Annotated in this window: 96 protein-coding genes, 2 tRNA genes and 1 pseudogene (2 of these 99 running past the window's edge); 50 read left to right on the top strand and 49 right to left on the bottom strand. The window is 60.6% G+C overall.

Going from position 1 to position 115,343, the window contains the following annotated elements:
• Positions 1-643, bottom strand: the 5' portion of a protein-coding gene (locus tag J1G33_RS07920; protein ID WP_205489136.1) for a class I SAM-dependent methyltransferase. It extends 134 nt beyond the left edge of the window; 643 of the gene's 777 nt are visible here — the first part of the coding sequence; it begins with the start codon at positions 641-643; its stop codon lies off the left edge, out of view.
• Between the two features lie 105 nt (positions 644-748).
• Here J1G33_RS07920 and J1G33_RS07915 point away from each other — a divergent pair, with 105 nt between their 5' ends.
• Positions 749-1,669, top strand: a complete 921-nt coding sequence (locus tag J1G33_RS07915; protein WP_205489135.1) for a LysR family transcriptional regulator — start codon at positions 749-751, stop codon at positions 1,667-1,669.
• Positions 1,670-2,055: 386 nt separating this feature from the next.
• On the opposite strand, the gene treR is transcribed toward J1G33_RS07915, so the two are convergent.
• Positions 2,056-2,760, bottom strand: coding sequence for a trehalose operon repressor (gene treR, locus J1G33_RS07910; RefSeq protein WP_032879617.1), 705 nt, complete (start codon positions 2,758-2,760; stop codon positions 2,056-2,058).
• Positions 2,761-2,999: 239 nt separating this feature from the next.
• On the opposite strand from treR, the gene treP reads away from it, so the two are divergent.
• The 5 genes from treP to J1G33_RS07885 all read left to right on the top strand — a co-directional run bounded on the left by treP (position 3,000) and on the right by J1G33_RS07885 (position 10,361).
• A complete protein-coding gene (gene treP / locus J1G33_RS07905) occupies positions 3,000-4,442 on the top strand; it encodes a PTS system trehalose-specific EIIBC component (RefSeq protein ID WP_032879618.1) in 1,443 nt (480 codons plus the stop codon).
• Positions 4,443-4,561: 119 nt separating this feature from the next.
• Entirely contained in the window at positions 4,562-6,208 is a 1,647-nt protein-coding gene (treC, locus tag J1G33_RS07900; protein WP_032879619.1) for an alpha,alpha-phosphotrehalase, read from the top strand.
• A 68-nt stretch (positions 6,209-6,276) separates the two neighbouring features.
• Positions 6,277-7,497 (top strand): carbohydrate porin, encoded by a 1,221-nt coding sequence (locus tag J1G33_RS07895; protein ID WP_005791151.1) that lies wholly within the window; start codon positions 6,277-6,279, stop codon positions 7,495-7,497.
• A gap of 48 nt (positions 7,498-7,545) precedes the next feature.
• Positions 7,546-10,080: a phosphoenolpyruvate--protein phosphotransferase gene (ptsP, locus tag J1G33_RS07890; protein ID WP_223017898.1), complete on the top strand. Its 2,535-nt coding sequence runs from the start codon at positions 7,546-7,548 to the stop codon at positions 10,078-10,080.
• Positions 10,081-10,082: 2 nt separating this feature from the next.
• Positions 10,083-10,361, top strand: a complete 279-nt coding sequence (locus tag J1G33_RS07885; RefSeq protein ID WP_223017897.1) for a PTS transporter subunit EIIB — start codon at positions 10,083-10,085, stop codon at positions 10,359-10,361.
• Between the two features lie 136 nt (positions 10,362-10,497).
• Here J1G33_RS07885 and mltF read toward each other — a convergent pair whose 3' ends face one another.
• A complete protein-coding gene (gene mltF / locus J1G33_RS07880) occupies positions 10,498-11,958 on the bottom strand; it encodes a membrane-bound lytic murein transglycosylase MltF (protein WP_005791148.1) in 1,461 nt (486 codons plus the stop codon).
• A 286-nt stretch (positions 11,959-12,244) separates the two neighbouring features.
• On the opposite strand from mltF, the gene purL reads away from it, so the two are divergent.
• The 3 genes from purL (at position 12,245) to J1G33_RS07865 (ending at position 17,060) form a co-directional block, all read left to right on the top strand.
• Complete coding sequence (purL, locus tag J1G33_RS07875) at positions 12,245-16,141, top strand: phosphoribosylformylglycinamidine synthase (protein WP_032879622.1); 3,897 nt, start codon at positions 12,245-12,247, stop codon at positions 16,139-16,141.
• 4 nt (positions 16,142-16,145) lie between these two features.
• On the top strand, positions 16,146-16,457 hold the full coding sequence (locus J1G33_RS07870; protein ID WP_003193986.1) for an NIF3 1: 312 nt from the start codon (positions 16,146-16,148) through the stop codon (positions 16,455-16,457).
• Between the two features lie 309 nt (positions 16,458-16,766).
• Positions 16,767-17,060: a DUF6124 family protein gene (locus J1G33_RS07865; protein WP_032879623.1), complete on the top strand. Its 294-nt coding sequence runs from the start codon at positions 16,767-16,769 to the stop codon at positions 17,058-17,060.
• Positions 17,061-17,191: 131 nt separating this feature from the next.
• On the opposite strand, the gene nagE is transcribed toward J1G33_RS07865, so the two are convergent.
• The 7 genes from nagE to J1G33_RS07830 all read right to left on the bottom strand — a co-directional run bounded on the left by nagE (position 17,192) and on the right by J1G33_RS07830 (position 25,690).
• On the bottom strand, positions 17,192-18,892 hold the full coding sequence (gene nagE / locus J1G33_RS07860) for an N-acetylglucosamine-specific PTS transporter subunit IIBC (RefSeq protein ID WP_223017896.1): 1,701 nt from the start codon (positions 18,890-18,892) through the stop codon (positions 17,192-17,194).
• 26 nt (positions 18,893-18,918) lie between these two features.
• Positions 18,919-21,429: a phosphoenolpyruvate--protein phosphotransferase gene (ptsP, locus tag J1G33_RS07855; RefSeq protein ID WP_223017940.1), complete on the bottom strand. Its 2,511-nt coding sequence runs from the start codon at positions 21,427-21,429 to the stop codon at positions 18,919-18,921.
• 30 nt (positions 21,430-21,459) lie between these two features.
• Positions 21,460-22,482, bottom strand: a complete 1,023-nt coding sequence (locus J1G33_RS07850) for an SIS domain-containing protein (RefSeq protein WP_103734892.1) — start codon at positions 22,480-22,482, stop codon at positions 21,460-21,462.
• Positions 22,463-23,569 (bottom strand): N-acetylglucosamine-6-phosphate deacetylase, encoded by a 1,107-nt coding sequence (gene nagA / locus J1G33_RS07845; protein ID WP_122733549.1) that lies wholly within the window; start codon positions 23,567-23,569, stop codon positions 22,463-22,465. Before nagA ends, J1G33_RS07850 begins: the two co-directional genes overlap by 20 nt.
• Positions 23,570-23,579: 10 nt before the next feature.
• Positions 23,580-24,338, bottom strand: coding sequence for a GntR family transcriptional regulator (locus J1G33_RS07840; protein ID WP_078822243.1), 759 nt, complete (start codon positions 24,336-24,338; stop codon positions 23,580-23,582).
• Between the two features lie 262 nt (positions 24,339-24,600).
• The gene (locus J1G33_RS07835; RefSeq protein WP_103734891.1) at positions 24,601-25,104 is read right to left on the bottom strand and encodes a L,D-transpeptidase family protein; all 504 of its coding nucleotides are present in this window, start codon (positions 25,102-25,104) and stop codon (positions 24,601-24,603) included.
• A 37-nt stretch (positions 25,105-25,141) separates the two neighbouring features.
• A complete protein-coding gene (locus J1G33_RS07830) occupies positions 25,142-25,690 on the bottom strand; it encodes an NUDIX hydrolase (protein WP_223017895.1) in 549 nt (182 codons plus the stop codon).
• A gap of 147 nt (positions 25,691-25,837) precedes the next feature.
• On the opposite strand from J1G33_RS07830, the gene J1G33_RS07825 reads away from it, so the two are divergent.
• The 5 genes from J1G33_RS07825 to purT all read left to right on the top strand — a co-directional run bounded on the left by J1G33_RS07825 (position 25,838) and on the right by purT (position 29,082).
• Positions 25,838-26,440, top strand: coding sequence for a CoA pyrophosphatase (locus J1G33_RS07825; protein ID WP_078822240.1), 603 nt, complete (start codon positions 25,838-25,840; stop codon positions 26,438-26,440).
• A gap of 35 nt (positions 26,441-26,475) precedes the next feature.
• Positions 26,476-27,000 carry a gamma carbonic anhydrase family protein gene (locus J1G33_RS07820; protein WP_078822239.1) on the top strand — a complete coding sequence of 175 codons (525 nt, stop codon included), beginning with the start codon at positions 26,476-26,478 and terminating at the stop codon, positions 26,998-27,000.
• The gene (locus J1G33_RS07815; RefSeq protein ID WP_032879631.1) at positions 26,997-27,212 is read left to right on the top strand and encodes a DUF1289 domain-containing protein; all 216 of its coding nucleotides are present in this window, start codon (positions 26,997-26,999) and stop codon (positions 27,210-27,212) included. Before J1G33_RS07820 ends, J1G33_RS07815 begins: the two co-directional genes overlap by 4 nt.
• A 151-nt stretch (positions 27,213-27,363) precedes the next feature.
• Positions 27,364-27,831, top strand: coding sequence for a preQ0 transporter (locus J1G33_RS07810; RefSeq protein ID WP_078822237.1), 468 nt, complete (start codon positions 27,364-27,366; stop codon positions 27,829-27,831).
• A gap of 69 nt (positions 27,832-27,900) precedes the next feature.
• Complete coding sequence (gene purT, locus J1G33_RS07805) at positions 27,901-29,082, top strand: formate-dependent phosphoribosylglycinamide formyltransferase (protein ID WP_068967660.1); 1,182 nt, start codon at positions 27,901-27,903, stop codon at positions 29,080-29,082.
• Positions 29,083-29,177: 95 nt separating this feature from the next.
• Here the strand turns inward: purT and J1G33_RS07800 are convergent, their stop codons facing one another.
• From J1G33_RS07800 to ccsA, 3 genes are all read right to left on the bottom strand, one after another.
• Positions 29,178-30,488 carry an MFS transporter gene (locus J1G33_RS07800; RefSeq protein WP_005791128.1) on the bottom strand — a complete coding sequence of 437 codons (1,311 nt, stop codon included), beginning with the start codon at positions 30,486-30,488 and terminating at the stop codon, positions 29,178-29,180.
• Between the two features lie 365 nt (positions 30,489-30,853).
• Positions 30,854-32,092, bottom strand: a complete 1,239-nt coding sequence (locus tag J1G33_RS07795) for a transporter associated domain-containing protein (RefSeq protein ID WP_005791125.1) — start codon at positions 32,090-32,092, stop codon at positions 30,854-30,856.
• A gap of 12 nt (positions 32,093-32,104) precedes the next feature.
• Positions 32,105-32,908: a cytochrome c biogenesis protein CcsA gene (ccsA, locus tag J1G33_RS07790; RefSeq protein ID WP_177327411.1), complete on the bottom strand. Its 804-nt coding sequence runs from the start codon at positions 32,906-32,908 to the stop codon at positions 32,105-32,107.
• A 241-nt stretch (positions 32,909-33,149) separates the two neighbouring features.
• Between ccsA and ffh the strand changes: the two genes are divergently transcribed.
• The 6 genes from ffh to J1G33_RS07760 all read left to right on the top strand — a co-directional run bounded on the left by ffh (position 33,150) and on the right by J1G33_RS07760 (position 37,217).
• Entirely contained in the window at positions 33,150-34,526 is a 1,377-nt protein-coding gene (ffh, locus tag J1G33_RS07785) for a signal recognition particle protein (protein ID WP_017139724.1), read from the top strand.
• A gap of 251 nt (positions 34,527-34,777) precedes the next feature.
• Positions 34,778-35,029 (top strand): 30S ribosomal protein S16, encoded by a 252-nt coding sequence (gene rpsP, locus J1G33_RS07780; protein WP_003175899.1) that lies wholly within the window; start codon positions 34,778-34,780, stop codon positions 35,027-35,029.
• A gap of 5 nt (positions 35,030-35,034) precedes the next feature.
• On the top strand, positions 35,035-35,571 hold the full coding sequence (rimM, locus tag J1G33_RS07775) for a ribosome maturation factor RimM (RefSeq protein ID WP_003175898.1): 537 nt from the start codon (positions 35,035-35,037) through the stop codon (positions 35,569-35,571).
• A complete protein-coding gene (trmD, locus tag J1G33_RS07770) occupies positions 35,553-36,326 on the top strand; it encodes a tRNA (guanosine(37)-N1)-methyltransferase TrmD (protein ID WP_223017894.1) in 774 nt (257 codons plus the stop codon). The genes rimM and trmD overlap by 19 nt, the downstream gene beginning before the upstream one ends.
• Before the next feature lie 45 nt (positions 36,327-36,371).
• Positions 36,372-36,722 carry a 50S ribosomal protein L19 gene (gene rplS / locus J1G33_RS07765; RefSeq protein ID WP_003175895.1) on the top strand — a complete coding sequence of 117 codons (351 nt, stop codon included), beginning with the start codon at positions 36,372-36,374 and terminating at the stop codon, positions 36,720-36,722.
• Positions 36,723-36,803: 81 nt separating this feature from the next.
• Complete coding sequence (locus J1G33_RS07760) at positions 36,804-37,217, top strand: acyl-CoA thioesterase (protein ID WP_005791095.1); 414 nt, start codon at positions 36,804-36,806, stop codon at positions 37,215-37,217.
• On the opposite strand, the gene J1G33_RS07755 is transcribed toward J1G33_RS07760, so the two are convergent.
• Positions 37,218-39,026: a sodium:proton antiporter gene (locus tag J1G33_RS07755; RefSeq protein WP_223017893.1), complete on the bottom strand. Its 1,809-nt coding sequence runs from the start codon at positions 39,024-39,026 to the stop codon at positions 37,218-37,220.
• Positions 39,027-39,133: 107 nt separating this feature from the next.
• Between J1G33_RS07755 and xerD the strand changes: the two genes are divergently transcribed.
• The 6 genes from xerD (at position 39,134) to J1G33_RS07725 (ending at position 49,186) form a co-directional block, all read left to right on the top strand.
• Complete coding sequence (gene xerD / locus J1G33_RS07750; RefSeq protein WP_078822235.1) at positions 39,134-40,030, top strand: site-specific tyrosine recombinase XerD; 897 nt, start codon at positions 39,134-39,136, stop codon at positions 40,028-40,030.
• 148 nt (positions 40,031-40,178) lie between these two features.
• Positions 40,179-40,910, top strand: coding sequence for a thioredoxin fold domain-containing protein (locus tag J1G33_RS07745; protein WP_005791088.1), 732 nt, complete (start codon positions 40,179-40,181; stop codon positions 40,908-40,910).
• A gap of 128 nt (positions 40,911-41,038) precedes the next feature.
• Entirely contained in the window at positions 41,039-42,343 is a 1,305-nt protein-coding gene (locus J1G33_RS07740) for a homoserine dehydrogenase (protein WP_005791086.1), read from the top strand.
• Positions 42,344-42,410: 67 nt separating this feature from the next.
• A complete protein-coding gene (thrC, locus tag J1G33_RS07735; RefSeq protein WP_032879637.1) occupies positions 42,411-43,820 on the top strand; it encodes a threonine synthase in 1,410 nt (469 codons plus the stop codon).
• 129 nt (positions 43,821-43,949) lie between these two features.
• Entirely contained in the window at positions 43,950-47,519 is a 3,570-nt protein-coding gene (locus tag J1G33_RS07730) for a transporter substrate-binding domain-containing protein (protein ID WP_223017892.1), read from the top strand.
• 422 nt (positions 47,520-47,941) lie between these two features.
• Entirely contained in the window at positions 47,942-49,186 is a 1,245-nt protein-coding gene (locus J1G33_RS07725) for an EAL domain-containing response regulator (protein WP_032879641.1), read from the top strand.
• Here the strand turns inward: J1G33_RS07725 and J1G33_RS07720 are convergent.
• Complete coding sequence (locus J1G33_RS07720; RefSeq protein ID WP_223017891.1) at positions 49,155-49,817, bottom strand: response regulator transcription factor; 663 nt, start codon at positions 49,815-49,817, stop codon at positions 49,155-49,157. The genes J1G33_RS07725 and J1G33_RS07720 overlap by 32 nt on opposite strands.
• Positions 49,818-50,023: 206 nt before the next feature.
• Between J1G33_RS07720 and J1G33_RS07715 the strand changes: the two genes are divergently transcribed.
• The gene (locus tag J1G33_RS07715) at positions 50,024-50,308 is read left to right on the top strand and encodes a DUF3509 domain-containing protein (RefSeq protein ID WP_032803962.1); all 285 of its coding nucleotides are present in this window, start codon (positions 50,024-50,026) and stop codon (positions 50,306-50,308) included.
• A gap of 170 nt (positions 50,309-50,478) precedes the next feature.
• On the opposite strand, the gene J1G33_RS07710 is transcribed toward J1G33_RS07715, so the two are convergent.
• On the bottom strand, positions 50,479-51,678 hold the full coding sequence (locus tag J1G33_RS07710) for a CaiB/BaiF CoA-transferase family protein (protein WP_223017890.1): 1,200 nt from the start codon (positions 51,676-51,678) through the stop codon (positions 50,479-50,481).
• Positions 51,679-51,815: 137 nt separating this feature from the next.
• Here J1G33_RS07710 and J1G33_RS07705 point away from each other — a divergent pair, with 137 nt between their 5' ends.
• Together J1G33_RS07705 and recJ are read left to right on the top strand one after the other, a co-directional pair.
• Entirely contained in the window at positions 51,816-52,358 is a 543-nt protein-coding gene (locus J1G33_RS07705; protein ID WP_003193952.1) for a YaeQ family protein, read from the top strand.
• Positions 52,359-52,515: 157 nt separating this feature from the next.
• On the top strand, positions 52,516-54,225 hold the full coding sequence (gene recJ / locus J1G33_RS07700) for a single-stranded-DNA-specific exonuclease RecJ (protein WP_005791065.1): 1,710 nt from the start codon (positions 52,516-52,518) through the stop codon (positions 54,223-54,225).
• 137 nt (positions 54,226-54,362) lie between these two features.
• On the opposite strand, the gene J1G33_RS07695 is transcribed toward recJ, so the two are convergent.
• From J1G33_RS07695 to J1G33_RS07680, 4 genes are all read right to left on the bottom strand, one after another.
• Positions 54,363-55,643 (bottom strand): AcvB/VirJ family lysyl-phosphatidylglycerol hydrolase, encoded by a 1,281-nt coding sequence (locus J1G33_RS07695; RefSeq protein ID WP_103734883.1) that lies wholly within the window; start codon positions 55,641-55,643, stop codon positions 54,363-54,365.
• On the bottom strand, positions 55,643-58,285 hold the full coding sequence (mprF, locus tag J1G33_RS07690; RefSeq protein WP_005791060.1) for a bifunctional lysylphosphatidylglycerol flippase/synthetase MprF: 2,643 nt from the start codon (positions 58,283-58,285) through the stop codon (positions 55,643-55,645). Before mprF ends, J1G33_RS07695 begins: the two co-directional genes overlap by 1 nt.
• 279 nt (positions 58,286-58,564) lie before the next feature.
• Positions 58,565-58,641, bottom strand: a tRNA-Met gene (locus J1G33_RS07685).
• 174 nt (positions 58,642-58,815) lie between these two features.
• Positions 58,816-58,892: transfer RNA gene (locus J1G33_RS07680), tRNA-Met, on the bottom strand.
• Positions 58,893-59,170: 278 nt separating this feature from the next.
• Here J1G33_RS07680 and dinB point away from each other — a divergent pair.
• The gene (gene dinB, locus J1G33_RS07675; RefSeq protein WP_223017889.1) at positions 59,171-60,229 is read left to right on the top strand and encodes a DNA polymerase IV; all 1,059 of its coding nucleotides are present in this window, start codon (positions 59,171-59,173) and stop codon (positions 60,227-60,229) included.
• A 129-nt stretch (positions 60,230-60,358) separates the two neighbouring features.
• On the opposite strand, the gene J1G33_RS07670 is transcribed toward dinB, so the two are convergent.
• The 4 genes from J1G33_RS07670 to J1G33_RS07655 form a co-directional block, all read right to left on the bottom strand.
• The gene (locus J1G33_RS07670) at positions 60,359-61,312 is read right to left on the bottom strand and encodes a hypothetical protein (protein ID WP_032879651.1); all 954 of its coding nucleotides are present in this window, start codon (positions 61,310-61,312) and stop codon (positions 60,359-60,361) included.
• A gap of 20 nt (positions 61,313-61,332) precedes the next feature.
• On the bottom strand, positions 61,333-63,048 hold the full coding sequence (locus J1G33_RS07665; protein ID WP_223017888.1) for a proline--tRNA ligase: 1,716 nt from the start codon (positions 63,046-63,048) through the stop codon (positions 61,333-61,335).
• A 197-nt stretch (positions 63,049-63,245) separates the two neighbouring features.
• Positions 63,246-64,778 (bottom strand): AmpG family muropeptide MFS transporter, encoded by a 1,533-nt coding sequence (locus tag J1G33_RS07660; protein ID WP_005791052.1) that lies wholly within the window; start codon positions 64,776-64,778, stop codon positions 63,246-63,248.
• Positions 64,779-64,821: 43 nt separating this feature from the next.
• Positions 64,822-65,175, bottom strand: coding sequence for an MGMT family protein (locus tag J1G33_RS07655; protein ID WP_223017887.1), 354 nt, complete (start codon positions 65,173-65,175; stop codon positions 64,822-64,824).
• Between the two features lie 155 nt (positions 65,176-65,330).
• Between J1G33_RS07655 and J1G33_RS07650 the strand changes: the two genes are divergently transcribed.
• The 5 genes from J1G33_RS07650 (at position 65,331) to groL (ending at position 69,957) form a co-directional block, all read left to right on the top strand.
• Positions 65,331-66,338, top strand: coding sequence for a DUF481 domain-containing protein (locus J1G33_RS07650; RefSeq protein WP_032879652.1), 1,008 nt, complete (start codon positions 65,331-65,333; stop codon positions 66,336-66,338).
• Positions 66,339-66,441: 103 nt separating this feature from the next.
• Positions 66,442-67,173, top strand: coding sequence for a HugZ family protein (locus tag J1G33_RS07645; protein WP_223017886.1), 732 nt, complete (start codon positions 66,442-66,444; stop codon positions 67,171-67,173).
• 66 nt (positions 67,174-67,239) lie between these two features.
• Positions 67,240-67,716, top strand: a complete 477-nt coding sequence (locus tag J1G33_RS07640; RefSeq protein WP_047711694.1) for an FxsA family protein — start codon at positions 67,240-67,242, stop codon at positions 67,714-67,716.
• A 250-nt stretch (positions 67,717-67,966) separates the two neighbouring features.
• Positions 67,967-68,260, top strand: a complete 294-nt coding sequence (locus tag J1G33_RS07635; protein WP_003193940.1) for a co-chaperone GroES — start codon at positions 67,967-67,969, stop codon at positions 68,258-68,260.
• A gap of 50 nt (positions 68,261-68,310) precedes the next feature.
• Complete coding sequence (gene groL / locus J1G33_RS07630; RefSeq protein ID WP_005791041.1) at positions 68,311-69,957, top strand: chaperonin GroEL; 1,647 nt, start codon at positions 68,311-68,313, stop codon at positions 69,955-69,957.
• A 632-nt stretch (positions 69,958-70,589) separates the two neighbouring features.
• Here the strand turns inward: groL and J1G33_RS07625 are convergent.
• Together J1G33_RS07625 and J1G33_RS07620 are read right to left on the bottom strand one after the other, a co-directional pair.
• Complete coding sequence (locus tag J1G33_RS07625; RefSeq protein ID WP_032879655.1) at positions 70,590-71,315, bottom strand: phosphatase PAP2 family protein; 726 nt, start codon at positions 71,313-71,315, stop codon at positions 70,590-70,592.
• 50 nt (positions 71,316-71,365) lie between these two features.
• Entirely contained in the window at positions 71,366-73,315 is a 1,950-nt protein-coding gene (locus tag J1G33_RS07620; RefSeq protein ID WP_223017885.1) for an LTA synthase family protein, read from the bottom strand.
• Positions 73,316-73,515: 200 nt separating this feature from the next.
• Between J1G33_RS07620 and colR the strand changes: the two genes are divergently transcribed.
• The 5 genes from colR to J1G33_RS07595 all read left to right on the top strand — a co-directional run bounded on the left by colR (position 73,516) and on the right by J1G33_RS07595 (position 77,285).
• Positions 73,516-74,199, top strand: a complete 684-nt coding sequence (gene colR, locus J1G33_RS07615; RefSeq protein ID WP_003175870.1) for a two-component system response regulator ColR — start codon at positions 73,516-73,518, stop codon at positions 74,197-74,199.
• Entirely contained in the window at positions 74,189-75,469 is a 1,281-nt protein-coding gene (locus J1G33_RS07610) for a HAMP domain-containing sensor histidine kinase (RefSeq protein WP_005791031.1), read from the top strand. Before colR ends, J1G33_RS07610 begins: the two co-directional genes overlap by 11 nt.
• Before the next feature lie 188 nt (positions 75,470-75,657).
• Positions 75,658-76,338: a class I SAM-dependent methyltransferase gene (locus J1G33_RS07605; RefSeq protein ID WP_005791029.1), complete on the top strand. Its 681-nt coding sequence runs from the start codon at positions 75,658-75,660 to the stop codon at positions 76,336-76,338.
• Between the two features lie 3 nt (positions 76,339-76,341).
• Positions 76,342-77,061 carry a lipopolysaccharide kinase InaA family protein gene (locus J1G33_RS07600; RefSeq protein WP_223017884.1) on the top strand — a complete coding sequence of 240 codons (720 nt, stop codon included), beginning with the start codon at positions 76,342-76,344 and terminating at the stop codon, positions 77,059-77,061.
• On the top strand, positions 77,058-77,285 hold the full coding sequence (locus tag J1G33_RS07595; RefSeq protein WP_005791025.1) for a hypothetical protein: 228 nt from the start codon (positions 77,058-77,060) through the stop codon (positions 77,283-77,285). Before J1G33_RS07600 ends, J1G33_RS07595 begins: the two co-directional genes overlap by 4 nt.
• A 102-nt stretch (positions 77,286-77,387) precedes the next feature.
• Here J1G33_RS07595 and J1G33_RS07590 read toward each other — a convergent pair whose 3' ends face one another.
• The 3 genes from J1G33_RS07590 to J1G33_RS07580 are packed head-to-tail and all read right to left on the bottom strand — an operon-like array spanning position 77,388 to position 81,023.
• The gene (locus J1G33_RS07590; protein ID WP_223017939.1) at positions 77,388-78,485 is read right to left on the bottom strand and encodes a DUF1513 domain-containing protein; all 1,098 of its coding nucleotides are present in this window, start codon (positions 78,483-78,485) and stop codon (positions 77,388-77,390) included.
• 2 nt (positions 78,486-78,487) lie between these two features.
• The gene (locus J1G33_RS07585) at positions 78,488-79,552 is read right to left on the bottom strand and encodes an imelysin family protein (RefSeq protein WP_005791021.1); all 1,065 of its coding nucleotides are present in this window, start codon (positions 79,550-79,552) and stop codon (positions 78,488-78,490) included.
• A 31-nt stretch (positions 79,553-79,583) separates the two neighbouring features.
• Positions 79,584-81,023, bottom strand: a complete 1,440-nt coding sequence (locus J1G33_RS07580; RefSeq protein WP_223017883.1) for a di-heme oxidoredictase family protein — start codon at positions 81,021-81,023, stop codon at positions 79,584-79,586.
• Between the two features lie 139 nt (positions 81,024-81,162).
• Between J1G33_RS07580 and J1G33_RS07575 the strand changes: the two genes are divergently transcribed.
• The gene (locus tag J1G33_RS07575) at positions 81,163-81,726 is read left to right on the top strand and encodes an NAD(P)H nitroreductase (RefSeq protein WP_032879659.1); all 564 of its coding nucleotides are present in this window, start codon (positions 81,163-81,165) and stop codon (positions 81,724-81,726) included.
• Positions 81,727-82,134: 408 nt separating this feature from the next.
• Here the strand turns inward: J1G33_RS07575 and J1G33_RS28075 are convergent.
• The 8 genes and pseudogenes from J1G33_RS28075 to gap all read right to left on the bottom strand — a co-directional run.
• Positions 82,135-82,254: pseudogene (locus J1G33_RS28075) on the bottom strand (outer membrane lipoprotein carrier protein LolA); the annotation flags it as partial.
• A gap of 430 nt (positions 82,255-82,684) precedes the next feature.
• On the bottom strand, positions 82,685-84,823 hold the full coding sequence (locus J1G33_RS07570; protein ID WP_223017882.1) for a methyl-accepting chemotaxis protein: 2,139 nt from the start codon (positions 84,821-84,823) through the stop codon (positions 82,685-82,687).
• A gap of 138 nt (positions 84,824-84,961) precedes the next feature.
• A complete protein-coding gene (locus J1G33_RS07565; RefSeq protein ID WP_032879662.1) occupies positions 84,962-85,363 on the bottom strand; it encodes a YbaN family protein in 402 nt (133 codons plus the stop codon).
• 108 nt (positions 85,364-85,471) lie between these two features.
• Entirely contained in the window at positions 85,472-86,080 is a 609-nt protein-coding gene (locus J1G33_RS07560) for a biliverdin-producing heme oxygenase (protein WP_148852643.1), read from the bottom strand.
• Between the two features lie 137 nt (positions 86,081-86,217).
• Positions 86,218-88,782 (bottom strand): TonB-dependent receptor, encoded by a 2,565-nt coding sequence (locus J1G33_RS07555; RefSeq protein WP_078822214.1) that lies wholly within the window; start codon positions 88,780-88,782, stop codon positions 86,218-86,220.
• Between the two features lie 115 nt (positions 88,783-88,897).
• On the bottom strand, positions 88,898-89,866 hold the full coding sequence (locus tag J1G33_RS07550) for a FecR domain-containing protein (protein ID WP_223017881.1): 969 nt from the start codon (positions 89,864-89,866) through the stop codon (positions 88,898-88,900).
• A 75-nt stretch (positions 89,867-89,941) separates the two neighbouring features.
• Positions 89,942-90,460, bottom strand: coding sequence for a sigma-70 family RNA polymerase sigma factor (locus J1G33_RS07545; RefSeq protein ID WP_005791005.1), 519 nt, complete (start codon positions 90,458-90,460; stop codon positions 89,942-89,944).
• Between the two features lie 132 nt (positions 90,461-90,592).
• Entirely contained in the window at positions 90,593-91,594 is a 1,002-nt protein-coding gene (gene gap, locus J1G33_RS07540; RefSeq protein WP_005791003.1) for a type I glyceraldehyde-3-phosphate dehydrogenase, read from the bottom strand.
• Positions 91,595-91,816: 222 nt separating this feature from the next.
• Here gap and edd point away from each other — a divergent pair, with 222 nt between their 5' ends.
• The 4 genes from edd (at position 91,817) to J1G33_RS07520 (ending at position 96,926) form a co-directional block, all read left to right on the top strand.
• On the top strand, positions 91,817-93,643 hold the full coding sequence (gene edd, locus J1G33_RS07535; RefSeq protein WP_032879666.1) for a phosphogluconate dehydratase: 1,827 nt from the start codon (positions 91,817-91,819) through the stop codon (positions 93,641-93,643).
• Complete coding sequence (locus J1G33_RS07530) at positions 93,640-94,596, top strand: glucokinase (protein WP_032879667.1); 957 nt, start codon at positions 93,640-93,642, stop codon at positions 94,594-94,596. The genes edd and J1G33_RS07530 overlap by 4 nt, the downstream gene beginning before the upstream one ends.
• Positions 94,597-94,732: 136 nt before the next feature.
• Positions 94,733-95,467: a response regulator transcription factor gene (locus J1G33_RS07525; protein WP_005790997.1), complete on the top strand. Its 735-nt coding sequence runs from the start codon at positions 94,733-94,735 to the stop codon at positions 95,465-95,467.
• Positions 95,457-96,926: an ATP-binding protein gene (locus tag J1G33_RS07520; RefSeq protein ID WP_032879668.1), complete on the top strand. Its 1,470-nt coding sequence runs from the start codon at positions 95,457-95,459 to the stop codon at positions 96,924-96,926. Before J1G33_RS07525 ends, J1G33_RS07520 begins: the two co-directional genes overlap by 11 nt.
• A 21-nt stretch (positions 96,927-96,947) precedes the next feature.
• Here J1G33_RS07520 and J1G33_RS07515 read toward each other — a convergent pair whose 3' ends face one another.
• Positions 96,948-97,877: an AraC family transcriptional regulator gene (locus J1G33_RS07515; RefSeq protein ID WP_223017880.1), complete on the bottom strand. Its 930-nt coding sequence runs from the start codon at positions 97,875-97,877 to the stop codon at positions 96,948-96,950.
• Between the two features lie 328 nt (positions 97,878-98,205).
• Between J1G33_RS07515 and J1G33_RS07510 the strand changes: the two genes are divergently transcribed.
• Together J1G33_RS07510 and J1G33_RS07505 are read left to right on the top strand one after the other, a co-directional pair.
• Entirely contained in the window at positions 98,206-98,547 is a 342-nt protein-coding gene (locus J1G33_RS07510; RefSeq protein WP_032879670.1) for an antibiotic biosynthesis monooxygenase family protein, read from the top strand.
• Positions 98,548-98,592: 45 nt separating this feature from the next.
• Positions 98,593-98,841: a hypothetical protein gene (locus J1G33_RS07505; protein ID WP_223017879.1), complete on the top strand. Its 249-nt coding sequence runs from the start codon at positions 98,593-98,595 to the stop codon at positions 98,839-98,841.
• Positions 98,842-98,965: 124 nt separating this feature from the next.
• On the opposite strand, the gene J1G33_RS07500 is transcribed toward J1G33_RS07505, so the two are convergent.
• The 5 genes from J1G33_RS07500 to J1G33_RS07480 form a co-directional block, all read right to left on the bottom strand.
• Complete coding sequence (locus J1G33_RS07500) at positions 98,966-99,598, bottom strand: flavin reductase family protein (RefSeq protein WP_032879672.1); 633 nt, start codon at positions 99,596-99,598, stop codon at positions 98,966-98,968.
• Positions 99,599-99,672: 74 nt separating this feature from the next.
• Positions 99,673-100,992 carry an MFS transporter gene (locus tag J1G33_RS07495; protein WP_005790985.1) on the bottom strand — a complete coding sequence of 440 codons (1,320 nt, stop codon included), beginning with the start codon at positions 100,990-100,992 and terminating at the stop codon, positions 99,673-99,675.
• 206 nt (positions 100,993-101,198) lie between these two features.
• Positions 101,199-102,524: a sigma-54 dependent transcriptional regulator gene (locus J1G33_RS07490; RefSeq protein ID WP_032879673.1), complete on the bottom strand. Its 1,326-nt coding sequence runs from the start codon at positions 102,522-102,524 to the stop codon at positions 101,199-101,201.
• Entirely contained in the window at positions 102,518-104,284 is a 1,767-nt protein-coding gene (locus J1G33_RS07485) for an ATP-binding protein (protein ID WP_223017878.1), read from the bottom strand. The genes J1G33_RS07490 and J1G33_RS07485 overlap by 7 nt, the downstream gene beginning before the upstream one ends.
• 253 nt (positions 104,285-104,537) lie before the next feature.
• Complete coding sequence (locus J1G33_RS07480; RefSeq protein WP_223017877.1) at positions 104,538-106,061, bottom strand: fumarate hydratase; 1,524 nt, start codon at positions 106,059-106,061, stop codon at positions 104,538-104,540.
• Between the two features lie 217 nt (positions 106,062-106,278).
• On the opposite strand from J1G33_RS07480, the gene J1G33_RS07475 reads away from it, so the two are divergent.
• Positions 106,279-107,211, top strand: coding sequence for an iron-sulfur-binding ferredoxin reductase (locus tag J1G33_RS07475; RefSeq protein WP_032879676.1), 933 nt, complete (start codon positions 106,279-106,281; stop codon positions 107,209-107,211).
• A gap of 160 nt (positions 107,212-107,371) precedes the next feature.
• On the opposite strand, the gene pyk is transcribed toward J1G33_RS07475, so the two are convergent.
• A complete protein-coding gene (pyk, locus tag J1G33_RS07470; RefSeq protein WP_005790976.1) occupies positions 107,372-108,823 on the bottom strand; it encodes a pyruvate kinase in 1,452 nt (483 codons plus the stop codon).
• Between the two features lie 176 nt (positions 108,824-108,999).
• Here pyk and J1G33_RS07465 point away from each other — a divergent pair, with 176 nt between their 5' ends.
• Positions 109,000-109,374, top strand: a complete 375-nt coding sequence (locus tag J1G33_RS07465; protein ID WP_103734699.1) for a hypothetical protein — start codon at positions 109,000-109,002, stop codon at positions 109,372-109,374.
• 223 nt (positions 109,375-109,597) lie between these two features.
• Positions 109,598-109,957 carry a PilZ domain-containing protein gene (locus J1G33_RS07460; protein ID WP_032881230.1) on the top strand — a complete coding sequence of 120 codons (360 nt, stop codon included), beginning with the start codon at positions 109,598-109,600 and terminating at the stop codon, positions 109,955-109,957.
• Positions 109,958-109,966: 9 nt separating this feature from the next.
• Here J1G33_RS07460 and J1G33_RS07455 read toward each other — a convergent pair whose 3' ends face one another.
• The 5 genes in view from J1G33_RS07455 to J1G33_RS07435 are tightly spaced (at most 7 nt apart) and all read right to left on the bottom strand, a layout consistent with a single transcriptional unit that may run on beyond the window.
• Entirely contained in the window at positions 109,967-111,298 is a 1,332-nt protein-coding gene (locus J1G33_RS07455) for a DUF58 domain-containing protein (RefSeq protein ID WP_223017876.1), read from the bottom strand.
• A gap of 7 nt (positions 111,299-111,305) precedes the next feature.
• On the bottom strand, positions 111,306-112,301 hold the full coding sequence (locus J1G33_RS07450; RefSeq protein ID WP_078822203.1) for a MoxR family ATPase: 996 nt from the start codon (positions 112,299-112,301) through the stop codon (positions 111,306-111,308).
• Entirely contained in the window at positions 112,298-113,455 is a 1,158-nt protein-coding gene (locus tag J1G33_RS07445) for a DUF4350 domain-containing protein (protein WP_223017875.1), read from the bottom strand. Before J1G33_RS07445 ends, J1G33_RS07450 begins: the two co-directional genes overlap by 4 nt.
• The gene (locus J1G33_RS07440; RefSeq protein WP_223017874.1) at positions 113,452-114,981 is read right to left on the bottom strand and encodes a DUF4129 domain-containing protein; all 1,530 of its coding nucleotides are present in this window, start codon (positions 114,979-114,981) and stop codon (positions 113,452-113,454) included. Before J1G33_RS07440 ends, J1G33_RS07445 begins: the two co-directional genes overlap by 4 nt.
• A protein-coding gene (locus J1G33_RS07435) for a stage II sporulation protein M (RefSeq protein WP_223017873.1) crosses the window boundary here: on the bottom strand, positions 114,968-115,343 show its 3' end. Its footprint extends 605 nt past the window's final position; only the last 376 of its 981 coding nucleotides appear in the window; its start codon lies off the right edge, out of view; its stop codon occupies positions 114,968-114,970. Before J1G33_RS07435 ends, J1G33_RS07440 begins: the two co-directional genes overlap by 14 nt.

Raw genomic sequence — 115,343 nt, 5'->3', positions numbered from 1 at the left:
CCGTACGATTACGGAGGTCAGTCTCTAAGTCTTCAAAGTTCTCATAGGTCTTTCTGATTTCCCAGAGCTGAATAGTTTTTGGATTTTCAAACCCAGCCTTCAGTAGGGCGCCTACAACTCGATCAGCAGTTGGTCTTCGGTTGGATTCAACTTTCTGTAGTCGAGGGAAGCATTCGAAAAAATACCCGCGAATGTGTACAGGAGACCCAGCAACCTGCACGTCGTCAGGCGTGCGATCTTGAATCAGCAATTTCCCGCCAGGGACAAGCAAACGAAAAGCTTCGGCAAAACAAGCGTCGTAATTTTTGATGTGGTGAATAAGCGCCCGCTCGAAAACAATGTCTATGCTCTCGCTCACCAAGTCTGTTTTCTCAGCGGTGCCCACTTGGAAGGAAATTCCCGTCTGTCTTACTGATTTTTCTCGAGCGGCCGAGACCATCTCGGCGGAAAAATCGACGCCTATCACTTCTTTGGCGCCAAGCTCGATCCAAGCGATTGAGTAGATCCCGCCTCCACACCCGATGTCCGCGACGCGTTTACCTGATGGGTCAAGCACGGATTTGATAGCCGTAGCCCATCCGCTGTCGGCGTCTCGAGCGGCGTATGTATACCTGTTTTCACTGGAGTGGAAGTCGATGCTCATAACCAGACCCTGCAAATGATTGCGACCACCAGATGGTATGGATGCCTCTTTGCAATGTAAAATATATGCAAAGTACCCAAAGCATACATAAAAGGTAGTAACGCCATGGAGCTTCGCCATCTGCGCTACTTCGTTGTGGTCGCCGAAGAAGAACACATGACTCGGGCAGCGCAGCGCCTCAATATTCAGCAGCCGCCACTCAGCTCACAGATTCGTGATTTGGAGCGCGAAATGGAGGTGCGACTGTTCGATCGCACCCCTCGCAGCATTCGTCTGAATGCGGCTGGTCGTGTTTTCTTGAAGGAAGCACGAGAGCTGCTGGCCAACGTAGATCGGGCGGTTATGCGGGCACAGCAGGCAGCTCGCGGTGAGTTTGGACGGATCGCCGTTGGCTATACCAGTTCCGCTTCCTTACACCCAAAGGTTCCTCAGTTGATACGGGCATTTCACGCGAGATACCCTATGATCGCGCTTGATTCTCACGAAAACACGACGCGGGATTTGCTTGATGCCTTGGTGGAGGAATCGCTGGATGCCGTGTTCGTGAGATCAACAACTCAGCGATATCCCATGCTGAAATCGGTTGTACTGTGTCAAGAACCCATGGTTGTCGCCTTGCCGATCGGACATCCTCTGGCGCAGGAAACCGGTCCCATCGCCTTGTCAGCTTTGAGAACCGAAGGCCTTATCCTCTATCGACGGGCTGACGGCCCAGGCATCCAGGATGTGCTTTTTGCCGCCTTTCTGGAGGCGGGGTTCACGCCGCGCGTCGCAGCCGATGTACCAAGATTACTTTCCGCGGTCACTCTGGTTGCCGCGGGCAAGGGGATAACTATCGTGCCTGAGACCTTGAGATCGCTGCATCGAGAAAGTGTGAAATATCGGGAGCTTAATACTCAATCCGACTTCACGGTGCCTCTCACACTGGTGTATCGATGTGCGCCACAGGGCTCGCCATTATCTCGATTTGTCCAGATGGCTCACGAGGATGCTGACCAGCAAGCCTGTTTTCAATCAGGGATATAAAACGTGAAATTATTTCTACAACCTGGCTATCACTTCGGCAGACGGTGGCTACCAAGCGCCCAACAAGGGACTGAGGGTGTGAATGGTATTTTTCGTGGCATCGTTTTGGTGGCTTGTAGAATCATCCATATTTTATCGGGGCTGAACAGCCTGTTGATAATAGAGTGGGAATGATCCTGCAATAGCAGGTGAGTGCTGAATAACAGAACCCCGGCCTGGTGCCGGGGTTTTGTGTTTTTGGGGATGTCAGTGCCTGATCAAGCAGCCTATGGTTGGCCAGGATGCACGCGAGGCATGACTCGCGCGATGTCGGAGCTTTCCGAATACCGAGGCACTCACCCAGAGTTCGAGGCGGTAGGGGAGAAGATGATCTTCCCGGATTACGCTCAGCGCCGCGCAATATCCGAAAAGTAAAACTTATCCAACGTATGCCGCGACTCGGTGTACTCGAACTGCCTCCCGTCCTGCAAAAACGTCTGGTTACTCACCACGATCACATGGCTTTGCCCATCAAGGTCCAGGTGCGCCTGGTCGTCTTTGCTGCGCGGCAGGGCTTCGATGGTGCGCTGTGCATAGCTGATCTGCAGCCCCAGCGTTTGCTCGATAAACGCGTAGATCGACTGCTCGGCAATCGAGTGGTCCAGGCCGGGGATCAGGTCGGCAACGAAGTGGTTGATGTCCAGGATCACGCGCTTGCCACCGATACGTCGTACGCGTTTGACGCGGGTGATCAGCGTGCCGGGCTCGGCTTCGATGTGTTGCAGCAAAGAACCTTCCAGCGGGATTTGGGTGAACTCGACGACGTCAGTGCGTACGTCATCGCCCAGGTCGGCGTGGGTCTCGTGAAAGCTGACGATGCCGCCCAACTGGAACTCGATCGGGTTGGGCGACAACACAAAGGTGCCCTTGCCATGGATTTTTTGCGCAAAGCCACGCTCCTGCAACTGCTCGATGGCGCGTCGCACGGTGCCACGGCTGGCCTGGTAGGCGTCCATCAGTTCGGTTTCGGAGGGAAGGCGCGTACCGCGTTGCAGGCGTTCGGTGGTGATGCTGGCAAGCAGATCCGTATAGATCTGGTTGTATTTGCTCATGAGATGGCTCTGTGCCTGGCTTGCATTCAAGGCAGGAACCTTAGTGGCAGAGGTGGGGTTTGTCCATTGGATAGCCGTGCAGGCGAGGGAAAAGTCTGACAGTAAGCTCCCACATATAAACAAAAGTGTAACTCGTACAGACGAGTTGTTGATTTAACTCGTACAGACGAGTACTTTTCCCTCCTCGGCGTGCTGCCAATGACTGCCACCCATAAAAACAATCACAGTGGAAAACGAGCATGAGCCACGACTATTCGTCTACTGCCCGCGAGATTCTCGAGCACCTCGGGGGCCGCGATAACCTTGAGCAAGCTGCCCATTGCGTGACCCGCCTGCGCCTGGCGCTCAAGGACCCAAGCCTGGTCAACGGCAATGCGTTGAACCAGGTCGATCTGGTCAAGGGCTCGTTCTTTACCGGCGGCCTGTTCCAGGTGGTGATCGGCCCCGGCGAAGTGGAGAAGGTCTATGCCGCCCTGCGCGAACTGACCGGCCTGGCCGCCTCAACCATTGCCGACGTGAAGAAAGCCGGCGGCGACAAGACCAACCCCATGCAGCGTCTGGTGCGGGTGTTTTCCGATGTGTTCATGCCGATCCTGCCCGCGCTGATCATCGCCGGCCTGTTGATGGGCGTGAACAACCTGATGGGCGCCAAGGGCATGTTCATCGAAGGCAAGACCCTGCTGGAGGCCTACCCGAACCTGGATGGCCTGTGGAGCCTGATCAACCTGATGGCAAACACCTCGTTCGTGTTCCTGCCGGCGTTGGTGGGCTGGTCGGCAGCCAAGCGTTTTGGCGGCAGTGAAATCCTCGGCATTGTGCTGGGCCTGATGCTGGTGCACCCCGACCTGCTCAACGCCTGGAACTACGGCAAGGCGGTCGCCGGCCTCGACGGCCAGAGCCTGCCGTACTTCGATATCTTCGGCTGGTTCCAGATCGAGAAGGTGGGTTACCAGGGGCAGATCCTGCCGATCCTGATGGCCGCCTTCGTCATGAGCGTGATCGAGAAGTGGCTAAGGGCGCGGGTACCGAATGCGATTCAATTGCTGGTCGTGCCGATCACCACCATCGTTGTTACCGGCGTGCTGGCCCTGGCGATCATCGGCCCGGTCACCCGCCACCTCGGCATCCTGATTACCGAAGGCCTGGTCACCCTGTTTGAGATTGCACCCATGATTGGCGGGGCGATTTTCGGCCTGCTGTATGCGCCATTGGTGATCACCGGTATGCACCACATGTTCCTGGCCGTCGACCTGCAGCTTATTTCGACCCAGGGCGGCACCTTTATCTGGCCAATGATCGTCATGTCCAACCTGGCCCAGGGCAGCGCCGCATTGGGCGTGTTCTACATGACCCGCAATGCGCGGGACAAAAGCATGGCGTCCACCTCGGCAATTTCGGCTTATTTCGGCATCACCGAGCCGGCGATGTTCGGGGTGAATCTGCGCTTCAAGTTCCCGTTCTACGCCGCTCTGCTGGGCTCGGCGCTGGGCAGCATTTTCCTGTCACTGAACAAGGTGACGGCTTCGGCCATCGGCGTCGGTGGCTTGCCCGGGTTTATCTCGATCGTACCGAGTGCGATTCCAATGTTTGTGATCGGCATGATCGTGGCGATGGTCGTGCCGTTTGCGCTGACTTGCCTGTTGAGCATGAAGATCATTCGGCCTGGTTACCGGGTCGCCTGATCAATCGCCACCGGGGGCAAGCCAGCTCCCACAGGTTGAACGCATTTCAACTGTGGGAGCTGGCTTGCCTGCGATGAGGCCAGAAGGGCCAGCACCCAACTCTACTGAAGGAACCCACCATGCAAACCTGGCAACACTCGGTGATCTACCAGATCTACCCCAAAAGCTTCCACAGCCACGCGGGTAACGCTACCGGTGACCTGCTGGGCATCGTCGACAAGCTCGACTACTTGCACTGGCTGGGCGTGGATTGCCTGTGGGTCACCCCGTTTTTGCGCTCACCCCAGCGCGACAACGGCTACGACATCAGCGATTACTACGCCATCGACCCCAGCTACGGGACCATGGCCGACTGCGACTTGCTGATCAGCGAAGCGGCCAAGCGCGGCATCAGGCTGATGCTCGACATCGTGGTCAACCACACCTCCGTCGAGCACGAGTGGTTCCAGCAGGCACGCAGCAGCCTCGACAACCCTTACCGCGACTTCTACATCTGGCGCGACCAGCCGAACAACTGGGAGTCCAAGTTCGGCGGCTCGGCCTGGGAATACGAAGCGCAGACTGGCCAGTACTACCTGCACCTGTTCGACCACACCCAGGCCGACCTCAATTGGGACAACCCCAAGGTGCGCGCCGAAGTGTTCAAGATGATGCGCTTCTGGCGTGACAAAGGCGTGGGTGGGTTCCGCCTGGACGTGATCAACCTGATCTCCAAGCCCGCCGATTTCCCCGAAGACACCAGCGACGGCCGCCGCTTCTACACCGACGGCCCGCATGTGCACGAGTACCTGCAGCAAATGCACCGCGAAGTCTTCGACGGCCATGACCTGATCAACGTGGGCGAGATGTCGTCCACCCGCCTGGAACACTGCATTCGCTACTCGAATCCGGCCTCGAAAGAGCTGTCGATGACCTTCAACTTCCATCACCTGAAAGTCGATTACCCCAACCTGCAAAAGTGGGTAAAGGCCGATTTCGATTTCCTGCAACTCAAGCAGATTCTCTCTGATTGGCAGACAGGCATGCAGGCCGGTGGCGGTTGGAACGCGCTGTTCTGGTGTAACCACGACCAGCCACGGGTGGTTTCGCGATTTGGTGATGACGGCGAATATCGCGTGGTCTCGGCCAAGATGCTTGCCACCGCGCTGCACTTCCTCCAGGGCACACCCTATGTGTACCAGGGCGAAGAACTGGGGATGACCAACCCGGGCTTTGACAGGATCGAACAATACCGCGATGTAGAAACCCTGAATATCTTCCGACTCAAGCGCGATGCGGGAGAGTCCGAAGCATCGAGCATGGCGGCGATCATGCAGAAGTCCCGCGACAACGGGCGTACGCCGATGCAGTGGAACAGCCAGGCCAATGCCGGTTTCAGTCGTGGCGAGCCCTGGATTGGCATCCCGGACAACGCCGCGCGCATCAATGTCGAAAGTCAGCTGGATGACCCGGACTCGGTGCTGCATCACTACCGAGCATTGATCGCCCTGCGGCGCCGCGAACCTCTGATCCAGCAAGGCGTTTATCGCCCGCTGCTGCAAGACCATTCCAAGGTTTGGGCCTACCTGCGTGAAGGCCAGGGCGAGCGCCTGCTGGTGCTCAACAACTTCTACGGCACGCCGTGCGAAATCCAATTGCCCGATCAGGTGATCAACGCGGCGTGCGAACAACGTTTGCTGATCAGCAACTACCCCGACTGCCCGGTGCGCACGAGCACGGTGGTGTTGCGCCCTTACGAATCGTTTGTGCTGCACCTCAAGGGCTAAGCCGCCCTACGGGCGATCGCGTCACGCAAGACAGTAAGAAATAACAATAAAAATAAAAGGAGCGCTTCATGAAAACAAAAATAAAGCTGGGTCTTATCGCCTCTTGCCTCGCTGCGCCGTTTGGCGCCCAGGCTCTGGAATTCGCCGGTTACTTGCGCAGCGGCGCAGGCACATCGACGGGCAGTGGCAAGCAGCAATGCTTCCAACTACCGGGGGCGCAAACCAAGTACCGCTTGGGCAACGAATGCGAGCAATACGCTGAGCTGGAATTGCGCCAGGACCTGCTGACCCTCGATGATGGGTCGGTGTTCAGCGTCGATGCCATGGCTTCCCTCTACAACCAGTACGACCGTGCCCTGAAATTCCAGGGCGAAAACAACGGTTCGGCGCGTATGCCGCAGATGTACGCGCAATGGTCCAACCTGCCCAGCCTCAATGGCGGTTCGCTGTGGGCCGGGCGGCGTTACTACAAGCGTAACGACATCCATATCTCCGACTTCTACTACTGGAACCAGAGCGCCACCGGAGGGGGAATCGAGGACGTGCTGATCGGCGGCTTGAAATACAGCTACGCGCTGTCACGCAAGGACAACCTGTACCAGAAGGAATACGCCACCCGTCACGACTTCAACGTCGCAGGTTTCAATACCAACCCTGGCGGCGAGCTGGAGCTTGGCTTGAGCTACATCGCCAAGGCTGGCGGGCGTGACGCCAACAGCGGATGGGCGCTGACCGCGCAGCATGTACAAGCTGCATTCCTGGGGGGCAAGAACAAGTTTGCCCTCCAGTACGGCGAAGGCCCAGGCACCGGCCTGGGCTATACCGGCAATACCGCGTTGGACAGGAGCAGCAAAAGCTACCGGGTAGTGGAGTTCTTCGACTGGCAGGTGACCCCGCGTTTCGGCGGGCAAGTTGAAGCGGTGTACCAGAAAGACGTGCGCCCAGGGCGCCAGGACCAGAATTGGATCTCCCTCGGCGTGCGCCCGGCGTATGCCATCAGCGAGCAATTCAAACTGGTCGCTGAGCTGGGTCACGATCAGGTTGACGCCACGGGGGGCACGCGCAAGTTGAGCAAATTCACGTTCGCTCCGACCTGGTCGCCCAAAGGTCCTGAGTTCTGGGCTCGGCCGGAAGTGCGGTTGTATTACACCTATGCGTCCTGGAACCAGGCGGCCAAGCGTGCGGCCAATGAGCTGGCGGCGGGTTCGGCATTATCTGATACCGGTGCCTATGGCACTGCGCGGCATGGCTCGAACATGGGTGTACAAGTCGAGTACTGGTGGAAGTAATTCGGTAGCTCCCAATGATCTTTAAAAAACACAACAACAGGTGAAGTCATGACCCCATCTAAACCCCTGACACTGCTGGCGCCCCTGTCCGGGGTCCTGCTGGCGCTGGATCAGGTACCCGACCCGGTATTTTCCGGTCGCGTGATCGGCGACGGGCTGTGCATCGACCCGACCTCGCAGACGCTCTGCGCGCCGTTGGCCGGGGTGATCAGCAACATTCAGGACAGCGGTCATGCGGTCAGTGTCACCGACGACAACGGCGTGCAGGTGTTGCTGCATATCGGTCTGGACACCGTGAACCTGGCTGGCCAGGGCTTCACCCGTCTGGTCGAGGAAGGCCAGCGGGTGGAGGCTGGGCAGCCGCTGATAGAGTTCGATGCCGACTATGTGGCGCTCCATGCACGCAGTCTGCTGACCTTGATGCTGGTGGTGAGCGGCGAGCCGTTTGAGCTGTTGGTGGCAGACCGGGCGTTGGTCGAGGCCGGCCAGCCACTGTTGCGAGTATTGACCGGGCAGGTATCTGCCGAGTTGGATGAGGAGGAGGGTAACGCGCTGTTCTCCAAGCCACTGACTGTGCCCAACGCTCATGGCTTGCACGCCCGGCCTGCGGCGGTGCTTGCCCAGGCGGCGAAAGGGTTCAACTCGAGCATTTACCTGCACAAGCAAACCCAGAGTGCGAATGCCAAGTCCCTGGTGGCGATCATGGCGTTGCAGACCTGCCAGGGCGACAGCGTGCAGGTGAGCGCTGCGGGCGAAGATGCCGAGGCGGCGATCCAGGCCCTGGTGGCGTTATTGCTCGACGGCTGTGGCGAGACCTTGCCGGTAGCGGTCGAGAAAATCAACACGCCCGCCGCGCCGGCGTCCTCGGCCACCGTGTTACGAGGTGTCTGCGCATCGCCGGGCTCGGCGTTCGGCCAGGTCGTCCAAGTGGCTGAGACGGCGCTCGATATTCCCGAAGCTGGCGTCGGAGAAGCCTTTGAGCGGGCCGCATTGGCGCGCGGCCTACGGGCGGCAAGCGAGGCGCTGCAAGACTTGCAAGCCAAGGCGGCCGGCAGTGCCCAAGCCGAAATTTTCCGCGCTCATCAGGAATTGCTCGAAGATCCAACCCTGCTTGAACAAGCCTATAGCCTGCTGGCCGAGGGCAAGAGTGCCGCCTTTGCCTGGAACCGCGCCACAGTGGCGACCGCCCGACTCTTCGAGGGCTTGGGTAAGGCACTGCTCGCTGAACGTGCAGCGGACTTGGCCGACGTTGGTCAGCGCGTGCTCAAGTTGATCCTGGGCGTGCCCGAGCGATCCATGGAGCTGCCGGAGTGCGCCATCCTGGTCGCCGAGCAACTGACACCCTCACAAACCGCCGGCCTGGATACCGGTAAAGTCCTGGGCTTCGTCACGGTCGCCGGTGGCGCTACCAGTCATGTGGCAATCCTTGCCCGCGCGCTGGGCCTGCCCTCTGTTTGCGGGGTGCCGAGCCAGGTATTGGCCTTGGCCAACGGCAAACGGGTACTGCTCAATGCCGACAAAGGCGAGCTGCATCTGGAGCCGGACCTGGCTGAAATCGAACAATTGCAGGCGGTTCGCCAACAGCAAAAGCTGCGACTGCAACGTGAGGTGGCACAGGCCTCACGGGCGGCGGTCACCCGCGATGGGCATCACGTTGAAGTCACCGCCAATGTCGCCTCGTTGCAGGAAGTGGAGCAGTCCCTGACCTTGGGCGGGGAAGGCGTGGGGCTGCTGCGTTCGGAGTTCCTCTACCTGGACCGTAACCGCGCCCCGAGCGCCGAAGAACAGGCTGGCACTTACAGCGCCATCGCTCGCGCCCTGGGCACCGAGCGCAATCTGGTGGTGCGCACCCTGGATGTGGGCGGCGACAAACCCTTGGCCTATGTGCCGATGGAGAGCGAGACCAACCCGTTCCTTGGCCTGCGCGGTATTCGCCTGTGCCTGGAGCGCCCCGAACTGCTGCGTGAACAGCTGCGCTCGATCCTTGCCAGTGCAGGCTTGGCGCGACTGCATATCATGTTGCCGATGGTCAGCCTGCTGTCGGAGCTGCACCTGGCGCGCAAGATGCTCGAAGAAGAGGCATTGGCGCTTGGGCTGACCGAGTTACCGAAGCTGGGCATCATGATCGAAGTCCCCAGCGCAGCGCTGATGGCGGATGTGTTTGCGCCCCATGTGGATTTCTTCTCCATCGGCACCAACGACCTGACCCAATACACCCTCGCCATGGACCGCGACCACCCGCGTCTGGCCAGCCAGGCCGACAGTTTCCACCCGGCGGTACTGCGCCTGATCGACATCACGGTCAAAGCGGCCCATGCCCACGGCAAGTGGGTGGGGGTATGTGGTGCGCTGGCCTCCGAAACAGTGGCAGTGCCGGTATTGATCGGGCTCGGTGTGGATGAGCTGTCGGTGAGCGTGCCGCTGATCCCGACCATCAAGGCCACCGTGCGTGAGCTGGACCTGCACGATTGCCAGATCATCGCCCGCCAGGTGCTGGGCCTGGAAGAAGCCAATCAAGTGCGTGAGGCCCTGCGCCTGTACCACGCGGCCACCGTTGAAACCTCATCTGTCGTGGAGCACTGAGCATGTTCGAGAAATTGCAGCGGGCGTTCTGGAAAGCCCTGACGCCTGATTTGGTGGCGGATTCGGTTGCCGCACCGACACCGAGCCTGTTGTCGGCCGAGGTGCTGAGTGCATTGGGCGGGGAGGGGAACGTTACGTCACAGCAGCGCGTGGCGCTGACGCGTGTGAGGGTGCAATTGAAGGAGGTGGGTGGGTTGGATGAGTCGGCGTTGAAGGCTGCCGGTGTACCCGCAGTAATGGTACTGCCGGGCGGCGTGGTCCATCTGCTCACCGGCCTATAAGGCTACGATGATCAAATGTGGGAGCCGGGCTTGCCCGCGATAGCAGTGTGTCAGGCGCCGAATACCTTGACTGTCAGGCCGCCATCGCGGGCAAGCCCGGCTCCCACAGGGATTTGCGGTGTGCGGGCTGTCGTGATCAGAGTTGAGGGCTGTCCTGCGGCGGCTTGGTCTTGTCCACACCCGGCACATGCAGGTTGCCTTCCACCACCTGGTTGCCTTCCAGCTGCGGCTGGGTCACCCAGGTAAGAATGTCGTAGTAACGCCGGATGTTCGCTACAAAATGTACCGGCTCCCCGCCACGCGCATAACCATAGCGGGTCTTGCTGTACCACTGCTTCTGCGACAAGCGCGGCAGCATCTTCTTCACGTCCAGCCACTTGTTCGGGTTCAGGCCTTCTTTCTTGGCCAGGATACGTGCATCGTCCAGATGACCGGTGCCGACGTTATAGGCGGCGAGGGCAAACCAGGTGCGGTCGGGCTCGGCGATCTTGTCGTCCAGCTCATCCTTGATCCTGGCCAGGTACTTGGCGCCGCCCATGATGCTCTGCTTGGGGTCCAGGCGGTTGGACACGCCCATGGCTTGGGCGGTGTTCTGGGTCAGCATCATCAGGCCGCGCACGCCGGTCTTGGAGGTGACCGTCGGTTGCCACAGCGATTCCTGGTAGCCGATGGCTGCCAGCAGCCGCCAATCGACTTTCTCTGCCTTGGCATAGGCACGAAAGTGCTTCTCGTACTTGGGTAGGCGTTGTTGCAGATGCTGGGCAAAGGTATAGGCGCCCACATAGCCGAGTACGTCGACATGTCCGTAATAGCGGTCTTTCAGACGCTGCAACGTGCCGTTCTTCTCGACCTTGTCCAGGTAGCTGTTGATTTCGTTGAGCAGGCTATTGTCGTCGCCTGCCGCCACGGCCCAGCTTTGGTTGCTGGCATTGCCGAGGTCGAACGCCACGCGCACATTGGGAAAGTACACCTGGTTCATGGCGACTTCGTTGGAGTCCACCAGGGTCAGGTCGATCTGCCCCTCGTCGACCATGCGCAGCAGGTCGACTACTTCAACGGCGTCGGACTCTTCGTATTCGATTGCAGGATTCTGTTTCTTCAGCGCCGCAAGCTGTTCGGCGTGGGTGCTGCCCTTGAGCACCATGATCTTCTTGCCCGCCAGATCGGCTGCATTGGTGGGGCGCGATTGGCCGTTGCGATAGATGATCTGCGGGGTCACTTCCAGGTACGGGTGGGAAAAACGCACCTGCTGCTGGCGCTGTTCGCTGCTGACCAGGCCGGCGGCGGCCAGAACCGGGCCGTTGGGTTTGCCCAGCTGACCGAACAGGTCATCGAGGTTGTCGGCGGTCTCGATTTCCAGCTTCACGCCCAACTCGTCGGCAAAACGCTTGACCAGTTCATATTCGAACCCGGTCTCCCCGTTACGGTCCTGGAAATACGTGGCCGGACTGTTCCGGGTGACCACCCGCAATACGCCATCCTCCTTGATTCGCTCAAGCGTGCTGGGCTTATCAACACAGGCACTGAGCGTCAGGAAGAGCAGGGTGGCGATGAGCCATTTGACCCATCGCGGGCGCAAAACAGTTGGGGAGAACATCTGCGCAGTATACGCAAACGGCCCGTGGCGCCATATCTCGACAGCGCTGCACTTGTCTGCTAGCGCGGTTAAAACTGTGCTGCAGCCCGCAGAAACGCGGCCTGGAGCGCCATTGTGACGGTTAAAATAACTGCCCTCGACACCGCGGATTTCCTGCCGATGCCGTGCAAACCCTGCCAACTGACGTTCGGCAGCGGCCACCGGTGCCGTTTCGGGTGCCGTTGGCGAAGGTTTACGCTAGAATGCACGGCCTCAAAGCACACCCCTTCCCGAGGCTGTCCCGAAGATGTTGATCCTGCGCGGCGCTCCTGCCCTTTCTGCCTTTCGCCACAGCAAACTCCTTGAGCAACTGAGCCAGAAGGTTCCAGCTGTTACAGGCCTTTACGCTGAATTTGCTCACTTCGCCGACGTTACCGGCGTCTTGACCGCCGACGAACAGCAAGTGCTGGCACGCCTTCTGAAGTACGGCCCAAGCGTTCCCGTTCAAGAGCCGACTGGCCGCTTGTTCCTGGTTCTGCCGCGGTTCGGCACCATCTCGCCCTGGTCGAGCAAGGCCAGTGACATCGCCCGCAACTGCGGCCTGGATAAAATCCAGCGCCTGGAGCGTGGGATCGCCTTTTACGTCGCTGGCCAGTTCAGCGATGCCGAAGCCGAGCTGATCGCCAGCAGCCTGCACGACCGCATGACCCAGATCATCGTCAGCCAGCTGGAACAGGCTGCCGGCCTGTTCAGCCACGCAGAGCCCAAGCCGCTGACCGCGATTGACGTGCTCGGCGGCGGCCGCGCCGCCCTCGAGAAGGCCAACACCGAGCTGGGCCTGGCCCTGGCCGAAGACGAGATCGACTATCTGGTCAACGCCTTCACCGGCTTGAAGCGCAACCCCCACGACATCGAACTGATGATGTTCGCCCAGGCCAACTCCGAGCACTGCCGTCACAAGATCTTCAACGCCAGTTGGGATATCGACGGCCAAAGCCAGGAAAAAAGCCTCTTCGGCATGATCAAGAACACCTACGTGATGCACAGCGAAGGCGTTCTGTCGGCTTACAAGGACAACGCCTCGGTCATCGTCGGCTCCGTCGCCGGTCGCTTCTTCCCGGACCCGGAAACCCGCCAGTACGGCGCGGTGCAGGAGCCGGTGCACATCCTGATGAAGGTTGAAACCCACAACCACCCGACCGCGATTGCCCCGTTCCCGGGCGCAGCCACCGGGTCTGGCGGCGAAATTCGTGACGAAGGCGCCACCGGCCGTGGCGCCAAGCCCAAGGCGGGCCTCACCGGTTTTACCGTGTCCAACCTGCAGATTCCGGGCTTCGAACAGCCGTGGGAAGTGCCGTACGGCAAGCCTGAGCGCATCGTCACCGCGCTGGACATCATGATCGAAGGCCCCCTGGGCGGCGCCGCGTTCAATAACGAATTCGGGCGTCCGGCGCTGACCGGTTACTTCCGTACCTTCGAACAATCCATCACCACCCCGCGTGGCGATGAAGTGCGCGGTTACCACAAGCCGATCATGTTGGCCGGCGGCATGGGCAACATCCGTGAAGAACACGTCAAGAAAGGCGAGATCCTGGTCGGCTCCAAGCTGATCGTGCTCGGCGGCCCGGCGATGTTGATCGGCCTGGGCGGCGGCGCGGCTTCCTCCATGGCCACCGGCACCAGCTCGGCAGACCTGGATTTTGCTTCCGTACAGCGCGAAAACCCTGAGATGGAACGCCGCTGCCAGGAAGTCATCGACCGTTGCTGGCAATTGGGCGACAAGAACCCGATCAGCTTCATCCACGACGTCGGCGCCGGCGGTTTGTCCAACGCCTTCCCGGAACTGGTCAACGATGGCGACCGCGGTGGCCGTTTCGAACTGCGCAACATTCCAAACGACGAGCCGGGCATGGCCCCGCACGAAATCTGGAGCAACGAATCCCAGGAACGTTACGTGTTGGCCGTCGGCCCTGAAGACTTCGCACGCTTCCAGGCCATCTGCGAACGTGAGCGTTGCCCGTTTGCCGTGGTCGGCGAAGCCACTGCCGAGCCGCAGCTGACGGTTACCGATAGCCACTTCGGCAACAGCCCGGTAGACATGCCGCTGGAAGTGCTGCTGGGCAAAGCCCCGCGCATGCACCGTTCGGCGGTACGTGAAAACGAACTGGGCGATGATTTCGACCCAAGCACGCTGGAGCTGGCCGACAGCATTGAGCGCGTGCTGCACCACCCGGCCGTGGCGAGCAAAAGCTTTTTGATCACCATCGGCGACCGCACCATCACTGGCCTGGTTGCCCGTGACCAAATGGTTGGCCCATGGCAGGTGCCGGTGGCCGACGTTGCCGTCACCGCCACCAGCTTCGACGTTTACACCGGTGAAGCCATGGCCATGGGCGAGCGCACGCCGCTGGCCCTGCTGGACGCACCGGCGTCGGGCCGCATGGCCATTGGTGAAACCCTCACCAACATAGCCGCCTCGCGTATCGGCAAGCTGTCCGACATCAAACTGTCGGCCAACTGGATGTCCGCTGCCGGCCACCCCGGTGAAGATGCGCGCCTGTACGACACCGTCAAGGCTGTCGGCATGGAGCTGTGCCCGGAACTGGGTATCACCATTCCGGTGGGCAAGGACTCCATGTCCATGGCCACTCGTTGGAATGATGAAGGCACCGACAAGAGCGTCACCTCGCCACTGTCGCTGATCGTCACCGGTTTCGCACCGGTCACCGACATCCGCCAGACCCTGACCCCGCAACTGCGCATGGACAAGGGCACCACCGACCTGATCCTGATCGACCTGGGACGTGGCCAGAACCGCATGGGTGCCTCGATCCTGGCGCAGACCCATGGCAAGTTGGGCAAACAGGCACCGGACGTCGATGACGCCGAAGACCTGAAAGCCTTCTTCGCCGTGATCCAGGGCCTCAACGCCGACGGTCACCTGCTGGCTTACCACGACCGTTCCGACGGTGGTTTGCTGACCAGCGTTGTCGAAATGGCCTTCGCCGGTCACTGCGGCCTGAATATCGTGCTCGACAGCGTTGCCGAGGATGCTGCCGAAATCAACGGCATCCTGTTCAACGAAGAGTTGGGCGCCGTGATCCAGGTTCGCCAGGACGCGACTCCGGACGTACTCGCACAATTCAGCGCTGCCGGCCTTGCCGAATGCGTGGCGGTGATTGGCCAGCCGATCAACAACGGCGAAGTCAATATCTCGTTCAACGGCGACACGGTCTTTACCGGTCAGCGCCGCTTGCTGCAACGCCAGTGGGCCGAGACCAGCTACCAGATCCAGCGCCTGCGCGACAACGCCGACTGCGCCGAGCAGGAATTCGACGTGATCCTGGAAGAAGACAACCCGGGCCTGAGCACCATGCTCAGCTTCGACGTCAACCAGGACATCGCCGCGCCTTACATCAAGAAGGGCATTCGCCCACAGGTTGCCGTACTGCGTGAGCAGGGCGTCAACGGTCAGGTGGAAATGGCCGCGGCGTTCGATCGCGCCGGTTTCAATGCGATTGACGTGCACATGAGCGATATCCTCGCCGGTCGCGTTGATCTCAACGAGTTCAAAGGCCTGGTGGCCTGCGGTGGTTTCTCCTACGGCGACGTGCTGGGTGCCGGTGAAGGCTGGGCCAAGTCGGCCCTGTTCAACAGCCGTGCTCGCGATGCGTTCCAAGGCTTCTTCGAACGCAACGACAGCTTCACCCTGGGTGTGTGCAACGGTTGCCAGATGATGTCCAACCTCAGCGAACTGATCCCGGGCAGCGAGTTCTGGCCGCACTTTGTGCGCAACCGTTCCGAGCAGTTCGAAGCCCGTGTCGCCATGGTGCAGGTGCAGGAGTCCAACTCGATCTTCCTGCAAGGCATGGCCGGTTCGCGTATGCCAATCGCCATCGCCCACGGTGAAGGCCATGCCGAGTTCGCCAGCGAAGAAGCGCTGCTTGAAGCCGACCTGTCCGGCACCGTGGCCCTGCGTTTCGTCGACAACCACGGCAAGGTCACCGAAAGCTACCCGGCCAACCCGAACGGCTCGCCACGCGGCATTACCGGCCTCACCAGCCGCGACGGCCGCGTGACCATCATGATGCCGCACCCGGAGCGCGTATTCCGCGCCGTGCAGAACTCGTGGCGTCCGGAAGAGTGGAACGAAGACGGCGCCTGGATGCGCATGTTCCGCAACGCGCGTGTGTGGGTGAACTAAGGCCGTGTACAAGCTCGCCTTCTTCGTGCCCGATAGCCATGTGGAGACGGTGAAAACCGCCGTCTTCGCAGCCGGCGGCGGGCGCATCGGCGACTACGACAGCTGCGCCTGGCAAGTGCTGGGCCAGGGCCAATTCCGCGCGTTGGACGGCAGTCAGCCGTTTATCGGGCAGGTCGGCCAGGTTGAAGTGGTTGAGGAATGGAAGGTTGAGCTGGTGGTGGCGGATGAGTTGATTGTGGCTGTTGTGGCTGCTCTCAAACTTAGCCACCCGTATGAGACTCCAGCGTATGAGGTGTGGCAGTTGGCGGATTTTTGATCGGCTGGCTGCATAAACAAGAAACCCGCTGGGCCAGTTTGGTCAGCGGGTTTTTTGTTGGCTGTAAGTGCCAATCGCAGGCAAGCCAGCTCCCACATTTGACCCCGTTGTCAGGCCGTACATCAATCCCATGTGGGAGCTGGCTTGCCTGCGATGGCGTCGGTGCAAGCGCCTCAGACCTTTCCGACAAACCTTTCAGGTTGTCCGTCGGAACTCGCACAACTAACCTTCGCCAGTCGCTGCCAATTCAGTGACCGGGACTGCAAGCCTGAAAAATCACTAGGAGCCTATTCCATATGGAGTTTAATGATGATCAGCGACAACTTGCTAACTGGTTCAATCTCATCTCAAGCCGAGTCCCGCCAAGCTGGTGATTTACCGTCCGACCAGATCTTCACCGTAATACCCAGTCTGAACAGCGAAACCCTGCTCGCCAATGCTTCCCAAGACCTGGCATCCGTGCAGGCACTGGCGGGTCATCTGGCTTTTGATGTCGACGGTCCGCAGCGTGATGCCGTGCTGGGGATTCATCGGATGGTGGAGGGTATTCAGTTGATGGTGGATCGGGTGCTGGATTTAGTTGAGGTGCCTGAGCAGAAGTAATCAGGCGCCTGTGAGGGCCAATCGGGAGCAAGTCGAATCGTCGCACCGCCCCTCCCACATTTTGAATTGTGAATACGTTCAAATGTGGGAGGGGGCTTGCTCCCGATGAGGCCAGAAAAGCCACTACCGCTCTAAACCCTGGCGCCGACCTCACTGACCAACCGCTCCAACGCCTCACCCAAGCCAGAGGCCTTGTCACCAATTAACAAGTGCCAAACACCGCTTTCAAGCTGACTCACACCCTGGCAACCAAGTGTAATGAGCTGAGCTTCAGACAAGCGCGAATCATCCCCCAACTCCACCCGCAACCGAGTGATCGCCACCGCTTCCAGTTGGCGCACATTCTCTCGACCACCCAACGCATTCAGCCATTTCTCGGCCTCCTGCACATTCACCGTCACGGGCTTATCCACAGGCGCAACCGCTACAGGCGCTGCAGCAACAAACCCCGGCATCGCCAAGCGAATTTCATCAGCAATGCTATCGGCCATCGGCCCAACCACCACCTGCAAACTCCCGCCGTTACCCGGGCGCACTACAGCCATGGCGCCCAGTGCTTTCAGTTCAGCATCCACCGCCTTGTTGCGATCAACCATGTCCAACCGCAGCCGCGTGGTGCATGCACCCACACTCAGCAAGTTCTCAGCACCACCCAACGCCTGGATATAAGCCGTAGCACGCTGGTTATCACTCATCGCTTCAGCCTGCACCACCTGGATATCTTCACGCCCCGGCGTCTTGAGGTTAAAGCGGCGGATGCAGTAGCTGAACACCGTGTAGTAGATCACCGAGTAGGCCAGGCCCACCGGTACCACCAGCCAGCCATTGGTGGACTTGCCCCAACCCAGCACCATGTCGATAAACCCACCGGAGAAGGTAAACCCGAGGTGGATATTCAACATATTGGTGACTGCCATCGACAGGCCCGTCAGCACGGCATGGATCAGGTACAGGAACGGTGCCAGGAACATGAAGGCAAATTCAATTGGTTCAGTCACCCCGGTCAAAAACGAAGTCAGCGCCATCGACAGAAAGATCCCGCCCATGACTTTACGGCGCTCTGGCAACGCATTGCGGTACATCGCCAGGCACGCAGCCGGCAGGCCGAACAGCATCACCGGGAACATGCCGGTCATGAACTGGCCGCCTTTCGGGTCGCCGGCAAAGTAGCGGGTCAGGTCGCCGGTCACCACCGCGCCGGTTGCCGGGTCGGTAAACGTGCCGAACACGAACCACGCCATATTGTTGAGGATATGGTGCAAGCCAGTGACGATCAGCAGGCGGTTGAACACGCCAAACACGAACGCACCCAGGCTGCCGCTTTCCATCAACAACACGCCAAAGCTGTTGATGCCGTGCTGGATCGGCGGCCAGATCAGACCGAAGATCACGCCCAGGCCCACCGCCGAAAAACCGGTGACAATCGGCACAAAGCGTCGCCCACCAAAGAACGCCAGGTACTCCGGCAGCTTGATGTCCTTGAAGCGGTTATACAGCCCGCCCGCCATCAGGCCACTGGCGATACCGGCGAGCATGCCCATGTTGATGGTGGTATCCATCACCTTGAGGGTCGAGATCATCACCAGGTAGCCAATCGCCCCGGCCAGGCCGGCGGTGCCGTTGTTGTCGCGGGCAAAGCCCACGGCGATGCCGATGGCGAAGATCAGCGCCAGGTTGGCGAAGATCGCCTGCCCGGCATCGTGCATCACCGCGATGTTGAGCAAGTCGGTGTCGCCCAGGCGCAGCAAGAGGCCGGCGATTGGCAGGATCGCAATCGGCAGCATCAGGGCGCGGCCCAGGCGTTGCAGGCCTTCGATAAAGTGTTGGTACATGGCGTGTCTCCCTATTCTTGTTGTTTTCAGCTCAGCGGCCAGTGGTGTTGACAGGCTTGGCGAACGGCCTTGGCACTGCTCAGGTCGAGCAGCTCAAGGCTCAGTTGCCGGCATTGCGCCGCGTCCAGGTGGCGGACGCGGTCCTTGATTTCGCCGATCTGCGGCGGGCTTACCGACAGCTCACTGACCCCCAGGCCGACCAGTACTGGCGTGGCCAGTGGGTCAGACGCCAAGGCACCGCACACGCCGACCCAACGCCCGTGTTTCGCCGCACCGGTGCAGGTTTGGGCGATCAGCCGCAGCAAGGCAGGATGCAGCGCATCAACGCGGGCGGCCAAGCCTGCGTGGTCGCGGTCCATCGCCAGGGTGTACTGGGACAGGTCATTGGTGCCGATGGATAAAAAGTCCGCGTGTTCGGCCAACTGCTCGGCCATCAGCGCGGCGGCGGGCACTTCGATCATCACGCCCAGCTCGGGGCGCTGCGTCAGCTCCAGCTCCACGCACAGTTCATCCAGGCGCTGGCGAATCTGTAGCAGTTCATCCACCTCGCTGACCATCGGCAACAGGATGCGGCAGCGCGCCAACGGCGAGACTTGCAGCAGGGCGCGCAGTTGCTGGTCGAGCAGTTCAGGGCGCACCTGGGCCATGCGAATACCGCGCAGGCCCAGCACCGGGTTCGCCTCGACGGGCAGCGGCAGGTAATCGAGCTGCTTGTCGCCACCCACATCGATGGTGCGGATGATCACCGACTTGTCACCCATGGCATCCAGCACGGCCTGATAAGCCTGGCGTTGTTCCTGCTCATCCGGCGCGGTACGGCGGTCAACGAAGAGGAATTCAGTGCGCAGCAGGCCGACGCCATCGGCACCGTTGTCAAACGCCACCTGGGCTTCGGCGCTGGAGGCGACATTCGCCGCGACTTCAACCGTCACGCCATCGGTGGTGCGCGCTGGTTGTTGGGCTTGGGCCTGTTGTTGCTGGCGTCGTAATTTCTGTGTTTCGCGAATCTGGTGAACTTCGGCGTGGCGCGCTTCGCTGGGGGCCAGTTCCAGGCGGCCGTTGGCGGCATCGAGCACCACCCGCTGGCCTTGGGGTACGTCGAGCACTTCATTGCCCAGGGCGACGAGACACGGCAGGCCTTTGCCCCGGGCCAAAATCGCCACATGGGAGGTCGCACCGCCTTCGGCCATGCAGATGCCAGCGGCGTGTTGCGCGCTCAGTTGCAGCAAGTCCGAAGGTGTCAGCTCATGGGCACTGACAATCGCCCCCGCCGGCAATTCGAAATGCCAGGCTTCACCCAGCAACGCACGCAGCACCCGTTGTTGAAGGTCTCGCAGGTCATTGGCGCGCTCGGCAAACAGTGGTTTGCCCAACGCCAGCAGCACGGCGCATTGGGCCTGGATCGCATCACGCCAGGCATGGGTGGCGGCGCTGCCTTGTTCGATGGCAGCGGTGGCTGCGTCGAGTAATGCCGGGTCTTCCAGCAGGGCGAGGTGGGCGGCGAAGATCTCTTCTTCTTCGACGTTCTTGCGTTGGCGCGCCTGGCCCAGCGTACTGCGGATTTCGCCGCGCACTTGCTCAAGGGCGGCATCCAGGCGTTGCAGTTGTTCGTCGACGCTATGATTGCCGCTGTCTTGCGGCAGTTCGATGCCCGTCAGGCGGAACAATGGCCCACATACCAGACCGGGTGCCGCGCATACGCCTTGCAGCACATTGGCTTCGGTATTCGCCCGGCGTGGCGTGGCGGCGACTGGTGCGTGGTGTTCCTCGTAAACCGCCACCGACAACGCGGCGACCAGGGCCTGCAACGCCGCCTCGCAATCTTTGCCACGGCAGGTCACCCGTACCTCGTCACCTTCGCCAATACCCAGCCCCATCAGGCCGATCAGGCTGTCGCAAGCCGCGGTCTTATCACCGAAGTGCAGCTGCGATTGGCTGCTGAAGCCCTGGGCAGTCTTGCGGATCAGCGCGGCAGGGCGCGCATGCAAGCCGCCACGGTGGGTGATGCGCACCGTGGCGCTCACTTGCGCGACCGAGTTATCCACAGCGGTTTGAACCGGCGCGGATGTGCGCAGGGCGATGCGCACCAGCGCTTCACCGACCTTTACTGTCTTGCTCGCAATCGGTTGCAGCTCGAAGCGCTCACTGTTGGTCAGGATGATCAGGCTCACCAGGCTTTTGCACTGGCGCGCAATGCGGTCCAGGTCAAACTGCACCAACGGCTGGCCCTCGCTCACCCGTGCGCCATCCTTCACCAGCAAGGCAAAGCCTTCGCCATTGAGCTCCACGGTGTCGATGCCCACGTGCATCAGCACTTCGGCACCGTTGTCGGCGCGGATGGTCAGCGCATGCCCGGTGCGGGCGACGTGGATGATCACGCCGTCACAGGGCGCATGCAGGCAATCGTTCAACGGGTCGATAGCGATACCGTCGCCCATGGCGCCGCTGGCGAACACTTCGTCGGGGACGCGGTTCAGGGCCAGCACCGGCCCACTCAAGGGGGCGCTAAGGGTCAATGGATTATTGTTGTTGGGCATGGGCACGGTACTCATCAGGAAAACGCCGCTTTAGTGCGTGCGGGTGACTTTGCTCAGGTGGCGCGGCTGGTCCGGGTCCATGCCCCGCGCCTCAGCCAAGCCTGCGGCCATCACGTAGAAGCTCTGGATCGCCAGGATCGGGTCCAGGCTCGGGTGTTCGGCGCGACTAAGGGTCAGGTCGCGTTCGGCGATATCGTCCGGTGCGGCCAGCAGCACGCGGGCGCCGCGTTGGCGCATATCGGCGGCCAGGCTCAACAGGCCGGGCTGCTCGGCGCCGCGTGGGGCGAACACCAATAGCGGGTAGTTTTCGTCGATCAAGGCCATCGGCCCGTGGCGCACCTCGGCGCTGCTGAAGGCTTCGGCCTGGATCGCCGAGGTTTCCTTGAGCTTGAGCGCGGCTTCCTGGGCGATTGCAAACCCGGCGCCGCGGCCGATTACCATCAATTGCTGGCAGTCGCGCAGGGCCTCGATGGCTTGGGTCCAATCTTGCCGGGCGGCTTCACGCAAACCGTCGGGCAGCGCCTGGCAGGCTTGGAGCAACTCGGTTTCCTGGTTCCAGTAGCCGATCAATTGCGCGCTGGCGCTGAGGGTGGCGATAAAGCTCTTGGTTGCGGCCACGCTTTGTTCCGGGCCGGCGCACAACGGCACATGGAATTCACAGGCGGCTTCCAGCGGCGAGTCTTCGGCGTTCACCAGCGAGATGCTCAGGGCGCCGCGCTTGCGCAGCAGTCGCAGGCTGTTGACCAGGTCCGGGCTCTGCCCCGACTGGGAGAACCCAAACGCCACCTGGCCGCTGACTTTCATCGGCGCCTGCAACAGGGTCACCACCGACATCGGCAACGACGCCACCGGGATGCCCACATGCTGCATGGCCAGGTAGGCGAAGTAGCTGGCGGCGTGGTCGGAGCTGCCGCGGGCAATGGTCATCGCCACTTGCGGCGGCTGGCGACGCAGGCGACCGGCCACTTCTTCCAGCAGCGGATTCAGGCGTTGCAGTTGTGCCGCAACGGCGTCGCAGGAGGCCAGGGCCTCTTCAAGCATTTTTGAAGTCAATGGTTTCTCCTTCGACCATTACGTCGGTGAGTGTCAGGGAGCGGTCCAGGCGCACGCAGTCGGCATAGCTGCCGGGTTGCAGGCGGCCGCGTTCTTCCAGGCCCAGGTAGTCCGCAGGAAATTGCGACAGGCGTTGTGAGGCTTCGCTGATGGGCAGGCCGATTTTCACCAGGTTGCGCAGCGCCTGGTCCATGGTCAGCGTGCTGCCGGCCAGGGTGCCGTCGGCCAGGCGTACGCCACCCAGGCATTTGGTCACGGTGTGGCTGCCCAGCTTGTATTCGCCATCGGGCATACCGGCGGCGGCGGTGGAGTCGGTCACGCAGTACAGGCATGGGATCGAGCGCAGGGCCACGCGCATGGCACCGGGATGCACATGGAGCAGATCCGGAATCAGCTCGGCGTATTGGGCGTGGGCCAGCGCGGCGCCGACGATGCCGGGCTCACGGTGATGCAGTGGGCTCATGGCGTTGTACAAATGGGTAAAGCTGGTGGCGCCGGCGGCGAGGGCGGCTACGCCTTCTTCATAACTGCCCAGGGTGTGGCCGATCTGCATGCGCACGCCGCGTTGGCTGAGGGCGCGGATCAGGCCGTCGTGGCCGGCGATTTCCGGGGCGATGGTGATCACTCGGATCGGCGCCAGGCGCAGGTAGTCTTCGACTTCGGCCATCAATGCGGTGTGGGCGAAGTTGGGTTGGGCGCCGAGTTTGCCCGGGTTGATGTAGGGGCCTTCCAGGTGCACGCCCAGTACCCGGGCGCTGCCTGTCGGGCGTTGCTCGCAGAACCTGCCGAGTTCACCGAGGACGCTGGTGATTTCTTCCACCGGCGCCGTCATGGTGGTGGCCAATAGCGAGGTGGTGCCGAACCGCACGTGGGTACGGGTGATGGTCTCGAAGGCGTGCGCACCTTCCATGATGTCGGCGCCGCCGCCACCATGCACATGCAGGTCGATAAAGCCTGGCAGCAAGTAGGGCAGGTCGTTGTCGGCCGGGTCACACGGCGTGCCTTCAATGGCGACCACCTTGCCGTGTTCGTGCACCAGGCGGCCGCGCATCCAGCCGCTGGGCGTGAGGATATTGTCTTCTGACATGGGCAGTTCTCTAAATTCGCAATTCGGCGGAGTAGTCATGACGGCGCAGCTCTGCGACAAAGTCGTAGTAGTCGTTGCGGCAGTAGGTGTCGGTGATTTCAATCGGCGTGTTGTCGGCGGTGTAGCCCACGCGGGTCATCAGCAGCATGGCGGTGCCGGGGGCGATGCCCACCAGCTTGGCGAACTCGTCCGAGGCGTTGATCGCCTGGATATGCTGCAGGGCGCGCACGATGGGCTTGCCGATGCCTTCCAGGTATTCGTACAGCGAATTGCCGATGGCTTGCGGTTGGGGCAGTACGGAGGCGGGCATGGTGGTCATTTCAATTGCCATGACCGTGTCATCGGCTTTGCGCAGACGCTTGAGGCGCGCCACTTTGTCGGTGGGTGACAGGCACAGGCGGATCAGCTCTTCGTGGGTCGGCGGGGTGATGTCGCGCTCCAGCCACTGGGAGGTGGGCACAAAGCCCTTGAGCCGCAGCATTTCGCTGAACCCCGACAAGCGCGACAAGGGTTGTTCCAGGCGCGGCGTGATAAAGGTGCCGGAGCCCTGGCTGCGGCGGATCAGGCCCTGGGCAAGCAACACTTCCAGCGCTTTACGGGCAGTGACCCGCGAGATGCTCAACTGCTCGCTGAGCGCACGCTCCGAGGGCAGGGCCTGCTCGGATTTCCACTGGCCGGCATGGATCGCGGCTTCAAGGCTGCGAGCCAGTTGCAGGTACAGCGGCGTGGATTGCTTGTCGTCGGGGCGCAGGGCCAGGATGGGATTCATCTGTCAGGTTTCCGATGCGTTATTGGAGTGTTGTCGCCCGGTAATGGCCGGAAATTAATACCACTTAAATACCATGTCAATGCTGCCAAAACGGTGCGAACCCCGGTTTCAGGGGGCTTTAATAGGGCTTGGTATCAAGTGGTATTAGAGAGGTCTTTGTGTCGCGCACAAGTGCACTGTCCCGCGCGGTGAACTGGTATTCACCGGCAGGCGCTGCTGGAGGCAGGAATTATTTTCGAATTAATTTACGAACGGTACGAGATTACGGCCGAATCTCGATCATGGTGCCGTCTTTGACCAGGCTCCAGACTTCGCGCATGTCCACGTTGCGCATGCCGATGCAGCCGTCGGTCCAGTCCAGGGTGTGAAACCACTGTTCCGGGTAGTCTTCGGTGTCGGGCGTGCCGTGGATCATGATCATGCTGCCCGGTTTTACCCCTTCGCGGCGGGCGCGGGCAGCGTCGCTGATATTCGGGTAGGAGATGTGCATGGCCAGGTTGAAGCGGTCGCTGGTCTTGCGCCAGTCGATCCAGTAGAAACCCTCGGGGGTACGGCGGTCGCCTTCGATCAGCTTGTGGCCCTTGGGGTTCTTGCCCAGGGAAATGCGATAGGTCTTGAGGGGCTTGCCGTCGTTGATCAGTTGCAGTTGGTGGGCGGACTTGAGTACCAGGACTTTTTCGACGGTTTTACCGCCGAGAGTTTCCACCGTAGAGGCTGGGGACAGCGTGGCAAACGACAGGCAGATAAGAGCAAGCAACCAACGCATTGAAACGGTATCCCTGATAAAGGTGCTGCCTGGAAGGTTATTTGGTTGGGCGTGTCATCGGCGGGACCGACTCGCTGCGCACCGGGTACACCTGTTGGCGACGGTCAGCGAAAAAGCATTCTAAGGTACGCCCGACCGTGCGGAAAGCCAGCTCGGACCAAGGGATATCAGCTTGATCGAACAGCTTCACTTCAAGGCTTTCCGGGCCTGCGGCAAAATCCAGGTCGATCAGCTCGGCGCGGTAGAAAATATGCACCTGGCTGATGTGCGGCACATTGATCAGGGTATAGATGCTCAGGTTGCGCACGCGGGCGCAGGCTTCTTCCAGGGTTTCACGCATGGCCGCCTGTTCCACGGTCTCGCCGTTTTCCATAAAGCCTGCGGGCAGGGTCCAGTAACCCAGGCGCGGCTCGATGGCACGGCGGCACAGCAGCACTTGATCGCCCCACACCGGTACGGTGCCGGCGACGATATTGGGGTTTTGATAGTGAATGGTCGAACAGTGATCACACACAAAACGCAGGCGTGCGTCGCCTTCGGGAATACGTTGGGTAACCGGTTTACCGCACTGGCTGCAGAAATTCATGCTGGGGTTCCTGGAGAATGGGCACATCTTGGCTTGGTGCCGGGCGTTCCTGCAAGTTGTCGTTTCGCGACATGCACCGGGTTTTGGGCTTGGGCGCCCGCACGCTTTGGTGCATGATGCAAGGTAGCCAACAGACCGAGATGACTCATGCTGGACGAGCTACTTCGCCGGGTAAGCAATCACACCCCTCACACCTTGGAAACTGACGGGCGTTTCCCCGAGGCCGCAGTGCTGGTGCCGATTACCCGCACTGACGAACCTGAGCTGATCCTGACTCTGCGCGCCAGCGGCCTGTCGACCCATGGTGGAGAAGTGGCCTTTCCTGGTGGGCGGCGTGACCCTGAAGACCCGGACCTGATCTTTACCGCCTTGCGCGAAGCCGAAGAAGAAATCGGCCTGCCGCCGGGGCTGGTTGAGGTCATAGGCCCGTTGAGCCCGCTGATTTCCCTGCACGGCATCCGTGTAACGCCCTATGTGGGCGTGATCCCTGACTACGTCGAATACCTGGCCAACGACGCCGAAATCGCCGCCGTCTTCAGTGTGCCCCTGGAGTTTTTCCGACAGGACCCACGCGAACATACCCACCGGATCGATTACCAGGGCCGCAGTTGGTATGTGCCCAGCTACCGCTTCGGTGAATACAAGATCTGGGGGCTGACGGCGATCATGATCGTCGAGCTGATCAATCTGCTCTATGACGACGCCAAGATCAGCCTGCACCAGCCGCCCAAGAGTTTTATCAATATCTAAGCCATCGCATGAATGGCAAGCCGTGAGGGAAAACCATGAAATACCGCCTGGGCGATGCCCGCGTCGAGACCCATCCCAACAGTTGGGTCGCACCCAATGCCACGCTGGTGGGCAAGGTCCAGCTGGAGGAGGGCGCCAACGTCTGGTTCAACGCGGTGTTGCGCGGCGATAACGAACTGATCCTGATCGGCAAGAACAGCAACGTGCAGGACGGCAGCGTAATGCACACCGACATGGGCTACCCGCTTACCCTCGGCACCGGCGTGACCATCGGCCATAACGCCATGCTGCACGGCTGCAGCGTCGACGACTACAGCCTGATCGGCATTAACGCGGTGGTTCTCAATGGCGCCAAGATTGGCAAGCACTGCATTATCGGCGCGAACTCGCTGATCGGTGAAGGCAAGGAAATTCCCGATGGCTCGCTGGTCATGGGCTCGCCGGGCAAGGTGGTACGTGAGCTGACTGAGGCGCAGAAACGTATGCTCGAAGCCAGCGCCGCGCACTATGTGCACAATTCGCAGCGCTATGCCCGAGACTTGGTTGAGCAGGAAGAATGAGTGCAGTTGAACGGCCTGTAGCCTCGCCCTGTGTGAATATTTGCGCGCTGGACGAGGACGATATCTGTACCGGCTGCCAGCGCAACGTGGACGAGATTACGCGTTGGGGCCGCATGGATAATGCCGAACGCCGGGTGGTGTTGGGGTTGTGTCATGAGCGGGCGGTGGCCAGTGGGATGGTGTGGATGACGCCCAAAAGCTCGGGTGCCTGATCGATTGCTATCGGGAGCAAGCCCCCTCCCACACTTGAATGTGTTCACAGATCAAAATGTGGGAGGGGGCTTGCCCCCGATGAGGCCCTCCCAGACGACATATGTCTAATTGTGAAGTACCCTGTGTCCCTTGTTCACAGGTCATTCATCCATGTTTTTCCTGATCGCCTACATCAGCAGCGTCGTGCTGATCAACTTCGCCTTCTCCACCGCCCCGCACCTGGATGTCATCTGGTCCGCCTGGGGTGGCCTGGTATTTATCCTTCGCGACATGGTGCAAACCCGCTTCGGCCACGGCGCGATCATCGCCATGCTGGCGGCGCTGGTGCTGTCGTATATCACTTCCGACCCGTCCATCGCCCTGGCCAGTGCTACGGCGTTCGCGGTGTCCGAGTGCATCGACTGGTTGGTGTTCAGCATCACCAAACGTCCGCTGCATGATCGCCTGTGGATAAGTTCGGCACTGAGCATTCCCCTCGATACCTTTATCTTTTTCGGCCTGATCGGCGCGCTGACGCCGGCGGTGGCGGGCACGGCGCTGGTGTCGAAGTTCGCCGGGGTCACGGTGGTGTGGTTGATCATGGCTTGGCGCCTGCGCAAGCGTGCCGTCGCCAACTGAGGCCAATTCTTGCAGTTCATGTAAAATGCCGGCCTTTCTCCCCATGATCCGCTCCCCTGAGGACCTGAGATGACCCGAATCGGAACTCCATTGTCGCCAACCGCGACCCGCGTTTTGCTGTGTGGCTGCGGTGAGCTGGGCAAGGAAGTGGTGATCGAACTGCAACGCCTGGGTGTTGAAGTGATCGCCGTGGATCGCTACGCCAACGCGCCGGCGATGCAGGTGGCGCACCGTAGCCACGTGATCAACATGCTCGACGGTGCGGCGCTGCGTGCAGTCATCGAGGCGGAGAAGCCGCACTTCATCGTGCCGGAAATCGAAGCCATCGCCACCGCCACTCTGGTGGAACTGGAGGCTGAAGGCTTCACGGTTATCCCGACCGCCCGCGCCACGTCGTTGACCATGAACCGTGAGGGCATCCGTCGCCTGGCCGCCGAAGAACTGGACCTGCCGACCTCGCCGTACCACTTTGCCGACACCTTCGAAGACTACAGCAAGGCCGTCCAGGACCTGGGCTTCCCCTGCGTGGTCAAGCCGGTGATGAGTTCGTCGGGCAAGGGCCAGAGCCTGTTGCGCAGCACTGATGACGTGCAGAAAGCCTGGGATTACGCGCAGGAAGGCGGGCGTGCCGGTAAGGGTCGAGTCATCATCGAAGGCTTTATCGATTTCGACTACGAAATCACTCTGCTGACCGTGCGCCACATTGGCGGCACCACCTTCTGCGCGCCGGTTGGCCATCGTCAGGAGAAGGGCGACTATCAGGAGTCCTGGCAGCCACAGGCCATGAGCCCGATCGCCCTGGCCGAATCCGAGCGCGTTGCCAAGGCGGTAACCGAAGCCCTGGGCGGCCGTGGTCTGTTTGGTGTGGAGTTGTTCATCAAGGGCGATCAGGTGTGGTTCAGCGAAGTGTCGCCGCGCCCACATGACACCGGTTTGGTCACACTGATTTCTCAGGACCTGTCGCAGTTCGCGCTGCACGCTCGCGCCATCCTGGGCTTGCCGATCCCGTTGATCCGTCAGTTCGGGCCTTCGGCATCGGCGGTGATCCTGGTGGAAGGGCAGTCGACCCAGACGGCGTTTGCCAACCTCGGCGTTGCATTGAGCGAGCCGGACACGGCGTTGCGTCTGTTTGGCAAGCCAGAGGTCAACGGCCAGCGCCGCATGGGTGTGGCGTTGGCACGGGATGAGTCGATTGAAGCGGCTCGTGCCAAGGCGACCCGGGCCTCCCAAGCGGTTGTTGTAGAGCTCTAAAAGCATCGGGAGCAAGCCCCCTCCCACATTTAACCGCGTATAACCTTTGGAATGCGGTCGAATGTGGGAGGGGGCTTGCTCCCGATAGCGGTTTATCAGGCGACCTTGTTCAAATCATTATCCCGCGTCTCTTTCAGGCACAGCACCGCAATCAAACTCAGCAACGCTGCCGCCGACACATACCCACCGACATAACTGAGCCCACCCATCGCCACCAGCTTGGTCGCGAAGAACGGTGCTGCAGACGCCCCGACAATCCCACCCAGGTTATACGCCGCCGAAGCACCGGTATAACGCACACGCGTCGGGAACAACTCCGGCAGCAGGGCACCCATCGGTGCGAAGGTCACACCCATCAGAAACAGCTCCAACGCCAGGAACAGCGCCACGGCCCAGGTCGAGCCGTGGGTCAGCAGCGGCTCCATGGTAAAGCCCGAGAGAATCGCCAGGATCGCCCCAACGATCAGCACCGGCTTACGTCCATAACGATCACTGGCCAGCGCTGCCAGCGGCGTCGCCAAGCCCATGAACAGCACGGCAAAGCACAGTAAGCCGAGGAACGTCTCGCGGCTGTAGCCCAGTGTGGAAACGCCGTAGCTCAGGGAAAACGCCGTGGTGATGTAGAACAGCGCGTAGCACACCACCATCGACGCAGCGCCCAGCAGCACCGGCAGCCAATGTTGGCTGAACAGTTCCACCAGTGGCACCTTCACCGGTGCTTCCTTGGCTACGGAGTTGGCGAATACTGGGGTTTCATGCAGCTTCAGGCGTGCATACAGGCCCACCATCACCAGTGCGGCGCTGAGAATGAACGGAATACGCCAGCCCCAGCTACGGAACTGCTCGTCATTCAGGCTCATGGCCAGGATCAGGAATAAACCGTTGGCCGCCAGAAAGCCAATCGACGGGCCCAGTTGCGGGAACATGCCGAACCAGGCGCGCTTGCCTTTGGGTGCGTTCTCGGTCGCCAGCAATGCCGCGCCGCCCCATTCCCCGCCAAGGCCCAGGCCCTGGCCGAAGCGCAATACGCACAACAGAATCGGTGCCCAGGCGCCGATGCTGTCATAACCGGGCAGCAAGCCGATCAAGGTGGTGCACACACCCATCAACAGCAGCGAGGCCACCAGGGTGGATTTGCGCCCGATACGGTCGCCGAAATGGCCGAACAGCGCCGAGCCCAGCGGACGGGCGATAAAGGCGATGCCAAAGGTCAGGAACGACGCCAGCATCTGCGCCGTACCGGAGCTCTGGGGAAAGAACACCGGGCCGATCACCAGCGCAGCAGCCGTGGCGTAGATATAGAAGTCGTAGAACTCGATGGCGGTGCCGACGATGCTCGCCGTGGCGACGCGGGCGGTCGAATTGGTCGGGGCGGCGGTCGCAGCCTCTTGGTAAGTGGTGCTCATGGCAGTATCCCTGACGGTCATTGCGCGTTTGGACGCGGATTATTATTGGTCGAACACCCATGGATCAGGGTTGTGCGCGGGGCGGCTCGGGATGGGAGCAAACACCGGTCGGACATGATAAAGCGGTGCCTGGACACGCTGAGTGCGGGTAGCACGCGGTCGGGCGGGGCTTGGGTAAGCCGGATGGATTATAGGAAGGGGGCTAAGGATCCAACAAGGGGCTGGTGAGGATCTATGGCCTGGAACTGGATCAATGTGGGAGCTGGCTTGCCTGCGATAGCATCACCTCGGTTCAACTGAAGGACCGAGTCGCCTGCATCGCAGGCAAGCCAGCTCCCACATTGACCGGGTTGAGCCTGCTGAGGTCAGGCGGCCACGGGCACATGGCTGGTATGCCAGATCAACACCTTGCTCACCCGGTTGTCCTCGGTTTCGAGGATTTCCAGGCGATAGCGGCCGATCTTCAGGCACACCGCGCAATCGGGGATGGTTTCCAGCGCTTCGGTCACCAGGCCGTTGAGGGTCTTGGGGCCGTCGCTGGGCAGGTGCCAGCCCAGGCTTTTGTTCAGTTCGCGGATCGAAGCGGCGCCGTCAATGATGTAGCGGCCATCGGGCTGGGCCTCGATGTGGGGGTTATCCACAGCCTGATCGCTTTCGAACTCGCCGACGATTTCTTCCAGGATATCTTCCAGGGTAACGATGCCCAGCACTTCGCCGTATTCGTCCACCACCATGCCCAGGCGCCGTTGCTGCTTGTGAAAATTCAGCAGTTGCAGCTGCAACGGAGTGCTTTCCGGAACGAAATAGGGTTCGTGACAGGCAGCGAGCAGCGCCTCTTTGGTCAGGCTGGCGTCGGGGAGCAGGTGCTGGACCTGGCGCGTGTTGAGCACCGCTTCGACCTGGTTGATATCACTGTGGAACACCGGCAGGCGCGTGCGTTGGGAACTGCGCAGCTGCTCGATGATCTCGTCGATCGAGTCATCCAGGTTGATGCCGTCCACTTCACTGCGGGGCACCAGGATGTCGTTGACGGTGATGTTATCCAGCGCGTGGATGCCGGGCATACCGGGCGCGCGGTCCTCGTCGGCCTCAGGCGGGGCTTGGTCGTCATGGTCCGGCAGCGGCTCATCGCTGTTTTTCACCACACCGGACTTGCGCGCGAACGGGCGCAGCAGCAACAGGCTGATGCCGTTGAGCAGCCAGGCCAGCGGGTAGAGGATTTTCAGCGGCACGCCCAGCAGGGCGTTACCGAAACCCAACACCGCTTGCGGATGGCGGGTGGCCAGGATGCGAGGCAGGTAGTCGGCGAGAATCAGCAGCAGTGCACAAGAGATCAGCCAACCCAGCCATGGGCCGTTCTGCGCCCAGGCATAGATTGCCAGCAGCGTGCAAAGGATCACCACGGCGGCGCGGCACAGGCTGTTGCACAGAATCAGGCTATGGCGCGGGAAGCTCAGGCGTGCGGCAGCCTTATCGCCCTGGCGGGTGCCGGGGCGCAGGGCCAACAGATGCTGTTGTGCTGCTTCGATGGCGGTAAACAGCGCCGCCCATAAAATCAGCAAGGCAATGACGGCGAGCATCGGCTCCAAAGGCAAGTTATCCATGATCGCTGCCCGTCAGATATGCAGGATGTATTCGCGAACCAGCTTGCTGCCGAAATAGGCCAGCATCAGCAGGCAGAACCCGGCCAGGGTCCAGCGTATTGCCTTGTGCCCACGCCAGCCGAGGCGGTTGCGGCCCCACAGCAGCACGCTGAACACCACCCAGGCCAGGCACGCCAGCAGGGTCTTGTGCACCAGGTGCTGGGCGAACAGGTTCTCGACGAACAGCCAGCCGGAAATCAGCGACAGCGACAGCAGGGTCCAACCGGCCCACAGGAATCCGAACAGCAGGCTTTCCATGGTTTGCAGCGGCGGGAAGTTCTTGATCAGCCCTGAGGGGTGCTTGTGCTTGAGCTGGTGATCCTGCAGCAACAGGAGCAGGGCCTGGAACACCGCAATGGTGAACATGCCGTAGGCGAGGATCGACAACAGGATATGGGCAAGGATACCCGGCTCTTCGTCAATCACCTGTACGGTGCCGGTGGGCGTGAACTGCGCCAGCAATACCGTCAGCACGCCCAAGGGGTATAGCAGCACCAGCAGGTTCTCGACGGGAATGCGGTAGCAGGCCAGCAGTGTCAGTGCGATGACGGCCGCGGCGATCAGGCTGGCGGCGCTGAAAAAGTCCAGGCCCAGGCCCACCGGCGTCATCAGGTGAGTGAACAGGCTGGCGGCATGGGCCAGCAGGGCCAGCACGCCAAGGCCGACGAGCAGACGTTTGTCCGCTTTGGCGCCTTGGGCCAGACGAGTGCCCTGATAGAGAGTCGCAGCGGCATACAGAATGGCGGCGGCGAGGCTGGGTAGCAAACTGGGTGACAAGGGGAGCATAAATCCTGGTAGGCAAGCCCGAAAGGCGTTGAGTTTGGCACACACCTGCGTTGCAAGAAAGACTCCCGGGCCAGACAGCGGGTGTGCATGGGCGCAGTCTTCGCTATAATCCGCGACCTGCCCACGCCGCAGGCTCGGCGAGCGCTGTTTTTAATAGCGATTGACCACAGCCTGGGCCGCCATTACCTCGGTCTACCTGCATTTCGATGAGTAGGGCCTGAAAGGATCGCGCATGTTTGAAAACTTGACTGACCGTCTCTCGCAGACGCTGCGCCACGTTACCGGCAAGGCCAAGCTGACCGAGGACAATATTAAAGACACCCTGCGTGAAGTGCGCATGGCGTTGCTGGAAGCCGACGTGGCCTTGCCGGTGGTGAAGGATTTCGTCAACTCGGTCAAAGAGCGCGCGGTCGGCACCGAAGTGTCCCGCAGCCTGACCCCGGGCCAGGCCTTCGTGAAGGTCGTCCAGGCCGAACTCGAAAGCCTGATGGGCGCGGCCAACGAAGACTTGAACCTGAGCGCCGTGCCGCCAGCCGTCGTATTGATGGCCGGCCTGCAAGGCGCGGGTAAGACCACCACCGCCGGCAAGCTGGCGCGCTTCCTTAAAGAGCGCAAGAAGAAATCCGTGATGGTGGTGTCGGCCGACGTGTACCGTCCGGCGGCCATCAAGCAGTTGGAAATGCTCGCTGGCGAAGTAGGCGTGACCTTCTTCCCGTCCGACCTGAGCCAGAAGCCGGTCGACATCGCCAACGCGGCTATTAAAGAAGCCAAGCTCAAGTTCATCGACGTAGTCATCGTCGATACCGCCGGTCGCCTGCACATCGACGAAGAGATGATGGGCGAGATCAAGGCGCTGCATGCCGCGATCAACCCGGTCGAAACCTTGTTCGTAGTCGATGCCATGACCGGCCAGGATGCGGCCAACACCGCCAAGGCCTTTGGTGATGCGCTGCCGCTGACCGGCGTGATCCTTACCAAGGTCGACGGCGACGCACGCGGCGGTGCCGCGCTGTCGGTACGTGCCATTACTGGCAAGCCGATCAAGTTCATCGGTATGGGCGAGAAGAGCGACGCGCTCGAGCCGTTCCACCCTGAGCGTATCGCCTCGCGTATCCTCGGCATGGGTGACGTGCTCAGCCTGATCGAACAGGCCGAAGCCACGCTCGACAAGGACAAGGCCGACAAGCTGGCCAAGAAGCTGAAGAAGGGCAAGGGCTTCGACCTCGAAGACTTCCGTGACCAGTTGCAACAGATGAAGAACATGGGCGGCCTCGGCGGCCTGATGGACAAGCTGCCCAACATCGGCGGTGTGAACCTGGCGCAAATGGGCAATGCCCAGGGCGCGGCAGAGAAGCAGTTCAAGCAGATGGAAGCCATCATCAACTCCATGACCCCGGCCGAGCGCCGCGACCCTGAGCTGATCAGCGGTTCGCGCAAACGCCGGATCGCCATGGGTTCCGGCACCCAGGTGCAGGACATCGGTCGCTTGATCAAGCAGCACAAGCAGATGCAGAAGATGATGAAGAAATTCTCCGCCAAAGGCGGAATGGCCAAGATGATGCGCGGCATGGGCGGTATGTTGCCCGGCGGCGGCATGCCGAAAATGTAAAGTATTCGAGCGGGAGCCCGGCTCCTGCTCCGACCCACAGGGATGTGGGATCTCCAGCAAACCCGCCGTTGGCGGGGGCTGACTCGCCGTTTTAACCGACGGCTCTATAGCAGATCTGAATGGCACGCTGATAGGCGCCAGAAAAAGACATTTGCAAAAGTCCGGATATTCCTTAGAATATGCGGCCTTTCGGGCACCTATGCCCGCTGTGCATTTAGATTTGCAGCACCGACTACAGGAACGATGTTCACATGCTAACAATCCGTCTTGCCCTTGGCGGCTCCAAAAAGCGCCCGTTTTACCACTTGACCGTAACCGACAGCCGCAACCCGCGTGACGGTTCGCACAAGGAACAGGTTGGTTTCTTCAACCCTGTTGCTCGTGGTCAAGAAGTTCGTCTGTCCGTGAACCAAGAGCGCGTAGCCTACTGGCTGAGCGTTGGCGCACAGCCATCCGAGCGCGTTGCAAAACTGTTGAAGGACTCGGCTAAGGCCGCAGCCTGAGCAATATGAACGCGACGCCAGCTGTTGCTGATGATTTGATCGTTATCGGCAAGATTTATTCTGTTCATGGCGTTCGCGGCGAAGTGAAGGTGTATTCCTTTACTGATCCGACTGAAAACCTGTTGCAGTACAAAACCTGGACGCTCAAGCGCGAAGGGAGTGTGAAACAGGTCGAGCTGGTCAGTGGACGCGGGAGCGACAAGTTCCTGGTCGCAAAGCTCAAGGGTCTTGATGATCGTGAAGAAGCTCGTCTTCTGGCCGGTTACGAGATCTGCGTGCCGCGCAACCTGTTCCCTGAATTGACCGACGGCGAGTACTACTGGTACCAGCTGGAAGGTCTGAAGGTTATTGATCAACTCGGGCAATTGCTGGGGAAAATCGATCATCTTCTGGAAACCGGCGCCAATGATGTAATGGTGGTCAAGCCTTGCGCTGGCAGCCTGGATGATCGCGAACGCCTGTTGCCCTATACCGAGCAATGCGTGTTGGCCGTCGACCTGGCAGCGGGCGAGATGAAGGTGGAATGGGACGCGGACTTCTAAGCGTGGCTAATTTGCGCATTGAAGTGATCAGTTTGTTTCCCGAGATGTTTTCCGCCATCAGCGAGTACGGCATCACCAGTCGGGCGGTGAAACAGGGGCTGTTGCAGCTCACCTGTTGGAACCCGCGAGACTACACGACGGATCGACATCACACTGTGGACGATCGCCCATTTGGCGGTGGCCCGGGCATGGTGATGAAGATCAAGCCCCTGGAAGATGCATTGGTTCAGGCCAAGGCAGCCGCCGGGGAGAGGGCGAAGGTAATTTACCTGTCCCCTCAAGGCCGTCAGCTGAAACAGGCGGCGGTACGCGAACTGGCGAATGAGGAAAGTTTGATCCTGATTGCCGGTCGCTATGAAGGCATTGACGAGCGTTTTATTGAAGCTCATGTCGATGAAGAGTGGTCGATTGGGGACTATGTATTGTCTGGCGGCGAGCTGCCGGCAATGGTCCTGATAGATGCGGTTACACGACTGCTGCCTGGAGCTTTAGGGCATGTGGACTCTGCGGAGGAGGATTCCTTCACGGATGGTTTGCTGGATTGCCCGCACTACACCCGACCGGAGGTGTATGCGGATCAGCGTGTTCCCGACGTATTGCTAAGTGGCAATCACGCACACATCCGGCGTTGGCGTTTACAGCAGTCCCTTGGTCGGACCTATGAACGACGCGCCGATCTTCTGGAAAGCCGCTCGCTTTCTGGAGAAGAGAAGAAGCTGCTCGAGGAATACATCCTCGCGCGGGACGATAGTTAACAACGTATCGATGGTAGGTCCATTGACTTACCTTAGGAGCACAGCATGACTAACAAAATCATCCTTGCACTCGAAGCAGAGCAGATGACCAAAGAGATCCCTACCTTTGCCCCGGGCGACACCATTGTCGTTCAGGTGAAAGTGAAGGAAGGCGACCGTTCGCGTCTGCAAGCGTTCGAAGGCGTGGTAATCGCCAAGCGTAACCGTGGTGTGAACAGTGCTTTCACTGTTCGTAAAATCTCCAACGGTGTTGGCGTAGAGCGTACTTTCCAGACCTACAGCCCGCAGATCGACAGCATGGCCGTCAAGCGTCGCGGTGACGTACGTAAAGCCAAGCTGTACTACCTGCGTGACCTGTCCGGTAAAGCAGCTCGCATCAAGGAAAAACTGGCTTAAGTCCAGCTTCCCGATGCAGAAAAAAGCAGCCTACGGGCTGCTTTTTTGTGTCTGAAATTTGTCCATTTGCCGGTATTGACCATGACCACCCGTCTCGAAGAAATCCAGCGCCGCACCGACCTGTCCGTCACCCGCGTGACCAAGGCCGTGTTCCCGCCTACCACCAACCACCACAACACCCTGTTCGGCGGCACCGCCTTGGCATGGATGGACGAAGTGTCGTTCATCGCCGCCACGCGCTTCTGTCGCTTGCCTTTGGTGACGGTCTCCACCGACCGTATCGACTTCAATCACGCAATCCCGGCCGGCTCCATCGTTGAGCTGATCGGCCGAGTGATCAAAGTCGGCAACACCAGCCTCAAGGTTGAAGTGGAAGTGTTTGTCGAGAGCATGAGCGCTGATGGCCGTGAAAAGGCGATCCAGGGCGTGTTCAGCTTTGTCGCGATTGACGCGGACAAACGCCCTGTACCGGTACTGCCTGGGTTTGCCGACTGATTACGTGGCGCTGCCGTTCTCCGGCTGAATCACCGCCAGCAGGGTCCAGCCGGCCGCCGGCTTCAAGCTGCTCTCGGGCGTGACCACATGCACCCAGCCGCTGGTGTCCCGGGCAAACAGCAAGGTGGTGCGCTCCCCGTGCAACGCCTGGTACTGCTCCCAGCCAAAGCCGTCGGTGAGGTTGGTGCTATACAGTTCGGCGCCCTGGCCCAACAGGCTGGTCAGTTTGGTATAGCTCAGGGGTTGGCTGCCCAGCAGGTGGCCGCGGTGTTCGTGGCTGGCCTTGTGTTTGTCGGTGCGGCGGCTTTCCTGGCTGCTGGCCAGGGCGAACAGGCGATGGCCGAAATCATGGCGAAAACGCATGGTCGCCAAGGCGTTCAGCTCGCCGGACGGGGAGAGCGCAAGCAAATGCCCCAGGCCGACCAGATCCAGATGGGACTCGGCATGTTGGGAGGCGGGGTTGCCGAAGTAGGTCGGCAGGCCTTCCATGCGACTGGCGCGGATATTTTCCCAGCTGGAATCCGTCAACAACACGCGGCTGCCCAATTGTTGCAACGCCTTGCCGAGTGCCCGCGCCGGGCCGTTCGCGCCGACGATCAGGAAACCGCTGGGCGCAGGCTCGGCGACTTTCAGCAGGCGCGCCAAGGGGCGTGCCGTGGCGCTTTGCAGCACCACGGTGCCGATGATCACCGCGAAGGTCAGCGGCACCAGCAATAACGCGCCTTCATGCCCTGCCTCATCCAGGCGAATCGCAAAGATCGCCGACACCGCCGCCGCCACAATCCCCCGTGGTGCGATCCAGGCCAGCAGCGCGCGCTCGCGCCAGTTGAGTCCGGAGCCAAAGGTTGAGAGCGCTACGTTCAGTGGGCGTGCAATAAACTGGATGATCACCAGCAGAATCAGCACGAATGGCCCCAGGGCGATCAAGGCATTCAGGTCCAGGCGCGCCGCCAGCAGGATGAACAGCCCGGAAATCAGCAGCACACTGAGGTTTTCCTTGAAGTGCAGGATGTGTCTTACATCCACACCCTTCATGTTCGCCATCCACATGCCCATCAGCGTGACCGCCAGCAGGCCGGACTCATGCATCACCTGGTTGGCGGCAATGAAGATGCCCAGCACACCCGCCAGCGTCGCCAAGTTATGCAGGTATTCCGGCAACCACTGGCGGCGCATGATCTGCCCCAGTACCCAGCCGCCGGCGATCCCGAACAGGCTACCGCAGAGGATGACGCCGCCAAAGGTCAGCAGGCTATGGCTCAAGCCGTCGCCCGAAGCCCGGGCAATAATGAAGCTGTAGACCACTACCGCCAGCAGCGCGCCGATCGGGTCGATGACGATGCCTTCCCAGCGCAGGATATTGGCGATGGAGGCTTTGGGGCGTACCACGCGCAGCATCGGCACGATCACGGTTGGCCCGGTCACCAGGGTCAGCGTGCCGAACAGCAGCGCGAGCATCCAGTCAAAGCCCAACAGCCAGTGAGTGGCCAGGGTGATCACTGCCCAGGTCGACAGGGCACCAACCGTGACCAGGCGATGCACCACGCTGCCGATTTCCTTCCACTCCGAAAGGTGCAGGGTCAGGCTGCCTTCGAACAGGATCAACGCCACGGCCAGGGACACCAACGGCATTAACAGAGGGCCGAACATCTCCTGCGGGTCGAGCCAGCCCAGTACAGGCCCTGCCAAAATACCCGTCAATAACAGAAACAGGATCGCCGGCAACTTGAGCCGCCAGGCCAGCCATTGGCAGCCCAGCGCCGCTACTCCAATACCACCAAAGGCCAGCAAAATCTGTTGTTCATTCATTGAAGCTTCCTGTTCCTTGAAGTAGCGGGCTATGAAAGACTAGCGGCCCTTGTCACAGTTCACTAAATAATTCGCACAGCCCCCATGCTGCGCCGCTTTGAGTGCCCATGCCCGCCATCGACCACCCTTTGATCGACCGTTTCCTCGACGCCCTCTGGCTGGAAAAAGGCCTCTCGGATAACACGCGCCAGGCCTACCGCAGTGATCTGGCCCTGTTCAATGGCTGGTTGCAGGAAAAAAACCTTGAGCTGATCAACGCCGGGCGCGAGCTGATCCTCGATCACCTGGCCTGGCGCCTGGAGCAGAACTACAAGCCGCGCTCCACCGCACGGTTTCTCTCCGGCGTGCGTGGCTTTTATCGCTACCTGTTGAGGGAAAAGCTCATCGCGACCGATCCAACTCTACAAGTCGATATGCCGCAATTAGGCAGGCCTCTTCCTAAGTCTTTGTCGGAAGCTGACGTGGAGGCTTTGCTGGCTGCGCCGGATCTCAGCGAAGCCATCGGCCAACGTGATCGCGCCATGCTGGAAGTGCTCTACGCCTGCGGCCTGCGCGTGACCGAACTGATCAGCCTGACGCTGGAGCAGGTCAACCTGCGCCAGGGCGTATTGCGTGTGATGGGCAAGGGCAGCAAGGAGCGGCTGGTGCCCATGGGCGAGGAGGCGATTGTGTGGGTCGAGCGCTACATGCGCGATGCGCGCCACGAATTGCTCGGTGGGCGCCCCAGTGATGTGCTGTTTCCCAGCCTGCGCGGCGAGCAGATGACCCGCCAGACCTTCTGGCACCGCATCAAGCACCAGGCCAAAGTGGCTGGAATCGGCAAGGCCCTGTCGCCCCACACCTTGCGCCATGCATTCGCTACCCATTTGCTCAACCATGGTGCCGATTTGCGTGTGGTACAGATGCTGCTCGGGCACAGCGACTTATCCACAACCCAGATCTACACCCATGTGGCACGCGCACGTTTGCAGGATATGCACGCCAAGCATCACCCGCGCGGATAAAAACGTCAGAAATGGCCCATTTCACTTGTCGCGGTCTGCCCTCCCGCCCAACTGTGGTAGGCTTTGCCGGTTCGCAAAGGGGACGGCACCCGTTGTGTTCCAGATCAGTATTCTGCTCCCGTCCCTGCCTCTGCCTTCAGGAGTTCCCATGCGCTTGACCCAGATTATTGCCGCCGCAGCCATTGCGTTGGTTTCCACCTTTGCTGTCGCCGATGATGCGGCCGAGCAGACCATTCGCAAGAGCCTGGCCAACCTGGCGCTCGACACCCCGATCGAAAGCATCAGCGCCAGCCCCATGGCCGGCCTGTATGAAGTCAAGCTCAAAGGCAGCCGTGTGCTGTACGCCAGTGCCGATGGGCAGTACATCGTGCAGGGCTACCTGTTCCAGCTCAAGGACGGCAAGCCGGTCAACCTGACCGAGAAGGCCGAGCGCCTGGGCGTGTCAAAGCTGATCAACGGCATCCCGGTGGCTGAAACCGTGGTTTACCCCGCCATCGGCGAAACCAAGACCCACATCACCGTGTTCACCGACACCACCTGCCCGTACTGCCACAAGCTGCACGCCGAGATACCGGCACTGAACAAGCTGGGTGTGGAAGTGCGCTATGTAGCGTTCCCGCGCCAGGGCCTGGGTTCGCCGGGTGACGAGCAGTTGCAAGCCGTATGGTGCTCGGCCGACAAGAAGGCCGCCATGGACAAGATGGTCGACGGCAAGGAAATCAAATCGGCCAAATGCGCCAACCCGGTTTCCAAGCAGTTCGCCCTGGGCCAGTCCATTGGTGTGAACGGTACACCGGCCATCGTTTTGGCCGACGGCCAGGTGATTCCGGGCTACCAGCCGGCGCCGCAAGTTGCCAAACTGGCACTGGGTGCCAAGTAAGCATTAATCGTCGAGCCTTTGACGATCATGACCCGCCGAACTGTCGACGGGTCATTAATTGAGAGCCGCAGTTGTGCGGCTGTTTTCACGGCCGACCTAGCGTCGGCCGTTTCATGGGGAGTTCTTCAGTGAAACCGGTCAAAGTAGGCATCTGTGGGTTAGGGACCGTCGGTGGCGGTACCTTCAACGTACTTCAGCGTAACGCTGAAGAAATTTCCCGCCGCGCAGGTCGCGGGATTGAAGTGGCGCAAATTGCCACGCGTTCGCCAAAGCCTCAGTTCGAAACGACCGGTATTGCGATTACCAACGATGTATTCGCCGTGGCCACCAACCCTGAGATCGATATCGTCATCGAGCTGGTAGGCGGCTACACCGTGGCCCGCGAGCTGGTGCTCAAGGCCATCGAGCACGGCAAGCACGTGGTCACCGCCAACAAGGCGCTGATCGCCGTGCACGGCAACGAGATCTTCGCCAAGGCTCGCGAGAAGGGCGTGATCGTGGCGTTCGAAGCCGCGGTGGCCGGCGGTATCCCGGTGATCAAGGCGATCCGTGAGGGCCTGTCTGCCAACCGCATCAACTGGGTGGCCGGCATCATCAACGGCACCGGTAACTTCATCCTCACCGAAATGCGCGAGAAAGGCCGTACCTTCGAAGACGTACTGGCCGAAGCCCAGGCCCTGGGTTACGCCGAGGCCGACCCGACCTTTGACGTGGAAGGCATCGACGCAGCGCACAAGCTGACCATCCTGGCCTCCATTGCCTTTGGTATCCCGCTGCAGTTCGACAAGGCCTACACCGAAGGCATCACCAAGCTGACCACTGCCGACGTGAACTACGCCGAAGCCCTGGGCTACCGCATCAAGCACCTGGGCGTGGCGCGCAGCACCCCGGCAGGCATCGAGTTGCGTGTGCACCCGACGCTGATCCCGGCCGACCGCCTGATCGCCAACGTCAATGGCGTGATGAATGCGGTGATGGTCAACGGCGACGCCGCCGGCTCCACCCTGTTCTACGGCGCCGGCGCCGGCATGGAGCCGACCGCCTCGTCGGTGATCGCCGACCTGGTGGACGTGGTCCGCGCTATGACCAGCGACCCGGAAAACCGCGTACCGCACCTGGCCTTCCAGCCGGACTCGCTGTCGGCCCACCCGATCCTGCCGATCGAAGCCTGCGAAAGCGCCTACTACCTGCGCATCCAGGCCCAGGACCATCCGGGCGTGCTGGCCCAGGTCGCCAGCATTCTGTCGGAGCGCGGTATCAACATCGAATCGATCATGCAGAAGGAAGTCGAGGAGCAAAACGGCCAGGTGCCGATGATCCTGCTGACCCATCGCGTGCTCGAGCAGCATATCAACGATGCCATCCACGCCCTCGAAGCCCTGCAAGGTGTGGTCGGCCCGGTGGTGCGCATTCGCGTCGAGCACTTGAACTAACCGATTTGTTCCAGGGGCCCCGCACCTTCGGCGGCCTCTGTTCGAGAATGTTTTAGAGGAGCCAGTCATGCGTTACATCAGCACCCGCGGCCAGGCACCGGCCCTGAATTTCGAAGACGTCCTGCTGGCAGGCCTTGCCACCGACGGCGGCCTGTACGTGCCGGAAAACCTGCCACGCTTCACCCAGGAAGAAATCGCTTCCTGGGCCGGCCTGCCGTACTACGAGCTGGCGTTCCGGGTAATGCGCCCGTTCGTCACCGGCAGCATTCCGGATGCGGACTTCAAGAAGATCCTGGAAGAGACGTACGGCGTGTTTGCCCACAGCGCCATCGCGCCTTTGCGCCAGCTGAACGGCAACGAGTGGGTGCTGGAGCTGTTCCACGGCCCGACCCTGGCGTTCAAGGACTTCGCCCTGCAACTGCTGGGGCGCCTGCTGGACTACGTGCTGGAAAAGCGCGGCGAGCGCGTGGTGATCATCGGCGCCACCTCCGGTGACACCGGTTCGGCTGCCATCGAAGGGTGCAAGCACTGCGAAAACGTCGACATCTTCATCCTGCACCCGCACAAGCGCGTGTCGGAGGTGCAACGTCGCCAGATGACCACCATCTTCGGTGAGAACATCCACAACATCGCCATCGAAGGCAACTTCGATGACTGCCAGGAAATGGTCAAGAACAGCTTCGCTGACCAGAGCTTCCTCAAGGGCACACGCCTGGTGGCGGTGAACTCGATCAACTGGGCGCGGATCATGGCCCAGATCGTCTACTACTTCCACGCCTCCCTGCAGCTGGGCGGCCCGGCGCGTTCGGTGTCGTTCTCGGTGCCGACCGGCAACTTCGGCGACATCTTCGCCGGTTATCTGGCACGCAACATGGGCCTGCCGATCAATCAGTTGATCGTTGCTACCAACCGCAATGACATCCTGCACCGCTTTATGAGCGGCAACCAGTACGTCAAGGAAACCCTGCACGCCACCCTGTCGCCATCCATGGACATCATGGTGTCGTCTAACTTCGAACGCTTGCTGTTCGACATGCACGGTCGCAATGGCGCGGCGCTGGCCGAGTTGATGAGCAGCTTCAAGCAGGGTGGCGGTTTCAGCGTCGAGCAAGAGCGCTGGACCGAAACCCGCAAGCTGTTCGACTCCCTGGCCGTGGATGATGCGCAGACGTGCGAAACCATTGCCGAGGTCTATGCCCAGACCGGCGAAGTGCTCGACCCCCACACGGCTATCGGCGTGAAGGCTGCGCGCGAATGCCGCCGTAGCCTGGATATTCCGATGGTGATCCTGGGTACCGCGCACCCGGTCAAATTCCCCGAAGCGGTGGAGAAGGCCGGTGTTGGCAAGGCACTGGAATTGCCGGAGCACCTGGCCGACCTGTTCGAGCGTGAAGAGCGCTGCACCGTGCTGGCTAACGACCTGAAGGCGGTGCAGGCGTTTGTCAGCCAGCATGGCAATCGTGGCAAGCCGCTCTGATGCCCGCGGTTGATCAGATTACATCCGGCAGTTAGCTTTTTTGCAGTCGGCCAAGCCCGTCCTCGTGACGGGCTTTTTTATTTTGGCGAGCCATACTTGTTCCTTCGCCCAATCAAGGAAGCCAAATCGGTGCAGGTTTTGATTCAATGGACAGTGCGGCTGATGTGCATGCTGTGGCTTACCCAACTACCGGTAAGCCTGGCGGCCGTCAGCCTGCCTTTCAAGCTGGTGCCGGCGTTTATCCCGCTTGAGCCTTTGCCCCTGGCGCCCGCAGAGCAGCAGTGGCTGGCGACGCATCGGACGTTGAAGGTGGGTATTTCCATTGATGACTATCAGCCGATCGATATCACCCGCGACCGCAACCGCTACCAGGGTATCAGTGCCGATTACCTGAGCCTGGTCGGCGCGCGCTTGCAGGTGCCGATGCAGGTGCTGGGCTTTGCCGAGCGGGCCCAGGCGGTCGAGGCGCTGCGCAGTGGAGCCATCGATATCCTGACCAGCGCCAACGGCTATGAGCGCGATGTGCCCGGCTTGCAGTTCACCCAGGACTACATGCCCGATCGGTCAGTGGTGGTGCTGCGTCGCGATGAGCTTCAAGAGGACGACCTGGCGGGCAAGAAAGTCGTATTGCTCGATGGCTACGCCAATGTGCACAACGTGCAGGCGGCCTACCCCGATAGCCACATCATGCTCGCGCCCAACCTCTACAGCGGCCTGGAGGCGCTCAAGCAAGGTGATGCCGATGCGTTTATCGGCAATGAAGTGATTGTGCGGGCCTACAAATCGCTGCGGCCTTACCTGGGGTTGCAGATCAAGGAACAAAGCCGGCTGGCGCCCATCGGCTTTGCTTTCGCCACCCGCCAGGCCGACCAATTGCTGGGGGCGATGATGAACCGCGCCTTGGCGAGCATTGACGAGTCGGTGCAGCGGGAGATCCTGGGCCGCTGGACCACAGGGCTCGGTGTCGGCTTCAGGGGTGAGCGCGTTGAATTGTCGGCCTCGGAGCGCACCTGGCTGTTGCAGCATCCCCATGTCGTGGTGGTGGCGCAGCAGATGTCACCTTACATATTCAAGGACAAGGACGGTCACTGGGTGGGTTTGAATGTCGACCTGCTGCACCGCATTTCGCGCATGACCGGTTTGCAGTTTGTCTTCGAAGAGGTGCACTCCACCGCGCAAACCCTGGAATGGCTGGAAACCGGCAGGGCGCAGATGAACACCACCCTGGCGTCGAATCAGGAGCGCAGGGCGCTGCTCGACTTCAGTCATGGCTTTGGCGGCTCCGGCTGGGTGTTCGTCGAACGCGCCGATGCCACGCCGCTGACTGGGTTGAAGCAGTTGGAAGGCAAGGTCCTGGCGCTGCCGGCGCGCCATGTGCTGGAGAGTTACATCCGCCAGATGCACCCGCAGATCAAGCTGCGCCTGGTGGACAATTACGCCCAGGCCCGCGAACTGGTGCAACGGGGCGAGGCCGCTGCCACGTTGCAGACTGAGGTGGAGGTCCAGAGTTACTCCCAGGAAGGCTTGCGTATTGGCCGCAGTGTCGACGGCAAGTGGTCATCCAATTGCTTGTCGGTACGCAAGGACCAGCCTGAGCTGCTGAGTATCCTGAACAAGGCCCTGGAAGCCTTGCCGGTGGCCGAGTTGAGCGCACTGCGCCTGCGCTGGATCGGCGCTGTGGCGATCCCCCTACCGGCCTGGCAACGGGTGCCGCCCTGGGCGTATTGGATGGTGGCCACGGCGCTGCTGTTTGTGCTGGTATCGCTGGTGTGGAACAGCCGGCTCAAGCGTCAGATTCGCCAGCGGCTGGAGGCCGAGCAGCGGCTCAATGACCAATTGGCGTTCAAACGTGCGTTACTCGACGGCATGCCCAACCCGCTGTTTGTGCGCGACCTGGCCGGGCGGCTGGTGACCTGCAACAAAAGCTATGAACAGCAACTGGCGACCCGGCTTGAGCTGATTCAGGGGCTGACGCTGCTGGAAAGTGGGGTAATGCCCGAGGCCACGGCGGCGCGCCTGCACGCCGGCCATATGGAACAACTGGCCACGCAACAGTCGTTGTTTGTCGATCGCGAGCTGGAGTTCAACGGCGGCAGCTTTCACGTTTACCAGTGGACGGTTCCGTTCTTCGATGCACAGGGCCGCTTGCAGGGGCTGCTGGGCGGCTGGATCGATATCAACGAACGCAAAGACCTGGAGCACCAACTGATGGATGCCCGCCAGGCTGCCGACGAAGCGAACTACGCCAAAAGTGCATTTCTTTCTGCGCTAAGTCATGAAATTCGCACACCCATGACCGCCATCATCGGTTTGCTCGAGCTGGAGCAGGAACGCTGCCTGGCAAGCGGCCAGCCCGTCTCTGAAGCATTACAGGTGGCCCATCGTTCGGCGCGCGAGCTGATCGCGCTGATGGGCGACAGCCTGGACCTGGCCAAGATCGAGGCCGGTCACCTGCAACTGGTTCCGCAAACCACCGAGTTGAAGGGTTTTTTCGAAGGCATCCAGCGTCTGTTCGAAGCCACGGCGCAAAAAAAGGGCCTGCATTTGACCCTGGCGTTTGATCCTGCGGCCAAGGGCTATTACTGGTTCGATCCGCTGCGTTTACGCCAAGTGATGCACAACCTGCTGGGTAATGCGCTGAAGTTTACCGAGCAGGGCGGGGTGCGGCTCAGCGTCACCTGCCAGCGGGATGAGTCTGATACCGAATACCTGCACCTGTGCGTCGAAGACAGCGGCCCGGGGATCAGCGCCGAACAGCAGCCAAGGTTGTTCAAGCCGTTTACCCAAGTGAGCGCATTGACCGCGGCGGAACATGGCGGCACCGGGCTGGGCCTGAGTATCTGCAAGCAATTGGTGGAGTTGATGGGCGGTCGCATTCACTTGGCAAGCGTGGTGGGTGAGGGCACCGAGGTGTGCATCGACCTGCGCCTTGATCGGGTCAGCACCGACGATGTGCCGGCCACGCCAGCGCCAGCGTTGCCCCCAGCGGGGCGTAGCCTGTCGGTGCTGGTGGTGGATGATTTGGCGGCCAACCGCTTGGTGCTGGCGCAGCAGTTACAGTTCCTGGGGCATCAGGTGATCGCCCTGGATTCGGCCGAGGCCGCTTTGCAGCGATGGCGCGAGCAGCGTTTCGACGTGCTGGTGACCGATTGCCAGATGCCGGGTATGTCTGGCTATGCCTTGAGCGAGGCGGTCCGGCGTATCGAAACCGAAGAACAACGGCCCCGTTGTGCGTTGATCGGTTGCACGGCGAACGCGATGAAAGATGAACAAAGACGCTGCGAGGACGCGGGTATGGATGAGCTGCTGGTCAAACCGGTGACTCTGGAGGATTGGACGCGCGTGCTGGCGCGGGTGGCGCCGCAGCGTTCGTTTGATATCCAGGCCCTGCGTACCATGACCCAGGCTGACGGGCCTGTGCTGCATAGCATGTTGCAAGAACTGGCAAAAAGCCTGGATCACGAGCATGAGGTATTGGCCGGCGCATTGGCCGAGCGTGATGTTGCGCGCTTGAATGCGGCGCTGCATCGGCTCAAGGGTATTTGTTCGCTGGTGGATGCGTTGCCGTTGGCCAAGGCTTGTGTGGCGCTTGAGCAATGCGCGCGGGAGCAGCGTGGGGCTGAGCTTGAGGAGCCGTGGTTGAGGTTGTCTGAGGTGTTGAAGGTGTTTCGTCGCGATCTGCAGCCTTATCTGGACTGATAGCTGACGCGATGCAATGTGGGAGGAGATTTGCTCCCGTGACGGCTTGGCAGCAGATGAGTATCTAACTGATGGTATTGGTCCCAAATGTGGGAGGGGGCTTGCCCGGCTCGGTGTGCCCGTAATCCGCCATGGATTTGGGGGGCCGCCGCCACGCGCCATCCATGGCGCGGGGCGGCTAAACCGGCATCCCTGCCGGTTTACCCCCCAAATCCCTGTCGAATTCCGGCCAGCGTGGTTTGACGGGGCGCCTGAGATCAAAAGCAGGTCAAGATCAAGATCGGCTTGCTTCGCATCGTGGTTAGCGGTGGCGTCAACCAAGTTGTGCGCTCCGCTCGACAGCATTTCGGACACGTCCTATGGGACGCTTCGCGTCTTATGGCTACTGTGAAGGACTTTTCCCAGTACCGACTCCATGACCCATGCGCTCTCTCAATGTCCTGATCCTCGAAGACAACCCGTTTCAGCTGATGGCACTGCACCAGATGCTCAATGCCAATGGCGTGTTCAATGTACTGACTGCTGAAGATGTCGAAACGGCTCGCCAGTCCCTGGACAGCAAAGGCCCGGTGGATGTCGCCATCTGCGATCTGTATCTGGAGCAGGGCGATGGGCTGGAGTTGATCCGCGAACTCGCCGAGCGCCGTTTGGCTCAAGTGCTGGTTCTGCTCAGCAATGCTGAGCCCGATGTGCTCGAAGGCGTGGCGAACATGGCCCGGCAATTGGGCCTCAACGTGCTGGCGTGCTTGCCCAAGCCGGCTTCGGCAACGCTGATCGGGCAGGTGTTGGCCGATTGTCAGCGGCACTTGCGCCCGGGGCCAGCGGTGCTGTCCTGGGAGCGTGTGCGCCAGTTGCTGGGGTTGAGCGCGCGAGAACAACTGCCACCGTCGGCGGATGTCAGCCAGGCCACTATCGCAGCCTGCGGCAGGGTCTGGTACCAACCCATCGTCAGCCAGGCCGGGGTGTTGCAAGGGGTGGAGGCGCTGGCGCGTTGGCAGTTGCCGCACGCTCAATTGCTGCTGCCCGAAGAGTTCCTGCCGGTGTTGGAGTTTGCCGGCATGGAAGAGGCCTTTACCTGGCATGTGCTGGAACAGGCACTTGGCCTGGCCAACCAGGTCATGGGCGAGACCGGCCAGGTGCTGCCGGTGGCGGTGAACATTCCCGGACGTATGCTTGAGCGCACACACTTCCCACAAATATTGCAGGGGCTGCTGCAACTTCACGGCATACCCGCCCATAGCCTCACCCTGGAGCTGGTGGAAACCTCAACGCTGAAAACCGACAGTGCCCACCTCACTGGCTTGCTGCGCCTGCGGATGCTGGGTTGCCAGTTGTCCATCGGGGATTTCGGCATGGGTGGCACCAGCTTGCAGCATTTGCTGGAGTTGCCTTTCACCGAACTGAAAATCCCCCCGGCGTTTGCCTGCGGAATGGCCGATGACGATCGCAAGGCGGCGGTGGTGGCGGGGGCCATGAGCATGGCCGCGCGTCTGGATATCGCCGTGGTCGTCACCGGGGTTGAAAGTGCTGCCGACTACCACGCTGTGGGTGAGCTGGGGGCGGCGTGGTTGCAAGGCTGCTTCATTGCCCGGCCGATGGAGGCCGAGGCGCTCAAGCAATGGATTGCGTTCCAGGCTAGGCCAGCCCGTGTTCCTGCACATAAATAAACAGAGCGGCATCATTGGCCAGCCCAAGTTTGCGCATGGCGCTGACTTTTTGCGCACTGACGGTCTGCTTGCTGCGATGCAGGTGCGCGGCGATCTGGCCCACCGTCATGCCAGTGGCCAACAGGCGAATCACCTCCAGCTCCCGGGGTGACAACTGTTCCTGGGAGTGCAGGCGATCGGCACCGACTTCTCCGGCCAGGCTCAGCGCCTGGCGAATGGTCTGGGCCACGTAGGTGCGTTGCTGGCGGACCTGACGAATCGCCTGCGGCAGTTCATCGGCCAGGCTGGCCTTGCTCAAAAGGCCCATCACGCCCAATGTCAGAATCGAGTGAAACAAACCGGCATTGTTGAGCATGGTGACCACCACAATCGGCAGGTCCGGGTAGTGTCGGCGCAGTTGGTCGATCAGGCGCAACCCGTCGGCATGGGGCTCGGCAGGCATCATGAAGTCGGTCACCAGCACATCGCAGGCACAGTCTTGCAGCAACGCATTGAGGGCCTGCGGCGAGTTGGCCTCCCCGACGATGCTGATGTGCGGGTCACGCTCAAGCACTGCGCGCAGGCCAATCAGAAAAATCGGATGATCGTCGGCAATGACGACGCGCAAAGGTGTTTCAGACGCAGCTCTCAAGGCAGGCTCCCAGGTAATCCAGGGATTCTAGCGTGTGAGCCTGTGTTTTTTCTCTGTCATCTTTTCCGTGCATGCTCGTTTTCCTCAAGCAGTGGATTACACAAAAGGTAGAACTTTCTGCTTTGAGCACGGGTCACTTGAATGTCAGCCTCTTCGTGACATTTTTGTTTTTCGAACCTTTTTCGAATGATTGAGTGGTGATCGAGATGGAAAGTATCCACCTATTGCTCAGTGAAGCACTGAGCCCTTATCAGGTTACGCTGACCACTTCTGGTGTGCGGGAAGACTGCCTGGTAACCGTAAAGAATCCCGGCGGCGCGATTGTGGTCGAGCGCGACGTCGATCGCGCGCAATTGTCCGACAAGCGTGCGCTGGTGGATGTCGCGGATTGCCTGCTTCGCGACGTGAAAATCGCCGAAGGGCGCCTGGAACCCTCGGTCATTGCTGCCTTGCGCAATGCTGCCCAAACCCGTGGCGGCGCACTCGCATGAAACATTATTTTTCTTCGGAACCTTCCTACGCGGCGGTCAGTCAGAGTCCGTAACAGCAAGAGCAATCATTGTGCTCCGGTGTTTGTCGCTTGCTGTGCGTGCCTTGTTAAGGCCACGTTTAACCCCGAGTTGTCTCCCCACTGCTCGGGGTTTCTTTTTGCCTGCGATTCTCAGATCGCGCCATTCTCACGCAGACGCGCAATAGCTGCCGCGTCGTAGCCCAGGGCATTGAGCAGCACATTGTTGTGTTCACCCAGCTGCGGGCCCACCCATTCACAACTGCCCGGTGTATCCGAAAGCTTGGGCACGATGCCCGGCATCTTGAAGTGCTTGCCGTCCGGGAGCTGAGCCTTGAGGAACATCTCCCGGGCCAGAAATTGCGGGTCGCCCAGCATGTCTTCGGCGCTGTAGATACGGCTGGCGGGTACTTCGGCCCTGTTCAGTTGCTCAATCACCTGCTCCAGCGGCAGCGAGTTGACCCAGCGGTCGATCACGCCATACAGCTCGTCGCGGCGGCTGTCACGCCCATCGTTGCTGGCCAATTGCGGGTCGTTCGCCAAGTCGTCACGGCCGATGCTCGCCATAAAGCGCTTGAAGATTGCATCGCCATTGGCGCCGATCTGCACATGCTTGCCGTCGGCGCTGGTGTGGATCGAAGACGGTGTAATGCCGGGCATGATGTTACCGGTACGCTCGCGAATAAATCCGAACACATCGAACTCGGGAATCATGCTTTCCATCATGGCGAAGATGGCTTCGTACAGCGCCACATCCACCACTTGGCCCAAGCCGCCGTTGACCTCGCGATGACGCAGCGCCATCAGCGCGCCGATCACCGCCCACAGCGCGGCAATCGAGTCGCCGATGGAGATCCCGGTGCGCACCGGCGGGCGGTCTTCGAAGCCGGTGATATAGCGCAAGCCGCCCATGGATTCACCCACGGCACCAAACCCTGGCTGATCCTTCATCGGCCCGGTCTGGCCGAAGCCCGAGAGGCGCACCATCACCAGCTTGGGGTTTAGAGCGTGCAGGGTTTCCCAGCTCAGGCCGAGTTTTTCCAGCACGCCGGGGCGGAAGTTCTCGATCAGGATGTCGGCGTCGGCCAATAGTTTTTTGAGGATTGCCAGGCCGTCGGGGTGCTTGAGGTTGAGGGTCAGCGACTGCTTGTTACGGGCCTGTACGAACCACCACAGCGAGGTGCCTTCATACAGCTTGCGCCATTTGCGCAGCGGGTCGCCGCCGTCCGGGGATTCGACCTTGATCACCTCGGCACCGAATTCAGCGCAAATGCGTGAGGCAAACGGGCCGGCGATCAGGGTGCCCAGTTCGATGACTTTCAGGCCGGCAAGTGGTTTGGCGTTGAGCGACATGGGGATCCTTACAAGCGCGGTACGATGGTGTCCTGCTTTTTAACATAGGCGAGCCGCCCGGATGCAGCGCAGTATTCGTTGAATGACCTCGCCATCGGTTAGACTGGCCGCCTTTCCTTGTCTTTAGAAGCCCGTTCATGGCCCAGCCGTCCACGACCTACAAGTTCGAACTCAACCTCACCGACCTCGACCGTTCGGTGTACGAGAGTGTCAAACAGACCATTGCCCGCCACCCTTCGGAAACCGAAGAGCGCATGACCGTGCGCCTGCTGGCCTACGCCCTCTGGTACAACGAGCAACTGGCGTTCGGGCGTGGCCTGTCGGATGTAGACGAACCAGCCCTGTGGGAAAAAAGCCTGGATGATCGGGTCCTGCACTGGATCGAAGTCGGCCAGCCGGATGCCGATCGCCTGACCTGGTGCTCGCGCCGCACCGAGCGCACCAGCCTGCTGGCCTATGGCAGCCTGCGTGTGTGGGAAGGCAAGGTAGTGCCGGTGGCCAATAACCTGAAGAACGTGCACATCGCTGCCGTGCCCCAGGAAGTGTTGGAGACCCTGGCCAAGGACATGCCGCGGGTGATCAAGTGGGATGTGATGATCAGCGAAGGTACGATCTTCGTGACCGACGACCGTGGCCAGCATGAAGTGCAACTGCAATGGCTGGTTGGCGAGCGCGGTTGAAAAGTTGGGAGCTGGCTTGCCTGCGATGCATACCACTCGGTACATCAGACACACCGAGTGGATGCCATCGCAGGCAAGCCAGCTCCCACACTTGATCTTTGTTGCGTTCAATATCTGTGTTTAACCGATGTATTAGAAGAGAAGCGCCCGTCACCCCATGCGTATCGATCCCCGCCCATTGCCCGCCGTCCTGCCTTTTCTCGGTGAATTGCCGCCGCTGTTGACCCGTCTCTATGCCGCGCGCGGGGTGCAATCGGAAGCTGAGCTGGACAAGAGCCTGGCGCGGTTGATTCCCTACCAGCAGCTCAAAGGGATCGACGCGGCGGTGGACTTGCTGGTGACCGCCCTGGAGCAGCGCCAACGCATCCTGATCGTTGGTGACTTCGACGCCGATGGCGCCACGGCGAGCACCGTAGGTACCCTGGGCCTGCGCTTGCTTGGGGCGGCCCATGTCGATTACCTGGTGCCCAACCGTTTCGAGTACGGCTACGGCCTGACGCCGGAAATCGTCGCGGTGGCGTTGCAGCGCGAGCCCCAGTTGCTGATTACCGTGGACAACGGCATCTCCAGCGTCGAAGGCGTGGCGGCGGCGAAAGCGGCGGGGCTGAAGGTGCTGGTCACCGACCACCACTTGCCCGGCGATGAACTGCCGGCCGCCGACGCCATCGTCAATCCGAACCAGCCGGGCTGCACGTTTCCCAGCAAGGCCCTGGCCGGTGTCGGCGTGATCTTCTACGTGTTGATGGCCCTGCGCGCGCGGTTACGCAGCCTGGGTTGGTATGACAACAAACCCCAGCCGAACATCGGTGAACTGCTCGACCTGGTGGCCCTGGGCAGTGTCGCCGACGTGGTGCCGCTGGACGCCAACAACCGCATCCTCGTTCATCAAGGCCTGGAGCGCATTCGTGCCGGTCGGGCGCGGCCAGGCATCAAGGCGATCCTGGAAGTGGCCAAGCGCGACCACGCTCGCATCACCTCCACCGACCTGGGGTTTATCCTCGGCCCGCGGCTGAACGCGGCCGGGCGCCTGGATGATATGAGCCTGGGCATCGAATGCCTGCTCACCACCGACGCTGGCGCCGCACGGGAAATGGCCGCGCAACTGGACGGCATGAACCAGGACCGTAAATCCATTGAACAAGGCATGCAGCGCGAGGCCCTGGCCCAGCTCAAGGACTTGCCGGTGGAGTCGATGCCGTACGGTTTGTGCCTGTTCGACCCGGAGTGGCACCAGGGGGTGATCGGCATCCTCGCGTCGCGCATGAAAGAACGTTACTTCCGCCCGACCATTGCCTTTGCTGACGCGGGCGACGGCCTGCTCAAGGGTTCTGGGCGTTCGGTGCAAGGCTTTCATATCCGCGATGCGCTGGCGGTTGTGGCAAGCCAGCATCCCAACCTGATCAGCAAGTACGGCGGTCACGCCATGGCCGCCGGGTTGACCCTGCCCGAGGCGAACTTCCCGCTGTTTGCGCAAGCCTTCGATGCCGAAGTGCGTCGGCAGCTGCGTGAAGAGGACCTCACCGGCCGCCTGCTCTCCGACGGCACCTTGGCCGTGGAAGAGTTCCACCTGGAGCTGGCCCGCGCCCTGCGTCACGCCGGCCCTTGGGGGCAACACTTTCCGGAGCCGTTGTTTCACGGTGTGTTCCAGTTGGTGGAGCAGCGGGTAGTGGGGGAGCGGCACCTGAAGGTGGTGCTCAAGAGCGAATGCGGGTCAGTGAAGCTTGATGGCATCGCCTTCGGCGTGGACCGCGAGGTGTGGCCGAACCCGACGGTGCGTTGGGTGGAGTTGGCTTACAAGCTGGATGTGAATGAGTTTCGTGGCAATGAGACTGTGCAGCTGATGATTGCCCACATCGAACCGCGCTAGATATTACTGACAATACAAGACAAATGTGGGAGGGGGCTTGCTCCCGATAGCGGTGCATCAGTCACTAAATCATTGACTGACATTCAGCTATCGGGAGCAAGCCCCCTCCCACATTGGGTCCTGTGTGCAGCCTGGAGCTACTCGGCTTTGGCCTGGTGCTTGACGATAATATCCACCAAGCGCTTGGCCAGCGCCGGGTAGTTTTCATCGAAGTGGTGCCCGCCCGGCAGCTTCATGGCTTCGCCCACTGCGGTCTTGTCGGTGCAGCCACTCTCGTCGACTTCCTCTGCACCATAGATGCACACGACCTTCTCAGGTGGCAGCTTGGCCATTTCCGGGCCGGTGGCGGCTTCTTTGCCGGCGTTGCCCAGCCAACCTTCCACTTCGATTTCAAAGCTGCCAGTGCGCGCAAATGCCAACAGGATGATCGCATCGACGCGCTGCTGTTCGTTTTCCGGCATACGGTTGTAAATGGCCGGCAGTACATCGGCGCCGAACGAATAACCGGTCAGCACGAAGCGCTTGGTGCCCCACTTCTGCCGATAGTGTTGCATCAACTCGGTGAGGTCCTTGGCGCTTTGCTCCGGGCTCTTGTGCTGCCAGTAGTAGCGCAGTGTGTCGATGCCGACCACCGGGTAGCCGATCTTCGCCATCTCGCCGGCCACATCGCGGTCCAGGTCACGCCAGCCGCCGTCACCGGAGAGGAACAGGGTCACGGTGTCTTTGGCCTGCCCGGCAGGAACTTCCACCACGGGAATCGCCAGGCCACCGTTGTCCGAACCGACCAGTTGCTTGCGCAGCTCGTTGTTCAGCACTTGCGGGTAATGAATGTCGTAGTCGCTGATGCTGGTGGTGGCACGCGGCGTGTCACGTACGAAGCTGGCGCTTTCATCGTCGGGATTGTCGTTCCACGCCACCAGCCAGTTGCCGTGGGCAGAGGTCGTGGGCAGCGGGTCGTTGCAGCCTTCCTGTTTCAGGGCAAAGCCGACGGAGATCGCGTTAGCCTTGTCATCATTCTGAGTGGCCAGCCAGCGCCAGGCGAGCGCAGCGCCAGGGCCGATGCCGCTGACCAGGGTCGCCGGGCCTTTGAGCTGGGCCAGGGCGCCTTGCAGCGCTTGTTCCTGCAGCTTGCAGTCATCCTTAGGCAGGATCACCTGAACGATTTGCGCCGCGCCGCCCTGGCTCAGGGCAACCAGTTGGCTGTCGGTCAGCGCTTCATCGGCCATCACGGCCACAGCCACACGGGCTTTGGCGGCGCTGGCGGGGGTGACGCGGGTCATTACCGAGCCATCGGCCTGGGGCAATTGCTCCAGGGTCGGTTGCGGGGCAGGGCGATTCCAGTACCAAAAACCACCCGCCACGACCAGCGCGAGCAGCACTACAAAGGCCAATACATACCGCCAGGAGCGTCGAATCATCAGCGTTTCACCAATCCAGTCAAGCCGCCCGCGATCAGGGCGGCGGTATCGGCCAGTGCCACCAGCGGATCAAGTCCTGCGGGCACGGCCATGTAACGGGGTTCCCAGTCGGGCTGGAACTTGTCTTTGAAGCGGCGCAAACCTTGGAAGTTATACAGTTGCTCGCCACGGCGGAACACCATCGAGCCCAGGCGCTGGGTCAGCGGTGCGCCACGGCGCGGTTGCAAGCCCGACAGCGGCACCATACCGAGGCTGAAGCGGGCGTAGCCGTGGTTCTTATAATGTTGAATCAGGCCCACCATCATGAATTCCATCGTGAGCTTGGGCGCGTCGGGGTGGGCGCGCATCAGGTCAAGGCTGGCCAGGTCATGATTGTAGGTCTCGAGCAGGTTGGCGAAGGCTACCGGGCGCCCTTCGAAGCGAATGATCGCGATACGGAAGTGCTTGAGGTAGTCGTCGCTGAAACGGCCCAGGGAGAAGCCTTTTTCCCGCACATTCTTACCTGTAAGCCAGGCATCGGAGATGACTTTTAATTCATCCATCGGCGCCTGGCCCGGTTCGAAGATTTCCAGGGACAAGCCGTCCCGGGTGCCACGGTTCCAGGTGTAGCGCAAATCCTTCATCTCTTTGCCCTTGGCTTCCAGGTCAAAGCGTTTCAGGTCGACGCGGGCTTCCTCGCCCAGCTTGATCGCGGTGAGGCCGATGTCCATGTAGTACGGCAGGTTCTCGGCGCGTACCTGGTAGAACACCGGTCTTGCGTGGTGGATATCGCACAGGTCACGGAACTGCCAGATCATCTCGGCGCGCGGCTGGGTCGGGCCGATCGGGTCGTACAAGGCCACTAGGCTGCGCCCGCGACGGGCGTACATCAGGAAGGCTTCATCGTTGGGGTGAAACAGCAGCGCCTTGTCGCCGGTCAGCGCCAGGCCGCCGTCGGGTTGGGACGAGGCCATCAGGATCTTGCTGGCGCGCTCCAGTTCTTCCGGGGTGGGCAAGTGGATGACCGGGCGCGCCGTGCGCAGCAGCCAGGTCAGCGATACGATCACCAGCAGCACCGCAGCGCCCAGCAACGAGCGCAAACCGCGGGGGGCGTTGGCGTCGAGGGTGAACTGCCACCACAGTTGATGGCTGTAAGGCACATCCTGATAGGCGAACAACAGCAGCCAGATCGAGGCGCCGAGTACACAGACACTGGCCACCAGGTAAAGCGGCGAAAACGGCAGCTCGGTCAAGCGGCTGGCGCGGTAGAACGAGCGGCGAAAGATCGCCAGCAGCACCGCGGTCATGGTCATCAGGCTGGCTTCTTCCCAGTCGAAGCCCTTGAGCAACGAGAGCAGGGCGCCGACCAGCAGCAGCACCATGGTCAGCATCCAGGCCGCCGACAAACGTCGACGCAGGCCCTGGGCGAGCAACAGGCACAACACGCCGATCAGGCTGGCACCAAAGTGCGAGGCGTCAATCAGGCGGTGGGGAATCAGGAAGCCGATGTTTTCCAGGCGTGAGTCGATCTCTGGCGTGGCGCCGGAAAACAGCAGGACCACGCCGGACAAAAAAACCAGGACGGCCAATACCGGCGCTGCCAGCCCCGACGCCACCCGCAGGCTTTGCTGGGTCTGGAACAGGCGCTGGGCCTCGTTGACCAGCAGGAACACACAGGCGATCAGCAGCGGCAATACCACGTAGATCATCCGGTACAGCAGCAAGGCGGCAGCCAGGGGCGCGGCACCGAGTTTGTCGGCGAAGGCCGCCAGCAGGATCGCTTCGAATACACCCACGCCCCCCGGCACATGGCTGAGCACACCGGCGGCCAGTGCCAGCAGGTACACCAGCAGGAACGGGCCGAAGGGCGGTGCTTCCGGCAACAGCATATAAAGGACGGCAGCGGCAGCGGCTACGTCGAGGGCGGTGATGATCAACTGCAGGAAGGTCAGGCGGCGGCCCGGCAGGCGCAGGGTGCGACGCCCGGCCTTGACCAGCAGGTTATCGGGGTAGGGCTGTTCCGGCAGGCGACGACGATAGATGCCGATGCACAGCATGGCCGACAACACCAACACGGCGCCGGAAATCCCCCCGAGCAGGCTTTGCGGTAAATGCAGGTAAGTCGAAGCCGCCGGCAAATTGCTCAGCGTGGCCAATGCGGCCAGTGGCGGCAGAGCACAGCCCAGGGCCAGGCTGGCGAACACGGTCATGTGCGCCACTTCCGATGCGCCGATGCCGTGGCGTGCATATAAACGGTAGCGCACCGAACCGCCCGAGAGCATCGACAAGCCAATGGCGTTGCCGATGGCAAAGGCAGTGAAGCCGCCCAGGGCCAGGGTCTTGGCGGGTAACTTCACGCCGGCATAGCGTGCGCCGGAAAATTCATAACCAAGCAGGATAATGAAACCTGCGACTGCCGCTGCAAACGCACCGAGCAAGGCTGGCTTGGGCACTTCCAGAATCGAATCGTGGAGTGCGTAGAGGTCCAGTTCCAGCAGCAGGTGTCGGCAGGCGATCAGGGCGATTGCAAACAGCAGCAGCGTTACGGCCAGGCCAATGGGCTGGCGATACTTGCTCAACAAATCCAGCCATCGCAAGCGGGTCGGCGTGATCGGTTGTTCTGCTGTGACGGTGTCTTGTGGTTCAGACGAGTTGGCGCGCATCAATCACCTCGTGGATTGTGCGCGACAGGATGGGGGTATCCGGCCAAGTTACCAATCCCTATGGACAAAATAATTACAAATATTAACGCGGATCACCGGGGTCGGCGACTGCGGCCATTGGTCGTAGAGGGTAGCGCTTGAGCATTGAGCCTAGCGTGCAATGAGATGGACTCTACAAACCGACTACGGTTTCATGAAAGATGCCATGCCATTGTTTCAGAAGAACTTTTTCGTCGGATACAAAAAAGGCCACTCTTTCGAGTAGCCTTTTTTGATGTTTGGTTGCGGGAGCCGGATTTGAACCGACGACCTTCGGGTTATGAGCCCGACGAGCTACCAGACTGCTCCATCCCGCGTCTGTGGGCGGCATTCTACAGCCAAGCGGCGAGGTGTCAACCGTTAATGAGCCGATGGACCAAATAAGCGCGAATTATTCTGAAATCAAAGTGTTGGCGGTGTTTTCAGGCGCAGCGGGAGAAAACACGCGAGCACAAAAAAGGCCACTCTTTCGAGTAGCCTTTTTTGATGTTTGGTTGCGGGAGCCGGATTTGAACCGACGACCTTCGGGTTATGAGCCCGACGAGCTACCAGACTGCTCCATCCCGCGTCTGTGTGTCGGCATTCTACAGAGGAACGCGAGTGTGTCAACCTGTAAATCAAACAAAAGCGCTTGTGGTTCAATCGGTTAGCTCTCCAAGGCGGGGTCATGAAGCGCTTCGGGCCAGTCAGGCTGAGGCTTTCAGCTCTATCGGAAGGCTGAATTCGATTGAGAAAATAAATTCATCGGGGAAACTTCCTACCACTTAGAAGGAAGAATCAAACTACTGGTGCTATATACAGGGGTGAATGCGATACTGGCCACCCGTTGGTTCACACCCCGTTTATATGACGCAGCGCAAAATCATCCACGTCGACTGTGATTGCTTCTACGCCGCCATCGAGATGCGTGACGACCCGAGCCTGGCGCAAAAGCCCTTGGCTGTGGGCGGCTCGGCGGACCGGCGGGGGGTTATCGCTACCTGCAACTACGAAGCGCGTGCGTATGGAGTTCGTTCTGCGATGTCGTCGCGCCACGCCTTGAAGCTGTGCCCCGACCTGACCATCGTCAAGCCGCGCATGGATGCCTATAAAGAAGCATCGAAGGAAATCCAGGCGATCTTTCGCGACTACACCGACTTGATCGAGCCGTTGTCGCTGGATGAAGCCTACCTCGACGTCTCCGACAGCCCGCATTTTGGCGGCAGCGCCACGCGTATTGCCCAGGACATCCGTCGGCGGGTCTCCAACCAGCTGCATATCACCGTGTCTGCCGGGGTGGCGCCGAACAAGTTCCTGGCCAAGATCGCCAGCGACTGGAAGAAACCCAACGGCCTGTTCGTGATTACCCCGGACCAGGTCGAAGACTTTGTCTCGCAGCTGCGGGTCAGCAAGCTGCACGGCGTTGGCAAGGTCACCGCCGATAAGCTCGCGCGCCTGGGCATCGAAGACTGCTTGCAGCTGCGCGAGTGGAACAAACTGGCGCTGGTGCGCGAATTCGGCAGTTTTGGCGAAAGACTCTGGAGCCTGGCCCGTGGGATTGATGACCGCGTGGTGCAAAACGACAGTCGTCGACAGTCCATCAGTGTGGAAAATACCTACGATGTGGACTTGCCGGATCTTTCAAGCTGCCTGGCTAAACTTCCCGAATTGATGGAAACCCTCGCGGGGCGTATGGCGCGCATCGACAGCAGCTATCGGGCGGGCAAGCCGTTCGTCAAAGTGAAGTTTCATGACTTTACCCAGACGACGCTGGAGCAGGCGGGGGCAGGGCGGGATCTGGAGAGTTATCAGCAGTTGCTGACCCAGGCGTTTAATCGCGGGAGCAAGCCGGTGCGTTTGTTGGGGATTGGGGTGCGGTTGCTGGACCTGAGCGGCGGTAACGAACAGCTCGAGTTCTCCTGGTAGAAACCCGAAACAAATGTGGGAGCTGGCTTGCCTGCGATAGCGGAGTGTCAGTCAAGAATGCTTTAACTGATACACCGCTATCGCAGGCAAGCCAGCTCCCACAGTTTGATCTTCACAGGTATTGCGCGATCAGCGTGCGCCAGGATCTGCGACCAACCGCCCCGCATCCTTGGTCAGTGCCTGCACAAACTCCTGCTGCAATTCCGGATCATTGCGGGTCAGCTCGATCAGGCTTTGTTCCAGTTCGCTGGCTTCTTCTTCCAGGCCCAGTTCCGACAGGCGCTTGACGCGGTGCACCCATTGGTTCACTTCGTCATCTTCCAGGTCGTCGTAGATCAAGGCATGGGCTTCCAGCAATTTGCCACGCAGGCCGTTGCTGACCGCCAGGGTCGAGTCTGTGTGCACATCGTCCTGACCATCTGCCACGCTGATCTTCAAGGTGGTGACGCGGTTCAGGTCCTGCTCGGCAAACGGGCTGTCCAACAGGTTCAGGCGCAGGATGCCGTTGCGGTCGGTGGTCAGCTCATGGGTCTGCTTGCCGGCAGTGACTTGTACCGGGCGCTCGCTCCACGGCAGGCTCGAATACTCCAGGCGCTTGTCGCGCTGGACTTCATCGATAGCTGCCAGGTTCTGTTGCGCACGGCCATGGGATTGCACGTTCATGAACGGGTTGATGCCGTCCACGCCATAGCTCAGCCAGTCTCGCGTCACACTCGTGGGCAGGTTGCCGAGGGCGAAGATATTCGCCACGTTGGCACCCACGCCCGCGACCAACGCCACGGCACCCAGCGGCATCTCATAGAGTTTGCGCCAGGGCTGGTAGGGCGTGTAGCGATCGTAACGACGGGTGACTTCGAATTCGGTGACCTCGAAGGTCTTCTGCTCATGAATGCGAACCCGGCGTTGCGGCAGCTCCAGCACTTTGGGTTCGCCTACATCGATCTGCAGGCTGTGATCGAGCAATTTACGCTCGACCCGCTCCTCGTGCTCACTGCGTTGCGACATCTGATTGGCGCAGCCGCTGACCAGCAGGGCGCCGCACAAGGCGGCGCCCCCCAGGGCTTTGGTGTTTCGCTTGAACATGACTTCTCTTGATCTGGTTTTCAGCGACGAATACGCGCCTGAAGGAAAGACAGCACGTCAGCCACCGGCAACGGTTGGGCTTGCGCTTCGGTCCGGCTCTTGTATTCCAGATTGCCATCGGCCAGGCCACGGTCACTGACCACGATCCGGTGCGGGATGCCAATCAGTTCCATGTCGGCGAACTTGATGCCCGGGCTGGTTTTCTTGTCCCGGTCATCGAGCAGCACTTCAAAACCGGCAGCGGTCAGTTCAGCGTACAGCTTGTCGGTGGCTTCGCGTACTTGCTCGGTTTCATAGCGCAACGGCACCAGGGCCAACTGGAACGGCGCCAAAGCGTCACTCCAGATGATGCCTTTCTCGTCGTTGTTCTGCTCGATGGCAGCGGCGACCACGCGGGAAACACCAATGCCGTAGCAGCCCATGTCCAGGGTGATCGGCTTGCCGTTCTCGCCCAGCACTTCGCACTTCATCGCCTTGCTGTACTTGTTGCCCAGCTGGAAGATGTGCCCGACTTCGATGCCGCGCTTGATTTCCAGGGTGCCCTTGCCATCCGGGCTTGGGTCACCGGCTACGACGTTGCGCAGGTCGGCCACGGTCGGAACCGGCAGGTCACGCTCCCAGTTCACGCCGAAGTAGTGTTTGTCGTCGATGTTCGCGCCGATACCGAAGTCGCTCATCAGCTCGACGGAACGGTCGATGATGATCGGCAGCGGCATGTTCAGCGGGCCTAGGGAACCGGCACCGGCACCAATGGCGTCGCGCAGTTCGGCATCGGTGGCCATGACCAGCGGGCTGGCTACGCCAGGCTGGTTGGCGGCCTTGATTTCGTTGAGCTCGTGGTCGCCACGGATCACCAGGGCGATCAGCTTGCCTTCTTCTTCAGCGCGCACGATCAGGGTCTTGATGGTCTTTTCAATCGGCAGATTGAATTTCTCCACCAGGGCCGCGATGGTTTTGGTGTCCGGCGTGTCGACCAGGCGCAGCTCCTCGGTGGGAGCAGGGCGCGAGGTTTCACGTGGTATGGCTTCGGCCTTCTCGATGTTCGCCGCGTAGTCGGAACCGTTGCTGAACACAATATCGTCTTCACCGGATTCGGCCAGCACGTGGAATTCGTGGGAGCCGGCACCGCCGATGGAGCCGTTGTCCGCTTCAACCGGGCGGAACTTCAGGCCCAGGCGCGTGAATACATTGCAGTAGGCCTGGTGCATGCGGTCGTAGGTCGCTTGCAGGGAAGCCTGGTCGGCATGGAACGAATAGGCGTCCTTCATGATGAATTCGCGACCACGCATCAAGCCGAAGCGCGGGCGGATTTCATCGCGGAATTTGGTCTGGATCTGATACAGGTTCAGCGGCAACTGTTTATAGCTGCTCAACTCGTTGCGCATCAGGTCGGTGATGACTTCTTCATGGGTCGGGCCGGCGCAGAAATCGCGGCCATGACGGTCCTTGAAGCGCAGCAACTCAGGGCCGTACTCTTCCCAGCGCCCGGATTCCTGCCACAACTCAGCCGGTTGGGTGCTCGGCATCAACACTTCCAGAGAGCCGGCAGCGTTCATTTCTTCGCGAACGATGGCTTCGACCTTGCGCATCACCTTCAAGCCCATGGGCAACCAGGTGTACAGGCCCGAGGCCAGTTTGCGGATCATGCCGGCGCGCAGCATCAGCTGATGGCTGATCACAACCGCGTCGGAAGGCGTTTCTTTCTGTGTGGCGAGCAAATATTGACTGGTACGCATGGTAGGCCGTTGTCGGTTGCTTGGACTTGAAATGACTTGGGATTGTACGGGCGGTTGCTGCTGGAGTACAGGCGTGAGGTGGTGGGGCGTATCTGTCGTAACCGTCGCTTGTGTGGGAGCTGGCTTGCCTGCGATAGCGGCGTTGGGTTCACCATCGCTATCGCAGGCAAGCCAGCTCCCACATTGGCCGAGTCGTATCAGTCTTCCTGTGGTGGATTAAGCCGGGCGCGCCGGTTCTCCTGGAACCAGTGCAATGCAATCAGGAGCAGCGTCGGCACCCCCAGCAAGCAGGTGATCATAAAGAAGTTGTGATAACCGAACTTCTCCACCATCACCCCCGAATACCCGCCGATCAGGCGTGGCAGCAACAGCATGATCGAGCTGAGCAACGCATATTGGGTAGCGGAGAACTTGAGGTTGGTCAGGCTCGACAGGTACGCCACGAACGCCGAGGTGGCCATGCCCGAACTGAAGTTGTCCAGGGAAATGGTGACGATCAGCATCTGCAGGTCGGGGCCCATGTCGGCGAGCATCACGAACAAAAGGTTGGTGCCGGCCGAGGCCACGCCACCGATGAACAGGATCGGCAGGATCCCGAACCGCACAATCAACAGGCCGCCCATTCCGGCGCCGAGCAGGGTCATGATCAGGCCGAAGATCTTGCTCACTCCGGCGATCTGGTCCTTGGTGAAACCCTGGTCGATATAGAACACGTTGGCCATCACGCCCATCACCGTGTCGGACATGCGATACGTGGCAATCAGCCCGAGCAGCAGCAGCGCCTGCCAGCGATAGCGCAGGATAAAGTCGTTGACCGGCGTCAGCACCGGCGCCAGGCCCCGACGGCCCATGGCCGAAAGGCACAGGGTGGTGAGGATGATATAAAGGATGGCACGCAGGAACGCGCGGTCTTCCATCAGCAGTTCCCACAGGCTCACGCCTTGGAACAGCACGCTGGCGAAGTCGGTGTTGTACAGCTGGGTGAACATCGCCGGCACCGAGACCAGCAGCACGATCAGCACAAACACCGACACCAACTGGTGCATGAAACTGTAGCGGCCGGCCTGCAACTGGGTGCGCAGTGGCACATCAGGTTCACGCATGAGGAAGGTGGTGAGCAACGCCGGCACCATCAACACGCCGAACAGCACATAGGTGCCGGTCCAGGCCGAGTGTTTATAGTTGAAGCCGGTGGAGCCAAAGCCTTCGGCAAAGAACAGCGCACCGGCCGTGGCCAGCAGGGCGGCAATGCGGTAGCCGGACATGTAGCTCGCGGCCAGGGCGGCCTGGCGGCTGTCGTCGGCGATTTCCAGGCGGTAGGCATCCACGGCGATATCTTGGGTGGCCGACGCGAAGGCGACGATCACCGCGATGGCGATCAACCAGGACAGGTGTTTTTGCGGGTCACAAAAACCCATGCCGATCAATCCGAGGATCACCAGCGATTGGGCCAGCACCAGCCAGGAGCGACGACGCCCCAGTTTACCGAGCAACGGCAAGCGCCATTGATCGAGCAGCGGCGACCAGACCCATTTAAAGGCGTAGGCCAGGCCGATCAGGCTTGCATAGCCGATGGTCTCGCGAGCCACACCGGCTTCACGCAGCCACACTGAAAGCGTCGAGAACACCAACATGTAAGGCATGCCGGCGGCGAAGCCGAGCAACAACAGCACTAATGTCGAGGGGCTGGCATAGGCGGCGAGCGCGGCGCGCCAGGTTTTACGGGGCATGGGCTGGAGTCTGCCTCAGGTTTGCGGAAACAAAGCGCGCACTCTAACCGCTGTGCTCTACCGGACGCCAGCCACGGCGCTGAATATCAACACGATTGTTCAAGATAGTGACGCCTTCGCTACGCAAACGCGCACGTTGTTCGTCGCCTGAGGCGCTGCCCGCCGGCAGACTTATCCGACCACCGGCGCCCAACACCCGATGCCAAGGTAATCGGGTGTCTTCGGGCAACTGGCTCAGGGTGCGCCCGACCCATCGGGCGGCACGGCCCAGACCCGCCAGGTGAGCCAGCTCGCCGTAGCTCACCACACAGCCTTCGGGCACTTGCGACAAGGTCAGGTACAGCGCGGTACGCCGCATTTCGGCGGGGCTTTGCGGCGTATCGGCAGGTGGCTTCACTATGGGGATATCCGTTGAGATCGTCGCGGTTTTGTCAGAAACGTCTGTAAACATGACGATGAGCATTGAACTCAATATAAATCCTTGAGTCAGTTCTAGCCATGTAACACTATAACGCCCCTATTTTTTGCCACCCCTGAGCCCCGTATCTGCTTATGTTGTCCAGAACCCTGTTGTGCCTTGCTGTTTTCAGTGCTTCCACGCCCTTGCTCGCCGATACCGTCTGGTTGAAAAACGGCGACCGGCTGACCGGCAAGATCAAAGTCTTCGACGGTGGCAAACTGCTGATCCAAACCACCTACGCAGGCTCGATCCCGGTGGATTGGAAGCAGGTCAAGACCCTGGAAAGCGATCAGGAGTTGCTGGTCAAGCAGGACGCCTACAGCGGCGAAAAGGCCAAGTCGTTGCAGGCGTCAGATGACGGCAAGGTGGTGCTGGCCAATGGCGAGGCACCCAAGACGGTCGACCTGGCAAGCATCCAACAGATCATGAAGCCCAAGCCAGTGATCGAAGACCTGGTGTGGAAGGGCAACGTCGACCTGGCGCTGGACTACAAGCGTGCCGACAAAGACACCAACGATTACGACATCGACTTCAAGACCTCGGCCCGTCATGGCCAATGGCGTCATACGGGCAAGGGCGAATACAACCGCGAGTTCCAGGACGACGTTACCACCACCGATAACTGGGCGCTGGAGTACAACCTGGACCGCTTCATCACCGAGCACTGGTTCTGGCAGGGTCGCCTGACCTACAAGCGCGACAAGGTCGAAGACCTGGCCCGTCAGCGCGTTGTCGGTACCGGCCCGGGCTATCAGTTCTGGGACGATGAACTGGGCGCGTTCTCCCTCGGTTCGCTGGTTAACCGCACCGACTACGAATACGCCGACGGCGGCAAGGACAACTTCTATTCCCTGGCCATGAAGTGGAACTACAACCGCTACCTGGTGGGCAAGACCGTCGAGTTCTTTACCAATGGCGAATTGGGCAAACCCCTTGCCGGGCCGTCCGAGTATTCCCTGGATGCGGAAATGGGCCTGCGCTACAAGGTTACCGAGTGGGCCTCGCTCAACTTGAAGGCCGAGCGCAACGAGGTCAGCGGCAGTTCCGAGAGCAGCCTGAGCAAGACTCGCTACACCGCAGGCTTTGGTGTGGCCTGGTAAAAGCTGCGTCGGCCACTCTGGCAACCTGCGCGGATATTGATTACCTTGTTTTGAGATCCATTCCCATATGCCATGGGCGGCGGAACACCCGAGGAGTCATACGTTGAGCGCGCACGTTGCCAAGAACGCCCGAGAGCTGTTGCTCAAGGAATACCGTGGGGCTTTGGCCACACAGTCAAAAGCCATGCCCGGTTTTCCCTTCGGCTCGGTCGTGCCCTACTGCCTCGATGAGCAGGGCCGTCCGCTGATCCTGATCAGCCGCATCGCCCAGCACACCCATAACCTGCAAAAAGACCCCAAGTGCTCATTGCTGGTGGGTGAGCGCGAGGCTGATGATGTGCAGGCCGTGGGGCGTCTGACCTACCTGGCCGAGGCCGAGAAACTGGAAGACGGCGCAGCCATTGAAGCGGCCGCCGAGCGTTACTACCGCTACTTCCCCGATTCGGCCAACTACCACAAGGCCCACGATTTCGATTTCTGGGTGCTCAAGCCGGTGCGCCACCGTTATATCGGTGGGTTTGGCGCGATTCACTGGGTCGACCAGTTGACCCTGGCCAATCCGTTCGCCGGCAAGGCCGAGCGCAGCATGATCGAGCACATGAACAGCGATCACACCAAGGCCATCGCCCATTACGTCGACCTCAGCGGTTTGCCGACTGGCGAGCCTGCGCAGTTGGCCGGCATCGACAGCGAAGGCATGCACCTGCGTATTGGCCCAAGCTTGCATTGGTTGCCTTTCGAGACGCCTTGCAACACACCGACACAAGTACGCGAGGCCCTGGTTTCATTGGCTCACGCCGCGGTGTGGCCGAAAAAAACCACTGCCGACGCTTGAATTCACACAATGGCGACGTCATCTAAGGTGAACTGGCAAGGCATTCTTGCGTTGAGGAACCATTTGATGCGCCCTTTTTTATTGCTCTTTCTGCTGTTCCCGGTGTTGGAGCTGTTCGTATTCGTCAAAGTCAGCGGTGCGATCGGGTTTTTCCCGGCGCTGCTGCTGATCATCGCAGGCTCCATGCTCGGCGTCCTGGTGCTGCGCGTGGCCGGCCTGGCCACGGCGTTGCGTGCCCGTGAAAGCCTGAACCGCGGCGAACTGCCGGCCCAGACCATGCTTGAGGGCCTGATGATGGCCCTGGCCGGTGGCCTGCTGATCCTGCCGGGCTTTATCAGCGACGTGCTCGGCCTGGTCCTGCTGCTGCCGTTTACCCGCAAACTGCTGGCCGGCAAGATGCGCCAGCGCGCCGAAGAAGCGGCCATGCGCCAACGCGCGTTTGCCGACGACCTGCAACCCCGTGGCGGCCCGGCCCCGCGTCAACCGCTGGGGCGTGAAGGCGACGTGATCGAAGGCGAGTTCGAACACCGCGACAACAAATAACTGCTTCACTGGCACGGCACCTTCGGGTGCCGTGTTGCATTGGCCCGGGGAGCGATCTGAGAAAAAATTTCCTCCCGGCCCCCTTGTAATAAGCGTATGCGCCCTTATGTAACGGTCACCGCAAGGTTTCTGGTGGTGACATCAGACAGACTTCCGCGTCTCGCCCAGCGAGCCGCGACCGGCACCGCCGGAATTTAACCCGCCGGAATTGATACCGGCCGATGAAAAACACAATTAGGAGAGATCGACAATGAAGCTTCGTCCTCTGCACGACCGCGTCGTAATCCGTCGCAGCGAAGAAGAAAAGAAAACCGCTGGCGGGATCGTTCTGCCAGGTTCGGCTGCTGAAAAAGCCAACCACGGTGTGATCGTCGCTGCTGGCCCAGGCAAGACCCTGGAGAACGGTGATGTACGCGCACTGGCCGTGAAAGTGGGTGACAAGGTTGTTTTCGGCCCTTACTCCGGTAGCAACACTGTGAAAGTAGACGGCGAAGACCTGCTGGTCATGGCTGAGAACGAAATTCTCGCCGTACTGGAAGACTGATTTCCTCGCTCATTTTCCCGTTACTACAAAGTATTTAAGGAATATCGATCATGGCTGCTAAAGAAGTTAAATTCGGCGACTCCGCCCGCAAGAAAATGCTCACCGGTGTCAACGTCCTGGCTGACGCAGTAAAAGCGACCCTGGGCCCGAAAGGCCGTAACGTGATCATCGAGAAGAGCTTCGGCGCTCCGACCATCACCAAGGACGGCGTTTCCGTCGCCAAAGAAATCGAACTGGAAGACCGTTTCGAGAACATGGGCGCGCAGCTGGTCAAAGACGTTGCCTCCCGTGCCAACGACGACGCAGGCGACGGCACCACCACCGCTACCGTACTGGCTCAGGCGATCGTCAACGAGGGCTACAAGGCCGTCGCTGCCGGCATGAACCCTATGGACCTCAAGCGTGGCATCGACAAGGCGACCATCGCCATCGTTGCCGAGCTGAAAAACCTGTCCAAGCCATGCGCCGACACCAAGGCCATCGCTCAGGTCGGCACCATCTCCGCCAACTCCGACAGCTCCATCGGTGACATCATTGCCGAAGCCATGGAAAAAGTCGGTAAAGAAGGCGTGATCACCGTTGAAGAAGGCTCGGGCCTGGAAAACGAACTGTCGGTTGTAGAAGGCATGCAGTTCGACCGTGGCTACCTGTCTCCGTACTTCGTCAACAAGCCAGAGACCATGGTTGCCGAGCTGGACAACCCGCTGATCCTGCTGGTTGACAAGAAGATCTCCAACATTCGCGAAATGCTGCCAGTACTGGAAGCCGTTGCCAAAGCCGGCCGCCCATTGCTGATCGTTTCCGAAGACGTTGAAGGCGAAGCCCTGGCGACCCTGGTTGTGAACAACATGCGTGGCATCGTCAAGGTTGCAGCCGTCAAGGCTCCAGGCTTCGGCGACCGTCGCAAGGCCATGCTGCAGGACATCGCCGTATTGACTGGCGGTACCGTTATCTCCGAAGAGATCGGCCTGAGCCTGGAAAGCGCCACCCTGGAAAACCTGGGCAGCGCCAAGCGCGTGACCATCTCCAAGGAAAACACCATCATCGTTGACGGTGCTGGCGTTGAAGGCGACATCGAGTCCCGTATCGCGCAGATCCGTGCCCAGGTTGCCGAAACCTCCTCGGACTACGACCGTGAAAAACTGCAAGAGCGTCTGGCCAAGCTGTCCGGCGGCGTTGCAGTGATCAAGGTTGGCGCTGGCTCCGAAGTTGAAATGAAAGAGAAGAAGGCCCGCGTTGAAGACGCCCTGCACGCAACCCGTGCAGCCGTTGAAGAAGGCGTGGTACCTGGCGGTGGCGTTGCGCTGATCCGTGCTCTGGAAGCCCTGACCAACCTGACCGGCGACAATGCCGACCAGAACGTTGGTATCGCTGTGCTGCGTCGTGCCGTTGAAGCACCGCTGCGCCAGATCGCTGCCAACTCCGGCGACGAGCCAAGCGTTGTGGTCAACGAAGTCAAGAACGGCAAAGGTAACTACGGTTACAACGCTGCGACTGGCGTCTATGGCGACATGATCGAAATGGGCATCCTGGACCCTACCAAGGTGACCCGTTCCGCGCTGCAAGCGGCAGCCTCCATCGGTGGCCTGATCCTGACTACCGAAGCTGCCATCGCTGACAAGCCGAAGGCTGAAGGCGCAGCTGGCGGCGGTATGCCAGATATGGGCGGCATGGGTGGCATGGGCGGCATGATGTAAGCCAGCCTTACCCGGCGCTATAAAAAGCCCCGCCTGCAGTGATGCAGGCGGGGCTTTTTTGTGAGCGGTTGTATCTCTCAACTTCGATATGACACTGGACCTGTGGCGAGGGAGCTTGCTCCCGCTGGCGGCCTGACAGCCGACGCCTATCTACCTGACACGCCGCGATCCAAATGTGGGAGGGGGCTTGCTCCCGATGGCGGCCTGCCAGCCGACACAGTTATACCGAGTACATATCCATTCCTGCGGTAACGGCCACTTAGGGTTCCGCCCTGACGGCGGCTCACTTTGCAAAAGCGGCAAAGTAAGCAAAACGCTCTTGCCCCACCACTCGGCACCTCGCCTAGGCTCGGTGTGCCCGTAATCCGACAGCGATTTGGGGGGCCGCCGCCACGCGCCATCCATGGCGCGGGGCGGCTAAACCGGCATCCCTGCCGGTTTACCCCCCAAATCCCTGTCGAATTCCGGCCAGCGTGGTTTAACGGGGCGCCTGAGATCAAAAGCAGATCAAAAGCGACTCGCTTCGCATCGTGGTTACTGTTGGCGACTGTAAAGTTGTGTTGATACCCATGCCAATCGCAGGCAAGCCAGCTCTCACATTTGATCTTCGTTGCGTTGAGCATTGCATTCGCTTAACTGATCGGCATTACGGCTTGCCGTGAAGGCCGGTACAGCAACAGGCAATACAAACCCAGGCAAATCAGCCAGCAAAAAATCGCTGTCCACACGTTGTGGGAAAAAAAGTGTGCCCCTTGCAGCATACGGCTGACGGAGAAGACGCTGCCCAGGCTGACGGCAAAAATGAACGCGTTGCGCGCCAGCCGTGGTCGCCGATCCCTCAGCGCGAAGAACCAGGCGAACAAGGCAAAACCGGTAGCTGCATGTCCGCCAGGCCAACAGCGGCCAGGTTTATCGGTAGGCGGGCGCGGGCTGAGCAGTTCGCTGTAGGTTTCCTGGCCGCCGAATTCCTTGAGGCTCCAGGGGCATTGCACGGCGGTGATGGTTTTCAGTGGCGACACGAACGCCGTCGCCATTCCCAGCGACAGCACCAGGCACACCAGTTCGCGGCGGTACGGCTTGAGTCGTTGCAGAATGAAACTGCCGACCAGCCCCAGAATCGCCAGTACCGAAAACAGAATCACCAGTTGCTTGGCCCGATCATGCAGGATGTCTTCAAGGAAGAAGCTATAGCGGCCGATGAAGCCGCCAGCCTCCGCGCTGTAGAAGCGCCTGGCCAGGTCCATGTCCAATGAGGTCAGTTCCAGCAACAGCAAGACCACTGCGGCGCCGGCAGGCAGGCCCAGGCACAGCCAGAAATTGAGCGGTTTGGAAACCGGTAAAGAAGAGGAGGATTTCATCACGAACCTTGGTGAGAAAGCCCCGTGCTCACCTGCACGGGGCTTTTTGATTAGCGTTTGCTTAAGACTGGAGCTTCTTCCTTGGGCGCTTTCCAGCTCAGCAGTTGCTGTTTGTAGTCGTAGCTGGCGGCCTGATAATAGGTAATTGCCCGCTGGATCAATGGGTCATCGCTACCGACGCGCAACTCCTGGCTTTCTCCAAGAGCCTGGTCATGGCGACGCAGGCCTTGGCGCGGGCTGAGGATTGCCAGGTCCTTGCCGTCAAACAAGCCCAGATGCTGGTAGTTGCCCACCACGACCCGCGGTGGCAGCGGGTTGTCTTGCAACAGATTACGGCCGAAGAACGTCGACTCGTAGCTGAGGTTGATCAGGCCCAGCAAGGTCGGCGCAAGGTCGATCTGGCTGGCCAGTTGCGCGGACTCCCGTGCGTCGATCAGCTTGGGCGCATAGATAAACAACGGGATCTGGTAGTTGGTGATCGGCAGGTCTTCCTTGCCTGCGCTGCCGGCCGTGTGGTCGGCGACGAACACAAAAATGGTGTTGTCGAACCAGGGTTTCTGGCGTGCAGCTTCAAGGAACTGGTTGATGGCGTAGTCGGTGTATTTCACTGCACCATCGCGACCCTTGCCGGATTTGATATCGATGCGCCCATCCGGGTAGGTATAGGGGCGATGGTTGGAAGTCGTCATCAGTTGCAGTAAGAACGGCTGTTGCTTGGCGTAGTCGGCGTCGGCCAGTTTAAGCGTCTGTTTGAACAGGTCTTCGTCGGCCATGCCCCAGGCATTTTTGAACGAGATTTCTGACTCGGGCACGCTGCTTTGGTCCACGACCCGATACCCGTTGCCGCTGAAAAACGCGTTCATATTGTCGAAGTAACCGCGACCGCCGTAGACAAACACGCTGTCGTAACCGATGGCCGTGAGTTGTTGGCCGAGGCTCGCGAACCCGCTTTCACGACCGATGCGCTTGACGATCGAGCGGCCTGGCGTGGGTGGGATCGCCAGGGTAATGGCTTCCAGGCCCCGGTCGGTTCGTGTGCCGGTGGCATAGAAGTTATTGAAGTACAGGCTTTGTTTGCGCAACGCATCCAGGTTGGGCGTGAGGTTGCGTTGATCGCCGTTGCTGCCCATGTACTTGGCGCTGAAGCTTTCGATGGTGACCAGCACGATGTTGGGCTTGCGCAGTGTCCCCGGGTTGGTGATGGCGCGGCGAATATCCAGCGGGTCCGGGTCGATAAAGCGCGCATTGGGCTCGCTGAGTTCGGCGCGCAGTTGCCGGGCGACCACGTCAGTGGGCAGGCTCTGATAGAACTGGGTGTAGTCCAATTCGTTATTGCGGAACGCAGCGAAGAATTGATAAGGGCCGTTGCTGGCCAGTTCGTTCTTGTAAGCGTTACCGCCCTGGGCACGCGGGCTGTCCTGGCTGATCAGTTGCAGGCTGAGGCCGGCGACCACCAACAGGCCCAGGGCATTGACCAAACGGCCACGCAGTGCCGGCAACGGTGCCGCCATGGCGGCATTGAAGGGTTTACGCAGGGCCAGGCTCATGAGGATCGCCAGCATTGCCAGCAGGCTCAGCAGCTTGCCGATCGGGTAAGACTCCAGCAGGTTGTTCAGCACCTCATCGGAATACACCAGATAGTCGACCGCAATAAAGTTGAAGCGCACCCCAAACTCATCCCAGAACAGCCATTCGGCCACCGAGGTGAACAGCATGGCGAACAGGCTGATCGTCAGCAGCGCCTGCAAAAACCAGCGGTGGCCGCGGCGGCGCCACAGTGCGGGTGGGCAGAGCAGCAAATACAAGCCCAGCGGCAAGGCCGCATAGGCGAGGAAGCCCAGGTCGTAGACCAGACCCACGCCAAACACCGGCAGCAAGTTGCCGCCCACTTCATTCAGGTGAGTCACGAGCAACACGCTGCGAGTAAGCAGGAAAACCAATAACCAGGCAGCGGTTATCAACAGCAAATAGCGCATTGGCGCTGTTTTGAGAAAGCCCATGTCCAGGTTCCTTAGATCGATGGGCGCGATCTTCACCCTGACACTGTGGTCTGTTTGTGAAGCTATAGTGAAAAACTCGTTTGTCCCTGTAATCAGTTGAAAACCCTCATCAGTGGGCCTTTCAGCTCTATCCCTGAGCCCCGCTTGGCCTTAAGCTGCGCGAGCCAACACGGCTGTTACCGCGTACGGAGACACTGCCCATGCGAATTTTATTGGTTGAAGACAACCGCGATATTCTGGCCAACCTGGCCGATTACCTGGGGCTCAAAGGCTACACAGTGGACTGTGCGCAGGACGGCTTGTCGGGCCTGCACCTTGCGGCCACCGAGCATTACGACCTGATCGTGCTCGATATCATGCTGCCTGGCATCGATGGCTACACCCTGTGCAAACGCCTGCGCGAAGACGCACGGCGCGATACGCCGGTGATCATGCTCACCGCACGCGATCAACTGGATGACCGCCTGCAAGGCTTCAAGTCCGGGGCTGATGATTACCTGCTCAAGCCATTTGCCTTGTCGGAACTGGCCGCGCGGATCGAGGCGGTGTTGCGGCGTGCCCAGGGTGGTGGCCGCCGCGCCCTGCAGGTGGGTGACCTGAGCTACGATCTCGATACCTTGGAAGTCACCCGCGAAGGGCGCCTGCTCAAGCTCAACCCCGTCGGCCTGAAACTGCTGGCAGTGCTGATGCAGAAGAGCCCGCACGTGCTACGCCGGGAAATTCTCGAAGAAGCCCTGTGGGGCGATGACTGCCCGGACAGCGACAGCCTGCGCAGCCACGTTCACCAATTGCGCCAGGTGATCGATAAGCCCTTTGCCAAGCCGTTGCTGCAAACGGTGCACGGGGTGGGTTATCGCTTGGCCGAGGGACGTGATGGAGTTTAGACAAAGCCTTGCCCAACGGATCATCATCGCCTTTGCCTTGATGAGTGCGTTGGTGGCGGGGGCCTTCGCCATGGGGATCGTTGCGACGGTGCACCTGGTGGAAGAGAAGCTGATCTCGGCGGGCCTGGGCGGTGACCTGCAACGCCTGCTGTTGATGGACAGCATGGAAGACTGGCGACATCGGCCGGAGCCGGACCAGCTGTTTTACTTCAGCGGCGGGCAAGGCGATTTCGAGTTGCCCAAGGATCTTCGGCATCTGGACCCGGGCTTCCACGAAGTATTTCGCGAGTCTCTGTCGTACCACGCCATGGTCGAGGTGATCGACGGTCGGCGTTATGTGCTGTTGCAGGATCAAAGCGATTTTGAAGAGCGCGAGCGCGTGCTGTTTGCCGTGGTGCTGGTGGGGTTCGTGCTCAGCCTGGCGCTGGCGGTGTTCCTCGGCTGGGTGCTGGCCCGCAAGGTGATGGCGCCGGTAGTGCGCCTGGCTCGCCAGGTGCGGCATCGTGACCAGTTATTAGGGCTGGCGCCGCCCTTGGCACCGGATTATGCAGCCGATGAAGTGGGCGAGCTGGCGGTGGCGTTCGATGCCACGCTGGGTCGCCTGCGGCAGGCGTTGTCCCGTGAGCAGTTGTTTACCAGCGATGTAAGCCATGAGTTGCGCACGCCCTTGATGGTGTTGGCCAGCTCCTGTGAGCTGCTGCTGGAAAACCCCGCCATCGATCAACGCGGCCGTAATCAGGTCCAGCGAATCGCGCGGGCCTGTGAGGAAATGCGTGAACTGGTGCAGACCTTCCTGATGCTGGCCCGCGCCAAGCACGATGATGCTGTCATGTCGGCTCAGGTCAACCTGACGCAGGTCGCCGAAGATTTGCTTGGGATCTGGCGTGGGCCCATCGAGCAAAAAGGCCTTGAGTTGATCTACTGCCCTGGCAATCCTCTGGATACTCGCTACAACACTACGTTCCTGCACGCAGTGATGGGTAACCTGTTACGCAATGCACTGCATTACACCGAGCAAGGGTTTATCCGCCTCACGCTGGAGCCGAGTGGTTTTGTGGTGGAGGACTCTGGCGTGGGCATTCCTGAAGACAAGCGCGAAGCGATGTTCGAGCCTTTTGTGCGCGGCAGCGAGAACCGTGGCGAGGGGCTGGGGCTCGGCCTGTCGCTGGTGCAACGGATCTGCGAGAGCCAGGGCTGGAGCGTGAGCCTGACGACGATGGAGCCCAATGGCTGCCGTTTTCATGTGGAGCTGAGCCAGGTCAAAAGCTGACCGTTCAGTCTGTCGTTTTGCGGATGCAGACTGCCTGCTTTTCAGCGAAGATGGCCCGATGCTACTGAATGTTTCTGTAAAGTCTTGAAATGTATGCAGTTGGACAGGACAAGATTTTCACAATGAGTTGACCTGTTGATTACGTTTAACTGCTTAAGGTTGCAGGCATCAGTTACCGGAGACGTACGATGCCTTCCCCAATCAAGTTGGAATTTTCCGAAAAGTACGACGATCAACACGCGCAACAATATTTACTCAAACATCAGGACAATCTGGCTCGCCGGTTGTCCCACAAACGCGACGAGCAACTGGCGCGTGGTGCACTGGCCATGGCCGGTGAGCCGGGCCTGGTGCTGGACCTGCCTTGTGGCGCTGGACGTTTCTGGCCGTTGCTGGCCGAAAAACCCAACCGTGTGATTATCGGGGCTGACAATTCGGCGTCGATGTTGAAGATCGCCACCACCGCGCAACCGGCGGAGGTGGTGAAACGGGTACGCCCTTTGCAGACATCTGCCTTTGATATCGATTTGCCAGATAACTCCGTCGACAGTATTTTCTGCATGCGCTTGATGCACCACATCGGTGAAGCGGAGCACAGGCTGACAATACTGCGTGAGTTTCAGCGAGTTACCCGTGACAGCGTGATTATTTCGCTGTGGGTGGACGGCAATTTCAAGGCCTGGAAGCGCAAGCGCAGCGAAGTGCGTCGTCGCAAAAGAGGTGAGCAGGAAGGTTACCAAAACCGGTTTGTGTTACCGGCTGCTACTGTCGAGGCAGAATTCGAGCAGGCCGGTTTCCGTGTTCAGGAGTCCCTGGACTTCATACCGCTCTACGCCATGTGGCGAGTGTATGTATTGCGCAAGAGGTAACAGATGGCAGTTGAGTGCGTAGCAGGCAGTCATGTAGCTCCCGAGGAGCGGTTTGATTATTTCTGGCGCCAGAAGGGTGAGTGGGTCGAAGAACCCAATCGCCGGCGTGGCGGTGAAAGTGGTGTGCAGCGAGTGGTCAGCCCTAATGGGCGTTTGCTGTATTGCAAGCGTCAGATCGGGCACATCTACCGCAGTTGGTTGCATCCATTCGGGCGTCCGACCGTGCTGCGTGAGCGTGATGCCTTGAAGGGCCTGCGTTTGCTGGATGTGCGCGTGCCGGAGTTGGTGTTTTGCGAGGCGCGACGCGACCCGGAGCATCAATGGAAAGCCCTGTTGGTGACCGCGTCATTGGACGGTTTCGACGAGATCGAAAACTGGTACGCCGCCGGTGGCCGTGAGCAGTACGGCGAGGCGGTCCACGAGCGTTTGCTCCAGGAGCTGGCCGGCACCCTGGCCCGTATGCACAAGGGTCGCTGGCAGCACGGTTGTTTGTATATCAAGCACATTTTCGTGCGGGTAACCGGTGAGCCTGATGCGGCGATTGTGGAAGTGGCCCTGCTGGACTTTGAAAAATGTCGCCAGCGTTTGACCGCTTATCGGGCCGCGTCCCATGACATGCTGCAATTGCGCCGCCATTCGTCGTGGAACGATACCGACTGGAAAAAACTCAGCTACTTTTACGAGACGGCGTTTGGCAGCGCTATCAAGGGTTTAACCAGATGAAGCTAGAAATAGCACGAGGTTTGTTTTTGGTCGGGGCGTTGGGCATTTCAGCCCTTGCCCTGGCAGCGTGGGAACAACCTCGCACACAAGTGCTCAGTGCGGTAGACGGTGGCGGGCAATGCCTGCTGCCGCGGATTGCAAAGGCAAGTGTGGCGGCCAGGCCTGATCATGATTTGCTGCTATTCATGTTCGGGATGTCTCAAGCAATGAGGCCGCAAAGTTGAAACGAGTAAAACTCCTGGAAAGGGCCTTGCGATGCGAGGCCCTTTTTTTACGCCTGACGCTTTAACGGTAGGAGCAAGCTCGCTCCTGCAGAGGGGCAATTTTCAGATCAGGTGCAGGTGGTTATCCCAAAACCCCGCCGGTAATTCCAATGGCTTGGCCATCAGTCGTTCCTGACGACAATCATAGAAGCGGCAACGTCCCTGTCCCGACGTAACCACAAACCCGTCCGCCACTGCACCCACACCGGCGCAGTCGGGCAACGGCCCATCCAGGCGCAGCTCGGCGCTGTCCATATCCCAGATGAAGAAACGATTGCCACGCGGCGCCGTGAGCGCTACCAGGCGCAATTCGCTGTGCACCGCCACGCTGGCGGTGTAGTGCCCCATCGCTTGCAGTTGCTCATCGGCTACCGGGAACGCCATAAAAGGCTGGCCCGGGCGCTTGATTGCGAGCAACTCGGAACGCTCCTGGGACGGCCCCATGAACTGCTGCCCGGTGAGGATGGTGCCATCGCTGGCGATCCCCATATGGCGCACGCTGTTCATTTGCTGCCCCAACGTTTCCTTGCTGATCAAGGTGCCATCGCGCTGCATCAGCACCAGGCTCGGTTCCATGGCGTTGAGGTTCATCTCCACGCGGCTTTCGGCTTCGGTGCGAATGCCGCCGTTGGCCACCACCAGGGTTTCGCCGTCGGGCATCCAGGAGACCTGGTGCGGGCCGATACCGTGGGTGGAAATCTCACCGCTATGTACCAACCGCTCGCCTTCGAACTTATACACCCCCAACAACCCACGACCGGGATCGGAGGTGTCGTTCTCGGTGGCGTACAGCCAGTCGCCGCTCTTGTGGATCACCGCATGGCCGTAAAAGTGCCGGTTGGCCTTTGAGGTGATGGTTTGCAGCAGCGTGCCATCGCGCAGGTCGATCAGGTAGCTCTCGGTGCCCGGACGACGGGCGACGAACAACGCAATTGGCAGTGTGGGGTGGTTGATGATGTCGTGACAGCGCTGGCCGACCTGGGTGGCAAAGACGGGCTTGCCGTCCAGGCGATAGCCGACAGCGTAGTGCTTGCCGTCGGCATCATCGCGTGCCGAGAGCAGCAGCGGCCCCTTGTCTTTGCCTTTGAACAGCGTCCAGCCGCCCAACGTGAGGGCGCTGAGCAGCACGCTACCCAGCGCCAAAGCCTGTCGCCTGAGCATCATCAGTCACCGTCGTTGGCGTTGAAGCCCAGTTGGACGCCCAATGCTTTGGCCAGCTCGCCCTCGTGAAGGCGATGGACCACATTGAGGCTGTCGTAGATATCGTTGAGTTGCTGGCGCCCGGCGTCATCGTTCAACAGTTCGTTGAGGGAGCGCTGGTTGCTGGCGAACAGTTTCAGGGACGCAGCATAGGCGGCATCGATCTTCTCGGCCAACGGCTTCTGATCGCTCGGCAGCAGGCCGCGCAGGCCTTTGTTGTCGACACCGACCCATACGGTCTGGGCGGCGGCGAGGCTGGCCTCCAGGCTTTGCAGGGAGGACTGGCTGCGCCATGCATCGGCCTGGAAGGGTTGCGGGATGCCCTTGGTCTGGCGGCCCATCGGCGTGCCGAGTTTTTTCTTCAGGGTGTCCAGTGCGGTTACTTGCACGCGCAGCAGATCGGCAATGGCTTCGTGGGAATCAGCGTAGCGCTGGTTCGGAAACTTGGTCATCTGCGCGAGCATACCGTCGGTGCTGTTCCAACTGGCGAGGATTTCTTCAGCCAGGGCTTTCTGACGCTCGCCGATGGCCATCAGCAGCGGGCAGTAGCGGGCTTTCTGGGTTTCGTCGGCAACGTCGGGCTTGGCGTCGTAGAGGATGTATTCGTAGGCCGACAGGCCCTGCACCACCACGCTCGATTTGGCCAGGGCGGCCGCATCGATCTGCGGCTGGGCGCTGACCAGTTGCTCGACCTGGCGACCTACCAGGTTCTTCTTGTCCGGCCAGAACTGCACCTGCCAGGCGCGGTTGCCTTCGGCCAGTGGGCCGATCAGCAACGGTTGCAACTCGGCCCAGGCTTTTTGGGCGTGCAGGAAGTCGGCGCGGGCAGTGTCCAGGCTTTCCTTGCCCTGGCAGTAGGCCAGGGCGCTTACGGCCAACTGGCGGTCGGCTTCAACCCAGCGGCTGTAGGTCGGCAGGATCACCTGCTTGGCGATAGCCGCCGAGGTCACCGCTTGCGGGTCCTGGGGCGAGCACGCGCCCAGGGCAAGGGCGGCGAGGCTGGTGAACAACAACTTGGGACGAAACATGTCGAGCTCCCTTCTGTGAGTGGGGCGAAGCTTATAAAGAATTCAGGAACGCCAGCAACGCGGCCCGCTGTTCGGCGTTAAATGACAACACATGTTGCTGCGCCGCTTGTGCTTGCCCGCCGTGCCACAGCACGGCCTCAAGCAGGTTGCGGGCGCGGCCGTCATGCAAGAACTGGGTGTGACCACTGACGGTTTGCGTCAGGCCAATGCCCCACAGCGGCGGGGTGCGCCACTCACGGCCAGTGGCGTTGAATTCGGTACGGTTGTCGGCCAGGCCTTCGCCCATATCGTGCAACAACAGGTCGCTGTAGGGGCGTATCACCTGATTGGCCAGCTCGGGTTCGGCGGCGTTGGCGGCCGTGGTGAATGTCGGCTTGTGACAGCCCTGGCAACCGGCCTCGTAGAACAGGTTCTTGCCGGCCAACACTTGAGGCGTGTTGACGTCTCGGCGCGCAGGCACCGCGAGGTTGCGGGTGTAAAACAGCACCAGGCGCAGGATGTTGTCGCTGACTTCCGGCTCGCCGTCAGGGCCATTGCCGTTTGGAGCCTGCTTGCACGCCACTTGGGCGTCGGTGCAGTCATCAAAGGGTCTCAGGGAGGTCGTGAGACCCATATCACCCGAAAACGCGTGAACATTTTGTTGGTTGAGGTTGGGTTGCCCGGCTTTCCAGCCAAAACGCCCAAGTACGGTTTTATGCTGGGCGTCATCCCAGACCCAATTGGCGCGGCCGACGATTGCGTCTTTGTCGGCGGTCTTGGGGTCGGTGTTGCGCAGGATATCGGCGTCGCTGATTGCTTCGAGCAGGCCCAGGCCGATCATCGGCGGCGCGATGCGCGCCGAGAAGCGTGTGTCGGGGTGCATCGGGCCGTAGCCGAGCTGGGTAATTTTCAGGTCGGGTTTGCGCAGTTCGAGGACGGTGCCGTCCTTGAAGCTGACCTGGACAGGGCTGTAGTCGACCCGCACCTTGCCTTCCGGAACGACGCCCGGCACGGACATGTCTTGCAACTGCCCGCCATACACCGGCTCGGGCACCACGCCGAGCTGTTCGATCAGCTTGGCGTAGGGGGGCTGCTCTGTAATGGAGAGAGGAATTGAGAGGCGTACCAGCATCGACACGGCATTGGGCGCATCAGGCAGTGGCGGGTGGCCACGGCCGTCCTTGATATGGCAGTTCTGGCAGGCGTTGGTATTGAACAGCGGGCCCAGGCCATCCCGTGCCGTGGTGGTGGCCGGCGCGATCACCCAGGGGTTGCGAAAGAAGCTGTTACCGACGCTGAAATCCAGGCGACGGCTGGGTGCCAGGTTGGCCGAGGGCAGGGAAAAGGCGTTCTGGTCGCGCTTGTTTACCGTTGTCGCGCCACCGGATCGCGATTCACCCGGCTCGGCCTTGGTGAAGCGAGGGGCGTCGTCGCAAGCAGTCAGGCATAGAGCCAGCAACGCTGCAGACAGGTAGGAAAGCGAACGGAACATCGAGATTCCTGGACGAGGGGGCAAAATCTGGTCGCAAAGTCTAACAGGGCCGGGCGGTTTGAATAAGAGCAATTATCGTTTGGTGGCATCGCGATTCTTTCCCGCTAGAATGACCACACATTTTTTTTGGAGGTGGCCAATGCAGGCTCTCGACGCTTTGCTCAACCGTGTTTCCGTGCCGCGTTTACTCGACCCGGCACCGACCCAGGAGCAGCGCGACCTGTTGTTCGCTGCCGCCATGCGGGCGCCCGATCACGGTCAATTGCGCCCTTGGCGTTTCCTCACCGTAGAAGGCGCAGCCCGTGAGCAAATGGGCACGCTGTTGGCTGAAGCCGCCCGGCTGCAGGACGCCGACGCACCGCAAGCCGTCATCGACAAGGCGCAGAACGGCCCGCTGCGTGCGCCGTTGGTAGTTGTGGTGATTGCGCGTTTGCAGGAGCACTTCAAAGTGCCCAAGTCCGAGCAATTGCTGGCGGCGGCCTGTGCGGCCCACGGCATCCTGCTGGCGGCGTATGCCCAGGGGATTGGTGCGGTGTGGCGGACCGGGGAGTTGTCCTATTCGGCCCATGTGGCCAAAGGCTTGGGGCTGACGGCGGGTGAAGAAGTGATTGGCTTTCTTTACCTGGGCACGCCGCAGAACCCGCCGCGTACGGCGCCGAAGGAAGACCTGACGCCGTTTGTCCAGGCCTGGAGCGGACGCTAAGCGGTGTGCGGTCAAAATGTGGGAGGGGGCTTGACAGCTAACTAGGATGTTGGGGGGGGCGAGTACATATCCATTGCTGCTGTAACGGCCACTTAGGGTTCCGCTCTTACAGCGGCTCACTTTTGGAAGGACCGGAATGCCGGCCCAGCCAAAAGTAAGCAAAAGGTCCTCGCCCCACCACTCGGCACCTCGCCTAGGCTCGGTGTGCCCGAACGAAGGCTTGAATCCGTGGGCCGCCGCAATGGGCCATCCCTGGCCCAGTGCGGCTAACCCGGCGTCCTGCCGGGTTACCCACGGATTCAAGCCTGCGTTCGGCCAGCGTGGTTTAACGGGGCGCTTGAGATCAAAAGCAAGATCAAGAGCGGCTCGCTTCGCATCGTAGATACGCTGGCGGTGCTTCTGCTTTTCTGTAGGAGCGAGCTTGCTCGCGAAAAACCTGAGGGCGCCGCGCTCATTCTGATTTCCCCCGTCATCGTTAACGACCTTCGCGAGCACGCCCGCTCCCACAGGGGTACGCGCACGCTTCAACGATCAGGTCGGCTATAAGGCCGCCTCGCTGTGCTTTTGATCTTGATCTTAGGCGCCCCGTTAAACCACGCTGGCCGGAATTCGACATGGATTTGGGGGGTAAACCGGCAGGGATGCCGGTTTAGCCGCCCCGCGCCATGGATGGCGCGTGGCGGCGGCCCCCCAAATCAATGTCGGATTACGGGCACACCGAGCCTAAGCGAGGTGCCGAGTGGTGGGGCAAGAGCGCTTTGGTTACTTTCGCGCTTTTCGAAAGTGACCCGCTGTAAGAGCGGAACCTATAGTGGCCGTTACCTAAATAACGGATATGTACTCGGCCCAACCACCCAACCACCCAACCACCCAACCACCCAACCACCCAACCACCCGGTCACATCGTCAACGTGGGGCTGTCGCGCAGCCCCCTCCCACATTGGACCTGTGGTGTGAATTACACCCTGAACTGATCCATCAACTTCATCTGCTGGCTGGCCAGGGCATTGAGCTGGCTGCTGATCGCCGCCGACTCGGTAGCCTGGCCGGTGAGGGTTTCGGTCACGGTGCGAATCGCCGAGACGTTGCGGTTGACCTCTTCGGCCACCGCGCTCTGCTCTTCGGCGGCGCTGGCGATTTGCAGGTTCATGTCGCTGATCACGGTGACCGCGTCACTGATCTTGCCCAGGGCCTGCACCGCCTGGTGGATCTGCCCGGCATTGCTCTGGGCCTGTTGCTGGCTGGAGTGCATGGTCGCTACCACGCCTCGGGTGCCGCTCTGGATACGCTCGATCACCACGCGGATTTCCTCGACCGAATCCTGGGTGCGTTTGGCCAGGTTGCGTACTTCGTCGGCCACTACCGCAAACCCGCGCCCGCTTTCGCCGGCGCGTGCTGCTTCGATCGCGGCGTTCAATGCCAGCAGGTTGGTCTGTTCGGCAATGCTGCGGATCACTTCCAGGACTGAACCGATTTGCTCGCTGTTGACTGCCAGGGCTTCAACTTCGGTCACGGCCTTGCTGACTTCCTCGGCAAGGGTGGTGATGTCGCGGGTGCTCTGCTCGATGATCGACATGCCTTCGCGGGCCGACTGATCGGCGCCGCGTGCCGCGCTGGCGGCATTGGAGGCGCTGTTGGCGACGTCGTGGGCGGTGGCGCTCATTTCATTCGACGCGGTGGCGACCTGGTCGATTTCACGGAACTGCACCTGCATACCTTCGCTGGTCTGGCGTGCAATGGCCGAGGATTGATCCGCCGTACCTCGGGCTTCGGTGATGCTTTGTTTGATCTGGGCGATGGTCGGTTGCAGCTTGTCGAGGAAGCGGTTGAACCAATTCACCAGCTCGCCCAGTTCGTCTTTCTTGGTGTAGGCCAGGCGTTGGGTGAGGTCGCCGTCGCCGCTGGCAATGTCCTTGAGCATGGCCGCCACGCTGTTGATCGGACGGGTCACGCCGGTGGCGGTCAGCCAGATCAGCAACAAGCCCAGCAAGCCGGCGGCGGCTGCCACCAGCAAGGCTTTGAGGGTGCCGGTAGCCTGGGCTTCGTCGAGCACGGCTTGTAGCTTTTCGTTATCAGCCAGCATCACGCTTTTAGGCAGTTTGATCACCACACCCCAGGATTTGGCGTCGGCAATCGGCTTGACCGGGTACACGGCGCGAATCGTGTCGTCCTGTTCGCGGATCATGGGCCGATCATTGCCCAGCAGTTGCACGATCTCCTTGCCTTCGGCGCCGAGGGTGTCGACCAGGTTCTTGCCGACCCTGGCCGGTTCGCCGCTGTAGGCTGCAATCAGGCCGGTGCTGGACAGGATTTCCAGGTGAGCAGCACCGTTGAACACGTCCTTTTGTGCCGCATCGGTGGTGGCTTGCAGGGCGGTGAGGGCGATGTCGACACCCACAACGCCGATGACTTTGCCGTCGACGATCAGGGGCAGGGAAATGGTGGTCATCAGCACAGGTTTGCCGGCCACCGTGTCTTCATACGGGTCCAGCAGGCAGGTGCTGCGGGTGTCCCGTGGGCAGGTATACCAAATGTTGTAAGGCGTACCGCTGAGGTTGAGGGTGGTCTTGGTCAGGTCATCCTCGACCATGATGGTGTTCAGGCTTTCGCCGCCGGCACGGCTCCAGTAGCTGGAAAAGCGACCTTTTTCGTTGGAGACGCGAGCCTTGTCGTCAACGAATTCACTGTCCTTGCCATCCAGGCCGTTGGGCTCGAACGACAGCCAGATGCCCAGCACCTTGGTGTTGCGCTCGAACGCGGTTTTCACGCTCTGGTTGATTTCTTCGCGCAGGGCGCCGGCTTCAATGGAGCGCTTGGTCCCCAACTGACGCAGGTCCTTGATCTGGTCGGCGAGGGCGGTAACCGCCAGCAGGTTTTCACCGAAGGTCTTTTGTAACTGTACGGCCTGTTCAGCGGCCTTGGCTTGCAGCAGCTGTTCCACGCTGGCGGTGAGCATTCGTGAGCTTGAATCACTGACCAACCGATCGTTCTGGTTGGTGTTGTAGATATTGATGCCGACCACCAGTGCGATCACTCCCAGCAGGCAGAGGCCGGACAGCAGCACGATTTTCAAGCGGATAGAAAGGGTGTCGAACATAGGTTCACTCACGAATGGACTTGTGGGTATGCACGCAGCAGAGCCAAGTCCATTCGGCGCCGTTCCTGAAACATCGGCGTCACAAATCAATTCATGAGTAATAGGCGATGAGCGGTAGGAAAATGCCTACGCCGGGCGTTATACGGGCCGTGCGAGCTGCTCGGGGCGGGACCAGATCCACAGGTTGCCCAGGCTCATCCCGGCGATTGCCAGGTACACCGGCCAGCCATGATCAAGCATCACCAGCATCAGCAGGGCACACAGCAACATGCTTACGGTGGCGCTGACCTTGGCCCGGCGTGCAATGATCTTGCCGTTGCGCCAGTTGAACAGGATCGGCCCGAACAGGCGGTGGTTTTCCAGCCAGGCGCTTAAGCGCGGTGAGCTTTTGGTGGCGGCCCAGGCGGCCAGCAGGATGAATTCGGTGGTCGGCAAACCCGGTATGACAATCGCGACCAAACCGATCCCCAGGCTGACGTAGGCCAGCAGGCCATAGAGAAGTTGGGCGATCTTTGAGGAGGATTGGGTTTTGCCGGTCATGCTGCAATTTTCTGGTGGGAGGGTTTACACATGATCTGCCATGAAATGCACTCAAATGTGGGAGCTGGCTTGCCTGCTCCCACATTGAACCGATGTCTACCGGAACATTTACGCCATTTCTGGGGCGCTAGCGTACGCCTGTTCCAGCAACACGGTGAAGCGCACAAACGCATCGATCGCGCCTTTTTCTACCGCAGCTTCTTCTTCGGCGCTGAACTCCAGGCTGTCGAGGGTGCGGGTGAAGCTTTTCCAGCCTTCGGCGCGGCCACCGGCCGGTTCGCCCAGGTGGCGGGCCCCGAAGGTTTCGCTCAGGCCCAGGCCCAGGGCGCGCTTGATCAGAAACGCGGCGCCCAGCTTGGAGCCTTCGGACACGAACAGCCAACCCAGGGCTTCGGCCTGGCTTGGGTTTTTCACCGCGCCGGCGACCGGAGCCGGAACGTCGGTGTCCAGGTCAGCCAGGTCGAGCTTGGCGGCTTCGGCGCGGCAGCGGGCGGCCAGGTCGGGAATGATCGTGTTCAGCGCGGCATCGTTGTACAGCGCCACCAGTTCCGACTGGAACAGGTACTGGGCCACCACGAAGCGGGCGAAGTTGGCTTGGGTTTCGAACGGCGCATGAGCCTTCACCAACGCATCCAGCTTGGTGTGCGGTTCATTGGTGATCTGGTTCAGGCGCTGGGAGCGCAGGCTTGGGCGTTCTGCGGTAGGAGAAGCGGTCATGTAAAAAGTCCTTGAAAGAGGGAGCGCCTGGGTGCCCTTAAAGAGAGCTGTTATCAACTAGACGAACAAGAAGACGTGGCACAGTAAAAAATCCTCACCCCGCCGCTGATGGATTCCGGCGAGGTGAGGCGGGTGGATCAGATGTCCCAGATCAGGTTGATCGCAAAGTTGCGACCGGGCTGGGTCAGGCGGTCCAGGTTGGCCGGGCCGGTTACGCCAGCTTCGCCGACGCTGTCGTAACTGCGCACGTCATCCCAGTTCCAGTACTTCTTGTCGGTGAGGTTGTAGAGGCCACCGTTGATGGTCACGTCGTTGGTGACCTTGTAGTAGGCGGTCAGGTCGAGGATGCCGAAGCCCGGGGTCTTGAACGGGCCGTCGGTGCTGCCGTCGGGAGCGTGGAAGGTGGTGCTGTCGACGCGGTTCTGTTTTTTCACCAGGGTCCAGCTCAGCAGGCCGCCGTAATTGTCCTGGTCGTAGCCCAGGCCAAACACGCCCTTGAGCGGGTTGACGCTGTTCAATGGTTCGCCATTGTCGTCGTTGCGACCGTGGGCGTAGGCAATCGAACCCTGGGTGTACAGTCCCTTCGGCGCGCCGAACGCATCCAGGTTCAGGCGGCCCTTGGCTTCCACGCCCTTGATGGTGGCGCGCTTGATATTGACGGCCTGGAACTGCTCCACGGTGCCGCCGACCACGGCGTTGTCTTCGTCGATAAAGTCGCGGTACTTGTTGTAGTACACCGCGATGTCGAAGGAGCCTTCGTCAAACTTGCCGCGTATCCCGGTCTCGATGCCTTTGCTGGTCTCCGGCTTGAGGTCGGGGTTGGGTTCGACGGTGTAGCCAATGTTGAGGTTTTCGAAGCGGCCATACAGGGCCTTCGCCGAGGGGGTGCGGAAGCCTTCGGCGTATTGGCCGAACCAGGTGTAGTTATCGGTCAGGGCGTAGGTCAGGCCGAACTTTGGCGTGACGCGGTGCCAGGTTTTGTCCTTGCCATCGACGGCATATTCGCCGGTCGGGTTGACGGTGTTGAGGAACTCCTGGGTCAGCTTGGGCTTGAGCCGGGTGTAGTCATACCGCACGGCGGGCAGGAAGGTCCATTTATCCCAGCTGATCTGGTCCTGGGCAAACAACGAGTAAGTGTTGATGGTCGGGTCGGGGAAGTCGCTGGCCTTCTTCACGCTGTCGCTTGCTTGCGGGCTGGGCGCGCCGATGGCGGTGCAGCCGCCACCAATGGCCAGGCACGAGGCGGAGCCTTCGCGCGAGCCGGTGACTTTCTGCTGCTTGAGGGTGGTGCCGTAGGTCACCTGGTGGTCGGTTTCGCCGACGCTGAACGCCTTGTCCAGTTGAGCGTCGAAGACCCACTGTTTTTCTTCGTAAAGGGTGTCGCGGGTACGCAGTACGCGGCGACCAGCCTGGTAGATCTCGGCGGTGGTCTGGTCGGTCTTGGCGATCTGGTAGTTGAGGCTGGTCTTGATGCGATCAGCAATCGGCGACTCCAGGGCAAAAGTGTTTTCCAGGCCGAAGCGCTCGCGGGTGATGGTGTCGTTGCCCGAGCGGGCACGGTAGAGGTTCATGCCTCGACCGCCGATGAACGGGCCGCCTACGGCATTCTTCAGGTTGACGTCGCGGTCATCCTTGAACTTCTCGTAGGTCAGGCCCAGGCGGTTTTCATCACCATAGTTCCAGCCCAGCTTGGCCAGCACGTTGGTGGTGCGCGCGTCTTCCGGGTTGGCGCCGGTGCGGGCCAGGCCGGTGGCGTTGTTGCCGTCGTAGGATTCGGTTTCATGACCATTGCGCTGGCTCAGGTGCAGCAAGCCATCGAAGTCCTGTACCCGCCCTGCGAAGGTGCCGGAGGTCAGCCAGCTCTCGTCGGCGGAGCTGTAGCCGGTCTTGAGGCGGGCGCCGACGTCCTTGCCGGGCTTGATGATGTCGTCCGGGTCGAGGGTGAAATAGCTTACCGCGCCGCCGATGGCGTTGCTGCCGTACAGGGCCGAGGCCGGGCCGCGCAGGATCTCCACGCGCTTGACGATTTCCGGGTCGACGTAGTTGCGACGGGTCTTGGCGTAGGGGCCGTTGAAGAAGTTGTTGGGCACTTCGACGCCGTCCACCTGGGTGAGGATGCGGTCGCCGTCGATACCACGGATGTTATAGCCCGCGTTGCCTGAGCGGGTGCCGGCGCCGCCGACGGAGACACCGGGCTCGTAGCGCACCAGTTCGCGGATGTTGTTGGTGTTCTGGCGGTCCAGTTCCTCGCGGTCGTGCACGCTGACGGTGCTGGGTACGCTGTTCACATCCTGTTCGTTACGGGTGGCGCTGATGGTCACCTGTTGCAGGGCGAGGGCGCCGCCCGCGGCGCGTTTCTCCAGCACGATGTTGTTATTGCCCAGTTTGCGGTAGCTCAGGTTGGTCCCCACCAACAACCGCTCCAGGGCTTTTTCCGGCGACAGCGGGCCGCGCACGCCAGGGGACGACACTCCCTGGCCCAGCTCTGCCGGCAGGCCGACTTGCCAGCCGGTCACCGCGGTAAAGGCGTTGAGCGCCGACACCAGCGGTTGCTGCTCGATGCTGAAGTTGTAATTACCGTGGCTGCGAGGGGCGGGTTCGGCGGCGGTGGCGCTCATGACGGGCGCGCCAGCCAGCAGGATCGCAGCGGTCAGCAAAGACAAAACGGGCGAAGAACACCGGCGGTTGAAACGAGAGGACATCGAGAGCGCTCCGGGATACGAATCTTATAGTTGCGAACTGAACCAAATAGGAATCAGTTGCATTGGCTATAACGAGACGTATCGCCGGTTAACATCGAGTAAAAATAATTCTCATTTAGTTCAGAATCACCAGCGCCGGGTATTCCGACAGCTTGGCCGAGGTGATGTGGGCCAGGGAGCGCACCACGTCCAGGGGCTGGTCGAGACGATAGTTGCCGGTGACGGCGACGCTGGCCAGTTGCTCATTGTTGTTGACGATCCAGCCAGGGTAATAGCGGCGCAGTTCAGCCAGGACTTCGCTCAGCGGGCAATTTTCGAACACCAGCCTACCCTGCACCCACGCCAGATCCTTGCCGACATCGAGCTTGGCCGGTTGGCCGAAACCCTTGGGGCCGATGCGGATGCTTTGCCCGGCACTCAGGCGTACGCGGGCATCGTCGAAGCTGTTGCTCAGGTCGACATCGCCACGCTGCACCTGTATCTGGGCCTCGCCATCGAGGTAGCGCACGGCGAAGGCGGTGTCGCGCACGCTGGCACGCACGGGGCCGGCGTCGATTTCCAGGGCCAGGCCACGGCTGGGGGCTATGTCGAAGAACGCTTCGCCCTGGTACAGGCGCGCAATGCGCTGGTGGTCGGTGATGCGGCTGGAAAATGCCGAGTTGGTGTTGAGCAGCACCTTGGACCCATCGTCCAGTTGCAGGCGCTGGCGCTCGCCGACCACGGTGAGGTGATCGGCCTGCAAGCGCATCGGCAAGTTGCTGAAGCTGAACAGACCGATCAACAGCACGGCCGCGGTGGCCAAGGGCTTCCAGTGCGGTTTGATCCGGCGCCAGCCGCTTGGCTTGCGTGGCACCGCCAGGGCCACGGCGGCGCTGTGTACCGGTGCACCTGCCCAGGCCGCCTGAGCCTTGCTGAACGCGTGGACATGCGCCGGGTCCGCGGCCAGCCAGGCGTCGAACTCGGCCTGCTGCCCGGGTTGCGGGCACTGCAAGGCGATCAGCCAATCGAGGGCTTGGTCCATGGCCGTGTCTTGCAGCACCTCATGAGCCAACGCATGGGGGCGCAGTTTATTCGGGTCCGTCACGGTGTTCCTCGGGTCTTCGCCACGTTCTATTCATTTTTTCGTACAGCATGGATCGATAGCTCTATCGGATGGAGCTTAAGGCTGATCCAGCCGTTCGGCCACACCTACACAGATGGCCATGATCAATTTCAGTTCCTTTTGTACGGTGCTCAAGGACACGTTCAACTGATCGGCAATTTCCTGGTAGCTGCAACCGTGCAGGCGGCTGAGGATGAAAATCCGCTGCTGACGAGCGCTCAGCTGGCCGAGGCTGACGCTCAGATGCTCCAGCAGTTGCTCGGCCTGAATGGCTTCTTCAGGCGTGCTGGCAGGGGCGGCGACGCTTTGCAGCACGTCCAGCGGGACGTCTTCCTGCAACGTGCGGGCCTGGATCCGGCGCGAGCGCAGGTGATCCAGCGCCAGGTTGCGCGCGGTCTGGTACACAAAGGGTTCAAGGTGGTCGATCGGCCGCTCGCTCAGGGCCCGAGTGACGCGCAGGTAGGTTTCCTGCAACAGGTCCTCGGCAGTGCTGTGGTTATTCACCATCCGCTGCAAGGTGCGTAGCAGAATCACCCGTTGGGTGAGAAAGACTTGGTTGAAGCGAGATTGGCTCACAGTGATACCAGATCGATTTGCAGCGAATGATAATGCTTATCATCAACCGAAATGGCAAGTGGCTATTTCCCTGAACCTACGCTGGACAAAATGTAACTGTGGGAGGGGGCTTGCTCCCTCCCACAGGTGGGGTTACTCGGCGTTGCACAGCGCCAGGCAGTTATCCAGCATACGGTTGGAGAAGCCCCACTCGTTGTCGTACCAGGCCAGCACCTTGAGCAGCTTGCCGCTGACCTTGGTGTGATTGGCATCGAAGATCGACGACAGCGGGTTATGGTTGAAGTCACTGGAAACCAGCGGCAGGGTGTTGTAACCGAGGATCTTCGAGTGCTGGCTGGCCTGTTTCAGCAGGGCGTTGACTTCATCGGCCGTGGCTTCTTTCTTCAACTGCACAGTCAGGTCCACCAGAGACACGTTGATCACCGGTACCCGTACCGCCATGCCGGTCAGCTTGCCCGCCAGTTCCGGCAGTACCAGGCCAACGGCTTCAGCCGCGCCGGTTTTGCTCGGGATCATGTTCTGGGTGGCCGAGCGCGCGCGGTACGGGTCGGTGTGGTAGACGTCGGTCAGGTTCTGGTCGTTGGTGTAGGCGTGAATGGTGGTCATCAGGCCGCTTTCGATACCCAGCTCACGGTGCAGCACCTGCGCGACCGGCGCCAGGCAGTTGGTGGTGCACGACGCGTTGGAGATGATCTGGTGGGACTGACGCAAAATGTCATGGTTTACGCCATAAACCACAGTGGCATCCGCGCCCTTGGCCGGAGCCGAGATGATCACCTTGCGCGCGCCGGCGGTAATATGGGCGGCAGCCTTGTCACGGTCGGTGAACAGGCCGGTGCATTCGAACACCACGTCGATCTTGTGCGCAGCCCACGGCAGGTCGGCGGGGTTGCGAATGGCACTGACGGCAATCCGGTCACCATTTACGGTCAGGCTTTCCTGATCGTGGGCGACCTCTGCATCGAAAGTGCCGTGTACGGTGTCGTACTTGAGCAGGTGGGCGTTGATCGAACTGTCGCCCAAATCATTGATGGCGACGATCTGCAAATCCTGGCGATAGCCTTGGGTATACAGTGCGCGCAGGACATTACGGCCGATACGGCCAAAACCATTGATTGCGATACGTAGAGTCATTGGAAAAGTGCCTGTCGTCGATTTGTTGTAAGAATTACAAGATTATTCGCATAAAAATAGAAAACAAGCCTTTTTAGTGGCAATATTTTGTTCAATCTACAACGAGTGACCTGAATCAACTGGTCCGATGATCCAAACGACCCCCTGCCATCCCATGAGCTGTGGGCGTTTGATCAGCATAGACACTCAGGTCGCCACATCCGTTAGCCTGGAGTTCTATACATGCATCCCCGCGTTCTTGAGGTCACCGAACGGCTTATCGCCCGCAGCCGCGCCACCCGCGAGGCTTACCTTGCGCTCATCCGCGGCGCAGCCAGCGACGGTCCGATGCGCGGCAAGCTGCAATGCGCCAACTTCGCCCACGGCGTGGCCGGTTGCGGCACCGAAGACAAAAACAGCCTGCGCATGATGAATGCTGCCAACGTGGCAATTGTTTCTTCTTATAACGACATGCTCTCGGCGCATCAGCCCTACGAACATTTCCCTGAACAAATAAAGAAAGCCCTGCGTGAAGTGGGCTCGGTCGGCCAGTTCGCCGGCGGCACCCCCGCCATGTGCGACGGCGTGACCCAGGGCGAGCCGGGCATGGAACTGAGCCTGCTCAGCCGTGAAGTCATCGCCATGTCCACGGCGGTAGCGCTGTCCCACAACATGTTCGACGCCGCGCTGATGCTGGGGATCTGCGACAAGATCGTCCCCGGCCTGATGATGGGCGCGCTGCGCTACGGCCATCTGCCGATGATCTTCGTGCCGGGCGGCCCGATGCCGTCGGGTATCTCCAACAAGCAGAAAGCCGATGTGCGCCAGCGCTACGCCGAAGGCAAGGCCAGCCGCGAAGAGCTGCTGGAATCGGAGATGAAGTCCTACCACAGCCCCGGTACCTGTACCTTCTACGGCACCGCCAACACCAACCAGTTGTTGATGGAAGTGATGGGCCTGCATTTGCCGGGCGCGTCATTCGTCAATCCGTACACGCCGCTGCGTGACGCGTTGACCCGCGAAGCGGCGCACCAGGTCACGCGCTTGACCAAGGCCAATGGCAACTTCACGCCGATCGGCGAGATCGTCGACGAGAAATCCATCGTCAACTCCATCGTTGCGCTAAACGCTACCGGCGGTTCCACCAACCATACGCTGCACATGCCGGCCATCGCCATGTCGGCGGGCATCATCCTGACTTGGCAAGACATGGCCGACCTCTCCGAGGTGGTGCCGACCCTGTCCCACGTGTACCCAAACGGCAAGGCCGACATCAACCACTTCCAGGCGGCGGGTGGCATGTCGTTCCTGATCCGCGAACTGCTCGAAGCCGGCCTGCTCCACGAAGACGTCAACACCGTGGCCGGCAAGGGCTTGAGCCGCTATATCCAGGAGCCGTTCCTGGTGGACGGCGAGCTGGTCTGGCGCGATGGCCCGATCGAGAGCCTCGACGAAACCATCCTGCGCCCCGTGGCCCGTGCGTTCTCGCCGGAAGGCGGCTTGCGCGTGATGGAAGGCAACCTTGGCCGTGGCGTGATGAAAGTTTCGGCTGTCGCGCCCGAGCATCAGGTGGTTGAAGCGCCGGCGGTGGTGTTCCAGGACCAGCAAGACCTGGCCGACGCCTTCAAGGCGGGCCAGCTGGAAAAAGACTTCGTTGCGGTGATGCGCTTTCAGGGGCCACGTTCCAACGGTATGCCGGAATTGCACAAGATGACCCCGTTTCTCGGCGTGTTGCAGGACCGTGGTTTCAAAGTGGCGTTGGTAACAGATGGGCGAATGTCCGGCGCCTCGGGTAAGATCCCTGCCGCGATCCACGTCAACCCCGAAGCCCAGAGCGGCGGGCCGCTGGCGCGGGTGCAGGATGGCGATATCATCCGCGTCGATGGCGTCACCGGCACCCTGGAGCTTAAAGTGGACGCCGAAGTATTTGCAGCGCGCGCGCCTGCCACGGGCCTGTTGGGCAATAACGTGGGAGCAGGTCGCGAGCTGTTTGCATTCATGCGCTTGGCCGCAAGCTCCGCAGAGCAGGGCGCCAGCGCCTTTACCTCTGCCTTGGAGACGCTTAAGTGAAGCTTGCGCTGGTCGGTGATATCGGGGGTACCAACGCCCGTTTTGCGTTATGGCGAGATCAGGAGCTGCATTCGATCCGCGTGCATGCCACAGCGGATCACCAAAGCCCTGAAGAGGCGATCAAGGTCTATCTCGCAGAAGAAGGCCTGGAAACCGGGGACATCGGTGCAGTGTGCCTGTCGGTGGCCGGGCCGGTGAGTGGCGATGAGTTCAAGTTCACCAACAATCACTGGCGCCTGAGCAAGACGGCGTTTTGCCAAGCCCTGCAAGTGGATGAACTGCTGCTGGTCAATGATTTCTCGGCCATGGCCCTGGGCATGACGCGTCTTAAGCCCGACGAGTTCCGCGTGGTCTGCGAAGGCACGCCGGAGCCTTTGCGCCCAGCGGTGGTGATCGGCCCGGGCACTGGCCTGGGCGTTGGCACCTTGCTGGACCTTGGCGCCGGGCGTTTCGCGGCATTGCCGGGGGAGGGCGGGCACGTCGACCTGCCCCTGAGCAGCCCGCGGGAAACCCAGCTGTGGCAGCATATTTACACGGAGATCGGCCATGTCAGCGCCGAGACCGTATTGAGCGGCGGCGGGTTGCCGCGTCTGTATCGCGCTATTTGTGCGGTGGACGGGCACGAGCCGGTGCTGGATACGCCCGAAGCCATCACCGCAGCGGGCCTGGCCGGTGACGCGGTAGCCATGGAAGTGCTGGACCAGTTCAGCATCTGGCTGGGGCGGGTCGCGGGCAATAACGTCTTGACCACCGGTGGGCGCGGTGGCGTGTACATCGTGGGTGGGGTGATACCCAGGTTTGCCGACTTCTTTATCGCCAGCGGTTTCGCCAAAAGTTTTGCGGATAAAGGCTGCATGAGCGACTACTTCAAAGGTATTCCGGTGTGGTTGGTGACAGCGCCGTATTCGGGGCTGACCGGGGCTGGCGTGGCGCTTGAGCAGGCTTTTGCATAGGCTGTGATGGCCTCTTCGCGAGCAAGCCCGCTTCCACATTTGACCGCGTTCCAACTCTGGAATGCAGGCAAATGTGGGAGGGGGCTTGCCCCTGATGAGGCCCTACAGAACACCCCATAACAACAAGGAGGCCCCCGTGAGCGTAATCAGTAAATCCATTCTCCTCGTCGACGACGATCAGGAGATCCGCGAATTGCTGCAAACCTACCTCAGTCGCGCCGGCTTCCAGGTCCGTGGCGTGGCCGATGGTGCGGGGTTCCGCCAGGCGATGAACGAGGCGCCGTGCGACCTGGTCATCCTCGATGTGATGTTGCCGGATGAAGACGGGTTCAGTCTGTGCCGCTGGATCCGCCAGCACCCGCGCCAGGCGCAGGTACCGATCATCATGCTCACCGCCAGTTCCGACGAAGCCGACCGTGTGATCGGCCTGGAACTGGGCGCTGACGACTATATCGGCAAACCGTTCAGCCCTCGCGAGTTGCAGGCGCGGATCAAGGCACTGCTGCGCCGTTGCCAATTCGGCCAGGAGCGCAGCACTGGCGGTGATGTGCTGGTCTTCGATGAATGGCGCCTGGACATGATCAGCCACCGCTTGTTTCACGTTGATGGCGAAGAGGTCATCCTTTCCGGCGCTGACTTTGCCTTGCTCAAGTTGTTTCTTGATCACCCGCAACAGATCCTCGACCGCGACACTATCGGCAACGCTACCCGTGGCCGTGACCTGATGCCGCTTGACCGTATCGTCGATATGGCCGTCAGCCGTCTGCGCCAACGCCTGCGCGATACCGAAAAACCCCCGAGGCTGATCCGCACCGTGCGCGGCAGCGGTTATCAACTGGCAGCCAGCGTGGTTGCCGGCAATGCCCACTGAACCTTTGACCGAGCGCCGCCGCCGCTTTCCGGTGCCACGCTCGCTGCTGGGGCGCATGTTGCTGCTGACCTTGCTCGCCGTGCTGTTCGCCCAGGCGCTGTCCAGCGTGATCTGGGTGTCGCAATTGCGCGCCACCCAGCTTGAGGGCCTGGTGACCAGCGCCCGCAGCCTGGCGCACTCGATGACCGCCAGCGTGAGTTATTTCCGTTCGCTGCCGGTGGCCTATCGACCTTTGGTCCTTGATCAGTTGCGCAGCATGGGCGGTACCCGCTTTGTAGTGACCCTCAATGATCGCCCGCTGGATATGGCGATCCTGCCGCAGACGCCACGCAAGCAAGCGGTGCTGGAGGCGGTCGATGAGGTGCTACGCCAAACCCTGGGCGCCGATGTACATATCTCGGTGGAGTTCGTCAGCGCCGAAGACCTGCGCATCTTCAATGCCGGCCTCAAGCTCGACGAACTGCCACGCTCCTGGGCCCATTACGCGTTAACCCTGGAGCCGGTTAACCCACCGGTATTGGTCACCCAGATTCAACTGGCTCCCGGCGAATGGCTGTACATCGCCTCGCTGTTGCCAGAGCCGTACACCAGCCTTGAAGAACAGGGCCTGCCGTCCCAGCAGGTGTGGTTTATCGTGCTGACCAGTGGTTTTTTGCTGCTGTTTATCGGTTTGCTGGTGCATTGGCAAAGCCGGCCGCTCAAGCGCCTGGCGCGGGCGGCGCGGGATATGTCGCTGGGCGCCGATGTAGAACCGGTGGCCGAAGGCGGCGGCAGTGAAGTGGTGGAGGTGGGCCGCGCATTCAACGCAATGCGCGAACGCATCAGCCGTTACCTGACCGAGCGCAGCCAGTTGTTCAGCGCAATTTCCCACGACTTGCGCACCCCGATTACCCGCCTGCGGTTGCGTGTGGAATTGCTCGAAGACGAGAACCTGCAAACCAAATTCGGCCGCGACCTGGATGAGCTGGAACTGCTGGTCAAAGGCGCGCTGCAATGCGTGAAAGACACCGACATCCACGAAAACATCCAGCCGGTTGACCTCAATCATGTACTCGAATGCCTGGTGGAACCGTACCTGGCGCCCAACGGCAACGGCCGGGTAACCCTTGAAGGCGCGGCCCTGGCGGCCTACCCGGGCAAGCCGCTGGCGCTCAAGCGTTGCATCGGTAACCTGATCGACAACGCCTTGAAGTACGGGCAGAACGCGCATCTGCATATCGAGGACGATGGTGTGCAGTTCGTCCTGCATGTGGATGACGAAGGCCCCGGTGTGCCGGAGCAGCGTCTGGAGCAGGTGTTCGAACCGCACTTTCGCCTGGCCGGCCAGCAGCAGGGGTATGGCCTGGGGCTGGGGATCGCGCGCAACATTGCCCATAGCCATGGGGGTGAAGTGAGTTTGCAGAACCTGCGCGAAGGCGGCCTGCGCGTCACCCTGCAACTACCAAGAACCTTGGACTAACAAACACCTGAGCTGCGTACATCAGATGCTTTGGCGCAACCGGGCCAGGTCGCGCAGCGGTGGCGCTCCAAACAACCGACTGTATTCCCGGCTGAATTGCGACGGGCTTTCATACCCCACCCGATACCCCGCGGCCGAGGCTTCCAGTCCTTCGGCAATCATCAAGCGCCGGGCTTCCTGCAAGCGCAGCTGCTTCTGGTACTGCAGCGGGCTCATGGCTGTAATCGCCTTGAAGCGATGGTGCAAGGTCGAGACGCTCAGGTTCACTTCCTTGGCCAGGTCGTCGATGCGCAACGGTTGTTCGTAGTTGCCGTTCAACCACTTGATCGCCTGGCTGACGCGATGGCTCTGGCTGTTGGCCACGGCAATTTCATACAGGCGATAACCCTGTGGGCCCCGCAGCAAGCGATAGAGAATTTCACGGTTGATCAACGGCGCGAGCATGGCGATGTCTTTGGGCGTGTCCAGCAGGCGGACCAGGCGCAGCACGGCGTCGAGCAACGGGGTGTCGATGCGGTCCACATACATGCCGCGAGAGGTGGGACGCGACGGCACCCCCATAGGCCCGGCTTCGGCAATCAGCGCGGTGAGCTGGGCCGGATCGATATTGATGCGGACCGACAGGTTGGGGTCTTGCGGGGTGGCATCGATGATTCTGCCGGCTACCGGCATGGCGACCGAGAACACCAGATAATTGAGCGGGTCGTAGGCAAAGATTTCGTCGGCCAGGCGCACTTCCTTGCTGCCGCTGGCGAGGATGCACAGCGCAGGTTCCACCAGCACCGGCATGAAATCCCGTGGCGTGTTGTGGCGGTTCAGATACAGCGAGGTGATCGCCGTGCCGTAGGAGCCATCTTCCCAGGTGTGGCGGTGCACGATACTGGCCAGCTCGGCGCGTTGTTTCTCCATCTCGGCATCGACGGGGATGGGCTTTGGTTCGGGCGACGACATGGGGCGTCCTCTACACGCTGCTTTGATGGGCTCAGCTTAGCGGCAGCTTTTCAAAAAGTGTTACGTCGATTCTGCAGGATCCTTGCCTGATCCTGCGATAGGTAGTGAATCAGGCAAGCAGGCCGCCTGTCATCTCCCTGAAACACTGGGCCGGTGCATGGAATAAATCCCGGGGGCCAAATGTCCTCTCTATGTTTCTCGCAGGATTGTGCAATAAGCCTGCAGGAATCGACTAACTGCATCCACAGCTGGGCCGCTATCTTTGATCCTGTGGCAACACACCCTCACCGTGCTTGCCGAGCATCACTTCTCAACGGGAGAGTCGAACATGTCCACCCCCATTCCCGCGAGCCACATGGCCTTTATCCGCGCCCGTAGCGGGTGCAGCACCGAACTCGGTGCACGCTTGAGCAGTTTGATCGAACCGGGCCGCCAAGCCCCAGGTTGCCTGCAATTTTCGTTGCAGCATTCCCAGGTCGATCCTGATATATGGCTGGTATCAGGTTTTTGGAGCAGCGAGGAGGCCATGAGTGCCTACTTCAGCTCACCGACCTTGATGATTTTTACGGAGTTGCTCAACGACATGGTCGTGCGCAGCATGGACTTCCAGACCTTCACCGATGCATCTGCCGTCAACGCCTACGGCGAGTACCTGCAACTGGCCGGTTGAACCGGTTTACAATGGCCGACTTTTCCATTGGCCAGGACCTGCAACATGGCACGTAAACAATTTGCCCACCACGAAGCCGTTTCCGCCTTGATGCGTGAAGAAGAGGGTGGCTATAGCGCTGCCATCGCCGTCAAGGCACTGGATGGCATGGGCGCCCCCAAGTTCCACAAGATCCTTGACGGGCAGAAGTTCAAGTCGGCTTCGGATGCCGATGATGCGGCCACTGTGCAGCTAGAGGACCTGGTCGACGTGGACGCGGAAGGTCAACTGACTTGGGCAACGGCTTCCAACTAACGAACGCTGCCGATCAAATGTGGGAGGGGGCTTGCTCCCGATAGCGGTGTATCAGCCAGCAAATTTTTAGCTGATACATAGCCATCGGGAGCAAGCCCCCTCCCACAATTTGACTGTATGTCAGTCAGGGTTTTGTGGCGCCTGGGCGGTACATCTTGAACAGCGCTTGCGGCCCCAACTGGAAGTAATCCGCCGGGCCGCCGCCGCGCAAAATCGGCTCGGCGGCAGCAGTGTCGTAGATCCCATCCTTTAGCAACCACTTGGCGATGTGCACCGCAACCACTTCGCCCAGCACCAGCCAACTCGGCACCAGCTCCTTGTCGGCGCGTTGCAGTTGGATGATCTGCGTCACTTTGCATTCAAACGACACCGGGCTCTCGCCGACGCGGGGTACAGCGACGACTTTCGAAGCCACCGGCGTCAGGCCGGACAACTCGAATTCATTCACATCCGGTGAGACCGCCGCGCAACTCTGGTTCATCTGCTCGGCCAACGGGCGAGTGGCCAGGTTCCACACAAACTCGCCGGTCTGCTCAATGTTATTCAAGCTGTCTTTGCGCCCCACACTGGAAAACCCAATGATCGGTGGGATGTAGTTGAATGCATTGAAGAAGCTGTAAGGCGCCAGGTTCAGGCGGCCTTCGCTGTCGTGCGAGGAGATCCAGCCAATCGGGCGTGGGCCGACGATGGCATTGAACGGGTCATGGGGCAGGCCGTGGCCGTTGGCGGGTTCGTAGAAGTGAATATCGTCGGACATGACCTGTTCTGCTCTCGATTCTGGGGCCCACATCATATCCAATGTGGGAGGGGGGTTGTCCCCTCCCACATTTTTTAGTCCGTGGTAATCCGCGAGTGCTTGCGGGTGTCTTTCATGGTCACGTAGACCATCAGCGACACTGCGATACACGCGGTCACGTACCAGTAGTAGCCAGTTTCCATACCGATGCTCTTGAACCACAGCGCGATGTATTCAGCGGTACCGCCGAAGATCGACACCGTCAGCGCATACGGCAGGCCCACGCCCAGGGCGCGGATTTCGGTGGGGAACAGTTCGGCTTTCACCACGGCGTTGATCGAGGTATAGCCGCTGACGATGATCAGCGCTGCCATGATCAGGAAGAACGCGCCCCACCAGCTCTGGATGGTGTGCAGGGTGGTGAGGATCGGCACGGTGAACAGGGTACCCAGGACACCGAAGGCAATCAGGATCGGGCGACGACCGACTTTATCCGAAAGCCCGCCGATGATCGGCTGCAGGCACATGAACAGAAACAGCGTGGCTGCCGAAATGGTGGTGGAGTCGGAGATGCTCATGCCGACCGTGTTCACCAGGTATTTCTGCATATAGGTGGTGTAGGTGTAGAACGCCAGGGTGCCGCCCATGGTCAGGCCGACCACGGTCATCAGTTCCTTGGGGTGGCGCATCAAGGTGCGCATTGCGCTTTCCTTGGCCTTTTCCTTCTTGGTGAACGACTCGGTTTCTTCCATGCCACGACGCAGATAGAGCGCGACCACTGCACACAAGGCGCCGATGGCGAACGGGATACGCCAGCCCCATGCGTACAACTGTTCGGTAGTCAGCAGTTGTTGCAGCACGATCAGCACCGCCAGCGCGATGAGTTGGCCGGAGATCAGGGTCACGTATTGGAAGCTGGAGTAGAAACCACGACGTTCCTTGGTCGCCATCTCGCTGAGGTAAGTGGCGGAAGTGCCGTATTCGCCACCGACCGACAGGCCCTGCAGCAAACGGGCAAACACCAGCAGGATCGGCGCACCGATACCGATGAGTTCATAGCCAGGGCTCAGGGCAATCAGCAGCGAGCCGAAGCACATCAGGTAGACCGAGGCCATCAGGGCTTTTTTACGCCCGACCTTGTCGGCATACAGGCCCATCAGCCAACCACCGATAGGGCGCATCAGGAAGCCCACGGCGAAGATCGCGGCGGTGTTGAGCAGTTGGGCGGTGGTGTCGCCTTTGGGGAAGAACGTCTTGGCGAAGTACAGCGAGAAGGCGGCGTAGACGTACCAGTCGTACCACTCGACCATGTTGCCGACCGATCCACTGAAGATCGACTTGATGCGGCTGGAAGTGGTGCGTTCTTTTGCCGGCGCAGACGCCGATCCCAGAGGCAGGGAGTTGGAGTTATCCATTGAAGGATCCTTCATCTAGTTGTTTTTATGGAGCGTGCTTGAGCACTGCCTGGCTTGGGCTATAGCAGAAGCTGTGCCAAGTGGATGAAGGCCCGGAATAGAAGGGTTGCGAGGTTTTTTTGAGCGGAAAGTTGCCGATTATTTTTGCGGGATGAGCGGAAATCCGCTTATGGCTGCTGGACCCTTCGCGAGCTACATAAGCAGGATCAGAGGAACATTTCCCGCACCAACCCATGCCGCTGCATCTTTTCATTAAAGGTCCGACGCGGCAGTTGCAGCTCGGCCAGCACCGCTTTGATATCGCCTTTATGCCGGGTCAGCGCGGCTTTCAGGCAATGCGCCTCGAAAGCCTCCTGCTGCGCGGCCAGCGATTGCCCAGGTTCAATACCTTCAGGTTCAGGCTCTCCAAGCCCCAGCACCTGGCGCTCGGCGACGTTGGCCAGTTCACGTACGTTGCCCGGCCAGTCATGGCTGAGCAGGCGACTCAGCTGCGGCCCACTCAATGGCTCAAGATGGCGGCCCAAACGTTCGGCAGCGCTTTGGGCGAAATGCTCATACAACAACGGAATGTCTTCGCGACGCTCGCGCAGGGGCGGCAGGCGCAGTTGTGCGACGTTCAGGCGATAAGCCAGGTCCTCGCGAAAACGCCCGGCGCGTGCTTCTTCGAGCAGGTCCGGCTTGGTAGCGGCGATGATGCGCAGGTCGACATTGATGCTCTGGTTGGAACCCAATCGCTCCAACTTCTGCTCTTGCAACACGCGCAGCAGTTTTACCTGTTGCGCCAGGGGCATGCTTTCAATTTCGTCGAGGAACACGGTGCCGCCATGGGCGTACTCCAGCTTGCCGATACGCTTGCCCTGGGCGCCGGTGAAGGCGCCGCTTTCGTGGCCGAACAGCTCGGCTTCAAATAATTGCTCGGGGATAGCCGCGCAATTGAGCGCCACAAACGGCTTTTTGGCTCGTGGGCCGAAATCATGCAGGCAGCGGGCAACCAGTTCTTTACCGCTGCCGGTCTCGCCACGGATCAACACATTGACCGGCAGTGTCGCCAGGTCCAGCACCTGGCGACGCAGGGTTTGCAGGCCCTTGGACACCCCCAACAAGCTGGATTCCAGTTGTGCACGGTGATCGGCCTGTTGGTGCAGGCGACGGTTTTCCAGGATCAGGCCGCGCTTGTCCAGCGCCCGACGCAGGCTGTTGAGCAGGGCATCCGGGCTGAAGGGTTTTTCCAGGAAGTCGTAGGCGCCGTCGCGCATGGCTTCGACGGCCATCGGCACGTCACCATGGCCGGTGAGCAAAATCACCGGCAAGTCAGCATCGCGCCGCTGTACCTCGGCCAGCAATTCAAGGCCACTGAGCCCGGGCATACGCACATCGCTCAAGATCACCCCGGGGAAGTCCTTCGGCAGGTGCGCCAGGCATTCCTCGGCACGGCTGTACAACTGAACGTCAAACCCCGACAGGCTCAGCCACTGCTCGACGGCCGTACGAATGCTGGCTTCGTCATCCACCACAATCACTGCGTTCAACATAGGTCAGGTGTCTCCAGCGCGACGGGCAGGGTCAGGGTAAAGACTGCGCCGTCGCCACGATTGCCGGCGATCAGGCGCCCGCCCAATTCATGCACGATAGCGTAGGACACCGCCAGGCCCAAGCCGAGCCCGTCACCCACCGGTTTGGTGGTGAAGAACGGGTCGAATACGTTGTTCAAATGTTCTTCGGCAATCCCGCCACCGCTGTCGCTGACGCTCAACTGCCACAGCTGCTGATCGGCGTGCAGACGGATTTCCAGGCGTTTGCGCGGCTTGTCGGCCATGGCGTCCAGGGCGTTGCGCAGTAGGTTGATCAGCACCTGTTCCAAGCGAATCGCATCGCCGCGTACCCAGGCCGGGCGGGCCAGGTCCAGCACCACGCCGATGGCCTCATCGCGTAGGCGCGCGTCAAGCAGGTGCAGGGACTGGTCGACCACGGTGGCCAGATCCAGGCGTTCGCGCAGGCCGCTGGGGCTTTTGCGTGCGAAGGTCTTGAGGTGGCCGGTCAGCGCGGCCATGCGCGTCAGCATGTCATCCAACGGCGTGAGCGCCTTGTAGGCGTCGTCCACACGGCCATGGTCGAGCAACAGCCGCAGGGTGGCCAGCTGCATGCGTTGTGCGGTCAGCGGTTGATTGATCTCATGGGCGAGGGCGGCGGACATCTGCCCCAGCGCCGCCAGTTTGGCTGATTGAACCAGGCCATCCTGGGCGGTGCGCAGGGCCTGGGTGCGTTCTTCTACCAAGTGTTCGAGTTCTTCGCGGCTGCGTTGGCGAAGGCGAGCCAGGCGCCAGCGTTGACTCAGGAACAGCACAAGAAACACCAGCGCCAGCCAGGACCCGGCGGCGGCGAGGCCGGCATTGCGTTGGTCTTCAAACGGGAACTGCGGTTTGCGCAGCAGGTGCAGGGTCCAGCCTTCGGCTTTCAGCGGCAGGGATTCCCAGATGTAGTTGGCGCTGCCGTCCGGGCCGTTGACGCGCATCAGGTGGCTGTTGTCGTCGAAGCGCTGCAGGGTCTGGGTCTCCAATGGTTGCAGCTGCTTCTTGTCGTATTGGCGAGTGGCCTTGAGTTCCGCCAGGTCACTCTCTGGTAGCGGCCGCAGGTTGCGATAACGCCAGCCCGGCTGGTTGGCGATAAACACAATGCCGCGTGCATCGCTGACCAGCAGCAAGTCATTGCCCTGAGCCCATTCGCGTTCCAGTTCGGGAAACTCCAGCTTGACCACCATGGCGCCGAGGAACTGCTCGTGTTCATCGACCACCGCGCTGGACAGGAAATACCCCGGAATGCCGGTCGTCACCCCCACCGCGTAAAAGCGCCCGGTGCCTTGGCTCAAGGTCTGGCTGAAATACGGACGGAACGCGTAATTGTGGCCGACATAGCTGCTGGGCAAATTCCAGTTGCTGGCGGCCACCGCCAGGCCGGTGCGGTCCATCAGCTCCAGAGTGGAGGACTGGGCGGCGCCGTTGATGCGTTCGAGCTTGCGATTGAGTACATCCTGGGTGGCGCTATCGAGTGGGCCCTTCAGCGCGCTGATCATTTCCGAATCCAGCGCCAGCACGGCGGGGAGGGCGCGGTAGCGTTCGATCAAGGTATGCAGCGAGTTGGCATACAACGCCAGCTGTTGATTGGCTCGAGCGGCTTCATCCACCAGGGCCTGGCGCTCGGCATGGCGGGTGGCCAAGGCGGCGGCCAGCACTGCGCCGGCGATGATCAGCAACGAGTAAAATGTCAGACGCAGAGGGCGAGGGATCACGATCATACGATGATGAGCAGGCACAGTGAGGGGCGAGCACCATAGCATGAGCTGTCTGGATCTTGTGGCGAACGAGCTTGTGTGGGAGCTGGCTTGCCTGCGATGCAGACACCTCGGTGCTTCAGTCACACCGAATTGATGTCATCGCAGGCAAGCCAGCTCCCACATTTGACAGAGTTCGCCATGGCAATCGCTTCAGGTATAAAAAAGGCGACTGGGCCATGGGCCGCAGTCGCCTTTATGCTTGTGGAGAAAGCGCTTACTGCACTTCCACCGCCAGGCTCTCACTGATCTTTTTCTGCCAGATGGCAGGACCGGTGATGTGTACCGATTCGCCGTTGCTATCGACTGCAACGGTGACCGGCATGTCTTTCACGTCGAACTCGTAGATGGCTTCCATGCCCAGCTCGGCGAACGCCACCACGCGGGACTTCTTGATCGCTTGGGCCACCAGGTAGGCGGCGCCGCCCACGGCCATCAGGTACACGGCCTTATGGTCCTTGATCGCTTCGATAGCAGTAGGGCCGCGCTCGGACTTGCCGATCATGCCCAACAGGCCGGTCTGCTCGAGGATCTGACGGGTGAACTTGTCCATCCGCGTCGCGGTGGTCGGGCCCGCTGGGCCAACCACTTCCTCGCGCACCGGATCAACCGGGCCGACGTAGTAGATAAAGCGGCCCTTGAGGTCCACCGGCAGGGTTTCGCCCTTGTTCAGCATCTCGACCATGCGCTTGTGCGCCGCGTCGCGACCGGTGAGCATCTTGCCGTTGAGCAATACGGTTTCGCCCGGCTTCCAGCTCTGCACTTCTTCCGGGGTCAGGGTATCGAGGTTGACGCGGCGGGCCGATGGGCCGGCTTCCCAGACGATTTCCGGGTAGGCGTCCAGCGATGGCGCTTCCAGCGACGCCGGGCCCGAACCGTCGAGCACGAAGTGCGCGTGACGGGTGGCGGCGCAGTTGGGGATCATGCACACCGGCAGGGACGCGGCGTGAGTCGGGTAGTCCATGATCTTCACGTCGAGCACGGTGGTCAGGCCACCCAGGCCCTGGGCGCCGATGCCCAGTTGGTTGACCTTCTCGAACAGCTCCAGGCGCATCTCTTCGATACGGTTCTGCGGGCCGCGCTTTTTCAGCTCGTGGATGTCGATGGATTCCATCAACACTTCCTTGGCCATTACCGCGGCTTTCTCGGCAGTGCCGCCGATGCCGATGCCGAGCATACCTGGTGGGCACCAGCCGGCACCCATGGTCGGAACGGTCTTGAGCACCCAGTCGACGATCGAGTCGGACGGGTTGAGCATAGCCATTTTCGACTTGTTTTCGGAACCGCCGCCCTTGGCCGCCACGTCCACTTCCACGGTGTTACCCGGGACGATGGAGTAGTGGATCACCGCAGGGGTGTTGTCCTTGGTGTTCTTGCGCGCGCCTGCCGGGTCGGCGAGGATCGAGGCACGCAGAACGTTTTCCGGCAGGTTGTAGGCGCGACGCACGCCTTCGTTGATCATGTCGTCCAGGCCCATGGTGGCGCCGTCCCAGCGCACATCCATGCCTACGCGCATGAACACGGTGACGATACCGGTGTCCTGGCAGATCGGGCGATGGCCGGTGGCACACATGCGCGAGTTGATCAGGATCTGGGCGATGGAGTCACGGGCCGCCGGCGATTCTTCGCGCAGGTAGGCTTCGTGCATGGCCTGGATGAAATCAACGGGGTGGTAGTAGGAAATGAATTGCAGGGCGTCGGCAACGCTCTGAATCAGGTCGTCTTGCTTGATCACGGTCATGAGTCGCGCTCCTCTATAAGGGAACATTCAATAAAGGTGGCTTCAGTGTTACGTCGGTCGGCTGAAACCATCTTTCCAAGGCACGCCAAAGTGGTGCAGGCGCGACGCTAAAAAGGCGCGGCAGTATAACCCGGCGCGGTGGCCGATACACCCGACTATGGTCAAACTGTCGCAGGCATGATTCCCTGTGCGCGCTCCTTATGCTTGAGACCCTGATATGCCTGAACTGTACGTCGGCGAACGCCACTGGTCGGTCACCACCGGCAGCAACCTGCTGGATGCCTTGAATCAGGCAGGTGTGGCCGTGCCCTACAGTTGCCGGGCCGGCAGTTGCCATGCGTGCCTGGTGCGTTGCCAGGGCGAAGTCGACGACCAGCAGCCTGACGCGCTGAGCTCGGCGCAACGCCAGGACGGGTGGCGCCTGGCGTGTCAGTGCCGGATCAGCGCTGATCTGAGGGTCGAGGCGTTTGATCCGTTGCGTGATGGCCTGCCTGCGCGGGTGGAGGGTGCCGATTGGCTGAGTCCGACGGTGCTGCGCCTGCGCCTTCAACCCGAGCGTGGCCTGCGGTACCGCGCCGGGCAGCATCTGGTGTTGTGGGCAGGGCAGGTGGCACGCCCCTATTCCCTGGCGAGCGTGCCCCAGCAGGACCCGTACCTGGAGTTTCATATCGATTGCCGTCAACCCGGGGAATTCAGCGATGCTGCTCGCCACTTCAAGGTCGGTGAGCCGTTACGCTTGGGCGAGTTGCGCGGCGGGGCGTTGCACTACGACCCTGACTGGCAAGCCCGGCCCTTGTGGCTGCTGGCCTCCGGCACTGGGCTGGGTCCGTTGTGGGGTGTGTTGCGCGAAGCGCTGCGCCAGGATCACCAGGGTGCCATCCGTGTCATTCACCTGGCCCATGATGCCCAGGCTCACTACCTGGCCGAACCCCTGGCGGCGCTGGCCGCGCAGCATCAGAACCTTGTGGTGGAGTTATGGACCGCAGATGAGTTGGCCCAGGCATTGGGGCAACTGCGGCTTGCTTCGCGACAAACCCTGGCCTTGGTCTGCGGGCATCCTGCCAGCGTCGAAGCCTTTTCCAAGCGCTTGTTTCTGGCGGGGCTGCCGCGTAATCAACTGTTGGCCGATGTGTTCCTGCCCCGTGGTTGAGTGCTGACTTTCGAGTACAGGCTTTGCGGGTGTACGCGATTAACTGTGGGAGGGGGCTTGCTCCCGATGAGGCCCGACGGTTCAACACCTCAGCCGGCATTTGAAATGCAAAAAGCCCCGCCATTCTCATGGCGGGGCTTTTGTTTTTTCAGCCTGTCACTCAGACCTGTGGGTCGCCCACATGCAGGATCTTCATGCCATTGGTGCCACCGGTGGTGTGGTAGCTGTCGCCCTTGGTCAGGATGACCCAGTCGCCTTTCTCCACGACGCCGCGCTTGACCAATTCGTCGATAGCCTTCTGGCTGACTTCGTTCGGTGCCAGCGATGCCGGGTCGAACGGGATGGTGTATACGCCACGGAACATGGCCGCGCGGGCCTGGGCTTCGCGGTGCGGGGTGAACGCGTAGATTGGCACCGAGGAGCGAATGCGCGACATGATCAACGGCGTGTAGCCACTTTCGGTCAAGGCGATGATCGCTTTAACGCCCGGGAAGTGGTTGGCGGTGTACATGGCTGCCAGGGCGATGCTCTGGTCGCAGCTTTCGAAGACCTTGCCAATGCGGTGGCTGGAGGTCTTGCTGGTCGGGTGCTTTTCCGCGCCGACGCAGATGCGTGCCATGGCCTGGACGGCTTCCAGCGGGTACGGGCCGGCGGCACTTTCAGCCGAGAGCATCACGGCGTCGGTGTAGTCGAGCACGGCGTTGGCCACGTCGGACACTTCGGCGCGGGTCGGCATCGGGTTCTGGATCATCGACTCCATCATCTGGGTCGCGACGATCACCGCCTTGTTGTGGCGGCGTGCGTGCAGGATGATCTTCTTCTGGATACCGATCAGCTCGGCGTCACCGATTTCCACACCCAGGTCGCCACGGGCAACCATCACGGCGTCGGATGCCTTGATCAGACCGTCGAGGGTTTCGTCGTCGGCCACGGCTTCGGCACGTTCGATCTTCGCTACCAGCCAGGCGGTACCGCCGGCTTCGTCGCGCAGTTTACGGGCGTATTCCATGTCGGCGGCGTCGCGAGGGAAGGACACCGCGAGGTAGTCGACTTCCATTTCGGCGGCGAGCTTGATGTCGGCCTTGTCTTTTTCAGTCAGGGCCGGCGCTGTCAGGCCGCCACCGCGGCGGTTGATGCCTTTATGGTCGGACAGCGGGCCACCGATGATCACGGTGCAGTGCAGCTCGGTCGGGGTCGCAGTGTCGACGCGCATGACCACGCGACCGTCGTCCAGCAGCAGTTCGTCACCGACGCCGCAATCCTTGACCAGGTCGGGGTAGTCGATACCGACAACGTCCTGGGTGCCTTCGGTCAGCGGGTGGCTGGTGGAGAAGGTGAACTTGTCACCGATCTTCAGCTCGATCCGCTTGTTGGCGAATTTGGCGATACGGATTTTCGGGCCTTGCAGGTCACCCAGCAATGCGACGAAGCGGCCATGCTTGGCGGCAAGGTCACGCACCAGCTTGGCGCGAGCCTTGTGCTCGTCCGGGGTGCCGTGGGAGAAGTTCAGACGGGCGACGTCCAAACCAGCCAGAATCAGCTGTTCGAGGACTTCCGGCGAGTTGCTGGCCGGGCCAAGGGTGGCGACGATTTTGGTACGACGGACGGACATGCACAGACTCCTGAGTTCAAGCGCTGGGGAAGGCTACTATGCTCTTTCGTTGTAGTCATTGTTCGTTTGCACTACTTATCGACGATTGCCTTTGTTTTTGCTGCAGTTGGATGGGCAAACAGCCTTGAAGATTTTCGCCCGGGGGTCGATACACTGCACAAGACAGGAGAACCCCCATGCGAATTTTGCTTGTTGCTGCCCTGGCCGTCAGTGTTGTCGGCTGTACCCGCTGGTCGATGGACCACCACTTGAACAACGCCTACCGTGCCTATGGGGTGGGCGACTGCGCACGTGTCACCCTGGAGTTGTCCCAGGTCGATCGCGAAAGCCGTACCCGTCGCTATGTGCAACCGGAGGTTTCGATGTTGCGCGGGCAGTGCCTGGAGCGGCAGAAACTGTTTGTCGATGCCGCACAAACCTATCAGTTCATCATCAGCCAATACCCGTCGAGCGAGTATGCCTACCGCGCTCGCGCCCGGCTCGATACCTTGCAGCAGCTGGGGCATTACCAGGGCGGTGGCGTCGCAAAACCACGGCCAGCGTCGTTGTAATGAAATTTGTCATTTCATGGCTGGCCCGTTGCCAGTCTTGGGCTATTCTTTGAAGGTCTGTTTGTATAAGTTTTCATTCGAATGGATGCAAGGCCCGGATTTGGCAGCTGTCTGGTGACGAGCGGTACCTGTTGTCAAACCGGGATCCAGGGAGAGCGAGCGGTTGCTCGCTCCGAATCACTGGCACAGTCAGACTCTTGGCTATTGGATGGCGACTTTCATCATGTTTACTGCGCGACGGATCGAACGGCATCAATTGCCTTACTTTTTGCAGGTGTTCAACCGTATCACCGACAAACCAATAGGTTTTTTGGGCAATGTGTCTGAAAACGGGCTGATGTTGATCAGCCAATTACCCATGATGATCAATGTGGATTTTGAGCTGTGCCTGAAAGTACCAACGGCACAAGGCGAATTTCAGACGATTGATCTCACAGCGACCTGTTTATGGAGTCATGAGGATGTCAATCCTCAGCACTATGACTCCGGGTTCCGGGTGCAGAATGCATCCGAAGAGTACAGGCAATTGATTGATGCCCTGTTGCAGTACTTCAGCTTTGATCCTCAACAGGCCTCCGTCTGAACACAGCAGTTAGAAAACCCCGGCTTTTTTCCATCCCAGGTAGCGCGTCACCAGCGTGGCGCCCATTTCTGAAGGCAACGTGTCCAATACTGAAAGCCCATGAGCGCTCAATCGATCATGGAGTTGGTTTCGGCTGTTGAGGTAATCGACGGTGCCACTGTAGGCCAGTGCTTCGGGCAATGTTTGCACAGGGGCCTGGCGCAGTTGATCGAGGATTTCCTCTCGCAGGCTGGCTACCAGTACGCGGTGTCGCCTACCGATTCGTTTGACGGCGCTCATCAGCGCTTCATCATCCTCGTCCCGCAGGTTGGTAATGATGATCACCAGTGCCCGGCGTTTTTGGCGTGCCAGCAATTGATGGGCGGCAGCCTCATAGTCGGCGGTGTTTCGGGTGGCCTCCAGATCGTAGACAGCATTGAGCAAAGTGTTCAACTGGCCACTGCCCTTGACCGGCTTCAGGTAGCGCGGTTGGTCGCTGGCAAAGGTGCACAACCCCACGGCGTCGCCCTGTCTCAGGGCGACGTAGCTCAAGAGCAGGCAGGCGTTGAGGGCGTGGTCGAAATGAGATAGCTCGGCATCCTGGCTGCGCATGCGCTGGCCGCAATCGAGCATGAATACGATTTGCTGGTCGCGCTCGTCCTGGTATTCCCGGGCGATCGGTGTGCGTTGGCGGGCGGTGGCCTTCCAGTCGATCTGGCGCAGGCTGTCACCTTCACGAAACTCGCGCAGTTGATGAAACTCCAGGCCTAATCCCCGGCGTTGATGTTGGCGCACGCCCAGCTGGCTCAGCCAGTTATCCACACCCAGCAACTGCGCGCCATACAAGCGGGCGAAATCCGGGTAGACCCGGGTGGCGTCGTGGGTCTTGACGCATCGCCGTGCCGACCACAGCCCCAATGGGCTGGGCAGCCAAAGTTCGCAGCGACTGAAACTGAAATGTCCGCGTCGCAAGGGACGAACGCGATAGCCCAACTCGCCGCGCTCGCCGGGGCGCAATTCAATGGATTGAGGCAGGTTATCCACACTCAGGCCATCGGGCACGTGATCGAATACCTGCACGGTCAGTGGCTGAGGAAAGTCGTGCTCCAGGCACAGGCGCACTTCTTCCCAGCGCCCCAGCGCCAGGCTGCCGGGCAGTTTCCTGTGGACGCGCGCCGTGGGGCGACGGTGCAAGCGTACGGCATCCAGCAGCGCCAGCAGCAGCAAAGCCAGCAGCAGGCCCCAGGCCACTGAATGCAAGGTTTCAGGTACCTTGAGCTGCAACGCGACCGAAGCGCCCAACAAGGTGTTCAGGCCAAGCAGCACACCCAGCCAGATCAGGAGCAGACGGGTCGGTTTCATGGGCGTGTCATTGCCTTGGCGCCGCTACTTGATCCAGCAACTGCTTGAGCACCTGATCCACCTCCAGGCCGTCGATGTCCAGTTCCGGCGCGATGCGTACCCTATGCCGCAGCACTGCCAGGGCACAGCCCTTGATGTCATCGGGTGTCACGAATTCTGCACCACGCAACAGCGCCCGAGCCCGGCCGCCGCGTACCAGGGCGATAGAGGCCCTGGGCCCGGCACCGATGGTCAGTCCTGGCCAACTGCGTGTGGCGCGCGCCAGGCGCACAGCGTAATCGAGCACCTGTTCATCCAGGGGCACGTCACTGGCGATCTGCTGCATCAGCACCACATCCTCGGCCTGCAGCACAGTGCGCAACGGCTGCACATCCAGCATGTCTGCCCTGGATGAGCGCGTCACTTCGCGGACCATGTCCAGTTCTTGTTGGGCGTCGGGGTAGTCCATGCGGACCTTGAGCATGAACCGGTCCAACTCGGCCTCGGGCAACGGGTAGGTGCCTTCCTGCTCGATGGGGTTCTGGGTCGCCAGCACCATGAAGGGCTCGCCGATGGGCAATGCCTCGCCCTCAAGGGTGACTTGGCGTTCCTGCATGGCTTCGAGCAACGCTGCCTGGGTCTTGGCCGGGGCGCGATTGATTTCGTCGGCCAGCAACAGGTGGGTAAACAATGGCCCCTTGCGCAGTTTGAACTGTTCGGTCTGCAGGTCGTACACGGCGTGGCCGGTGACATCGCTGGGCATCAGGTCCGGGGTGAACTGGATACGGGCGAAATCACCGCCAAAGCATCGGGACAGGGCACGTACCAGCAAGGTCTTGCCGAGCCCGGGTACGCCTTCGAGCAGTACATGGCCGCCTGCGATCAAGGCGGTGAGCACATCGTCAATCACCTGATCCTGGCCAATCACTGCCTTGCGCAATTCCACACGCAGGGCCTGGGCTTGCTGGCTGGCACGTTGCAGGTTCTCGGCGGTCAGGGCGGTGGCCATTGGAGAGTCGCTCATAAGGCATTCCTGAGGGTTTGCAGGCACGCAACCTGTCGGCTGAAGTCGGTGCTGGAGAGCCGTTTCTGCGTCAGTGGTTCGAGTGCCTGGCTGATGATGTGAGGGGGTTGTCGCGTCAGGTGTTCCAGCACCTGCCACTGCTCTGCTGTATCGAGATGCTCAAAGCCTGGATGGCGTCGCCGGGCGGCGCGCAGGATGTCGTGCTGCAAGGCTTGCAGCAAGGTGCCCTGGCCGCTGCGGCGCAGCAGGAAATCGGCGCTGGCCTTCAAATGTTCCTGGAGCTGCCGACGTGCCTTGGGCGCCGGTGCCTGGATCGGGCCCTGGCGCAAGGCGGCCTGCCATAGCGCCAGGGCAACCAGTGCCGCAAGGGCGACGAGGGCCTGTGGGAAATATCGAATCAACAGGGTAAACAGATCGTCCGTTTCACTGTTGAACAGCAAGGTGACGTCAGTCTCCTGGGTCAGGTACCACAGCAACCAGGCGTTATCGTGTTGGCCGATGCTTGGGGTTTTCCACAGGTCGCTATCGGTAATCACAGTGACGCGGCCGTGCCCCAGGTTGAGTTGCATCAGGTGGCTTGAATGGGCGCTGTTGGCGGAAAACTGCGCCAGGTGTTTGGGGTCGATGAGGTTGAAGTCGGTGTCAAAACTGAAATACGCCGGGGCGGTTTCGTTGTCGACATAAAGCCTGGTCAGGTCTGCTGCAGGCTGTTTACGGGCAGGCGCCGATTCGTCGAAGGTTTCGCTCAAAGCCTGGTGGATATCAAGGCGATCAAGCAGCAGGTCGCCGCTCTTGCTGGTCTCCTCGTCCCACAATGCCTCGGCGACCAGCAGCAAGTGCCCGCCGGCGTTTGTCCAACCCAGCAGTTGCTCGACCTGGCGCGGGGTCATGTTGCTGCGTTCCCCCAGCAGCAACAGGCTATGACCTTTGGCGGGTAGGTCCGCGAGCCGTTCAAGGCCGTTGGCGCGTTCCACCACCAGGCCTTGCTGGTGCAGGAAATGCTCGGCGGCCAGATAAGGATTGGCGAGTGCATCCGGCGATGGGCCGCGATCCACCACTTCGTCATAGGGGATTGCCTTGTGCCAGGCGTACAAGCCACCCATGCCCAGCAGGCACACCAGCAGCAGCGCCACCCACAATAATGGCCGGTTCATTGGCTGGCTCCGTCATTGAACAGAGCGCGCCAATCGCTGCACAGCTTTTGTTGGGTCGAGGAGGGCGGCAGGCGATGACCATAGGCGAGGTTTTGCCAGTGACGCGTCAGTTCGTCACTGAACGCCAGCAACTGCGGTTGTTGCAAGTGCCGAACGCGCTCCAGCACCTGGCCTTCGGTGTCGGCGCTTTTGAGCGGCAGGTCGAATTCATGCAGCAGCCGGCTGAGCAGGCCGCGATACAGCAGGCCAAGGGCTTGCCTTGGCTGAGTGGGCCATAGTTGTTCGGCGGCGCTGGCGATGTCTTGCGGCAATGTATCGAGCCCCAGCTCAAGCCCGAACAACTGAGCGGGGGTAGGTGTGGCGGTTGCAGGGCGGGCGCGCCGGCTGCGGCTGACAAAGGTGCGTAGCCACTCACGGTAACGCCACACCACCAGGGCCAGCCCACCAATCACCAGGCTCCACAATAGTATTTCCAGGGTTTTGGCGAGGGGTTTGAAGGTGTCGCTGTTGAGGTTGTCGAGTAAGGCCTGGAGCCAACCGGGTAATTTACCGTCGCCACGGGCTGTGCTTTTAACCGGTGTTTTTTCTTCACCAAACCGATAACGGGTGACGGTTTCCGGATTCTTGAAGGGCGGCTTGTCCAGCAGTGCCTTGATGGACTGACTGGCAGCCTGGGTATTGAGTGGCTTATGGCCCGTTGATTCATCGGCCATGGCGGGTGGGCTGAACGGTATGAGCGTCAGCCCGACGACCAGCAACAACAGCGACGCAGCACTGCTCAGGCGCTGACGCAAACGGCGCAATACCAACTCCAGGTCCCAGGCTTCCAGAGCCGTACGACGATTGAGGTACAGGCTGAAACCACAGGCAACGTAGATGGGTTCCCAGAACACCAGGATCAGCGCGTAAAAGGCATTGCCCAGGTGCTCCAGCCACAGCACGTTCGGGCTGGTTGCCAGTGCCAGGCGTTGCCAGTCCCAATCCATTTCCAGCTGCTGCGGGATGAATAAATAGAACAGCGCCATGGCGCCGAACCACAGGCCGATTTCCAGGTGTACGCCGATAATGGTCAGCCAGCGGGCGGCACCAGCGTTACGTTGCAGCAATATCCCCAGGCGCTGTTGCCGCGCCTGACCCTCGAGGCCTTCAAGTTGACCTACCGGCAACGTAAAGCTGCGGCTCATGCTCAGGCGTCGCCAGGTCAGGCTGGCGAACAGTTGGCCCTTGAGCAGTTGCGGCCACTGGCGAACGGCCTGTTTGAGACGGGGGGGCTCGCCAAACAGGGCTTTGGAAAGAATGTACAGCGGCAAGCGGTCAAAGGCCGGCTTGAGCCACCAGAACAGAAACATGGCCAGCGACGGGTAATTCCACAGCAGCACGGTCAGCGAGATAAACACCGGCAGGCTCACCATTGCCCAACTGCTCATCAGCAGCAAACGATGTTCCCTGGCCATCAGTACGCCCAGGTCCATGGCTTCCCAGGAAGTACGCGGGCGAATCACCACGCTGGCGTCAGTCAGGCGCATGGCGAGTCCGTCCGGCGAAGATCAGATAAACGGCCACCAGCAGCCAGAGCGCGGTGCCTACCAGGTATTTGAGCCAGGGCTCGATGTGGGTGGTGGAGGACCAATAGGCTTCGATGAACGCCGCGATCAGCAGAAACACCATGACGCCGCAGAGTATCCGCACACTTTTGTGGGCTGCCAGGCGCAAGGCCTCGCTGCGTGCCAGCCGCCCGGGAGCGATCAGTGACCAACCCAATTGCAAACCCGCGGCACCGGCCAGCGCAATGGCGCTCAATTCGAATGCGCCATGACCGATGACGAATGACCAGAAGGTTTGACCATAGCCAATGTCGGTCAGGTGCCCTGAGACAGCGCCGATGACC

Source organism: Pseudomonas sp. P867 (genome assembly GCF_019891455.1).
Taxonomy (GTDB): Bacteria; Pseudomonadota; Gammaproteobacteria; order Pseudomonadales; family Pseudomonadaceae; genus Aquipseudomonas; species Aquipseudomonas synxantha_A.
This window is presented reverse-complemented; position numbering and strand designations above follow the sequence as displayed.

Coding starts and splice junctions, on each gene's coding strand:
- ptsP (WP_223017898.1), top strand. CDS start 7,546: ATGACCCCATCTAAACCCCTGACACTGCTGGCGCCCCTGTCCGGGGTC.
- treC (WP_032879619.1), top strand. CDS start 4,562: ATGCAAACCTGGCAACACTCGGTGATCTACCAGATCTACCCCAAAAGC.
- ptsP (WP_223017940.1), bottom strand. CDS start 21,429: ATGCCCAACAACAATAATCCATTGACCCTTAGCGCCCCCTTGAGTGGG.
- J1G33_RS07745 (WP_005791088.1), top strand. CDS start 40,179: ATGCGCTTGACCCAGATTATTGCCGCCGCAGCCATTGCGTTGGTTTCC.
- J1G33_RS07650 (WP_032879652.1), top strand. CDS start 65,331: ATGTTGTCCAGAACCCTGTTGTGCCTTGCTGTTTTCAGTGCTTCCACG.
- J1G33_RS07500 (WP_032879672.1), bottom strand. CDS start 99,598: ATGTCCGACGATATTCACTTCTACGAACCCGCCAACGGCCACGGCCTG.
- rplS (WP_003175895.1), top strand. CDS start 36,372: ATGACTAACAAAATCATCCTTGCACTCGAAGCAGAGCAGATGACCAAA.
- J1G33_RS07485 (WP_223017878.1), bottom strand. CDS start 104,284: ATGATCGTGATCCCTCGCCCTCTGCGTCTGACATTTTACTCGTTGCTG.
- J1G33_RS07755 (WP_223017893.1), bottom strand. CDS start 39,026: ATGAATGAACAACAGATTTTGCTGGCCTTTGGTGGTATTGGAGTAGCG.
- J1G33_RS07600 (WP_223017884.1), top strand. CDS start 76,342: ATGGCAGTTGAGTGCGTAGCAGGCAGTCATGTAGCTCCCGAGGAGCGG.
- recJ (WP_005791065.1), top strand. CDS start 52,516: ATGCGTATCGATCCCCGCCCATTGCCCGCCGTCCTGCCTTTTCTCGGT.
- J1G33_RS07580 (WP_223017883.1), bottom strand. CDS start 81,023: ATGTTCCGTTCGCTTTCCTACCTGTCTGCAGCGTTGCTGGCTCTATGC.
- J1G33_RS07820 (WP_078822239.1), top strand. CDS start 26,476: ATGAAATACCGCCTGGGCGATGCCCGCGTCGAGACCCATCCCAACAGT.
- thrC (WP_032879637.1), top strand. CDS start 42,411: ATGCGTTACATCAGCACCCGCGGCCAGGCACCGGCCCTGAATTTCGAA.
- J1G33_RS07625 (WP_032879655.1), bottom strand. CDS start 71,315: ATGAAATCCTCCTCTTCTTTACCGGTTTCCAAACCGCTCAATTTCTGG.
- J1G33_RS07450 (WP_078822203.1), bottom strand. CDS start 112,301: ATGAGCGACTCTCCAATGGCCACCGCCCTGACCGCCGAGAACCTGCAA.
- J1G33_RS07445 (WP_223017875.1), bottom strand. CDS start 113,455: ATGAACCGGCCATTATTGTGGGTGGCGCTGCTGCTGGTGTGCCTGCTG.
- J1G33_RS07795 (WP_005791125.1), bottom strand. CDS start 32,092: ATGGATAACTTGCCTTTGGAGCCGATGCTCGCCGTCATTGCCTTGCTG.
- J1G33_RS07515 (WP_223017880.1), bottom strand. CDS start 97,877: ATGTCGTCGCCCGAACCAAAGCCCATCCCCGTCGATGCCGAGATGGAG.
- pyk (WP_005790976.1), bottom strand. CDS start 108,823: ATGTCCGTCCGTCGTACCAAAATCGTCGCCACCCTTGGCCCGGCCAGC.
- treR (WP_032879617.1), bottom strand. CDS start 2,760: ATGAGCAAATACAACCAGATCTATACGGATCTGCTTGCCAGCATCACC.
- J1G33_RS07585 (WP_005791021.1), bottom strand. CDS start 79,552: ATGTTTCGTCCCAAGTTGTTGTTCACCAGCCTCGCCGCCCTTGCCCTG.
- J1G33_RS07605 (WP_005791029.1), top strand. CDS start 75,658: ATGCCTTCCCCAATCAAGTTGGAATTTTCCGAAAAGTACGACGATCAA.
- colR (WP_003175870.1), top strand. CDS start 73,516: ATGCGAATTTTATTGGTTGAAGACAACCGCGATATTCTGGCCAACCTG.
- J1G33_RS07715 (WP_032803962.1), top strand. CDS start 50,024: ATGGAAAGTATCCACCTATTGCTCAGTGAAGCACTGAGCCCTTATCAG.
- J1G33_RS07495 (WP_005790985.1), bottom strand. CDS start 100,992: ATGGATAACTCCAACTCCCTGCCTCTGGGATCGGCGTCTGCGCCGGCA.
- rpsP (WP_003175899.1), top strand. CDS start 34,778: ATGCTAACAATCCGTCTTGCCCTTGGCGGCTCCAAAAAGCGCCCGTTT.
- J1G33_RS07490 (WP_032879673.1), bottom strand. CDS start 102,524: ATGTTGAACGCAGTGATTGTGGTGGATGACGAAGCCAGCATTCGTACG.
- J1G33_RS07710 (WP_223017890.1), bottom strand. CDS start 51,678: ATGTCGCTCAACGCCAAACCACTTGCCGGCCTGAAAGTCATCGAACTG.
- edd (WP_032879666.1), top strand. CDS start 91,817: ATGCATCCCCGCGTTCTTGAGGTCACCGAACGGCTTATCGCCCGCAGC.
- J1G33_RS07590 (WP_223017939.1), bottom strand. CDS start 78,485: ATGCTCAGGCGACAGGCTTTGGCGCTGGGTAGCGTGCTGCTCAGCGCC.
- J1G33_RS07665 (WP_223017888.1), bottom strand. CDS start 63,048: ATGCGTACCAGTCAATATTTGCTCGCCACACAGAAAGAAACGCCTTCC.
- J1G33_RS07825 (WP_078822240.1), top strand. CDS start 25,838: ATGCTGGACGAGCTACTTCGCCGGGTAAGCAATCACACCCCTCACACC.
- J1G33_RS07465 (WP_103734699.1), top strand. CDS start 109,000: ATGCGAATTTTGCTTGTTGCTGCCCTGGCCGTCAGTGTTGTCGGCTGT.
- J1G33_RS07460 (WP_032881230.1), top strand. CDS start 109,598: ATGTTTACTGCGCGACGGATCGAACGGCATCAATTGCCTTACTTTTTG.
- J1G33_RS07575 (WP_032879659.1), top strand. CDS start 81,163: ATGCAGGCTCTCGACGCTTTGCTCAACCGTGTTTCCGTGCCGCGTTTA.
- J1G33_RS07915 (WP_205489135.1), top strand. CDS start 749: ATGGAGCTTCGCCATCTGCGCTACTTCGTTGTGGTCGCCGAAGAAGAA.
- mltF (WP_005791148.1), bottom strand. CDS start 11,958: ATGTTCTCCCCAACTGTTTTGCGCCCGCGATGGGTCAAATGGCTCATC.
- groL (WP_005791041.1), top strand. CDS start 68,311: ATGGCTGCTAAAGAAGTTAAATTCGGCGACTCCGCCCGCAAGAAAATG.
- J1G33_RS07520 (WP_032879668.1), top strand. CDS start 95,457: ATGCCCACTGAACCTTTGACCGAGCGCCGCCGCCGCTTTCCGGTGCCA.
- J1G33_RS07620 (WP_223017885.1), bottom strand. CDS start 73,315: ATGGGCTTTCTCAAAACAGCGCCAATGCGCTATTTGCTGTTGATAACC.
- J1G33_RS07840 (WP_078822243.1), bottom strand. CDS start 24,338: ATGAATCCCATCCTGGCCCTGCGCCCCGACGACAAGCAATCCACGCCG.
- J1G33_RS07570 (WP_223017882.1), bottom strand. CDS start 84,823: ATGTTCGACACCCTTTCTATCCGCTTGAAAATCGTGCTGCTGTCCGGC.
- J1G33_RS07510 (WP_032879670.1), top strand. CDS start 98,206: ATGTCCACCCCCATTCCCGCGAGCCACATGGCCTTTATCCGCGCCCGT.
- J1G33_RS07760 (WP_005791095.1), top strand. CDS start 36,804: ATGACCACCCGTCTCGAAGAAATCCAGCGCCGCACCGACCTGTCCGTC.
- J1G33_RS07865 (WP_032879623.1), top strand. CDS start 16,767: ATGATCAGCGACAACTTGCTAACTGGTTCAATCTCATCTCAAGCCGAG.
- J1G33_RS07885 (WP_223017897.1), top strand. CDS start 10,083: ATGTTCGAGAAATTGCAGCGGGCGTTCTGGAAAGCCCTGACGCCTGAT.
- J1G33_RS07610 (WP_005791031.1), top strand. CDS start 74,189: ATGGAGTTTAGACAAAGCCTTGCCCAACGGATCATCATCGCCTTTGCC.
- J1G33_RS07505 (WP_223017879.1), top strand. CDS start 98,593: ATGGCACGTAAACAATTTGCCCACCACGAAGCCGTTTCCGCCTTGATG.
- J1G33_RS07810 (WP_078822237.1), top strand. CDS start 27,364: ATGTTTTTCCTGATCGCCTACATCAGCAGCGTCGTGCTGATCAACTTC.
- J1G33_RS07565 (WP_032879662.1), bottom strand. CDS start 85,363: ATGACCGGCAAAACCCAATCCTCCTCAAAGATCGCCCAACTTCTCTAT.
- J1G33_RS07640 (WP_047711694.1), top strand. CDS start 67,240: ATGCGCCCTTTTTTATTGCTCTTTCTGCTGTTCCCGGTGTTGGAGCTG.
- purT (WP_068967660.1), top strand. CDS start 27,901: ATGACCCGAATCGGAACTCCATTGTCGCCAACCGCGACCCGCGTTTTG.
- J1G33_RS07815 (WP_032879631.1), top strand. CDS start 26,997: ATGAGTGCAGTTGAACGGCCTGTAGCCTCGCCCTGTGTGAATATTTGC.
- J1G33_RS07595 (WP_005791025.1), top strand. CDS start 77,058: ATGAAGCTAGAAATAGCACGAGGTTTGTTTTTGGTCGGGGCGTTGGGC.
- J1G33_RS07835 (WP_103734891.1), bottom strand. CDS start 25,104: ATGCGTTGGTTGCTTGCTCTTATCTGCCTGTCGTTTGCCACGCTGTCC.
- J1G33_RS07695 (WP_103734883.1), bottom strand. CDS start 55,643: ATGATTCGACGCTCCTGGCGGTATGTATTGGCCTTTGTAGTGCTGCTC.
- purL (WP_032879622.1), top strand. CDS start 12,245: ATGTTGATCCTGCGCGGCGCTCCTGCCCTTTCTGCCTTTCGCCACAGC.
- rimM (WP_003175898.1), top strand. CDS start 35,035: ATGAACGCGACGCCAGCTGTTGCTGATGATTTGATCGTTATCGGCAAG.
- nagE (WP_223017896.1), bottom strand. CDS start 18,892: ATGTACCAACACTTTATCGAAGGCCTGCAACGCCTGGGCCGCGCCCTG.
- treP (WP_032879618.1), top strand. CDS start 3,000: ATGAGCCACGACTATTCGTCTACTGCCCGCGAGATTCTCGAGCACCTC.
- gap (WP_005791003.1), bottom strand. CDS start 91,594: ATGACTCTACGTATCGCAATCAATGGTTTTGGCCGTATCGGCCGTAAT.
- J1G33_RS07800 (WP_005791128.1), bottom strand. CDS start 30,488: ATGAGCACCACTTACCAAGAGGCTGCGACCGCCGCCCCGACCAATTCG.
- J1G33_RS07455 (WP_223017876.1), bottom strand. CDS start 111,298: ATGAAACCGACCCGTCTGCTCCTGATCTGGCTGGGTGTGCTGCTTGGC.
- dinB (WP_223017889.1), top strand. CDS start 59,171: ATGACGCAGCGCAAAATCATCCACGTCGACTGTGATTGCTTCTACGCC.
- J1G33_RS07830 (WP_223017895.1), bottom strand. CDS start 25,690: ATGAATTTCTGCAGCCAGTGCGGTAAACCGGTTACCCAACGTATTCCC.
- nagA (WP_122733549.1), bottom strand. CDS start 23,569: ATGTCAGAAGACAATATCCTCACGCCCAGCGGCTGGATGCGCGGCCGC.
- ffh (WP_017139724.1), top strand. CDS start 33,150: ATGTTTGAAAACTTGACTGACCGTCTCTCGCAGACGCTGCGCCACGTT.
- J1G33_RS07560 (WP_148852643.1), bottom strand. CDS start 86,080: ATGACCGCTTCTCCTACCGCAGAACGCCCAAGCCTGCGCTCCCAGCGC.
- J1G33_RS07555 (WP_078822214.1), bottom strand. CDS start 88,782: ATGTCCTCTCGTTTCAACCGCCGGTGTTCTTCGCCCGTTTTGTCTTTG.
- xerD (WP_078822235.1), top strand. CDS start 39,134: ATGCCCGCCATCGACCACCCTTTGATCGACCGTTTCCTCGACGCCCTC.
- J1G33_RS07635 (WP_003193940.1), top strand. CDS start 67,967: ATGAAGCTTCGTCCTCTGCACGACCGCGTCGTAATCCGTCGCAGCGAA.
- J1G33_RS07705 (WP_003193952.1), top strand. CDS start 51,816: ATGGCCCAGCCGTCCACGACCTACAAGTTCGAACTCAACCTCACCGAC.
- trmD (WP_223017894.1), top strand. CDS start 35,553: ATGGGACGCGGACTTCTAAGCGTGGCTAATTTGCGCATTGAAGTGATC.
- J1G33_RS07660 (WP_005791052.1), bottom strand. CDS start 64,778: ATGCCCCGTAAAACCTGGCGCGCCGCGCTCGCCGCCTATGCCAGCCCC.
- J1G33_RS07670 (WP_032879651.1), bottom strand. CDS start 61,312: ATGTTCAAGCGAAACACCAAAGCCCTGGGGGGCGCCGCCTTGTGCGGC.
- J1G33_RS07440 (WP_223017874.1), bottom strand. CDS start 114,981: ATGCGCCTGACTGACGCCAGCGTGGTGATTCGCCCGCGTACTTCCTGG.
- J1G33_RS07895 (WP_005791151.1), top strand. CDS start 6,277: ATGAAAACAAAAATAAAGCTGGGTCTTATCGCCTCTTGCCTCGCTGCG.
- J1G33_RS07725 (WP_032879641.1), top strand. CDS start 47,942: ATGCGCTCTCTCAATGTCCTGATCCTCGAAGACAACCCGTTTCAGCTG.
- J1G33_RS07475 (WP_032879676.1), top strand. CDS start 106,279: ATGCCTGAACTGTACGTCGGCGAACGCCACTGGTCGGTCACCACCGGC.
- mprF (WP_005791060.1), bottom strand. CDS start 58,285: ATGCGCGCCAACTCGTCTGAACCACAAGACACCGTCACAGCAGAACAA.
- J1G33_RS07480 (WP_223017877.1), bottom strand. CDS start 106,061: ATGACCGTGATCAAGCAAGACGACCTGATTCAGAGCGTTGCCGACGCC.